Annotated in this window: 110 protein-coding genes and 2 pseudogenes (1 of these 112 running past the window's edge); 30 read left to right on the top strand and 82 right to left on the bottom strand. The window is 51.1% G+C overall.

The features are described 5' to 3' along the window. From pyk to ORD20_RS06990, 3 genes are all read right to left on the bottom strand, one after another. Positions 1–1672 carry the 5' portion of a pyruvate kinase gene (gene pyk, locus ORD20_RS07000; protein WP_158246356.1) on the bottom strand. It extends 53 nt beyond the left edge of the window, so the window shows 1672 of its 1725 coding nt (coding positions 1–1672); its start codon is at positions 1670–1672; its stop codon lies off the left edge, out of view. Positions 1673–1685: 13 nt separating this feature from the next. Then, positions 1686–1889 carry a hypothetical protein gene (locus ORD20_RS06995; RefSeq protein ID WP_103376376.1) on the bottom strand — a complete coding sequence of 68 codons (204 nt, stop codon included), beginning with the start codon at positions 1887–1889 and terminating at the stop codon, positions 1686–1688. Positions 1890–1985: 96 nt separating this feature from the next. Further along, entirely contained in the window at positions 1986–3473 is a 1488-nt protein-coding gene (locus tag ORD20_RS06990) for a DHA2 family efflux MFS transporter permease subunit (protein ID WP_103376377.1), read from the bottom strand. A gap of 189 nt (positions 3474–3662) precedes the next feature. On the opposite strand from ORD20_RS06990, the gene ORD20_RS06985 reads away from it, so the two are divergent. Next, positions 3663–5255, top strand: a complete 1593-nt coding sequence (locus ORD20_RS06985; RefSeq protein WP_430626637.1) for an Rqc2 family fibronectin-binding protein — start codon at positions 3663–3665, stop codon at positions 5253–5255. On the opposite strand, the gene pyrE is transcribed toward ORD20_RS06985, so the two are convergent. From pyrE to pyrR, 9 genes are read right to left on the bottom strand one after another with little or no spacing between them, the layout of a single operon-like run. Continuing rightward, entirely contained in the window at positions 5252–5824 is a 573-nt protein-coding gene (pyrE, locus tag ORD20_RS06980) for an orotate phosphoribosyltransferase (RefSeq protein WP_103376379.1), read from the bottom strand. The genes ORD20_RS06985 and pyrE overlap by 4 nt on opposite strands. Then, positions 5821–6528 carry an orotidine-5'-phosphate decarboxylase gene (gene pyrF / locus ORD20_RS06975; protein ID WP_103376380.1) on the bottom strand — a complete coding sequence of 236 codons (708 nt, stop codon included), beginning with the start codon at positions 6526–6528 and terminating at the stop codon, positions 5821–5823. The genes pyrE and pyrF overlap by 4 nt, the downstream gene beginning before the upstream one ends. Continuing rightward, the gene (locus ORD20_RS06970) at positions 6525–7472 is read right to left on the bottom strand and encodes a dihydroorotate dehydrogenase (protein WP_304465939.1); all 948 of its coding nucleotides are present in this window, start codon (positions 7470–7472) and stop codon (positions 6525–6527) included. The genes pyrF and ORD20_RS06970 overlap by 4 nt, the downstream gene beginning before the upstream one ends. Continuing rightward, positions 7466–8245, bottom strand: a complete 780-nt coding sequence (locus ORD20_RS06965; RefSeq protein ID WP_103376381.1) for a dihydroorotate dehydrogenase electron transfer subunit — start codon at positions 8243–8245, stop codon at positions 7466–7468. The genes ORD20_RS06970 and ORD20_RS06965 overlap by 7 nt, the downstream gene beginning before the upstream one ends. Then, positions 8246–11179, bottom strand: a complete 2934-nt coding sequence (gene carB, locus ORD20_RS06960) for a carbamoyl-phosphate synthase large subunit (RefSeq protein ID WP_430626636.1) — start codon at positions 11177–11179, stop codon at positions 8246–8248. Beyond that, the gene (locus ORD20_RS06955) at positions 11088–12071 is read right to left on the bottom strand and encodes a carbamoyl phosphate synthase small subunit (RefSeq protein ID WP_430626635.1); all 984 of its coding nucleotides are present in this window, start codon (positions 12069–12071) and stop codon (positions 11088–11090) included. The genes carB and ORD20_RS06955 overlap by 92 nt, the downstream gene beginning before the upstream one ends. Further along, positions 12068–13969, bottom strand: coding sequence for a dihydroorotase (locus tag ORD20_RS06950; RefSeq protein WP_430626634.1), 1902 nt, complete (start codon positions 13967–13969; stop codon positions 12068–12070). Before ORD20_RS06950 ends, ORD20_RS06955 begins: the two co-directional genes overlap by 4 nt. Next, positions 13962–14882, bottom strand: a complete 921-nt coding sequence (locus ORD20_RS06945) for an aspartate carbamoyltransferase catalytic subunit (RefSeq protein WP_103376385.1) — start codon at positions 14880–14882, stop codon at positions 13962–13964. The genes ORD20_RS06950 and ORD20_RS06945 overlap by 8 nt, the downstream gene beginning before the upstream one ends. Further along, complete coding sequence (gene pyrR, locus ORD20_RS06940) at positions 14879–15244, bottom strand: bifunctional pyr operon transcriptional regulator/uracil phosphoribosyltransferase PyrR (RefSeq protein ID WP_430626633.1); 366 nt, start codon at positions 15242–15244, stop codon at positions 14879–14881. Before pyrR ends, ORD20_RS06945 begins: the two co-directional genes overlap by 4 nt. Before the next feature lie 62 nt (positions 15245–15306). Here pyrR and ORD20_RS06935 point away from each other — a divergent pair, with 62 nt between their 5' ends. Then, positions 15307–16227, top strand: coding sequence for a mechanosensitive ion channel family protein (locus tag ORD20_RS06935; RefSeq protein WP_103376387.1), 921 nt, complete (start codon positions 15307–15309; stop codon positions 16225–16227). A 388-nt stretch (positions 16228–16615) separates the two neighbouring features. Here the strand turns inward: ORD20_RS06935 and ORD20_RS06930 are convergent, their stop codons facing one another. From ORD20_RS06930 to ileS, 8 genes are all read right to left on the bottom strand, one after another. Then, positions 16616–18961 carry an MFS transporter gene (locus ORD20_RS06930; protein ID WP_430626632.1) on the bottom strand — a complete coding sequence of 782 codons (2346 nt, stop codon included), beginning with the start codon at positions 18959–18961 and terminating at the stop codon, positions 16616–16618. A gap of 102 nt (positions 18962–19063) precedes the next feature. Then, positions 19064–19909, bottom strand: coding sequence for a hydroxymethylglutaryl-CoA lyase (locus ORD20_RS06925; RefSeq protein WP_103376390.1), 846 nt, complete (start codon positions 19907–19909; stop codon positions 19064–19066). Beyond that, a complete protein-coding gene (locus ORD20_RS06920; RefSeq protein WP_103376391.1) occupies positions 19910–21112 on the bottom strand; it encodes a CaiB/BaiF CoA transferase family protein in 1203 nt (400 codons plus the stop codon). It abuts the gene before it with no gap. Between the two features lie 13 nt (positions 21113–21125). Further along, entirely contained in the window at positions 21126–21890 is a 765-nt protein-coding gene (locus ORD20_RS06915) for an IclR family transcriptional regulator (RefSeq protein WP_103376392.1), read from the bottom strand. 112 nt (positions 21891–22002) lie between these two features. Continuing rightward, positions 22003–22887, bottom strand: coding sequence for an RluA family pseudouridine synthase (locus ORD20_RS06910; protein WP_430626631.1), 885 nt, complete (start codon positions 22885–22887; stop codon positions 22003–22005). Further along, a complete protein-coding gene (lspA, locus tag ORD20_RS06905) occupies positions 22874–23335 on the bottom strand; it encodes a signal peptidase II (RefSeq protein ID WP_103376394.1) in 462 nt (153 codons plus the stop codon). The genes ORD20_RS06910 and lspA overlap by 14 nt, the downstream gene beginning before the upstream one ends. Further along, positions 23335–23739: a zinc finger domain-containing protein gene (locus ORD20_RS06900; protein ID WP_430626630.1), complete on the bottom strand. Its 405-nt coding sequence runs from the start codon at positions 23737–23739 to the stop codon at positions 23335–23337. Before ORD20_RS06900 ends, lspA begins: the two co-directional genes overlap by 1 nt. Before the next feature lie 37 nt (positions 23740–23776). Beyond that, positions 23777–25558 (bottom strand): isoleucine--tRNA ligase, encoded by a 1782-nt coding sequence (gene ileS, locus ORD20_RS06895; protein ID WP_430626629.1) that lies wholly within the window; start codon positions 25556–25558, stop codon positions 23777–23779. A 683-nt stretch (positions 25559–26241) separates the two neighbouring features. Here ileS and ORD20_RS06890 point away from each other — a divergent pair. After that, complete coding sequence (locus ORD20_RS06890) at positions 26242–27003, top strand: hypothetical protein (protein WP_430626628.1); 762 nt, start codon at positions 26242–26244, stop codon at positions 27001–27003. Between the two features lie 13 nt (positions 27004–27016). After that, a complete protein-coding gene (locus tag ORD20_RS06885; protein ID WP_430626627.1) occupies positions 27017–27484 on the top strand; it encodes a hypothetical protein in 468 nt (155 codons plus the stop codon). Positions 27485–27533: 49 nt separating this feature from the next. Here the strand turns inward: ORD20_RS06885 and ORD20_RS06880 are convergent, their stop codons facing one another. The 9 genes from ORD20_RS06880 to ORD20_RS06840 form a co-directional block, all read right to left on the bottom strand. Then, entirely contained in the window at positions 27534–28595 is a 1062-nt protein-coding gene (locus ORD20_RS06880; RefSeq protein ID WP_255398172.1) for an ArsR/SmtB family transcription factor, read from the bottom strand. Positions 28596–28878: 283 nt separating this feature from the next. Then, complete coding sequence (locus ORD20_RS06875) at positions 28879–29364, bottom strand: ABC transporter permease (protein ID WP_207654689.1); 486 nt, start codon at positions 29362–29364, stop codon at positions 28879–28881. Beyond that, a complete protein-coding gene (locus tag ORD20_RS06870; protein ID WP_242968615.1) occupies positions 29361–30296 on the bottom strand; it encodes an ABC transporter permease in 936 nt (311 codons plus the stop codon). Before ORD20_RS06870 ends, ORD20_RS06875 begins: the two co-directional genes overlap by 4 nt. A 51-nt stretch (positions 30297–30347) precedes the next feature. Next, the gene (locus ORD20_RS06865; RefSeq protein WP_103376399.1) at positions 30348–32075 is read right to left on the bottom strand and encodes a peptide ABC transporter substrate-binding protein; all 1728 of its coding nucleotides are present in this window, start codon (positions 32073–32075) and stop codon (positions 30348–30350) included. A gap of 83 nt (positions 32076–32158) precedes the next feature. Beyond that, positions 32159–33496 (bottom strand): metallopeptidase TldD-related protein, encoded by a 1338-nt coding sequence (locus tag ORD20_RS06860; RefSeq protein WP_103376400.1) that lies wholly within the window; start codon positions 33494–33496, stop codon positions 32159–32161. After that, positions 33493–34902, bottom strand: coding sequence for a TldD/PmbA family protein (locus tag ORD20_RS06855; RefSeq protein ID WP_103376401.1), 1410 nt, complete (start codon positions 34900–34902; stop codon positions 33493–33495). The genes ORD20_RS06860 and ORD20_RS06855 overlap by 4 nt, the downstream gene beginning before the upstream one ends. A 769-nt stretch (positions 34903–35671) precedes the next feature. Further along, a complete protein-coding gene (locus ORD20_RS06850) occupies positions 35672–35836 on the bottom strand; it encodes a hypothetical protein (protein WP_430626626.1) in 165 nt (54 codons plus the stop codon). 106 nt (positions 35837–35942) lie between these two features. Beyond that, positions 35943–36305, bottom strand: a complete 363-nt coding sequence (locus tag ORD20_RS06845) for a CoA transferase (RefSeq protein ID WP_430626625.1) — start codon at positions 36303–36305, stop codon at positions 35943–35945. A gap of 51 nt (positions 36306–36356) precedes the next feature. Then, on the bottom strand, positions 36357–37838 hold the full coding sequence (locus ORD20_RS06840) for an amino acid permease (protein ID WP_103376403.1): 1482 nt from the start codon (positions 37836–37838) through the stop codon (positions 36357–36359). A 525-nt stretch (positions 37839–38363) separates the two neighbouring features. Here ORD20_RS06840 and ORD20_RS06835 point away from each other — a divergent pair. Then, positions 38364–39473: an acyltransferase family protein gene (locus ORD20_RS06835; RefSeq protein WP_430626690.1), complete on the top strand. Its 1110-nt coding sequence runs from the start codon at positions 38364–38366 to the stop codon at positions 39471–39473. Between the two features lie 174 nt (positions 39474–39647). Here ORD20_RS06835 and ORD20_RS06830 read toward each other — a convergent pair whose 3' ends face one another. The 7 genes from ORD20_RS06830 to ORD20_RS06800 form a co-directional block, all read right to left on the bottom strand. Beyond that, entirely contained in the window at positions 39648–40559 is a 912-nt protein-coding gene (locus ORD20_RS06830; RefSeq protein ID WP_242968617.1) for a GNAT family N-acetyltransferase, read from the bottom strand. 371 nt (positions 40560–40930) lie between these two features. Next, a complete protein-coding gene (locus tag ORD20_RS06825; protein WP_103376407.1) occupies positions 40931–41398 on the bottom strand; it encodes a DivIVA domain-containing protein in 468 nt (155 codons plus the stop codon). Positions 41399–41413: 15 nt separating this feature from the next. Further along, complete coding sequence (locus ORD20_RS06820; RefSeq protein WP_103376408.1) at positions 41414–41704, bottom strand: YggT family protein; 291 nt, start codon at positions 41702–41704, stop codon at positions 41414–41416. Next, positions 41701–41853, bottom strand: coding sequence for a cell division protein SepF (sepF, locus tag ORD20_RS06815; RefSeq protein WP_430626624.1), 153 nt, complete (start codon positions 41851–41853; stop codon positions 41701–41703). Before sepF ends, ORD20_RS06820 begins: the two co-directional genes overlap by 4 nt. A 315-nt stretch (positions 41854–42168) precedes the next feature. Further along, a complete protein-coding gene (pgeF, locus tag ORD20_RS06810; RefSeq protein WP_103376410.1) occupies positions 42169–42966 on the bottom strand; it encodes a peptidoglycan editing factor PgeF in 798 nt (265 codons plus the stop codon). Positions 42967–43127: 161 nt separating this feature from the next. Beyond that, positions 43128–43733 carry a spore coat protein gene (locus ORD20_RS06805; protein WP_103376411.1) on the bottom strand — a complete coding sequence of 202 codons (606 nt, stop codon included), beginning with the start codon at positions 43731–43733 and terminating at the stop codon, positions 43128–43130. Positions 43734–44078: 345 nt separating this feature from the next. Next, positions 44079–44537 (bottom strand): helix-turn-helix domain-containing protein, encoded by a 459-nt coding sequence (locus ORD20_RS06800; protein ID WP_103376412.1) that lies wholly within the window; start codon positions 44535–44537, stop codon positions 44079–44081. A gap of 64 nt (positions 44538–44601) precedes the next feature. On the opposite strand from ORD20_RS06800, the pseudogene ORD20_RS06795 reads away from it, so the two are divergent. Continuing rightward, positions 44602–44859 (top strand): annotated as a pseudogene (locus ORD20_RS06795) (IS110 family transposase); the annotation flags it as partial. An 83-nt stretch (positions 44860–44942) separates the two neighbouring features. On the opposite strand, the gene ORD20_RS06790 reads toward ORD20_RS06795, so the two are convergent. Both ORD20_RS06790 and ORD20_RS06785 read right to left on the bottom strand, forming a co-directional pair. After that, positions 44943–45077 (bottom strand): hypothetical protein, encoded by a 135-nt coding sequence (locus ORD20_RS06790; protein ID WP_255398176.1) that lies wholly within the window; start codon positions 45075–45077, stop codon positions 44943–44945. Positions 45078–45472: 395 nt separating this feature from the next. Continuing rightward, on the bottom strand, positions 45473–45874 hold the full coding sequence (locus ORD20_RS06785; RefSeq protein WP_103376413.1) for a DUF3800 domain-containing protein: 402 nt from the start codon (positions 45872–45874) through the stop codon (positions 45473–45475). A gap of 236 nt (positions 45875–46110) precedes the next feature. On the opposite strand from ORD20_RS06785, the gene ORD20_RS06780 reads away from it, so the two are divergent. Next, a complete protein-coding gene (locus ORD20_RS06780) occupies positions 46111–46392 on the top strand; it encodes a hypothetical protein (RefSeq protein WP_103376414.1) in 282 nt (93 codons plus the stop codon). Between the two features lie 477 nt (positions 46393–46869). On the opposite strand, the gene ORD20_RS06775 is transcribed toward ORD20_RS06780, so the two are convergent. The 21 genes from ORD20_RS06775 to mraZ form a co-directional block, all read right to left on the bottom strand. Then, entirely contained in the window at positions 46870–47124 is a 255-nt protein-coding gene (locus tag ORD20_RS06775) for a YlmC/YmxH family sporulation protein (RefSeq protein ID WP_103376415.1), read from the bottom strand. A gap of 64 nt (positions 47125–47188) precedes the next feature. Continuing rightward, the gene (spoIIR, locus tag ORD20_RS06770; protein ID WP_103376416.1) at positions 47189–47860 is read right to left on the bottom strand and encodes a stage II sporulation protein R; all 672 of its coding nucleotides are present in this window, start codon (positions 47858–47860) and stop codon (positions 47189–47191) included. Then, on the bottom strand, positions 47860–48633 hold the full coding sequence (sigG, locus tag ORD20_RS06765; protein WP_103376417.1) for an RNA polymerase sporulation sigma factor SigG: 774 nt from the start codon (positions 48631–48633) through the stop codon (positions 47860–47862). The genes spoIIR and sigG overlap by 1 nt, the downstream gene beginning before the upstream one ends. A gap of 135 nt (positions 48634–48768) precedes the next feature. Then, entirely contained in the window at positions 48769–49446 is a 678-nt protein-coding gene (gene sigE, locus ORD20_RS06760) for an RNA polymerase sporulation sigma factor SigE (RefSeq protein WP_242968646.1), read from the bottom strand. Positions 49447–49508: 62 nt separating this feature from the next. Then, complete coding sequence (locus ORD20_RS06755; RefSeq protein WP_430626689.1) at positions 49509–49994, bottom strand: sigma-E processing peptidase SpoIIGA; 486 nt, start codon at positions 49992–49994, stop codon at positions 49509–49511. Next, entirely contained in the window at positions 49982–50119 is a 138-nt protein-coding gene (locus ORD20_RS06750) for a hypothetical protein (protein ID WP_430626745.1), read from the bottom strand. The genes ORD20_RS06755 and ORD20_RS06750 overlap by 13 nt, the downstream gene beginning before the upstream one ends. 189 nt (positions 50120–50308) lie before the next feature. Beyond that, positions 50309–51376, bottom strand: coding sequence for a cell division protein FtsZ (ftsZ, locus tag ORD20_RS06745; protein WP_103376420.1), 1068 nt, complete (start codon positions 51374–51376; stop codon positions 50309–50311). Positions 51377–51409: 33 nt separating this feature from the next. After that, on the bottom strand, positions 51410–52585 hold the full coding sequence (ftsA, locus tag ORD20_RS06740) for a cell division protein FtsA (protein WP_430626623.1): 1176 nt from the start codon (positions 52583–52585) through the stop codon (positions 51410–51412). Positions 52586–52647: 62 nt separating this feature from the next. After that, positions 52648–53904, bottom strand: a complete 1257-nt coding sequence (gene murA, locus ORD20_RS06735) for a UDP-N-acetylglucosamine 1-carboxyvinyltransferase (protein ID WP_103376422.1) — start codon at positions 53902–53904, stop codon at positions 52648–52650. Beyond that, the gene (murB, locus tag ORD20_RS06730; RefSeq protein WP_103376423.1) at positions 53850–54833 is read right to left on the bottom strand and encodes a UDP-N-acetylmuramate dehydrogenase; all 984 of its coding nucleotides are present in this window, start codon (positions 54831–54833) and stop codon (positions 53850–53852) included. Before murB ends, murA begins: the two co-directional genes overlap by 55 nt. A 5-nt stretch (positions 54834–54838) precedes the next feature. Continuing rightward, entirely contained in the window at positions 54839–55255 is a 417-nt protein-coding gene (locus ORD20_RS06725; protein ID WP_430626622.1) for a UDP-N-acetylglucosamine--N-acetylmuramyl-(pentapeptide) pyrophosphoryl-undecaprenol N-acetylglucosamine transferase, read from the bottom strand. Further along, a complete protein-coding gene (locus ORD20_RS06720; RefSeq protein ID WP_430626621.1) occupies positions 55185–55559 on the bottom strand; it encodes a glycosyltransferase in 375 nt (124 codons plus the stop codon). The genes ORD20_RS06725 and ORD20_RS06720 overlap by 71 nt, the downstream gene beginning before the upstream one ends. A 69-nt stretch (positions 55560–55628) precedes the next feature. Beyond that, entirely contained in the window at positions 55629–56726 is a 1098-nt protein-coding gene (gene ftsW / locus ORD20_RS06715; RefSeq protein WP_103376425.1) for a putative lipid II flippase FtsW, read from the bottom strand. A 39-nt stretch (positions 56727–56765) separates the two neighbouring features. Next, a complete protein-coding gene (gene mraY / locus ORD20_RS06710) occupies positions 56766–57707 on the bottom strand; it encodes a phospho-N-acetylmuramoyl-pentapeptide-transferase (RefSeq protein WP_103376426.1) in 942 nt (313 codons plus the stop codon). After that, positions 57704–59071 carry a UDP-N-acetylmuramoyl-tripeptide--D-alanyl-D-alanine ligase gene (locus ORD20_RS06705; protein ID WP_103376427.1) on the bottom strand — a complete coding sequence of 456 codons (1368 nt, stop codon included), beginning with the start codon at positions 59069–59071 and terminating at the stop codon, positions 57704–57706. The genes mraY and ORD20_RS06705 overlap by 4 nt, the downstream gene beginning before the upstream one ends. Further along, positions 59068–60549, bottom strand: a complete 1482-nt coding sequence (locus ORD20_RS06700; protein ID WP_103376428.1) for a UDP-N-acetylmuramoyl-L-alanyl-D-glutamate--2,6-diaminopimelate ligase — start codon at positions 60547–60549, stop codon at positions 59068–59070. Before ORD20_RS06700 ends, ORD20_RS06705 begins: the two co-directional genes overlap by 4 nt. Positions 60550–60592: 43 nt before the next feature. Further along, positions 60593–62689: a penicillin-binding transpeptidase domain-containing protein gene (locus tag ORD20_RS06695; RefSeq protein WP_103376429.1), complete on the bottom strand. Its 2097-nt coding sequence runs from the start codon at positions 62687–62689 to the stop codon at positions 60593–60595. Positions 62690–62766: 77 nt separating this feature from the next. Then, positions 62767–64260: a peptidoglycan D,D-transpeptidase FtsI family protein gene (locus ORD20_RS06690; protein WP_430626620.1), complete on the bottom strand. Its 1494-nt coding sequence runs from the start codon at positions 64258–64260 to the stop codon at positions 62767–62769. Between the two features lie 123 nt (positions 64261–64383). Next, complete coding sequence (locus ORD20_RS06685) at positions 64384–64842, bottom strand: hypothetical protein (RefSeq protein ID WP_103376431.1); 459 nt, start codon at positions 64840–64842, stop codon at positions 64384–64386. A gap of 14 nt (positions 64843–64856) precedes the next feature. After that, positions 64857–65762, bottom strand: coding sequence for a 16S rRNA (cytosine(1402)-N(4))-methyltransferase RsmH (rsmH, locus tag ORD20_RS06680; protein ID WP_103376776.1), 906 nt, complete (start codon positions 65760–65762; stop codon positions 64857–64859). Between the two features lie 13 nt (positions 65763–65775). Continuing rightward, positions 65776–66207 carry a division/cell wall cluster transcriptional repressor MraZ gene (gene mraZ, locus ORD20_RS06675; protein ID WP_103376432.1) on the bottom strand — a complete coding sequence of 144 codons (432 nt, stop codon included), beginning with the start codon at positions 66205–66207 and terminating at the stop codon, positions 65776–65778. 237 nt (positions 66208–66444) lie between these two features. On the opposite strand from mraZ, the gene ORD20_RS06670 reads away from it, so the two are divergent. The 3 genes from ORD20_RS06670 (at position 66445) to ORD20_RS06660 (ending at position 67524) form a co-directional block, all read left to right on the top strand. After that, a complete protein-coding gene (locus ORD20_RS06670) occupies positions 66445–66684 on the top strand; it encodes a hypothetical protein (RefSeq protein ID WP_103376433.1) in 240 nt (79 codons plus the stop codon). A 119-nt stretch (positions 66685–66803) separates the two neighbouring features. Beyond that, complete coding sequence (locus ORD20_RS06665; protein ID WP_103376434.1) at positions 66804–67061, top strand: hypothetical protein; 258 nt, start codon at positions 66804–66806, stop codon at positions 67059–67061. 235 nt (positions 67062–67296) lie between these two features. Continuing rightward, positions 67297–67524 carry a helix-turn-helix domain-containing protein gene (locus ORD20_RS06660; RefSeq protein WP_146039092.1) on the top strand — a complete coding sequence of 76 codons (228 nt, stop codon included), beginning with the start codon at positions 67297–67299 and terminating at the stop codon, positions 67522–67524. Between the two features lie 722 nt (positions 67525–68246). Here ORD20_RS06660 and ORD20_RS06655 read toward each other — a convergent pair. Together ORD20_RS06655 and ORD20_RS06650 are read right to left on the bottom strand one after the other, a co-directional pair. Continuing rightward, positions 68247–69407 (bottom strand): hypothetical protein, encoded by a 1161-nt coding sequence (locus ORD20_RS06655; protein WP_103376436.1) that lies wholly within the window; start codon positions 69405–69407, stop codon positions 68247–68249. Positions 69408–70148: 741 nt separating this feature from the next. Further along, complete coding sequence (locus ORD20_RS06650; RefSeq protein WP_103376438.1) at positions 70149–71075, bottom strand: hypothetical protein; 927 nt, start codon at positions 71073–71075, stop codon at positions 70149–70151. A gap of 646 nt (positions 71076–71721) precedes the next feature. Here ORD20_RS06650 and ORD20_RS06645 point away from each other — a divergent pair. The 14 genes from ORD20_RS06645 to ORD20_RS06580 all read left to right on the top strand — a co-directional run bounded on the left by ORD20_RS06645 (position 71722) and on the right by ORD20_RS06580 (position 84137). Then, on the top strand, positions 71722–72591 hold the full coding sequence (locus tag ORD20_RS06645; protein ID WP_103376439.1) for a hypothetical protein: 870 nt from the start codon (positions 71722–71724) through the stop codon (positions 72589–72591). A 43-nt stretch (positions 72592–72634) separates the two neighbouring features. Then, a complete protein-coding gene (locus tag ORD20_RS06640) occupies positions 72635–73252 on the top strand; it encodes a class D sortase (RefSeq protein ID WP_103376440.1) in 618 nt (205 codons plus the stop codon). An 814-nt stretch (positions 73253–74066) separates the two neighbouring features. After that, positions 74067–74324, top strand: coding sequence for a hypothetical protein (locus ORD20_RS06635; protein ID WP_103376441.1), 258 nt, complete (start codon positions 74067–74069; stop codon positions 74322–74324). A gap of 332 nt (positions 74325–74656) precedes the next feature. Then, positions 74657–75115 carry a YdcF family protein gene (locus ORD20_RS06630; protein WP_103376442.1) on the top strand — a complete coding sequence of 153 codons (459 nt, stop codon included), beginning with the start codon at positions 74657–74659 and terminating at the stop codon, positions 75113–75115. Positions 75116–75429: 314 nt separating this feature from the next. Beyond that, complete coding sequence (locus tag ORD20_RS06625; RefSeq protein ID WP_430626619.1) at positions 75430–75639, top strand: hypothetical protein; 210 nt, start codon at positions 75430–75432, stop codon at positions 75637–75639. A gap of 7 nt (positions 75640–75646) precedes the next feature. After that, positions 75647–76075, top strand: coding sequence for a hypothetical protein (locus ORD20_RS06620; RefSeq protein ID WP_430626618.1), 429 nt, complete (start codon positions 75647–75649; stop codon positions 76073–76075). Continuing rightward, entirely contained in the window at positions 76072–77103 is a 1032-nt protein-coding gene (locus ORD20_RS06615; RefSeq protein WP_158246358.1) for a glycosyltransferase family 2 protein, read from the top strand. Before ORD20_RS06620 ends, ORD20_RS06615 begins: the two co-directional genes overlap by 4 nt. Then, a complete protein-coding gene (locus tag ORD20_RS06610; RefSeq protein ID WP_430626617.1) occupies positions 77066–77692 on the top strand; it encodes a glycosyltransferase family 4 protein in 627 nt (208 codons plus the stop codon). Before ORD20_RS06615 ends, ORD20_RS06610 begins: the two co-directional genes overlap by 38 nt. Further along, entirely contained in the window at positions 77682–78227 is a 546-nt protein-coding gene (locus ORD20_RS06605) for a hypothetical protein (RefSeq protein ID WP_103376445.1), read from the top strand. Before ORD20_RS06610 ends, ORD20_RS06605 begins: the two co-directional genes overlap by 11 nt. Further along, complete coding sequence (locus ORD20_RS06600) at positions 78196–79440, top strand: hypothetical protein (protein WP_103376446.1); 1245 nt, start codon at positions 78196–78198, stop codon at positions 79438–79440. Before ORD20_RS06605 ends, ORD20_RS06600 begins: the two co-directional genes overlap by 32 nt. Next, entirely contained in the window at positions 79431–80519 is a 1089-nt protein-coding gene (locus ORD20_RS06595) for a glycosyltransferase (protein ID WP_158246359.1), read from the top strand. The genes ORD20_RS06600 and ORD20_RS06595 overlap by 10 nt, the downstream gene beginning before the upstream one ends. 42 nt (positions 80520–80561) lie before the next feature. Next, complete coding sequence (locus tag ORD20_RS06590; protein WP_103376448.1) at positions 80562–82055, top strand: lipopolysaccharide biosynthesis protein; 1494 nt, start codon at positions 80562–80564, stop codon at positions 82053–82055. After that, on the top strand, positions 82052–83176 hold the full coding sequence (locus ORD20_RS06585; RefSeq protein WP_103376449.1) for a glycosyltransferase family 4 protein: 1125 nt from the start codon (positions 82052–82054) through the stop codon (positions 83174–83176). Before ORD20_RS06590 ends, ORD20_RS06585 begins: the two co-directional genes overlap by 4 nt. Continuing rightward, positions 83169–84137: a glycosyltransferase family 2 protein gene (locus tag ORD20_RS06580; protein WP_103376450.1), complete on the top strand. Its 969-nt coding sequence runs from the start codon at positions 83169–83171 to the stop codon at positions 84135–84137. Before ORD20_RS06585 ends, ORD20_RS06580 begins: the two co-directional genes overlap by 8 nt. 6 nt (positions 84138–84143) lie before the next feature. Here the strand turns inward: ORD20_RS06580 and ORD20_RS06575 are convergent, their stop codons facing one another. The 4 genes from ORD20_RS06575 to ORD20_RS06560 form a co-directional block, all read right to left on the bottom strand. Further along, positions 84144–86501 carry a hypothetical protein gene (locus ORD20_RS06575; protein WP_103376451.1) on the bottom strand — a complete coding sequence of 786 codons (2358 nt, stop codon included), beginning with the start codon at positions 86499–86501 and terminating at the stop codon, positions 84144–84146. Continuing rightward, positions 86498–88375, bottom strand: a complete 1878-nt coding sequence (asnB, locus tag ORD20_RS06570; RefSeq protein WP_103376452.1) for an asparagine synthase (glutamine-hydrolyzing) — start codon at positions 88373–88375, stop codon at positions 86498–86500. Before asnB ends, ORD20_RS06575 begins: the two co-directional genes overlap by 4 nt. A gap of 16 nt (positions 88376–88391) precedes the next feature. Next, entirely contained in the window at positions 88392–89573 is a 1182-nt protein-coding gene (locus ORD20_RS06565; RefSeq protein WP_103376453.1) for a glycosyltransferase family 4 protein, read from the bottom strand. Positions 89574–89902: 329 nt separating this feature from the next. After that, entirely contained in the window at positions 89903–91039 is a 1137-nt protein-coding gene (locus tag ORD20_RS06560; protein ID WP_158246360.1) for a glycosyltransferase family 4 protein, read from the bottom strand. A gap of 246 nt (positions 91040–91285) precedes the next feature. Between ORD20_RS06560 and ORD20_RS06555 the strand changes: the two genes are divergently transcribed. Together ORD20_RS06555 and ORD20_RS06550 are read left to right on the top strand one after the other, a co-directional pair. Beyond that, positions 91286–92740: a hypothetical protein gene (locus ORD20_RS06555; RefSeq protein ID WP_146039095.1), complete on the top strand. Its 1455-nt coding sequence runs from the start codon at positions 91286–91288 to the stop codon at positions 92738–92740. 383 nt (positions 92741–93123) lie between these two features. Further along, positions 93124–93276 (top strand): annotated as a pseudogene (locus ORD20_RS06550) (DapH/DapD/GlmU-related protein); the annotation flags it as partial. 53 nt (positions 93277–93329) lie between these two features. Here ORD20_RS06550 and ORD20_RS06545 read toward each other — a convergent pair. From ORD20_RS06545 to ORD20_RS06535, 3 genes are read right to left on the bottom strand one after another with little or no spacing between them, the layout of a single operon-like run. Further along, entirely contained in the window at positions 93330–94445 is a 1116-nt protein-coding gene (locus ORD20_RS06545) for a glycosyltransferase family 4 protein (protein WP_103376456.1), read from the bottom strand. Next, the gene (locus tag ORD20_RS06540) at positions 94442–95467 is read right to left on the bottom strand and encodes a glycosyltransferase family 4 protein (protein WP_430626688.1); all 1026 of its coding nucleotides are present in this window, start codon (positions 95465–95467) and stop codon (positions 94442–94444) included. The genes ORD20_RS06545 and ORD20_RS06540 overlap by 4 nt, the downstream gene beginning before the upstream one ends. Beyond that, the gene (locus tag ORD20_RS06535; protein WP_103376459.1) at positions 95424–95873 is read right to left on the bottom strand and encodes an Rrf2 family transcriptional regulator; all 450 of its coding nucleotides are present in this window, start codon (positions 95871–95873) and stop codon (positions 95424–95426) included. Before ORD20_RS06535 ends, ORD20_RS06540 begins: the two co-directional genes overlap by 44 nt. A gap of 131 nt (positions 95874–96004) precedes the next feature. Between ORD20_RS06535 and hmpA the strand changes: the two genes are divergently transcribed. Beyond that, positions 96005–97222 (top strand): NO-inducible flavohemoprotein, encoded by a 1218-nt coding sequence (gene hmpA / locus ORD20_RS06530; RefSeq protein WP_103376460.1) that lies wholly within the window; start codon positions 96005–96007, stop codon positions 97220–97222. Positions 97223–97579: 357 nt separating this feature from the next. Here the strand turns inward: hmpA and ORD20_RS06525 are convergent, their stop codons facing one another. The 3 genes from ORD20_RS06525 to ORD20_RS06515 form a co-directional block, all read right to left on the bottom strand. Beyond that, on the bottom strand, positions 97580–98611 hold the full coding sequence (locus ORD20_RS06525; RefSeq protein WP_103376461.1) for a phospholipase C: 1032 nt from the start codon (positions 98609–98611) through the stop codon (positions 97580–97582). 225 nt (positions 98612–98836) lie between these two features. Beyond that, positions 98837–99229: a hypothetical protein gene (locus tag ORD20_RS06520; RefSeq protein WP_430626616.1), complete on the bottom strand. Its 393-nt coding sequence runs from the start codon at positions 99227–99229 to the stop codon at positions 98837–98839. Further along, a complete protein-coding gene (locus ORD20_RS06515; RefSeq protein ID WP_242968620.1) occupies positions 99223–99444 on the bottom strand; it encodes a hypothetical protein in 222 nt (73 codons plus the stop codon). The genes ORD20_RS06520 and ORD20_RS06515 overlap by 7 nt, the downstream gene beginning before the upstream one ends. 135 nt (positions 99445–99579) lie before the next feature. On the opposite strand from ORD20_RS06515, the gene ORD20_RS06510 reads away from it, so the two are divergent. After that, positions 99580–101244, top strand: a complete 1665-nt coding sequence (locus tag ORD20_RS06510; RefSeq protein ID WP_158246361.1) for a helix-turn-helix domain-containing protein — start codon at positions 99580–99582, stop codon at positions 101242–101244. Between the two features lie 167 nt (positions 101245–101411). Here the strand turns inward: ORD20_RS06510 and ORD20_RS06505 are convergent, their stop codons facing one another. From ORD20_RS06505 to ORD20_RS06490, 4 genes are all read right to left on the bottom strand, one after another. Then, positions 101412–102224, bottom strand: a complete 813-nt coding sequence (locus ORD20_RS06505; RefSeq protein ID WP_103376463.1) for a CPBP family intramembrane glutamic endopeptidase — start codon at positions 102222–102224, stop codon at positions 101412–101414. Continuing rightward, a complete protein-coding gene (locus tag ORD20_RS06500) occupies positions 102197–103048 on the bottom strand; it encodes a DUF1616 domain-containing protein (protein WP_430626615.1) in 852 nt (283 codons plus the stop codon). The genes ORD20_RS06505 and ORD20_RS06500 overlap by 28 nt, the downstream gene beginning before the upstream one ends. Positions 103049–103777: 729 nt before the next feature. Then, positions 103778–104494 carry a response regulator transcription factor gene (locus tag ORD20_RS06495; protein WP_103376465.1) on the bottom strand — a complete coding sequence of 239 codons (717 nt, stop codon included), beginning with the start codon at positions 104492–104494 and terminating at the stop codon, positions 103778–103780. After that, a complete protein-coding gene (locus ORD20_RS06490; protein ID WP_103376466.1) occupies positions 104484–105296 on the bottom strand; it encodes a sensor histidine kinase in 813 nt (270 codons plus the stop codon). The genes ORD20_RS06495 and ORD20_RS06490 overlap by 11 nt, the downstream gene beginning before the upstream one ends. 168 nt (positions 105297–105464) lie before the next feature. On the opposite strand from ORD20_RS06490, the gene ORD20_RS06485 reads away from it, so the two are divergent. Then, positions 105465–106688: an IS256 family transposase gene (locus ORD20_RS06485; RefSeq protein ID WP_103376467.1), complete on the top strand. Its 1224-nt coding sequence runs from the start codon at positions 105465–105467 to the stop codon at positions 106686–106688. 525 nt (positions 106689–107213) lie between these two features. On the opposite strand, the gene cas2 is transcribed toward ORD20_RS06485, so the two are convergent. Then, positions 107214–107477 (bottom strand): CRISPR-associated endonuclease Cas2, encoded by a 264-nt coding sequence (gene cas2 / locus ORD20_RS06480; RefSeq protein ID WP_103376468.1) that lies wholly within the window; start codon positions 107475–107477, stop codon positions 107214–107216. A 152-nt stretch (positions 107478–107629) separates the two neighbouring features. After that, a complete protein-coding gene (gene cas1 / locus ORD20_RS06475; RefSeq protein ID WP_430626614.1) occupies positions 107630–108253 on the bottom strand; it encodes a CRISPR-associated endonuclease Cas1 in 624 nt (207 codons plus the stop codon). Here cas1 and tatC point away from each other — a divergent pair. Further along, positions 108137–108838, top strand: a complete 702-nt coding sequence (gene tatC / locus ORD20_RS06470) for a twin-arginine translocase subunit TatC (protein ID WP_146039116.1) — start codon at positions 108137–108139, stop codon at positions 108836–108838. The genes cas1 and tatC overlap by 117 nt on opposite strands. 675 nt (positions 108839–109513) lie before the next feature. Here the strand turns inward: tatC and ORD20_RS06465 are convergent. The 5 genes from ORD20_RS06465 to ORD20_RS06445 are packed head-to-tail and all read right to left on the bottom strand — an operon-like array spanning position 109514 to position 115068. Further along, the gene (locus ORD20_RS06465; protein WP_103376470.1) at positions 109514–110794 is read right to left on the bottom strand and encodes a Zn-dependent hydrolase; all 1281 of its coding nucleotides are present in this window, start codon (positions 110792–110794) and stop codon (positions 109514–109516) included. After that, the gene (locus ORD20_RS06460; RefSeq protein ID WP_103376471.1) at positions 110791–112344 is read right to left on the bottom strand and encodes an amidase; all 1554 of its coding nucleotides are present in this window, start codon (positions 112342–112344) and stop codon (positions 110791–110793) included. Before ORD20_RS06460 ends, ORD20_RS06465 begins: the two co-directional genes overlap by 4 nt. Before the next feature lie 28 nt (positions 112345–112372). Next, positions 112373–113668, bottom strand: coding sequence for an amidase (locus ORD20_RS06455; protein WP_103376472.1), 1296 nt, complete (start codon positions 113666–113668; stop codon positions 112373–112375). Next, entirely contained in the window at positions 113665–113829 is a 165-nt protein-coding gene (locus ORD20_RS06450; RefSeq protein ID WP_158246362.1) for a hypothetical protein, read from the bottom strand. Before ORD20_RS06450 ends, ORD20_RS06455 begins: the two co-directional genes overlap by 4 nt. A 21-nt stretch (positions 113830–113850) precedes the next feature. Continuing rightward, positions 113851–115068 carry a purine-cytosine permease family protein gene (locus ORD20_RS06445; protein ID WP_430626613.1) on the bottom strand — a complete coding sequence of 406 codons (1218 nt, stop codon included), beginning with the start codon at positions 115066–115068 and terminating at the stop codon, positions 113851–113853. Positions 115069–115343: the final 275 nt, after the last annotated feature.

Below are 115343 nucleotides of genomic sequence, written 5' to 3'. Positions count from 1 at the left end.
CAATCTGTCCCTCAGCCCATCGTGTTCGCGCATTTTTGACGCCCACAACGGCGGGAATTCCCAACGTGACCGCCACCACGGCAATATCCGAGGTGCGACCGTCTCGTTCGGCGATTATCGCCGCCGCTTTTTCAAAAAAGGCGTGTTGGTCGGGCGTATAGTCCACGGCCACAGCAATATACGGTTCATCACGCGGTGGCGGGTTAGCCCCGGGATAACGCACGGGGGCCGTAACGGGGTGCCCATAGCCAAGGCCCATGCCCACGACTTCGGGGCGCGATACCGTCTCCACCCGCACCAAGTTGGTTGTACCGGGAATGCCCGCGGGAACCCCCGCGGTGAAAATGACTAAATCGCCATCTTGCACATACCCGCGGTCTGCTGATTCTCCAATGGCCGTAGCCGCCATATCTGAAGCGCCATCGACACCCGGAGAATGCAAGGAGTAGACCCCCCACGAAATTTGCAATTGACGCGCTACCTTCAGATTCGCCGATAACGCAATAATCGGCACTTCGGGGCGGGCCCGGCTGACCATCCGCGCGGTATAGCCCGTTGAGGTCACCGTAATGATGGCTCGTGCCCCCAAACTTTCCGCCATTTCGGCGCTAGCTTGACTGACCGCATCGGCAACCCGTGCCACGGTATGCACGCCATGACTGACGTATTCCGGGCGGTCATCAGCGTCTTCGGCAATCTTCGCCATCATTTTAACCGATTCCACCGGGTACGCCCCGGAGGCGGTTTCGGCCGACAACATCACGCTATCTGATCCATCCCAAATCGCGTGGGCGACATCGGACACTTCAGCCCGTGTGGGACGCGGGGCATGCGTCATCGACTCAAGCATTTGTGTGGCAGTGACGACGGGAATGCCTAAGCGGTTAGCATGCGTAATGATTTCTTTTTGAAGCCAAGGCACCCGTTCAGGCGGTAATTCGACGCCGAGGTCGCCGCGAGCCACCATCACGCCATCGGACAACGCCAGAATTTCTTTAAGATTGTCGACCCCAGCCCGGTTTTCAATTTTGCTAATAAGAAACACGCCGCTATTATAATTTTCGAAAAATTTTCGGATTGTTAAAACGTCTTCCGCGGAGCGGATAAAGGACGCTGCCACGAAATCGATGTCTTCCTCAATGCCCATGCGCAAGGCTGCTTGATCAACATCCCCCAAAATATCCAAAGGCCACGTCAAATCTGGGGAGCTAATCTTCTTGCGGCTTTGCAATGTGCCGCCGACAACCACTTCGCAACGCAACGTCAGCCCTTTTTGGTCAATGCAGCGCATAACAATATTGCCGTCATCAATCCACAAAATTTGTCCCGGTTTAACCAACTGATAAATCCCTTCCCAATTGACAGACGCCGAAAGGCCTGTGACGTCATCCTCTTGAGTCAAGAAAAATTCATCATGCTCATGCAAAAGGAGCGGAGCAGGCAAATCCCCTAGGCGTACTTCAGGGCCCCGGGTATCGAGCATAATGCCGGTATAGCGCCCTAACTCTTGGGAAATCTGGCGAATCTGATGAATTCTTTGCCGGTGGGTTTCAACATCCCCATGGGATAAGTTTAAACGGGCGACATCCATTCCGGCTTCAATCATAGCCCGTAGCACCTCTGGATGGTCACAGGCAGGACCAATGGTCGCAACAATCTTTGTTCGTCTCACGCAATATCTCCTTTTACCGCAATCGTCCCAAATGTTCGGCAATTAACTCGGTAGCTTCTTCCGCCTCGCCCTCAGGTACCTGCACTTCAATGGTGCCGCGGTCATTTTCATCAAGTTCAACAATTTTCAAGGTGACAAGGAAGCTTTCTTGTTCCAAAAGCGCTTGCACACGTTCCGCAATCGCTTTGGTAGGTGCAATATATACGACCGTCCACATTATATAGCCTCCCGAAGAGTAGGTCATCTAGGGTAAGAATACAATGAACGGCCCGCACTCACAACTGCAAGCCGTTCATTAAATAGACAAAAATTCCTACCATTCGAGCGGCATGCTCTCATGTTTCGACGAATCTTTCTCTGCCACGCGGAATAACGACAACAAAGCGGCTAATAAAGACAAGGCCACTAAGACATACAGTGAATATCGGGTCGACGGAATCCACGGTCCTTTGGGTCCGCCGGCTTTCTCCACCCCGCCGTGGGCTATCAGGACCACAGCCATAATGGTACCGGATAACGCCGTGCCCATCGCCATGCCTAAGGACCGGGCCATATTTAAGATACCGCCGCCCACTCCCAAGCGTGAACTCGGCAAGCTGCCCATGACCGAGGAATTGTTGGGCGGCGTAAACACCCCTAATCCAACTCCCACCAAAACCAATTCAATCACCATCATCACCACACTGGGATGAAGGCTTAACGTCCACGCCAATAACAAGCTAGCTAGTCCCGTAAGCGCCATGCCGCTTGTCGTTAAAAGTCGGGGCCCATACCGGTCCGCCATCGCCCCGGCTTTCGGCGCTGCCACCGTCATCCCTAAGGGCACGGCGGTTAAAATCAACCCGGTGACGGCTGAATTGAAGGTCAAAACACGTTCAAAGAAAAACGGCATGAGAAACAGCACGCCAAACATCGCGAGATATGACAACAAACCGGTGAAGTTGCCGACACTAAACACCCAAATCTTGAAAAGACGCATGTCGACCAAGGGTGCGCGGAAAGACAATTCCCGAAAAATAAACCCGACAAGCAACAGTCCCGAGGCGGCAAACATACCCAATATCGTAGGCGACGTCCACCCCCACGAGTTCCCTTCCGTCAAGGCCATCATGAGCAACACCAAGAAGGGGGTCATAAGCGCCGTGCCCCACCAGTCAAACGTCGTCTTGTGTCCCGACAGCTTATCTTTCGGCAAAATCGCGGCGGCCATCAATGTTCCAATGAGCCCCACCGGCACATTGACATAAAAAATAGCCCGCCACCCGAAGAGTCCAATCAATCCTCCTCCGATAGCTGGCCCTAACGACAAACCAATGGCCTGCGCTGATCCTTGAAACCCAATGGCACGTCCCCTAACTGATGCGGGGACCGTCGCCGTGATAATGGCCACCGAATTGGCTTGCAACATCGCGGCGCCTGCCGCTTGAAAGACACGAGAGACAATCAACATGGGCAAATTGATAGCCGCGCCGCACGCAGCCGAGCCAATAATAAAGACCAAGAAACCAAACGTATATAAGGGCCGTCGCCCCATCATGTCTGCTAAGCGGCCAAATAACGTTAAAAGCGTGGCCAACGTCAGCAGATACGCAATTAATACCCAACTCACCAACGAAGCACTGGCATGAAAATAGGTGCTCAAATCGGGCAATGCGACATTGACGATACTGGCATCCACTGCCGCCATGAACGCTCCAATACACACGGTTGCAACCACTAACCAAATATAATTGTCGCGGGACGTATACCTTTCGAGAGGCAACGAGTGCCAAATTCCTCGGATCCCCGTCGCTCGTGCCACTGTCGCACCTCCATTTTGTGAATATTTTCTCAAATAGCCCGATCAGATTACGGAAGTATTATCCCACCATCATCTTAATAAATCTAGCACTTTGCGTACTCTTTTCTTGCCCTATTAGAGATCGTACAATGCAGAGAAGAGCGACTCTGGTATGCGTCTTGTCCGCTTATTCTTCTTTGGAGGTTTTTCATGCCGTTTGATGCCTTCTTACTGCGCCAATTGTCTCACCGTTGGAACACGCGCTGGGCGGGTTTGGAGGTCGCCAGCGTTTTGGCGGACAAAAGCCGTTTGGCCCTCCAAGGCTGGCACCCGGCCACGCGCCAGAAATTGTCCATCTTGATTGTGCTCGAAACAGGGCTGGCGCGAATTCACGAAACACGCCATCCCCTTGCCTGGCCCAAGGCGTTGCAGCCGATCTTTACCCGCCTAGGGGCGTTCACGATTGACCAAGTGTTTACCCCGAGTCTCGATCGCATTTTATGGCTTGGCATTACCTGGCGTGATGACTGGGGTACAGCCGTGCATGGATTTATGGTGATTGAATTGACCGGACGTTTGACCAATATTATGGTGTTAAACCAAGACCACATCATTCTGGGAGCGTTACGCCGCCCGTCCGCTAATGCCAACAGCCGGTCTATTCAGCCGGGGCAGCCTTACACGCCGCCTCCCGCCTTTGCCAACCCCTGCATCACGCATACCGTCAAAGATTTACCTCCCGCGGCCAAAGACCTGGCGACATTGCCTGAGTGGTCATGGGACACGTTTTGCAACGATCTTAACAGCTACCGCCTTCCATTCTATCACCTGCGTCACGAAGGCCACGAAGATGTCTGGATTGCACCTAGGCCAGGGTGGGAAGCCTCTCCTATCCCAGATCCCGACGCTATCTTGGATGAGCTATTCTGGCGCGTAGACCGCGAACGCCGCATCGCCAATTTGCAGCAACAATTGGTATCCCATTGGAAAGACCGCTATAACCATTTATCAGCGAAGCTGGCGGAGGCGGAAAACGGCGCCCGAGAGAATCCCGAAACCTATAAGGAGCAGGGCGATTTGTGGTACGCCTATCAATACCTTTTCCAAGATCCCCATGTGCAAGAATACCACGTGCCGTCATTGTCCAATCCCAGCCAAACCATCACGTTGACGCTTCAAGAAGGCAAAACGCCTCCTCAAATGGCAGACGCCTGTTATCGCGCCTATAAGAAAAGCAAACACCGCGTAGCCGCCAACCAGCGTCTTGTGACGGTGCTCAGCGAAGAGCGGACTGCGGCCAAAGCGGCTTGGGATGACGCCTTGGCGCCGCAGTCCGAAGAGGAGTTGCGCAAGAAATTAGCCGACATTGCCCCGCGCATGCGCCACCGCGTCCAAAACGCCCAACAGTTCCGCCGCTTTACCAGCCAAGGCGGCTATGATATATGGGTCGGACGTAGTCGTGAGGAAAACCAAGAATTGACGATCAGACGGGCACGTCCCGATGATTTATGGTTTCACGTCAAGCAAAGCCCTGGTTCTCATGTCGTACTGTTTTGCGGAAAAGCCAATCCGAGTCTCGAAGACCTATTAGACGCGGCTCAGCTAGCGGTCTATTATAGCCCTGTCAAGCATTCCTCCACCGTTGCCGTCGATTACACGCGCCGCAAATTTGTCCGCAAAAGGCCTCATGCCGAAGCCGGGCAAGTGCTTTATGAGCGTGAAAAGACTTTATATATTACCCCTGAGCCCGACCGATTGCGGCGTTTAGGTGCTACCAGCGACAAGCTTGCCACCGATATTTAGCGCTTCGGCGCGGTCAGTGGCAGCCCTTGCTGACACAAGGGGCATTCATCGGGAGCCCAGTTGCGCACCCCCGTCAATTGCAGCACGGAAGCGACGGGGACGTCCCAGGGCAAGGGGACTTGTGAGCGGTTGACCAAGGTGCCTACAGCTACCACCCGTCCTCCTTGCCGTTCGACGGCCTCCATCACTTTGCCTACCGAAAACCCGGTCGTGATGGCGTCTTCGACAATCACGACAGGCTCACCCGGCTCTAGATGAAAACCCCGGCGAAACTGCATCGAGCCATCCGTATCTTTTTCGGCAAACAGCACCCTGGCATTGCCCATCGTGCTGGCTAGCTGGTAAGCCGGAATGATGCCGCCGACCGCCGGACCCACCACGGTTCGCGCCGAAATGTCGCCTAGGCGCTCTCGTAAGATCTCAATCCACGGAATTAAACGCTGAGGCCATTCCGTCAAGCGCGCTAATAAGAAGAATGTGTCGCTATGGCGTCCCGTAGTTAATAAAAAATGCCCTTGGAGATAGGCTCCGACCTCCTGCAAATCTTCAAGCGTTCCAGCCTGCGTCACGAATGACCCGCTCCTTTTAGATAGGTTGTCATAATCATTTCGAGTTCCTCATACTTTTGTTCGGGATTTTCCGCATGCGTCAAGGTCCGGCCAATAACCAAGTCCGTAGCCCCCTGCTGCAAAGCGCCTTCGGGCGTAATCACCCGGCGCTGGTCATCTAAGCTGTCTGTCCGGCTGCGAATACCCGGCACAACAAAGCGGCCATCTGACCAGATTTCGCGAACCAACGGCAACTCCTCTCCAGACGTCACCACCCCATCCAATCCGCTGCGAAGCGCGAGACGAGTCAGCTCGCCCACATGCTGAGGGATGGGACGTTCTATGCCTAAGAGCCGCAAATCCTCTTGGTCCAGACTTGTGAGCACGCTCACGCCAACCACATCCATATCACCCTTTTGAGCGACCGCTTCTTGGCACATTGCCAGCCCGCCGTGTAAATGAATCGTCACTAAGCTCACCCCGATGCGCGCGAGTTGGCCGACCGCGTGACCCACCGTGCGCGGAATATCGTGGAGTTTGAGATCCAAGAAGATGATGCGCTGTTGATGTAAAATCCAGTTGGCCACCGCTTGAGGCCCCATTTGATAAAACAGTTCCATACCCACTTTGTAGTGGCGATGACGAGGAAAGCGGGCCATGAGCCGTTCTGCTTCCTCTTGAGTGGATACGTCCAAGGCAATCCACATCACAGGTTGTGTGGTCACTGTCCACCTCCTCGAATTGGCGCGCGTCCGGGCAACGCCTGACCCACTGCGTCGCGTACGGAAGCAAATCCGTATTCGTGCAGTACTTGGGGCAATGCTTCAATGATTTCATTCATCCGCTTTGGATATTGAAACGTGACGGTCCCCACCATCACGGCCTGCGCGCCCGCCAAGAGAAATTCGAGAACGTCGGTCGCGGTAGAAATACCGCCCATGCCAATAATGGGGATGTTGACACTCTGCGCGACTTCATACACCACGCGCAAAGCCACCGGTTTAATTGCGGGGCCGGACAGTCCACCGGTCACCCCGCCTAGCGCGGGGCGGCGGTGTTTAATATCAATCGCCAGTCCGACAAGCGTATTGATAGCCGAAATCATGTCCGCCCCCGCGGCTTCTACCGCCTGCGCAATGAGCGCAGGATACGTCACGTTGGGGGAGAGTTTCACCATCACAGGCAAATCAGTGACTTGCCGCACCGCTCTCATCACCGCATACGCCTGATCCGGGTCTTGACCAAAACTCATGCCGCCTTCTTTGATGTTGGGGCAAGAAATATTGACTTCCAATGCCGCCACTCCGGGTTCATGGTTCATGCGCTCTGCGACCTGAGCATACTCGTCAACGGTATGCCCAATAATATTGACAATCACCACCGCATTCTGGTCGCGTAAAAAGGGCAAATCCTCTTGCAAAAACACATCCATACCAGGATTTTGCAGTCCAATGGAGTTCAACAGTCCCAAAGGAGTTTCCCAGACCCGCGGCGTAGGATTGCCGAGCCATGGCTCAGGCGACACCCCTTTGACGCTGACACCGCCCAATGCCCCAATATCGACATACCGGCTATATTCGGGACCAAATCCAAAGGTTCCCGACGCGGCAATCACTGGATTTTTCAAGGTGAGTCCCCGTGGCAGGGACACGCTGACGTCTATCACCATATCAACTCCTTGGCCGCAAAGACCGGACCCTCAGTGCAGACCCGGCGATACTCTGCGTGCTCTTTTCCGTGAGCCTTCACGACACACGCTAAACACGCTCCAATGCCGCAGCCCATACGCTGTTCAAGCGCCACATAAGCTGTGGCTCGCCCTTCGCAGGCGGCCGACACAGCCGCTAACATGGGCGTGGGACCACAGGCGAACACTTGGCCGTCTGGATGATCCTGTAGCCAAGTTTCAACCGGCCCCATCACCGTACCGGCATGGCCGGCTGTACCATCATCGGTCGCCACAGTAACGTCAAGTCCCAAGTCTTTGAAATCTTGGGCCATTAACACCCAATCCGCGGTTCGTGCGCCGATAATGACGTCCGGCCGGCTCCTGTGCAGATAACGAGCGGCGGCTGCATATAGTGGCGGCACGCCCACCCCGCCTCCCACCAAACACCACGGCTTTGAGGGATCCGGGGCGGCAAAGCCATGGCCCAAGGGTCCTAAAATATCGAGAACCTCTCCATGACGTCTCTCGGCCAGCCATCTTGTGCCGTCTCCCACAATTTGAAACATCAACCCGACTTGGCCATTTTCTTGGTCGATGCGGGAAAATGACACAGGCCGCCGTAACATCCCAGGTGTCAAAATGTGCGCGAATTGACCCGGTTCGGCTTGGCTTAACACCGCACTGGAAATGATAAGCTCCACATGATCCGGAGCCACGGCCCTGTTTTCCACAATGGGGGCTAGCACTTGTTCGGATATAATCGTGTCTGCCATCTAATGCACCTGCCCCACGTGCAGCCACTCATTCAATGCATGCACCGAAAATGTCTGCTTATGCCGTTCGCGTAGGGCCTCTAAAGCCGCCCGCACGGTATCAAGCGAGGTAAAGCACAATACCCCTTGTTCCACCGCCGCGCGCCGAATCAGAAACCCTTCGCGTTCTTCACTGCCGCCGACGGTAATCGTGTTAATCACCAAGTCAAACTGCCCGTCCCGAATCATGTCCACCAAATTGGGGCGTGCCTCTCGAATTTTGTAGACAGGACGCGCCGGAATCCCTTGCGACGACAATAACGCCAAGGTTCCGGAGGTGGCATAGATGCGGTACCCCAGTTCCGCCAGCTCACGCAAGTAGGGCAACGCTTCGGCCTTGTCTTGGTCCGCAATCGTGGCCAAGATTTTGCCGCCAGCTGGCACGCGAAATCCGCCGGCAATCAGCGCTTTATAGAGGGCCGTCGAAAAGTCGTGGTCAATCCCCATGACTTCTCCCGTGGATTTCATTTCAGGCCCTAAAATCGCATCGACCCGTCCCAATTTGGCAAAGGAAAAGACCGGCATTTTAATGGAGAAGTGATCAGGGGCCTTCATGAGTCCCTGTCCCCAGCGGTCATCCATCTGCCCAGTCAAGCTCGCTTCCATGGCCAAGTCAACCAAAGGCACGCCGGTGGCTTTGATAATAAAGGGCACGGTACGACTGGACCGAGGATTGGCTTCAATGACGTAAACCTGATTGTTGACCGCCACAAATTGGACGTTGAGCAATCCCTTGACGTGCAACCCGCGACACAGACGTGTGGTAATGTCGACCACTTGGTCCATCACCACTTTGCTCGCGCGGACGGGAGGCAGCACCGCGACAGAATCCCCTGAATGAACCCCAGCGCGCTCGACATGCTCCATGATGGCAGGAATAATCACGCGCTGGCCGTCACTCACCGCATCGACTTCGAGTTCAAGACCAGACATGTAGCGGTCAATCAATAACGGCTGCCCTTGGCCCATTTCGGTATTTGTCGCCAAGTACTGTTTGAGTTGCGCGCGGTCCTCAATAATCCGCATGGCCCGGCCGCCTAGCACAAACGAAGGACGCACCAAGACCGGGTAGCCAATATCCTCGGCCGCGGCCAAAGCTTGTTCCTCTGTAATGGCGGTATGCCCAGGCGGACGTTTAATGTGCAGCTCTTCGAGCAAAGCATCGAATTGTTCGCGATCTTCCGCTTGGCTAAGTCCCTCAAGGTCCGTGCCAATAATGTGCACGCCATTTTTCTTGAGGTCTTCCGCTAAATTGATGGCGGTTTGACCGCCAAATTGCACCACCACCCCCAAAGGCTGCTCCCAATCGACAATATTGAGCACGTCTTCCAAAGTGATAGGTTCGAAATACAAGCGGTCCGACGCATTGAAATCCGTGGAGACTGTCTCCGGATTATTGTTGACCATAATGGCTTGATATCCCAGCCGCTTCAGCGCGTTCAAGGCGTAGACGCTAGCCGCATCAAATTCAATGCCTTGCCCAATCCGAATCGGGCCCGATCCGATTACCAGCACTTTAGGGCCTGGCAGGGGCACCGCCTCGCTACTCGGCTCATAGGTCGCATAGTAATAGGGCGTACGCGCGGGAAATTCCCCCGCACAGGTATCCACCATCTTATATCCCGGGCGCACGCCTCTTTCCAGCCTTGCCCGCCGGACTGCTTGCTGAGTCGAGCCAATCAACTGCGCAATCCGGACATCAGAAAATCCTAGCTGCTTGATCGTCCATGCCTCGTCAAGCCATTGATCGGGATGGCTCTTGAGCCATTCTTCCCAGCGAATGATTTCCGCCATGCCTTCCAAAAACCATGGATCGATATGCGTTTTCTGGGCTAACTCTCCGACTTCGAAGTGCCGACGCAAGGCTTCTGCTAGATAGAATAACCGTTCGTCCGTTGCCGTGACACTGCCCGCCCAAATCGCATCGTCTGAAAGCGTCGTCAAATCCGCGTCGTACAAGCCCATCTTGCGGATTTCCAACGACCGCACCGCCTTTTGCAGTCCCCCTGGGAATGTGCGGTCGATTGCCATCACTTCCCCCGTCGCTTTCATCTGCGTGCCTAACATCCGGTCGGCCGTGGGGAACTTGTCGAAGGGCCAGCGCGGAATTTTCACGACCACGTAATCTAACGCCGGTTCAAAGGCCGCCGTGGTGTCTTCTGTGACGGGATTAGCAATTTCGGGCAAGGTCAAGCCTAAGGCGATTTTCGAAACAATACGGGCAATGGGGTAGCCGGTAGCCTTGGAGGCCAATGCACTGGAACGCGAGACCCGAGGATTGACTTCGATCACCCAATAGCGGCCATCAGGATGCAACGCGAACTGCACATTGCATCCCCCTTCGACGCCCAAATGAGTGACAATGTCAATGGCCGCTGAACGCAACATTTGATATTCATAGTCGGTCAGGGTCTGGCTGGGAGCGACGACGATGGAGTCCCCCGTATGCACTCCCACCGGATCAAAGTTTTCCATGTTGCAGACAATGATAATGTTGCCCGCACTGTCACGAATGACCTCGTATTCCACTTCTTTGGACCCGGCGATGGATTCTTCCACTAATACCTGCGTAATGGGGCTCAAAGCTAGAGCATGCGGCAGACGTTCCAACAATTCTTCAGGGCTGTGTGCAAATCCCCCACCCGTGCCGCCTAAAGTATAGGCAGGACGCAGTATCACAGGATACCCAATCTCATTAGCAAAGGCCAGTCCCTCTTCCACCGTCGTCACCGTGCGGCTCGCCGGAATGGGGTGTCCTAACCGAATCATCAGATTCCGAAATTCTTCCCGGTCTTCTGCCATTTTAATCGCCGACAACGGCGTGCCTAACAACGGAATGCCTAAATCGGTCAGCACTCCTGACCGGCCAAGTTCCGACGCTAAATTGAGCCCCATTTGCCCACCCAACGTGGCCAATACCCCATCTGGCCGAGGTAATCAACACTTTCCCCGTCTTATGATCCATCAGCGGGTGATTGGCGCCATGATGGCCAAACTTCAAAGGATAGGTGTGGGCCCCTTCCGCTAATCCAATAAGTTGGTGCCCAAGACAGATGCCCAGTGTAGGATAATGGTCGACACAATGTTTGACCGTTGGCAATAAATCGGTAAACAGGCTTGGATCCCCGGGTCCATTGGAGAGCACGACGCCATCCGGATGATACCCATCAAGTTCCGTGGGCGTAATGGTGCAAGGCACGACAGTTACCGACATGCCGCGCACCCCCAATTGTTCCATAATAGAGTTCTTAGCCCCGTAATCAATCACGACAACATGCGGCCCTTCGTGTTCCACGTGATAAGGCTCAGGGGTGGTCACCGCATAAACGCTTTTAGACAAATCAATAGCCGCCATCGCTTCTTCTAGTACCGAGGCTGGCGTATCAGCGCTGGCTAAAACGGCGTGCTGGGTCCCCGCACTGCGAATGTACAATGTGAGTTCACGGGTATCGACGCCGGCCAATCCCACCTTGTGATACCGCTTAAGGTAGCTGTCAAAACTCTCGGCCCCGCCAAAGTGCGACGGAATTCGAGCGTAATCTTTGACAATGACAGCTTCCGCCCACGGAAATAATGACTCTGCCGCTTCCGCAAAGGTGCCGTAGTTGCCAATCAAGGGATAGGTCAGCACCACGATCTGCCCGTAATACGAAGGGTCGGTCAAGATTTCTTGGTAGCCCGTCATGGCCGTGTTAAAGACCACTTCGCCCGCCGCAATTTTTTCCGTGTCCCCGATTAAGGTGCCTTCAAATTGGGTGCCATCGGCAAAGCGTAATCGCCCTTTCATCCCAGCACCTCCTGTTCACGCATCGTCCAGCGTCCCCCGACCATGGTTGCGACGGCCCCCCCCCCCCCCCCCCCCCCCCCCCCCCCCCCCCCCCCCCCCCCCCCCCCCCCCCCCCCCCCCCCCCCCCCCCCCCCCCCCCCCCCCCCCCCCCCCCCCCCCCCCCCCCCCCCCCCCCCCCCCCCCCCCCCCCCCCCCCCCCCCCCCCCCCCCCCCCCCCCCCCCCCCCCCCCCCCCCCCCCCCCCCCCCCCCCCCCCCCCCCCCCCCCCCCCCCCCCCCCCCCCCCCCCCCCCCCCCCCCCCCCCCCCCCCCCCCCCCCCCCCCCCCCCCCCCCCCCCCCCCCCCCCCCCCCCCCCCCCCCCCCCCCCCCCCCCCCCCCCCCCCCCCCCCCCCCCCCCCCCCCCCCCCCCCCCCCCCCCCCCCCCCCCCCCCCCCCCCCCCCCCCCCCCCCCCCCCCCCCCCCCCCCCCCCCCCCCCCCCCCCCCCCCCCCCCCCCCCCCCCCCCCCCCCCCCCCCCCCCCCCCCCCCCCCCCCCCCCCCCCCCCCCCCCCCCCCCCCCCCCCCCCCCCCCCCCCCCCCCCCCCCCCCCCCCCCCCCCCCCCCCCCCCCCCCCCCCCCCCCCCCCCCCCCCCCCCCCCCCCCCCCCCCCCCCCCCCCCCCCCCGCCCTGTTAATGTGGCACCCGCTAACGGGGTATTATGGCCTTTAGAGTAAAAGGCTGCGGGATCCACGGTCCATACCGCGCCTGGGTCAATTAAGGTAAAGTCCGCGGCCGCACCTGGGCTAATTCCGGCATAGCTTTGCCGCAGCACTTGATGGGGCATGGCGGTCAGCTTTGCAAACAAATCCAATGGACTTAGCAAGCCCCGGCCCAAGAACACCGTCATGACCGTTCCCAAAAAGGTTTCGAGGCCGCTTATCCCAAAAGGTGCTTTGTCATAGGGTTCCGCTTTCTCATCTGCGTGATGCGGGGCATGATCGGAGGCCAGCACATCGATAAGGCCAGAGGTCACGGCCTGAATGAGTGCCTCTTGCATGGCAGCGGGGCGTAGGGGCGGATTGACTTTCGTGACGGCGCTGTACTGCCATTCCCGTACCGCGTCATCGCTCAAAAAGAGATGATGGGGTGCCGCCTCGGCTGTTACGGCCAATCCCTTATTTTTAGCATACCGGACCGCCTCAAGCGATCCCGGAGCAGAGACGTGGGCGACATGTAAAATGCCTCGCGTCAATTGCACCAGTTCCACGTCCCGCCATACCATGATCGATTCGGCTTCCGCAGGAATTCCACCAAGTCCCAGTTGCTGCGAGATAGCGCCTTCATGCATAGAGCCCCCAGCGAACAAATCCGGGTCCTCGGAATGCTGGATGATCGGACGATTAAGCGTTGCACTGTAGCTTAAGGCCGCGCGCATAATCCGGCTATCCGCCACGGGATGGCCATCGTCGGAAAACCCAACCGCCCCGGCTTGCGCCATTTGGTACATCTCTGCGAGCTCTTTTCCCTCTTCACCCTTGGTCACCGCACCAATGGGCCAAATCCGAACAAGCCCTAACGTTTCTGCGCGTTCCTTCTGCCACTCGACCAGACTCGGGATATCCACCACCGGTTTCGTGTTGGGCATCGTGCACACCACCGTGAAGCCTCCCGCTGCGGCTGCGCGGCTCCCGGATGCCAAGTCTTCTTTATATTCCAAACCAGGGTCGCGAAAATGCACATGCATATCGGTCAGCCGGGGCACAAGCCACAAGCCCTTTGCATCGACCACAGGAAGGCTTGGGTCATAGTCCTCCACAAACACCCCATCACGCACCGTAACATCCAACACCGCATCAATTCCCCGGAACGGGTCAATCACGCGAGCCCCTTGGATGCGCCAAGAAGTTCCTGTATTACTCATTGTGAGCACCTCCTAATAATCGAAAGAGCACGGCCATCCTCACAGCAAGCCCGTTGCGCACTTGCCGCCCGACCCACGACCGGGATGAATCCAAAATCTCGGAATCAATTTCCACTCCGCGATTTTGGGGACCGGGATGCAAAATAATGGCATCGGGTTTCGCCCATTGAAGGCTGTGAGCGGTGACGCCCCAACGCGCGCGATATTCCCACAGTGACGGAATATCGCCCCCGGTCTGGCGTTCTTTCTGCAAGCGCAACACTTGAATCGCATCGACGCCTTGCAATCCTTCTTTCAAATCCGTGGTGACGGTGACGTGGCTGAGCTGCCGAAAGGAGTCGGGCATTAAAGAGGGAGGACCGATTAACACGACGTCCGCGCCTAGAGCCCGCAGGGCCCAAATATCCGAACGTGCTACCCGACTATGCAAAATGTCGCCGACAATGGCCACACGCAGACCATCAATACGTCCTTTGGCTTGTCGCAACGTGAGCATGTCCAATAATCCTTGGGTGGGATGCTCGTGCATACCGTCGCCCGCATTGATAATCGGAATGGACACCATCTGGGCGAGTTGCTGAGGCACTCCTGACACTTTATGGCGAATAATCGCGGCATCAATGCCCATTTGTACTAAATTGTCTGCAGTATCCCACAACGTCTCACCCTTCTCCACACTAGAACCAGATGGCTGAACGTTGATGACATCGGCGCTTAAATATTTAGCGGCCAACTCAAACGAATTGCGGGTACGCGTGCTCGGTTCGAAAAAGAGGTTAACGACCGCTTTGCCACGCAAGGTAGGTAATTTTTTGATCGGCCTGTCCACAATTTCGCCAAGATTCTCGGATAAATCCAACAAATCCTCGATATCCTGGGCGCTTAGGTGTTCTAGGGTCAGCAAATCTTTCATGCGTCCTCTCCTTTGCCATCCCGCTCCAAATACGCTTGGTCCATCCCATCGACTTCCTGCACTTTAACGTACACCCGCTCCGCGCGCGCGGTAGGCACATTTTTCCCCACGTAATCAGCGCGTATGGGCAGCTCCCGGTGACCACGGTCGATCAAGACCGCCAGTTGAATCGCTTTGGGGCGTCCGAAATCGGATACCGCATCCATCGCCGCTCGAATGGTCCGGCCCGTAAACAACACATCATCGACCAGCACCACAACTTGCCCATTAATTCGATTAGGGGCCAGCGACGTCGCATCGACATTTGAAAACGGCCGCTGCTCCCAGTCATCGCGGTATAACCCAATATCCAGCACACCCACCGGAGGAACTTCGCCTTCAATTGTGCCAATGTTAGCGGCATGGATAGAAAGGCAGGGTGCTAGTGGCTCATCATAACGTGGACTTAAAGAAATTATGGCGCCGTACAGGCCTATTCATTCTCGGTTTGCTCGTTATTGGCGTCGGCTTAGCCATTTTGGTTGATCAAGGCAAACGGCACAATTTACTTCCCCCCGAGACCATTGACCCCATTAAGGCCCTCATTGTACTCATGATCGGCGGGGCCATCTCGTACTTGCTCGAACGCTATCTGTTTCAATTGGCTGCTAGGGCGCTAGGAGCCAACCGCACCACGTCGTTACGCTTTTTGATTCGCTTGTTTCTCTTATTGGCCGTCATCTTGTCGGTCTTGGCCGCCTTTGGAGTTGGCCTCTCCTCCGTCGTCTTTGGCGGCGCCTTTGTCACCGCCATCATTGGTCTTGCCGGCCAAACAATGTTTGGCAACCTCATTGCCGGGATCGCCATCTTGGTCTTTCACCCGTTTGAAGTGGGAGACCGCATTAATTTTGTGGCATGGCAATACCCCGTGCTCATGCCGTCGTTTCCCCATGAGGCACTTAAACCGACTTATAGCGGCGTGGTCACGGACATTACCCTCATGTATACATCTTTGGCAACCGACACTGGCCCGACGATGGTCATTCCCAATGGCATTATCATTCAAGCCGCGGTGGAAAATATGGCCCACGCCAAAAAGCGCATCTTGCGTATGCGCTTTGATGTCGATATGGCCATTGATCCGGCAGAGTTGCTGCCACGCGTGGAAAAATTGCTCAATACGTTAGGCTTTGTGGGCAGTACGCCCCGCATTATTGATGTCACGCCCACCACATTTGCTCTGCTGTTGGTGGTTGACACGAAATTGCGGAGTGACGACGAGGTCCGCCATCAAATTTTTGGCCACCTCGTACCCATGATTCGCCACTTGGCCCATCCCGATTCCACCGAAAGTGGGAAATCCTAACGGCTTTTGAAAAAGCCAATCACCTTCGACATCTTTTTTAGGTATTAGCGGTTTATATAAAACAACGAAGCGCCATGTGCGTTTCTGGCCTGATGCTATTCAACAATCCACAATTAATTTAAGGCGCAATTATCCTAATGTATCGCCAATAAAGGGCGTTTCAATATGCGTTGCTTACCCTTAATTGGGTTTTGTGGCATGAGAGCACACGCCCTACGCTACACCACGCATGTTTTTAGGATGTGGCATCTATGACGGTCGAGGCTGCAAAGAAGTCACATACATAATGCCCGGTGATGCAATCAGTACGTCATAAAGGCCCGCAATCCGTGCGGGCCTCAAAGAACATATTCGTCCAATGAAGAAAGAGAGCCCTATACATTTTTACTCAAGGGTATCCTTGCGATTTCATGCCGGGCGAGTCGATTAACCGCATCACCTCTCCATTCATGATAATCAACACAGGTGCCCAGAAAACAGAGACCTTTAATGTTTGACCGAGCGCATCCGGCAGTGCCATGGGCATAGTCTGTCTTTCGAAAAATACCCAACTCAAATGGTCGTCGACTAAACCCATGTAGGCAGCCGGTGTCAGCGACGCGGCTTTTATGGCCTCAGCAGGTAGAATCCCCCCAGCGATGCAGCGACCAACCACATGCGGCAAATCTACAACAGGCTCTTGCTGCCATGTCGAACGGGTTAGATCGGTACTGATGGTGTCAGGATCCAACCCCGCTGCATGAGCTTCCGCAAACACCTGCCATGCAAAATGATGACGGCCATGGCCAACGTCCAACAAGACCTGTCGACTTCTAGCATTAGACAACGCACGAATCCGTGTTTCCAGATTCTCGCCTTCTGTCAAAGGCGCATAGATATGCGTAAGCACATCTCCTGGCCGAAGACTGGAGGCGACCAGCTCCGTCGGTAGAAATGTCGCTGTCCAATGGACCATCAGGGGAACATGAAAATGCTCCGCCCATAATAAGCCCGACTGCAGAAGGTCTTCGTCATCCTTGCGGTCATTCTGACCCAATCGGATCTTGAATCCCAAAAAGCATCGAGACATGTGGACCGCGTGAGCGGAGGGCTTAGCCATGTGAAGCATCGCCTCACGTAATCTCGGTATCTGCGGAAAAGGTTTTAACCCTTCAGGCAACAGGGACACCCACCACCGAACAGATTCAAACGGGGATGGATTTTCATAAGTCCAAGAGGCCCAACCGTAAGTTCCTGCATCAGCCGCATGGCGAACTCCTGATTTCTTTAACCACGCCTCGGGAACCCCTATGGAGTCATTGTTTCCCCGGTCAATATGGGCGTGCAGGTCGACCAGACCTGATACGACAATTATATCTTCCCGAAGCGACACGTACCGATCCTCAGTCCCTTTCACATCCACTTTGAGTTCCCCAAAAAATCCTATTGTAATCGCTACAATCGCCATCGCCAATCCGATCGTCACAAACACGCCATTGACACCATAATGCTGAAGAACCACCGCAATCAAGAAAGCCGTTAGCATGGAACTCAATCGACTCCAGCTATACGTAAATCCAATTCCCGTCGACCGTGCCCGGGTCGGAAACAACTCGGATTGATAGGCATGAAACGTTGCAGAAAAAGCATTATTAAACAATGTAATTCCTACCCCTACGAGAACAATCAGTAACGGACTTCTCACATGGGCAAACAACAATCCCAGGGCCCCAATAGACAAACTCTCAATCACAATTAACCACTTGCGCTGAACCCGTTCAATCACTAGCATGGCAAACCACGGACCCACCGGATTGATAACGGCGATAAGAAACGTATAGAACAAGCTGTGCAACAGAGTAAATCCTTCTTTGAGCAACAAAGTGGGAACCCACGCAGCAAATCCATAAAACCCGATTGTTTGAAAGAACTGGAAAATCATCATCATGATTGTGCGACCGCGGTATGCGGGTTGCCAGATTTCGCGGAAAGGATTGTCGGACGCCACCTCAGGCAAAGCTGGCAAAGGGGCGGGCAAGGGAGCATTAAGTTCTTCCCTCACACTTTGCTCAATGCAGCTCATAGCCTTATCCGCGTCTGCGACACGTCCATGAAGCGAATACCAGCGGGGCGATTCGGGAATCCGCAAGCGGATAAACCAGACGATAAGAGCTCCCAACGCGCCAATCAGCACCACCCATCGCCAGCCTGACAGTAAGATATGGGTCGGAACCAGTACATAGGATAGGAATGCAACCACGGGAACAGCGGTATAAGTAATAACTTGGCTGAAGGCGATATACTTTCCTCGAGTGTTATGCGGTACTACTTCCGTAATATAGGTGTCAATGACGACTAGTTGAGCCCCGATTCCAATCCCAGAAAGCGTGCGAAACGCTAAAATCCACCCAACCGAAGGAGACAGCGCCATGAGTGCTACAAAAAATGAATATAAAATCAAAGAAAATGTGAATACCGTTTTTCTTCCCCACAAATCGCTAATAAGGCCAAAGCCAATGGTTCCGACGAACATACCTGCAAAACCTAGTGAAATAAACAAAGTGAGATCGGCCAAAGTAAACATTTTAGCCGACAACAAAGCCGCCCCCACGTACCCAGCCATGAAAAGGTCATAAAACTCAAACCATCCGCCCATGGAGATCAGGGTGACAAAACGCCGGAAATAGTGGGTAGGCGGTAAACGGTCCAACCGCGCGGCAATGGTTGCGGGCGCCGTTTGAGCAAAATCACTCATAATAATTGCCTTCTTTCCAATAAATTTACTTGCGCGATAATTACGGGCACAAAACACTTAAGGAGCGAAAATCCCCATACAAAACAATGGAGCCGCATTTTACTAGCTGACGATCTGCGTCAGCCACTCCTCCGTATCCGCAAGACGCTGAATATCTATCCCCGTGTCATATCCCCAACCCTCGAGCCATGTGACGAGTTTGACCGAATTCAAATTACCAGGCGCATTAGGAGCAAAAGGACAGCCTCCTAGTCCTGCAAGCGCCGACTCAAATCGTCGGATTCCTAAATTTAGAGCCGCTTTCACATTCTCCTGCCCCAAGCCAGCACGGTCGTGAAAATGTATTGCCAGAGGCACATCGAGCACCGCCGCCTGCACACCCCGAACGATGCGATCGACCTTCTCAGGAGTCGCCACCCCAACCGTATCCGCAAGCACAATTTCACAAGCACCAGCCGCCACATAACGTCGGGCAATTTCAGCCACCACCTCTTCTCCACCGACTTCTTCCGAGTAAGGGGAGCCAAACGCGCAAGAAACGGCCCCGCGCAACTTCATTTTGTTGTTGGACTGTTCGGCAAGCGATTCAAACTCCCGCAAAGAGGCCTCAAGTGGACGCCCCACATTATCTTGTTGGTGACGCGGGCTAGCGGACACAACGTAAGTCAAATAGTGCGCATGGGTAAGCTTTGCGCGATCATAACCCCGCCTATTGGGAATTAGCGCAATCCACTGCGCAATGCTGGTTGGCAGCCGAGACAAGACTACTTCCGCATCAGCCATCTGCGGCACCATCTTGGGAGACACAAACGATGCCACTTCAATCCACTGCACACCGGCCTCTACTAGCCGGTTGACCAATTCAACCTTGATAGCCGTTTCCACAAACTGGTCCAAATCCTGCAACCCGTCACGCGGTGTCACGTCAATAATTCTGGCTACACCCATTTACCGGATCACTCCTTCCGCTTTGAGACGGTCGATGTCAATCAAGCTTCTGCCCAGTACCTGCTGAAGGACGTCGGATGAGTCACGCCCCACCGCCCCCCCCGCCAAGAGAATTCTGCCAGGCGTCGCACTGAGACGCGGCACCACACCCAGCATTCCGACGAATTCTCCTTGATCCGCAGGAACACGCACCATCATATCTCTTGCCAAGAACTGTGGATCTTGAGCAATGTCCTTGGCACTCATAACCAAACCGGCAGGGACTTGAGCAGTCGTGAGCTTTTCCAATACGAGGGTAGCCGTCAAAGATGAAGTCCATTTTGTGATAACTTCATCTAGCACATCAGCATGTTTCACACGCTGCGGATTGTCCGCAAATCGCGGATCTGATAACAGGTCGACTCTATTCATCGCTGACGCCAAGGCCGCAAACGTCCCCTCCGTATTCGCACCGATAGCCACCCATGATCCGTCTGCTGTAGGATAAGTGCCTGAGGGAGCTGCCCTGAGCAGCTGATTACCTGATCTCTCCTGAATGATTCCTTCATTAAGGTATTCGGGCATCATCGCTTCCGTTAGACTCAGTACGGATTCTGTCAGGGCCACATCTACTAGCTGCCCTTCCCCTGTATTATCTCGATGCCTCAAAGCGGTGAGAGCACCGATGACGCCATATAGGGCGGCCAGTTCGTCACCTAGCGAGACGCCTGTGCGGACTGGTGGGCGGTCTGGATAGCCAGTAACATAACGGATGCCTCCCATCGCTTCCGCAATGTTTCCAAAGCCCGGACGGTCTTGGTAGGGACCTGTCAATCCGTGGCCAGTTATCTGCACATACACCAAGGAAGGGTGATTCTCTTTTAGTCGACTATAATCCAGACCCCAGTTGCGAAGCGTTGCCGGTCGCAAGTTGGCAACCACAACGTCTGCCCATCGAGCAAGATCTCTGACTATAGCCTGTCCCTCCGGTTTTTTAAGGTCCACCGACACTAATTGTTTGTTACGGGATTGCATTTGCCACCACCACGAGGAGCCAGTAGGCGACACTGCCCCCCATGCACGCAGATTGTCACCAGATGGGGGCTCAATCTTAATGACTTCCGCGCCAAAATCTCCCATAATTCGTGTCGCCGACGAAGCTGCCACAAGCGATCCAATTTCAAGCACTCGAAGTCCTTGCAAAGCCGTTTTCTGCTCAGTCATTCTCTCACCTTCTTCATGCCAGAGACTCATCCCACTGACTTTCAATAGCGCGAGCAGCCTTGAGTAAATACTGCACCATTACAGGCAACGCCTCCGGAGAGAAGCGACTGATCGGGCCCGATAACGCCAGAGAAGCTTTCACCTGGTGGTCTTGGCCCCATACCGGAACGCTGACCGAGGCCAATGCACTGTCGCGTTGCCCTAAACTCACAGCGAATCCATCACGCCGAATTTGCTGCCACGTTTCCTCCGAAGGCCACTGAAACAGTTCACTACCTCCGAAAAACCGGATTGATTCAGACCATAACCTCTTTCGTTCCGATTCCTCTAGCCAAGCCAGCAAGATATAACCGGACGAACCCGCGTGGAGCGGCAACGGCTCGCCAACGGAAATGCTGTGGCGCAAAAGCCCAGGCCCTTCCACCCGCACCGAACAAATTCGAATGGCACGTACTCGGACGTAAATAGAAGCGGTTTCCCGAGCACGCTCCACTAGATGTTCAAGGACCTCCTGGCCGACATCAGTCAACGACTGGGCCTTCAAGGCCCTAGCCCCCCACTGCGCTAATCTCCATCCCGGAATGTAATGCCCTTGACGCCGAGAAAGAATTCCTTCTGCAACAAGAGAATCCAAAATACGGTGCAAGGTGGGCCTGACAATATTGAGCTGACGACTCATTTCGGAAACCGACACAGCTTCACGGTTCACCGATAAATAATCGAGAACTTGACCAATTTTCGTCAGCACAAGGATGCTAGAATTTTCTTCTGTCTGCATTATGGACACCTCATCCGTATTATGGATACAGTACTATATTCGCCAAGTATTTAGTGAATTCCTGCATACTCTCTCTGTTTTGAAAAAATTTTCCTTTTGCGTAAGGCCTTCTCTATAACACAGTTGGCGGCATTTGGGTAAAACATAAGGGCTGGCCAGAGACAGGATGCGGGAACGATAGGCGCACCGCATGCAAAAGCTGCGAGGTAAAAGTCCCCTTTGCGCGCGAATAGAGCGGATCTCCCACCACCGGATGGCCGACGCTGGCTAAATGCACCCGGATTTGATGCGTTCGCCCTGTCTCCAATCTTAGCTGAACCAAACTTACCTTGTCCCATGCCGCGAGCGTCCGGTAATGGGTGCGCGCTACGCGCCCCCCATAGGCCACCGCCATTCTTAGGCGGTTGGCAGGGTCTCGGCCAATGGGCGCATCAATGACGCCGGCGGGTTCAGGCAATGTGCCCGTGATGACCGCAATATAATCCCGGTGAACAACCCGTTCTTGAATCATCACCGATAAGCGGCTGCGAATCTCTTCGGTGCGCGCCAGTACCATCAGTCCCGTCGTATCGCGGTCTAGTCGGTGCACCACCCCAGGCCGAAAGTCTTCGCCGCCCGTACCTAATAACGGGGCCAAACGGTGGACAACGCTGTCATCTTCGTGGCCATGACTGGGATGCACCACCAGCCCTTTGGGCTTATTCAGCACGATAATCGCGTCGTCACGGTAGATGACCCCGGTTTCGTCGACCGCCCTTGCCGCATTCCACGGCACCGGTGCCGGTTCGGCTGACAAGGCCTCAATCTGCACCCAGTCGCCCGCTTCCACCACATAACTGGCTTTGGCTTTTTGCCCGTTGACGGCTACGCGGCCATCCTTAATCTGGCGTTGCCAAAACGTGCGGGAATGACGCGGATTCCATATCATGAGCAGTCGGTCCAACCGTTGACCCGCTTCATGGGCCTCAACCCGCTGCCCTGTTTCAAGACTCTCCACGTTTGTCTTGCCTCCAGTAGTAGTAGACGCCAAGTGCCATCCCCACCACAATCGCAGAATCGGCCAGATTAAAGACGGGCCAATCAATGACATGGATATAATCCACAACGCGTCCGGATATGATGCGGTCCCACAAATTTCCGGCCGATCCCCCCGCTAGCAGGCCCAAAGCAACCATCATGGGTCCTGGCAGATCGGGATGTCTCACGGTGTATACGACGATGGCAACTAACAACGCGAACGCAACAAGAATAAAGAGGGGGGTCCCCCCTCTCAACAAACTAAAAGCCGCCCCATTGTTTAGAATGTAGGTCCACGAAAGCACCGGCGGCAAGACGGGAATACTTTGCCCCGGCACCATCGTCCTGGCAATATGGTCTTGAATCAGTAAATCAGCCACGAGAATGATCGCGGCAATAACCCAAACCCCAGCTGCTCGCTTGGACATCAAAGCATCACCTGCAACACATCATGGCAGCGCTCGCAAAGATCGGGATATTCCTCATGGGTTCCAACATCGGGCGTGTACCGCCAACATCTTTCACAACGCTGCCACGTCGTGCGTTCCGCCTGGGCCTCCAACGTTTCACCAACATGGGCCACAATGTCAGCAGCCATCGTCATTTCGGTCAACAAGGCCCGGTCTTCCTTCGTAAATGGCGGGTCAGACACGGGGATCGTCAACGTGACGACGCCTTCTAACGCATTACCGATGGTTTTGTCGGCGCGGACGCGTTCTAGGGCTTTTAACACCACTTCTCGGTATCGTAGCATCCGTGTCATGCGCTCATCTTCTTCGGGTGTATAGCCAACCGCCCACACATCAGGCCACCGCAGCAAATGCACGGACATAGGCGCATCGACCTCTTTGGGCGCGTACTGATACACTTCATCGCTGGTAAACAACCATGCCGTGGGTCAAAACCATGTGATAAGGCGCTTGATCTTTTGCGGCCACGGCGGTCGTTAACAAACTATTGAACCACCCACGATATTGATCGTTGCCTTCTAGGACCAAGTCAGCTGGCCATTTCAAATGGCGGTGTCCCGCTAAGACCGCAGCTTGGCTCGAACCCGAGTCCAACCACACGTCAAAAATGTCATGTTCTTGCACTAAATCACGGCTGCCGCATTCAGGACATTTATAGTCTTCAGGCAAAAAGTGCTCGGGACCTTGCTGCCACCACGAATCGGCACCTTCTTGGCTAATAATACCCGCGATATGGCGAATGAGCGGAGCATCGAGAACGGCCGTATGACAGGACTGGCAGTAAAAGGCGGGAATGGGTACGCCCCAGACCCGTTGGCGGGAGAGACACCAATCCTGGCGATTTTCCACCATCTGCCGCATTCGGTCCCCACCCCACTCGGGATCCCACTTGACGGAATAAGTAGCTTCCGTCAGCTTTTCCCGGACCCGGTCAATGGACATGAACCACTGCTGAGTCGCCCGGAAAATAACGGGATTTTTGCACCGCCAGCAATGGGCGTATTGATGCTCTAACGGCTCCTCGAGTAGCAGGGCTCCCACCTCTTGAAGTTTGTCAATGACCACCGCATTGGCATCTTGGTAGAATAAGCCCGCGACAAGCGGCGTGCCGTCTACATAGATTCCTTGGTCGTTCAATGGCTGCACAACAGACAAGTGATACTGACGCCCTGCCTCAAAGTCTTCCATCCCGTGTCCTGGTGCCGTGTGCACTAAACCGGTTCCACTTTCACTGGTGACGTGATCACCTAAAATCAAAGGGACATCATGCCCTAAATAGGGATGGGTGGTTATAACACCTTCCAGTTCCCGCCCGGGCCAAGGGCCATAAGTGCCCACAATCGTCCATCCCATTTTCTGCGCGAGAGTTTCCGTCAAATCCACGGCGACCAATAAGGCGCCAAATTCCTTGGTCTCCACAACGTGATACAAAATGTCAGGATGCAAGGCAATGGCCACGTTTGCCGGGATGGTCCACGGGGTCGTGGTCCAAATCACCGCGCGCGTTTCTGCTGGCAATAGGCCCCTACTCTCTTTAACGGGAAATGCCACATAAATCGCGCGCGACCGGTGATTATGGTATTCAATCTCGCCTTCGGCCAGGGCCGTTTCACAATGCGGGCACCAATAAACCGGCTTTAAGTCCCGGTAAATTAATCCCTTTTCCACCATTGCTGCAAATACTTCCAACTCCGCGCCCTCATATTCAGGACTCATCGTGATATACGGATGCTCCCAGTCCCCCAAAATCCCCAACCGCTGAAACTCTTGGGTCATGAGCCCAATATAGTGCCGGGCCACCGCCGCACATTCCTTGCGCAGTGCCACAGGATCAATCTGGTGCTGAGAAACTCCCAATTGCTTTAACGCTCGCATTTCAATAGGCAGTCCGTGCGTATCCCACCCGGGCACGTACGCCACATCGTAACCGGCTAAGGTCCAGTAACGATTTATCATATCCTTGAGGATTTTATTTAAGGCCGTTCCCGTGTGAATATCGCCGTTGGCATAAGGCGGCCCATCATGCAACACAAACTTTTCGTCATGCGCCCTTTGTTCACGTTGCGCTTGATATAACCCTTGCGCCGCCCATGCGGCGAGCCACTCAGGTTCTTTCGCGGGCAAATTGCCTTTCATTGGAAATGACGTTTTCGGCAATTGCAGCGTCGGTCGGTAATCCATAATCACCCTCCTAAATAAAATAACGCCCCTGGCGTAAGGGACGTCGTGGCGCGGTACCACCCTTGTTCCTCAGATCCTCGCAGCAGATTCTGAGGCGCTTAGACAGATAACGGTCGCCTGCCGGCCCGGCTACTGTCAGTTCACCAGGGCACTCTTGGGGGATCAATATGCCTATCATGGTCTGGATTGCACCAAAACTCCAGATCTCTGAGCCAGCGGACAAGCACATGGTGTCCATTCGAAATGGTGACCTTTTAGGTCTATAAGGCATAATCGTCATAATGATGCATTGCGTCTTACGAGTAGAAATCAAACTAGGGTTGCTCATGTCGTGATCCGCGTCACGACCCGCATTTCACGGGGCAGCAATCTTCTTTTGCAGAGAAAGGCGCCATGCTTTGGCGCTACCTTGTCCCCACACGCCAGTAAGTCTTCTTTCCATCATTAAGCTCAAAATTCTATCGACGGCAGGCCTTTGAAGGCCTGCTTCATGGCGTCGAAAAATGCCGTGCCAGCCTTTACTTCCCTGCCTGAAAAGGCTACAGCCTTTTTTCACAGACGCTCAGTGACAAGCAGTCCCCCTTTCGAAGGCTTTAAGATACAATGGAACCAACTTTCCCGTCCAAAGCATGGTGTGTCACGACTGAGGTTAAGAAGCGGCGGGATACTTTTGAGGTGATAAGATGTCAGCGTTTCCTTTAAGCCGGGCTTTTGCGGAATCACTGGACCGTGCCGCGCCCCTAACGCAGTTCCGTGACGAGTTTCCCATGGCTTCACAATGTCTTTATCTAGACGGCAACTCATTAGGTCTCTTGTCCCGCCGTGCAGAAGCCTCTTTACTCGCCATCTTGGACAGTTGGCGGACCTACGGCATTGATGGGTGGTCGACCGGATCTTACCGCTGGTTTGACCTGTCTGAACACCTCGGACATATGATGGCGCCCCTAGTAGGGGCACAGCCCCACGAAGTCATCGTCACGGGATCTACCACCGTAAATTTGCATCAACTGCTGGCCACCTTTTATCGCCCTCATGGCGAACGCCGAAAAATTTTAGCTGATGCGCTGGCCTTCCCGTCGGACATCTATGCGATATCCAGCCACTTATTGCTGCACGGTCTCTCCCCTGATGAGGCGTTAGTGCAAGTGCCCAGCCATGATGGCTTTACGTTGTCCGAAGATGACATTATCGACGCCATGACACCTGACGTCGCGCTCGTTTTATTGCCCTCGGTTCTTTTCGTCAGCGGACAATTGCTCGATATACCCAAGTTAACGGAGGCTGCGCATGAACGCCATATCATAATTGGCTTTGGGGTGTCGAGTGGGGTGTTTTGCGTTTTGGTGCACCTACAAATATTTAAACGGAGGTCCCGGCAGTGTCGCTGCACTGTACGTCGCAGAACGCCACCACGGCATACGCCCTGGGCTTGCCGGATGGTTTAGCTCGGATAAAACAGTGCAGTTTGATATGGCCCACCAGTTGATTCCCGCCCCTGATGCCGGGGCCTTTCAAATCGGCACGCCACATCTTCTTAGCCTTGCGCCCCTCATCGGGTCGTTAGAAATGTATTCGGAAACAACCATCGATATCATCCGCGCCAAATCCGTGCAACTCACGCACTATCTCATGGAATTGGCCACCGCGCGCCTCAAAGATTTTAATGTACGGGTGGTAACGCCTCAAGAGGAGACGCAACGCGGTGGACACGTCGCCCTGGCACACCCCGAAGCCGTTCGTATCTGCAAAGCTCTCAAAGACCGTCAGGTCATCCCCGACTACCGGCCGCCGGAAGTTATCCGCTTGGCGCCGTCTCCACTGTACACCACATACACCGATATTTGGGACACGGTCGATCACTTATGGCACATCATGCATGAGCGCGAATATATGCGGTACCCACAAGAGCGAGAAGTAATTTCCTGACTAACGCTTACTGGCAACTGTTCATAAAAACGCTCCTTGATATAATTTCTTAGTAATTGTCCCACCCTAAAAAGGCGGGTACAGGAGGCCGATCAAATTGTTCCATTTCATGGACAAATGATATGAAAAACTGACGATTAGTTTGATATAGAACATAGTGCCCCATAACAATGCGATTAACGAGTCCGTTAGCATGCAAGAGATTTAAATGACGCGAGACTGTACTAGGACTCAACCGCAAAACATGGGCAATCGAACTAGTCGTGCCCATCGTCCCAAAGAGATGCCGAAGAATGAGAAAGCGAACGGGCTCGCTCATTATCTCCAACAATTGCGGCAATCGCTCTGAGGTCGCAATTGGACTTGCCCAATTTATAATAGATTGTGATTGATAGGTAATACTTAATCTAGACTCCAACTGTTCAACCCATAAATGCGGCCAACAAAATACGCTAGGAAACATCTCAATCTGAATACTATTCGATAATGTCATCTCGATGTTCCATGGGATCATTATACGAATAATCCCATCATCACAATCATAGCGAATCCGGGGAGATATGGATTTCCACCAGGTGGCGGGAGCATCTTTAACCGAAAGAAGTCTCATTTTTACATCCTGTTGCATCTCAGAGTAAATTTGTGTCCAAACAGCACTAAATTCTCGCTCCCAAAATTCCTGCATAAGCATGCCAATATCGCGCCACCATGGATCTTGAGACCTCTCCCAACGGCTCCACCAGTCTGGCCGCACCATTTCTGCCCAGCCTTCCCACTCGGAGTGACGAGCCATGCGACGGTCAAACGCACCTGTCCAACGCTCTTTGAAATGGTTGAAGAGTTCCTGCCAATGGTCGCCCGACAGCGCCATATAACTTTCCCACTCTTGCTGAAAACTTATATTTTGCCCCACGCCCAGTAACGGCTCTCCAGGAGTATCCAGTCCAATCAACAAAAAAGGAGAAACCCGCTCCAATTTCGTGATGAACGCAGAACCTAACCTTTTTCGAACACCTAGTGCCCACCGAAGAAAAACTCCATGATGGTTTGGATTAGCCAGCACATGCAAAGCCCATCGCAATTCTCTGAGTGGCGAAAGATGAAAAGAGATATTCTCGTTTCATATCGGTACGAGAATCAATGCTAGTATTATACTGCAATCTTTACGTTACCGTCTCCTCTACATTGTCGCAATCACAACAGATTTGCCCAACTTGCCGTATGAGTCGTCTTACTGTCCCTTGGTTCCGTTTTCGACCGCAGTGCAATTCTCGGTAACCTCTTGGCTGACTTACTCTATGCTGTAGTAGATCCGAGAATACAGACCGCGATCTTGTATTTTCTTTATGCGATGCCGACGTTTTGGTTAGGCGTACTTATGGTTTCAATTTTCGCTATTGATTTAGGGTGGTTTCCGGCTGAGGGATTATATAATCCGCTTCTTTCTCATGCGACTGTGGTGTCTTATATCTTGCACATGGTTTCAACACATGATCGATCTTCTCTCCCCGATGTGCAGCCTGATAACTACCAATAACAATTGCCAATATATGAGAAATGGCAATGGCTGTTACCACAAGTATCAAAGTACGTGGAAGATTGACCGCAATAAGACTCGCAACAGACTGGTGATAAGAATAGGCATACCCTAAATTGCCGCGAAGCAACTGACCTACCCATATCAGATATTGAACCCATAAGGGTTTATTGAGACCTAAAGATCGGTTAATTTGAGCGATAAGTGCAGGCGTCGCCTTATCGCCCAACATCATCACTGCAGGGCCGCCCGGAACCACATGAATGAGCACAAAACTGACAATTGATAACAGAATAAGAGTCGGAATGGCTTGCATGAGACGGTGCAGAGCAAACTTCATCATTGTTCGTTACCTCCCGCAGCATCCAAACTCATACGGGCATCAAGGGCTGCCCTCAATCCATCTCCGATAAAACTTATGGAGAGAATCGTCCACAGAACCGCAAGTCCCGGCGGATAAATTAACCACCACGCATGCTGAGGAAGATACGCCATGGAGTCCGCTAACATCGCCCCCCAATTGGGAATAGGTGGTGGCAACCCCATCCCCAAAAAGCTCAAACTGGCAATCACCAAAACCGCATCTGCAACCATAAACGTAGTCGCCACGATCACAGTTCCCATGATGTTTGGCAATAAATGCTTAAGTGCAATGTGCAGGGAACCAGCACCAAGGGCTCGTGACGACTCTACAAAGAGGCGTTCTTTTAACGACAAAACCTCCGCCCGCACCAGCCGACTCACTCCATGCCACGACGTAAATGCGATTAAAAGAATGAGTAATTCTGGACTAGGAGTTACCAAAGCATCCAAAAATATTAACAAAAATAATCCGGGTATAGCTCTTAATAGGTCAACAACACGCATCATCAGCGCGTCCACCCAACCTCCCGTGAATCCAGCTACCAACCCATACGCCACTCCTATCGCCATTGCCGAAAAAGCGGCAACAAATCCCACCTCAAGAGACGTTTGGCCCCCCAGCATAAGACGAGCTAGCATATTGCGTCCTAAATTATTAGTACCAAGGGGAAAGTCCAAAGAGGGAGGTTTTAATATCGCGGTTAAATGCAACGTGTATGGGCTAGCTCGATAGAGCATGGGCCCCAAAAACGAAAAACCAAGCAATAAAGTAAGGCCAACCATACCCAGCCGTGCGAGCGGATGGTGCCAAAACACTTTACGAAATCGCGTACCGGAAGAACGCATAGCCGGCATGAAATCAAAAGATTCCAGTTCCGGCGATGCATCTCGAATTGAATCGGTGTCGATCATGTCACATCACCCTCTTTGTTCCACTTTCCGCCATCTTTCCGTCACAGTCTATTATTGGCTTACCCACCAATACTGTGGTGAAATCGCATCTGTGAAGTTATTTGCAGAGGACCGTACTCCATGAATGTTATTCTCTATCTCTCCAAGGCCCTGGGGAACTGGCATCCAAAGGTTTGGCAACTGCTGAGCAGCAAACATTTGATACGCATCTAATGCCTTCTGGGAGTCAGCAGGGCTCGGTTGCGGTGAGTGAGTTGCAGCAATCAATGAGTTCATCTTACTATTAGAGTACCCGTAAAAGTTGTATCCTCCGCCCGTAGAGTACATGCCGCCTCCTGTCGGATAACTTCCTCCATAACTCCATCCAAGACCCGTTTGGATCTCCCATTTTGTGGGCTGGTGATGATATTGCAACATCGAAGCAAAAGGCAAAGGGCTCAATGATACGTGGATGCCCTCTTTGGCCCAATCCTGCTGCATAATTTGAACCATAGCCAAAACCGTGCTACTCCCAGAGTCATATTGCATATTGAAGGACAACTGCTGGCCCGCGTTGTTGGTCATGATACCGTGTACTAGATGCCACCCATTTTTCTCCAAAAGCTGCTTGCCCTTTTCTGGATCATAGGAATAGATTGGCTTAATGAGTTGCGGTGCCAAAAATGTCCTAGGGTGTAAGGGAACGGGACCGGTTCCCGGAACGCCCATGCCATTATATAGAGACTGAATGATGGCCGTTTGGTCGATACCCATTTGCATTGCCTGGCGAACAGGCAAAGAACGGAAAATATTTCCCACTTGCGGACTCTTAAAGTTCAAGATTGTCCTATCTATACTGTAACTATATGAGGTATTAAGAGTATCGTGAGGCAATTGACTACGCACACTATACATAGAAAGGGGTAGATAGCCAACCTGGACACCGCCAGTCTTTAACGCATTTACTTCAGACGTCTCTGAGGTTTGATAAGCTAGCACAAACTTGTTCACATAGGGTAAATGGCCATCATAGTGCTTATTCGGTGTAAAGGTCCACGATACATTTTGCACAGCACTGGTAAGACGGAACGGCCCATCTATCACTTTAAAAAAGTTAACATTATTCCCGTTACTCGCCAAATAACTCAATTCTAGGTTAATATTATTGGGGTAGCGATTCCACGCCTGTTCGGGTAACGGTATAAAGTCACCCAACCCGTTGTATTCAAACCATGTCTGGTTAACAGGATTGGTAAGTGTAATTTGAAATTCGTGAGTGCCCAACACCTGAAAACTTTTTATTAACTGCGGCACCCCCCCAGAATCTGCGCCAGCATATGGCCATGGGGCAGGAGCAGTGGGGGCACTCGCGGCTTTAATCAAATTCCACGTAAATTGAACATCCTCTGCGGTCACTGGTGATCCGTTAGACCATTTCCACTTTGGATTCATTTTAACCGTGTAGACCGTTCCCTCTTTGTTCCATGTAATGGCACTGGCTATACTACGCCCAAAATCGATGGTGCCGTTTGGAGCAATATGAAACAATCCTTTATACATAAGGCTCGCAGCCCATGCATCGTACAAACTGTTATAGGCCACCGGTCTCAATGGCAAATACCAGTTAATAGCAACAAGAGGACCTAACGCCTGAATAATTGTGCCACCATGCTCCGGCTTATTAACAGTCGCGGCTGGCGTACTTGTTGTTGAACTACCGCACCCTGTCATGGATAATAATCCAAGGCTCACACTAGAAACTAAAATAATAGGTGCCATGCGACGACGGAATACTTTCATGAGTAGCCTCCTCAATTAATTCAATAAATTCGGTGATTACTGCATCGTTGACCATAAGCCACCGTAGTATTCGGTGATCCCATTTAGTGCTTAAGAGTGACATCGACATCTTCGATAAGGAGGGGAGGAAGATAACCCGGAGCCCCTTGCATCATGCCTTGAGGCACCCATTGAGCATCTGCTCCTACCTCCTGCAACTGTCGACCGAGAGCGTCGAACGCATTAACACTCACAACGGCATGTTTGACGCGCCCTGTGAACTCCCCATTCTCTACGCAGTACAAATCGCTAGCATTTCCTGCTATGTCTCCCCGCATCGGATTAGTTGGCCGACCTCCAATCCAGCCGTTGAGAACTAATACCGTGGGATGTCTGCGCAACAATTGTTCCAATGTCGCTTGCCCAGTCTCTATTGATACATTGGATGGCAATGACTGGATAGGCCCCTGCAATGTACTCCGGTAGCCAAAGCCGCGTGGTTTATGTCCTAAACGACTAGAAGCGTCGCGATCCAGAATAAAATTCTGTAAAACTCCCTTATCGACGAGAGGGCATGTGCTAGAAGGTGTGCCTTCATCATCATATGGCGCTGTCCGCGGTCCATCTTTTATCCGGGCGTCACTCACGAGACTTAGCAAAGGCGAAAGAATCTGCTGACCTTTCTGATTATCCCATGGTGAAGTGCCAGCCAATAGAGCCGGGCCAGATAGTCTAGCTATCACAGGATTGAGTAGCGCCATTACAATAGGTTGAAGAAATAGTACAGGATATCGCCCGCTTTCGATGACCCTCATTTTGGAACCCCATTGGAACCGCTCATGGAGTTCGGCCAAAAGGTCTTCTATCACCGGAATGTTCTGCGCACCTATTCGGACGCTTGATATACTGTGAAAATCAGTCCCGTCGACCTGCCGTCCACCCGCTGATACTTCCCAGTAACCACGCATCCATGCAACCCTCCCACCAAGGGATGTTACAGATTGCGTAAGGAGTTCGTGATACGAAACGGTGACTGAAGGACGAAATGTTGGGTGCAGTTCTTGAAGACTAGCGTAGACTTCTTGTACTACTTGACCCATCACAGGAATCATTCTTGCATCCCACTGCGATTGAGGAAGATCTGTCTGATGCGGAAGGTCCGCTACGTCCATCGTCGTTTCCATACCGTCAAGAGAAGAGGAACGCGCGTTCTTTAGCAAGTCTTCCCAGTCGTCTGTACGGGATTCGGCTAACCCCAGTCGGCCATTCCTTATGACGCGTACGGTACGCATATGCTCGGAACCATGTCGAACGGTCGCAGTTTGTCCTCGTTGCCAAGTCATAGCCCATGTCTTTCTGGTATACTCTAGCGCCTGCCCTAAATCATCGGAATTCCAACGCAGATCTTCAATCGCCGCTGATTTTATCTTGAAATTCATCATTGGCCACGTCCTCCGACTAAACAGTGCTCAATTCGCAGTGACGGAGCATGGTGACTGACTGGAAGAGGCATCTGCCCCCCTTTGCCGCACCCTCCACCCGACTCGTAGCGAGTAAAATCACTGCCCACTGCCGTAATATTCGCGAGCGTGCTGAACACATTGCCAGTTAAGACCGCATTTCGCAGAGGTCGTGTTATGTGTCCATCCTCAATCAAATAGGCTTCTGCAGCGAGGAATGTAAACAGTTCCCCATTGGTTTGTCCTCCTAAACTGCCTTTAGCATAGATACCCTTGGTAATCCCTTGAAACAAGTCATCGAATGCTGTATCACCTGCGGCAATCACGGTATTGCGCATACGGACAATCGGAGGAAAGCGATAGTGCAGGGCTCGCGCATTCCCAGTCACGGGTTCTCCCATCCGTGCAGCCGTTTCACGGGAGTGAAGGCGTCCGACAAGAATCCCATCGCGGATAAGATCAACGTCTTGTGCCGCAACACCTTCGTCATCAACGGGCAGATATCCCCGACTACCAACGTCCCGACCCGTATCGTAAATGTGTAAGGTCCTCGGGCCAAATTGCCGTCCTAGATACATTTGCTCCAACAATCCTGCATCTCCAACTTGACCGTCCGCCTCGCTCAGATGACCAAAAGCCTCATGAGCAAATACGCCGGCCAATTGCGGATCAACAACTACAGGATAGTCCCCCCCAACTATCTCAGGCGCATCGAGCAAACTAGCTGCAGTCAGTGCCGCCTCATGAACCGCGTCCCCCAAATCTCTTGTTACACCAAAGTCGTTGGATGATCCAAAGGACACGCCCCGCTGAGCAACTCCTTGTCGATCACGAGCCACTACGACAATATTACCGCCCAAATCTAATTTCTCCTGCTCAATGGCAGTGCCGTGGTTATTCACAAACCATAAATGGCGATATCTGTCAAAATAACGCCCCATCACGGATTTGACCGTAGGATGAGCACGATGCGCAATATCGGAATACTGCTTTAGAATGGCCTCTTTATCTTCAATCGAAACAGATAGTGGATTTTCTCGAACCTGTAGTCGTTGTATCATCTGGATAGGAGAGGGCGTGGGAAGATAAGACATCAAATTCTCTTGTGGATTCCATGTAGCTAGCAATATAGCTTCCTCCACGTGGCGTTCAAGATGTTCCCATCCATCAAAATGAACAAACCCGTATGTCCCTTTGACGAGAACGCGCACATTGCCTCCCACATCGAATGTGTGTGTTTTGTGTTGGACCTGGTCATTAAGCGTATCAATCTGGGTTGTTTCGTTGATTTCAAGGCGAATCTCGAGATCATCAACCCCAGCGCGCTGCACCAGTGTTTTCAAAGTAGACAACACACCATCATCAACTACTCCATCGACCTTTGGCACGTCCCCCACCTCTTTTGAATTGTGATTATCCACGATAGTAGCAAGCTAGTTATGGTATTCCTAGTCATTTTGCCCAATATGTATTTCAATTGCTTTTACATCGAATCTTGTGATTTTAATACAGGTAATTAGAATATATTAGAAGAACTTTTGGTTGATGGTATCATTAGTACCCTCCCGGATCCCGGTGTCTTCCAAATTGGCACGGCTATCTCCTTAGTCTCTCGGCTGGAGTAAAACAGGGTACTTGATTTCCAATCTTGATTTTTCCAGTTGAAACACTATGTTCACACCAATAGCAAATCTCGAAGAGTCGGATTCCGACTTCTTTGCCATGTAAGGATCTGTCATTCTTCTCGACGATTTCTGTTCAAATGCCTTAAAACACTTGCGTAACACATAGCTCCCACACTATGTCTTCACCGCCATACATCTCTCGAACAGCCGATCTGAATATTACGAAAACGGCGGTGGGATGGTTATCAATTGTTCGTTCTGTAACCGGGAACTCCCATCACAACGCGCACCTAAGAGTCCTTCCATTTCTCCTTATCCATTGAAAACCTACGAAACATCCCCATCTGCCATTGTTCTTTCAGACCGATGGCCATCGGTCTGCTCTTAATATGAATGGGAGGCAGAACTCTCATAACCGCCTTTGATATCGGACCCAAGGTCGTCCTTGGTCGTCTACACCTGAAGCAACCCAGTCAAAGCCCATTCGCTCAAACACCGTTGAAGCAAACCATAGCAGTACCCCAAAAGCCTGTCATTCGCTCAAACACTCCGCTTCGCCAATAACAATAGGCAGCATATCAGGGGCAAGAGCCACATCACCAATGGTCTCCCATCCGCGTACTCCTCGCACCTCAATCATGTAGAGCTCAGCATGGTCATTGAGGATGCCGTCGGTCAGAATATGTTTTTCCGCCAACACTGACCCTCCGTCTTTGTCCTATCCGCTACCAAGCTTTTCTCCCTTATAAGGTCTTGCCTATTAAAATTGGTCCTACTGGTCAAGGGGAATTATTCCTCCAATGTTACGGCCCTTCGCGCAAGGAATGATAGAGCATCCACACCTCTTCGGTATGCTCCCCCAACTGCGGTGGACGTGTCCTAGGCAGTGACTGCGTGTCCGAAAAATCCCACGGCAATGCGATTTGTGGGACTCCCTCAAGGACGCTGATGGGCGAATGGGGTAAACTTTCTCGCCAGGCCACAGCCTCGGGCACTGTGCGCACCGGTCCGGCCGGCACGCCATGATCCTCAAGGATGGCAACCCAATCGGATACACGCCGGTGTTGGATCACGTCTTGGATAATCTGATGCAACCTGCCGCGATTTTTAACCCGGTCAGGATTTGTACGATACCGTATATCCTTTGCCCACATGGGATGTTCCAATTCTCACTCTCCCTCATGCAGTTTTGCGCCCAGCTGCGACCATCCAACTCATTAAAAGCCTCCTGATTGTCCGGAGTCGACCGATATCACGGACTCTTTATTCAAATGGCGCGCTTGATGAGCGGCGGGCGACAGGTAATAGACCATAAACCCGGCGACACTGATCACCGACGTAGCTAATATCACCTCGTAATCAATATACCAGGGAGCAGATGGCGTCGTGGGGCGCGCTAAATTGACAATCATCCCGATGCCGTAAATTAATGCCAAAATATTGATGGGCCAGGCCCATCCCCGCAAGGTGAAAAGGTTGTCAGCCTTGACGCCACGACTCCGGGCGATTAAGGCACCTAGCATAATCATTTGGAACGCGAGATAAATACCAACTACAGCAAAACTCGTCAAAATGGACTCGAACCGCGCGGAAAGGCTCAGCAACAAGGCAATAATCGCCGATACCCAAAGAGCATTTATAGGGGTGTGGTATTTAGGCGATACGTAGCTTAAGAAACGGTGAAAGGGGATGACCTGGTCCCTCGCGTAAGAATAAAAGACCCGAGTCGCGGCAGCCTCCACAGCCGCGCCGCATGACAAAAAGGCGACAATCACCACCCACAAAAATATTTTAGAAAAGGTCACTCCGACCGTCGCGGACAGAATGTAGGTCACAGGATTGGGCGTTTTGGCCGCATTCATGGCCAACGCCATATTCGGGGTCGCATGCAAAAAAGCAAACACCGCAAACATCGTCGTGGCCCCTCCCACGAGCAAAGCCCAAATCATCGCTTTAGGCACGCGGCGCCGCGGATCAATCACTTCCTCCGCAACGTCTGCCGCCGACTCAAATCCATAAAAGATGAAGCCTGAAAAGAGCAAAGCCAGGAAGAATACGGGCCAATAACTATGATGGCCCTGAACACCCATTGTGGTATTGACAATCGTAATGGGTTGATGGGAATAGAACAATAAAATCAAACCGATACCTAGCGTCCCCAAAACTTCCATTGCCACGCCGATATTAATCAAAATGGACAACCGGGTAATGCCCAGCATATTGATCAGGGTCTGAATCACGACCATCACTAGGGTAATGACAATCAGTTGCGACTGGGTGCCACTAATCCCCAAAGCCGACGCAATGTAAGGAGCCCCACCGTAGTCAACGGCCGTAATGGTGATGAGCAACGCCCAACCATAGAACCATCCCACAAACCATCCATACCCGCCTCCCATCAACCGGCGCGCCCATTGGTACAAAGCGCCCGCCAGGGGATATTTTGCAGCCAGCTCCGAAAAAATCAAAACGACCATCAACTGCCCCACCACAACCAGAGGAATGCCCCAAAAGAACGCGGGCCCCCCCGTCTGAAGCCCAAATCCAAACAGTGAATAGAATCCGACTACCGGTGACAGGTAGGTGAACGCGACACCGAAGTTTGAAAAAAACTTCAAGGTACGCTGCAACTCTTGTTTGTATCCAAACTGCTCTAAATGTTGTTGATCCAGGTCCATTTGGTTTGGGTTCCGTTCCATGGCTCGCCTCTTTTCTCAACGTTGATATGAAGCGTAAATGCTCATATACTAGGGCAGATTGTTTAGCAAAAGGACGCCCATGATTTGTATTTGGGTCCCTGCCAGTTTGAGACATGGCTGAAGAAGAAGGATCTCATTCTCTATGGACTCTATTCCATTGCGCTCATGAAAATCCTTTGGATTTTGTGCACTATCCTTAAAAACCCTTTGAACCAAATGCACAAGCCAGCAGGTTCCTTGTCTTCCTTCCTCGTGAATCCCCATATTGCATTGGCACCCATATCGAAACATTTTCGCAACACTTAACCCACACACTATGGCTACGGACAACTCGAGAGATCTCGATCAAGCAACATACCCATGAATGCATGAAACGTTCATGTCCAAGAACGAAAGACTCACCGCTACCTCTTTTTTTCGCCCCTTGAAAACCCAAAACCTTACCTCACGATGTGGTGTTCTTGTCCTAGGCCTTTGGCAAGGCGGACCAGTAAGGAAAAATCCTAACCATAAAAGAGGAGGAAAATCATCCTGACACGACAATCACTAGCCCCCTTAACCTCATTCCGATTCTTAGCGGTTATGTTCGTCTTTTTATGGCATATCGGGTTTTTGCGCGAATACCAAACCGGCTACGTAGGCGTTTCATTCTTTTACACATTATCGGGATTCATTCTGACCTATAATTATGTTCATCGCTTCCGCCATCCCTCTTCCGAGGCCCGCCGACAATTCTATTGGGCTCGGTTTGCCCGTATTTATCCCGTGTACGCCTTAGCCTTTCTCTGGTCGATCCCACTCACCCCGATACACGCCTATGGAAATCTGGCAACATGGATTGGTGTAGGATTGGCCAATCTCGCGCTCATTCAAAGCTACATTCCGTACTTGGCGATTGCGTTTTCTTTTGATGGAGTGGCATGGAGTCTGTCGGATGAAGCAACCTTCTACGCGATATTTCCTTGGCTCATGCAGTGGTGGAATACCTTGGGGCGACATTGGCACGCTCGGCACGTTGTGTTGGGGATGGCCATCTTATGGGGCAGTCTAGTGGCCCTATTGATTCCATATCATTCGTCATGGCAGAGTTGGATTGCCTACATTTTTCCCGGAACGCGCCTCGTGGACTTTTTCATCGGCATGGGCGCCGCCCTCGTGTTTGACCGCATTGCGTGGAATCGTCCAGGAACACATCTGCCATGGACCACCTTGGAAGTTGCCGGTCTCTTGCTTGTTGTCGGCACGATTGCCATAGGACCCTATACGGAACAATCCTTGCGCTTTAGTGCCTTGTATCTGCCAGGCTGGGCTATTCTGTTATGGATATTTGCGCACCAAAAAGGGGTGATGTCTCGGGTCTTCTCGCACGCTGCCCTTGTTCGCCTCGGCAATTGGAGTTTTGCTTTTTACATGATTCATCGTTTAGTCATGCGCACATTGCAAAAATTTAACTTGTATCACTATCATGGCCCGTTGTGGCAAGATGGCTTGGTCTTGATGACGGCTGTTGCCCTAAGTGCCCTGATCTATTACCACTATGAGGAACCGGTGCGACGGAAATTACGTCACAAATTCTCAGTCTACCCTGGCTCGTATGCACAAACCATCGCGCAGCATGCGACGAGCGCTCGGTGAAATAACGTGATGAGCGTACCTATGGCGAGCACGAAGCCTAAGACGCCGGCAAAAGTCATAGAAACACGGGTAGAAGGGCATTTGCAGCCTTTATCTATAGAGATTAGCTATAACCGGTACGGGAACACCTGCCCCTGACATATGATACTCTAGCTGGGCCGACACGGCACAATCTTATCCGAACACTTGCGCTGCTAAAGCATAGAGACCTTTTCCAAACCGTAGCGGACGGCCGTGATAAGTCATAACTGGAGGTTCTGCGACCTTGGCAAAACCCCACCGCGGCAGTTCGCAAGCGGCCCAGTCGGCGTGTTGAGCGGGCACATCGATCCGCATGGCATCCATCGTTGCCTGAGCGATTTGTGCGGTCAACTGCGTTGCGACCCCGTCGTCTCTGGCGACCACGGGACCCAGAATCCAGCTGGCAGCTCCCTTGATCCCAAGCGCATAGCCCTGGATTTGAGCGTCGTTCACAAGCATCCATCCGGCCGACGCTTGGCGCACACGGTGACGCAAAAATTCCCTGCGGTCGACCCCAAAGGCTTGTACGTCCAACGCGTTTACACGTTCGATGTCGTCCAAGCGTAGGCTAACCACATTTCCTTGGTCTATAGGCTTGTCCGCATATCCACTCAATCCCTGGCTCCGAACATACTTGTGAACCACGCTTACGACCTCAAATCCCATTTTTTCGTATAAAGACAGACCCTCTGGCGTAGACACAAGCGACACGCAGCTTCCAATCGTCATCACGCCCAAAGCGGCGGCGGTGACGTCTTTGCCCAAACCGCCTCGCCGAAAGTCTGGATGGACTATCACCATCCCCATGTGAGCCATGTCCGGTGCATACGACGCGACAGCAGCACTGGATACGAGCTCACCTGCGGCCGTTTTGTGACCAAACACGCGGCCAACGGCCAAAAGCGTGCCAATTTCGGCGACATCATAATCCCAACCTACCGCGGCCGACAATCGAACTAAGCTATTGATATCGTGGACGTCCAAAGTCTCTAATCTTAATGACAGATCCATTTTTAAATCCAGCGTTCCTCCTTGAGTAAACAGCTCTGCATCAAAGAGCCGCACCTACCGACTTACGAAGAATAGTCCTGTTAAATGTCGCTGAGGAGGACGGAAAGTGAGGTATAGACTATGGGTAAGAGAATGGATTCATTTGTTGAGTGATCAACGTTATGAGATGTTTCAAGACATCGCCAGCAATAGCATTGTTTAAACCGGTGCTCCGGGGCTAAAAGAAGCCTATGTCCATCTCTGAATCTCTTTCTGAAACCACACACACTTTTAGAGATCAAACCGCATAACCGAATCGTTCGGCAGTTGTTTGACAGAGAACAAGAGAATATGCCCTGCTACCCATGACCATTCTTTACAACACGGCTCATGGATGGTGAAGCCGGAAACTACGCTGGCCGCCCACATAGCGGCCAGCCCATTCCCTAATCACGGCTGGCCTGCAATGCCATCGGTTCCTCGGATAATAATCGCAATTGAGATTCTAATAAACTCCGCACTTGCGCCCGGTATTTTTCCGTCTCATAACGAATTTGCGCCAGTTGGCTTTCCGCGTCACGCACTTTCGCTTCAGCTCGCCGCACAATTTCCTCGGCTTTCGCTTCGGCTTCACGCACAATCAGTTCGGCTTCCTTGCGCGCCGCCGTTTTGACTTCTTCCGACGTCTGCTGCGCAATAATCAACGTATTTTGCAGCGTAGCTTCCAATTTGCGATATTGCTCAAGGCGCTCCGTCATGCCCGAGGTGTTTTCTTTCAGTTCATCGTTCTCACGAATCAATGCTTCATAATCCCGAACGATTTCGTCAAGAAATTCATTGACGTCATCTTCGTTATAACCCCGAAATCCGTGTTTAAACTCTTTATTGACAATATCTAAAGGTGTCAGTGGCATAAAATCCTCCCGCGGTTAGAACCTGGCCATATAAAGAAACAACGCCACAAGCAGGTATGACGCAATGTCCACCAAGAAAAACGCAATCAAAGGGGACAAATCGAGCATTCCCACCAGAGGCACCCTCCGCCGAATAGGGGCTAAAATGGGCTCAGTCAGCTGTGTTGAAATGTACGTCGCCTTATCCCATAGCCCCGCGGTCTTCGGAGGAAAAAACGATGACACAATCCGTATCATCAGCACAACAAAAAACACATCTTGCAGAATATGGACAGTTTCTGCTAAATGGATGAAGATGATACTCACTTAGACAGGCTCCTGGTCCACCCGGGCGCGTCATCATGATCTTCACTGGCGACTTCCACGTTGTTGGGCGTAACGAGGAAGATATTGTCTCCGACTTTGCGCAGTCCGCCATCTAACGCATAAGCAACTCCAGATAAGAATGACCGCAAGACGGTCAGTAACCCGTTGATTTAATGCCTCTGCCACCTTCTCACTATCTATACTGTCGACAGAGTCAAAAAGATCTATGGTATATTTTACCTTGTTCGTTTGAAGATGTCCAATAAGGTGCAAGGGAACCGGAGGCTTTTCGTGCCACTTATCTTTGGCTTCTTGCACCTTGTTTTCTCCGATAAGCTGGGCACCCGCCGCCACAGCGGCTAAGGCCTCCTCTCGGGTTCGCATCTTCGTGACGGCCATGAGCTTGACCCCTTCACCGGGTCGAATGGCCTCGATTTGTGCTAATACATGTTGCACACGTTCCGCTATTTCTTGAGCCATAGATATCCCCCCATGCGGCCCGTGCGGCCCGCATCGCGACGATGAGAAAAAAACTGATCCCGGTGGCAGGCCGTACATACCCCTGCAACATCAATACGGTCCGGCCGAACGCCCGCCTGCTCAAGACGCCGCCGATTCGCCGTCCACAAGTCGAGCTGGTAATGTCCTGGCTTCATGCTGGTGACCAGTGGCGCGTCAGATCCCATCGCCTCCCGAAAAGCTTGTGCCACCCGCTCATCGACTTCATAGCAACACGGACCAATGGATGGTCCAATGCCGACATGAAGATCGTGGGGGGCTATGCCTTGCTCAATCAACTGTGCAACGGCCTCCACTTGCACCCCTTGCACGGTGCCCCGCCACCCGGCATGTAACAAGCCGCCGATGGTTCCCGCCTCGTCTGCAAGAAAAATCGGAACGCAATCGGCAAACCCCATACCGAGCACAATATCAGATGAACGGGTGAGTAACCCATCGGCGCCAGGAATTGCCCCGGCGGAGGATCTGGCGCCCGCCGGGGCATCGGATTCACCGACCCAGCTAACAAGTGCCTTATGCACTTGCTCTGCCATGACAAGCTGATCTAATGAGGCGCCCAGCCATGACAAAGCCCGCGTCCGATTTTCCAAAACCGCCTGCGGTTGATCTGGCATATTGAAGGAGAGATTCAAGGTATCATAAGGCGGATCTGAGATCCCGCCTTGACGTGTTGTAAAGATGGCCTGGACTGTGTTAACTCCTAACCATTTCCAGTACGGGCCGTGATGTTCCCACTGTGCCATGGGCGCGCTCCTAAACGGTCTGATTGCGTGGACGGACACACGCCGACCCCTGCGCTTATTTTATCACGCCCTTACGGGCGAAAACATGATGCTTTCTAATCCCTTCACCAAAACAGTAGGCGGGCCGGAATCTCGACGGGAGATTCCGGCCCGTTTACCGTTTAGGAGGGCATGGGAGCGTTAGCACTAACCCAGTCTGATTCTTGACGTCCGCTCATATGAGCGGAAATAATTTGCTCGTGATTTTGGCGGAACCACTGCTCGGCATTCTCATTAGCTCCCAAGGGCACATACCAACCCTTTTGCTCCATGAATTTAAAAAATTCATAGGCAGCATCTAGGTGATACCGGGCCATTTCGGATAACGCCCGGCGAATCCCCACATGGGTGATTTCGGTCGCCGCCCAGATGCAGCGCACGGTCATGCTCTTAGAATAGTCCAATAGATCAGCCGCAATAATGCGGTCGGTAAATCCCTGACCGCTTTTCGGTTGAATAGGCGTTGGAGACTGCATGGACGCATTGCGCGGACGTCCTTTCAGTCCACCATCAAGCTGCTCGAACTTTTGATTGAGCGATTCGCCATTGGCAATATCAATCAGTTCGTTATAATGCATCTCGGCTTTGCGGCGTTCATTTTCCACCATGGATTTCAAGTCGCCATCTTGCACAAACGACAAAAAACCCGTTGCTTTCGCGATTAAGGTCGCATCCGCTGAGGCAATTTCATGTAATTGCTGATATTCCTGAGCCGTCAATTTTGGCATAGTCATCCCCCTTTATGGTGTGGTGCGGTCTTATCGTGTCCGCACTACGTAGGGTTCATGCATGTCCGTGCTCGTGGGTATCGCCATCCGCGCTAAACAATAAGGATCAAGAAATGGTTTTCGTCATGAGAATACTCTGGTTTGTACTCTAAGTTTGTACTCTGGTTTGTACTCTGGTTTGTACTCTGGTTTGTACTCTGGTTTGTACTCTGGTTTGTACTCTGGTTTGTACTCTGGTTTGTACTCTGGTTTGTACTCTGGTTTGTACTCTGGTTTGTACTCTGGTTTTTATTCCGCTATCCGGTGGCCGTATTTTTGTCCTATTGGTTGTCGGGCTTTGTGTTATTAGTGCCGAGCGTTCCATGCTTCGGCTAACTCTTCGAGAGCTTTGCGCTTATGGCGATAAAAGGACGAGCGGCTAACATGAAAGTGGGTGGCTATCTGCGCCACGCTCCATTCGCGATGTAAATACGCTGCTTTCAAAAGGTCTTGGCTTTGCTTTCTTAAGGGCGGAATCGGGGGAGACGACGTCAAGAGTTGCATCAATTGCATTTGAGTGGTATCAAGGTTGTCCTTTAGACCGAGAGAGCGAATTTCCATGAAGAACTGAAGAGGATTTGCAAGGCCGCAGGGCAATCGCTTCATATCCTCGCAGGTCATCTTATGGCTGCTGACGCCGGATATAAGGAGTTCAATATAAAACCATAAGCGTCCTGTAGAAATGTGATTTCGGCGGACTTTCACGGTTGAGGAAAGAAATCGCCCTTTGGTACTGTTGATGGTGCAGACCCGATACCAGACCAAGGAAGACTTCTCAATGCGTTCTACATCGACGATTGATCAACACAAAGCGGCCGCCTAAGGTGCCGTGGTGGGAGGGGTGGAGGTGGCACAAGGCTGGCATAACATTCAATGGTTGTTTCCCAGTGGGTTGTCGGCGGGCAAGCCTATGCGGTTTGCCAATACCCGCAGCGGGTTCGAGTCCATGTGGGCCCGCCGCCCGGCCAGGCGGCGCCTCGTGATCGGGCTGGAATCCACGGGGGCCTATTGGTTGCCCCTAGCGCACCGGTTGCGCCAACAACCCGGCGTGACCGTCGTCTTGGTCAATCCCTTGCATAGGCACAAGCTCAAAGAAGTCGACGATCACGTGTTCATGAATGAACTGAACGATGACTTCCGATCGTTGGTGACGAAGCGCATCGCTTTTTTTCAGATCGCCTTTTCCTCTTCGAGATCTCGAATACGTCGCTGCAAATCACGAAGAGCTTGGTCCTCCGCTTTCCGTTTGCTGGGAATGCCCAGTTCGCGGGCCACTTGGGCCCCACTTTTGTGTTGGGTCAACACGCGTGGAACCGCTTCTTCTTTAAATGCTCGATCATATGGATTGGCCGGATTCACCTCAATTGAGAATTATTGTATCATCGTGTCTCAATTCGGGGTGTCCACAGTTTAGACTAACATCCAAGCTCGGGACATGTTCTTATGATGGACTCGCTGAAATATGACATCCATATTTTCTTCAGACCAGCCGAGTTCTACGGGCATGCCCAACCAAAGGGTCTTTCGCTTCGGTTCCCTCTCGAACGGTCTTCCGTCACCGTCATCACGTGCGCGAACATTGCAAGGTGCCTTCGTAGCGTATAAAATACAGACGAAAAAAATCGAGCAGCTCCTGGAGGAACTACTCGAATTTCTCATACTCTAATTTAGAACATAATACACTTGTTTGTCTTGGTGTGTCAATGGTGTCCAAAAGCAAAAAATTTGGATGGCATCTTATAAATTCCCCTGAGCGACTCTTCCGGACGCGGTCCTGGCACTGTCATCGTGCGTGAGACGACGATGTCATATAATTCGTCTACCCAATCTAAAAATGCAGCGTTTGTCTCATTGTCTCGATGCTCGTGATGCTGGCGGATAATCCCGGCCAGCAGATCGGCGATTTGAATACCTTCTTCGACTTTGGAGCTAACAAAAAATGCTGTTTCCACGAGTGAAGTTAATAGCCGTCCTTCTTTCGATTTAAAGAGATAATTTTTTATCCGATTGACAATAATCCGATCGTTACCTTCGTCTTGGGAATCAAATGCGACTAAACATTTTGAATCATTCTCATGAGCATATCCATTCAGTCTCTGCAATAAGAATCGATAATGGTTTGGAAGCCATCAAATTGTGATTGAAAGCCTTGTCGAGGAACATAGGCCGCAGGAAACCCGACCTTATGACCTAATTGAAAAATGGTTGCCTGTTGCTTGGTCGTGTAGGTAATCGAGGATAGACTTATCGGCGTTGATGTCGACGATGATGTTGAGGTAGACGCTTGAGTGTCAGGGCGACGACTTTTACGGCCGCGACCTCTCATAGAGGTGTATTAATGCTCATCTATAATAATTTTACCGTACAAGAATCCGGCAACGCTAATTCGTTAGGTACGGGGGGCGATCACGCAATAACGGGAACCGTCGCATTAACGATTCCTGGGTCGGGGTCACAGACACCGATCACAGGAACATGGACTACAGTTTATGGAATCATGGGAAGCGGCACACATTCATCTCTTACGTTTCAAATGAATGGCGTGCATTATATTATTGGATCTCATACTCTCTCTGAGAATCAAGTCGACCAAATTACCGGATCGGTCAGTAAAACGTGAGATAACAATCATGAATCCTCTGCCCGCGCACGGCTTTGGCAGGCAATCTGGTGAGAGGAGTACACACGTTGTTTGTACGCATAGACTAAAATCTTGGCCATGAGCTGGGGGTGATAGGGCCCCCCGCCCGGGTAGACGTGGTCAAAGACCGGTCGCTCAGTTGATCCACCGCGTCGTTGACGACGCGGACCACATGATGGACCGGAATCACATCGGACAAATCCATGGGTAAAAATCATGGATCTTGCTGATATGGCCGAAACTGGCGTGAACCTCGCGGACGATCGATACCTCCTGGGGCTCCGGCAATCCCGTCATCACTCATGCCTCTATTTGGTTCCCCAACCCAAAACCCGCCTTTCGGACACATCTTCTTCATAAGAAGATCGTACCAAAAAAGGCGGGTTTTCTTGATCTCATCCCGATTTTTGGGGCTAATTTATCGCGTGAATCTATTGCCCTTTTGGGCCAGCCCCTTTACATGTCTTGGGCGTGATATTGATCAATTTCTACCAAAATAACGTCCTCACCGATTTTGCGGATCTGATCCCAAGGGATCACCGTGTCACGCTCCCGTCCAAACAGGCCCAAAAGGTGGCTGGCACCCAAAATGACAACGGCCTTCAGGCGTCCTCCTTCTAAATCCAGCTCCAAATCGCCGATGAAACCCATTCGCCGCCCATCAACAATGTTGATAACATCCTTCGTCCGCAGTGCAGAGGTCTTTACCACCAGGCATCCCCCCGTTATACCTTATGTCGCACCGGCGGACACTAGACGAATTCCCCACTACCTCTTAAAACCAAGCCAGGAGATGATTGACAATATGGGGCAACCGCCACGAGACATGAATGGCCCCATGGGGGTGATGAGGCACGGACGGGGGTAATTTCACCGGCACAGCCGGGACCGTGACCGGATTAGCCGGTGACGTCTGCATCGCGGCAGCAGCCGGAATGGCCACCGCATTGCTCATGTCGATGAAGCACAATGAGGGAAACAACACGCACCACCAATTATGCCCGGCCCCGCGTCCTAAGACCACCAATAAGGCCTCATAGCGCCCAGCGGGCAAGACCCAGCTGCCATATGCTTTCGTAGGAAATTCTGTCGTCGTTAAGCGAACATGCGCGTGATAGGTCACATGATGAGCTGCCAACACCGCATCGGCTGCTTCCGTTACTTGGGCAATATGGTGCGATAAGATGGCTGCAGCCTGCTCTTTATCATGCACGTGGGTCAAAAGCGGATCTAAGACCGCTAGCACCCTATCGCGCACATCGAGTTTCACGGCTTGATCCACGGGGTTGTCCGAATTGGCAATGACCCGAAACCGAATGACGGGGGGCGGGGTAATCGCCTGCGTCGTCGTACCTGCCAAAGCCGTATGGCCTTGCGGTGTGACGGGCGCAATACTCCATAAAAATCCCATGGCCAGAAAACTTAGCGCAATCTGTTTCACCCACATCAGATGTACTTCCTCATGTGCGTCAACGCCGCCTTTTCCAGGCGCGACACTTGTGCTTGGCTGATGCCAATTTCGTCAGCCACTTCCATTTGCGTCTTTCCGTCAAAGAAGCGCATCGTCAAAATTAACTTTTCTCGGTCATTCAACCGCCGCATGGCTTCCCGAATAGCTAAACTTTCCAGCCAATTGCGGTCATGATTTTTTTCATCACTGATTTGGTCCATCACAAAAATCGGATCGCCGCCGTCATGATAAATGGGCTCGAACAGCGATACAGGTTCTTGAATAGCATCCAAGGCATACAGCACTTCTTCACGCGGCACACTTAATTCTTCGGCGATCTCACTAATCGTCGGCTCTTTCGAATAGCGGTGGACCAATCCATCTCGCACTTGCAAAGCTTTGTAAGCAATGTCGCGGAGCGAACGGCTGACGCGAATCGGATTGTTGTCGCGCAGATAACGCCGGATTTCCCCAATAATCATCGGCACAGCATACGTGGAAAACTTCACGTTTTGACCTAAGTCAAAGTTGTCTATGGCTTTCATAAGGCCAATGCAGCCCACTTGAAACAAGTCATCACTATGCTCGCCGCGGTTTTGAAAGCGCTGAATGACACTCAAGACTAAGCGCAGATTGCCATTAATCAGTTCATCGCGTGCGGACTCGTCACCCGCTTGCATATTTTTAAAGAGTTCTCGCATTTTGACATTGCCCAACACCGGTAATTTCGCCGTATTGACACCAGGGATTTCAACTTTATTCAGTGGCACGACCCTAACCCCTCCCCGGAGCTTTCATCCTTCATCTTCACAATGGCAGTATCACCAAACGCGAGTGAGGATATACAAAAAGCCCCGGAATTTGCCAATAATTGGCTTCCGGGGCTCGCTCGGGGCAGGATGTCGTTATTCCATGCGGTAAAATTCCTTACGCAGCCGTTTAATAATGCGCTTTTCGAGACGGGAGATATACGATTGGCTGATGCCTAATGAATCCGCCACCTCTTTTTGCGTCCGCTCGTAGCCATCCATGAGGCCAAAACGCAGTTCCATAATTCTGCGCTCGCGGGCATTGAGTTTGCTCAGTGCTCTTTTTAACATCGTGCGGTCAACTTCATCCTCTAACCGCTTATAAATAATATCGTTTTCGGTACCCAAGACGTCCGATAACAAGAGCTCATTGCCGTCCCAATCCACGTTCAAGGGCTCATCAAAAGAGACCTCAGACCGTGTCCGCGAGTTGCGGCGCAAATACATCAAAATTTCGTTTTCAATGCATTTCGAGGCATATGTGGCCAGCTTAATTTTCTTTTCCACATCAAACGTATTGACCGCCTTTATCAGTCCAATGGCCCCAATTGAAACCAAATCCTCTATCCCGATCCCGGTATTTTCAAATTTGCGGGCAATGTAGACCACAAGCCGTAAATTCCGTTCAATGAGAACAGAGCGGACACTGTCCTCGCCCGATCCCAGTAAATGCAGCAGATTAGCCTCTTCATCTCCGGTAAGGGGAGGCGGCAACGCTTCACTGGACCCGACATAATGAACTTCCGGGTTGGCTTCTTCCAGCCCGAGCAGCATCAAGAGCTGCACTCTCACCCGTATTAGCCATGAGGCCTTGGGTTTTGGTTGCCATTGTGCAATCATGCACCCACCCCTTCTTGATTTATGGTAATAATACAGTCAGGCGAAACTAAGGCACGGTAGGAATGGTCACTCGACACACTTTGAGGCGTAAACGCCAACGCAACCGGCTGCAATCGGTACCATCGGCCTTGAAATTGTCCCTTGGCCTCCTCAAGTGCCACCACCGGCAAAATGCCGGTGCCACCGATGGATTGATAAAAAACGGTACCGAGCCGCCCTTGCCATTTACTTGGCACCGGGTCTTGTCGGCCGGACGCACAGGCCGTCACCCATGCCAGGACTTCCGGAGGCAGCCATTCAATGGCCTGGCTGATTTCCATAACAATGACGGGCCGGCGCAAAACCGGGTCACGCATCTGGTTGCCAGAATCCCATAAACACGGAAGAGTCAGCGTACTCCCATTCAGTGTCACAGACACCTCGCCTTTTTGCGCCTGTCCAAGATATTGGCGCATCCGGGGGCGAGGAATTAAAAGGCCCATGCCCCACAGAACAGTCGGGACACTGAGCCCCAACAGCAGCCAGTGTCCATCAACACTATGGTCAGCCGCAATAACGACCAGTCCATCGCATAACTCACTACGAGCGTGCCCACCGCGCTGACCATAGGCTCATCCCCTTTCCGTCTTCACCTCGACCTATCTGATGGATATGCCGCAGATGAGCCGGGTATGTCTGACACCTGCTATTCTAAAAAGCAAAGGGTGCAAAGCATGTCATTTCCGTTGGGGTGTCCCAGAAAGTTGCCGACAAAAAAACCGCCTCTTGTCTAAGAGGCGGAATCGATGCTGAGGTGCTAGTTACGACGCCGTAAAAAGGCTGGAATATCAAGGTCATCATTGTTGGCAAAGGGCTTAATTTCCACTTCCTCGCGTTCACGCAACTCCGGATCGGGTCTGGGCACCATGCGATCGCCCGAGAAGCCTGTCGCAATCACCGTCACACGTACCTCGTCTTTCAACGTCTCGTCAATCACCGCGCCGAAGATGATATTGGCTTCGGGATCTGCGGCTTGAATGACAATTTCCGCCGCCTCATTCACTTCAAAAAGCGCTAAGTCGCTGCCGCCTGTGATATTCAGCAACACTCCGCGTGCGCCATCGATGCTGGTTTCGAGCAAAGGACTCGAAATTGCCGCTTTAGCAGCCGCGGCGGCTCGGTTTTCGCCTTGGCTGACCCCTACACCCATCAGCGCTGAACCCATTTCCGACATGATGGTCTTGACATCAGCAAAGTCCAAGTTAATGAGACCCGGCACCGCAATCAAGTCGGAAATGCCCTGAACCCCTTGACGCAAGACGTCGTCGGCGATGCGGAAGGCTTCCATAATCGACGTACGTTTCTCGACCACTTGCAACAACCGGTCATTGGGTATCGTGATTAACGTATCCACCTTGGCCTTCAATGTGGCTGCGCCCTTTTCGGCGAAATTTTGCCGCCTGCGGCCTTCAAACGTAAAAGGCTTGGTGACGACCCCCACCGCTAACGCGCCGACTTCTTTGGCGACTTCCGCGACAATCGGCGCAGCTCCGGTGCCCGTTCCACCGCCCATCCCGGCCGTAATAAAGACCATGTCTGCCCCTTTGAGCGCATCCGCAATCATTTCCCGACTTTCCTCGGCCGCTTTCGATCCAATATCCGGATTCGCCCCCGCTCCCAGCCCCTTGGTCAGTTTGGTGCCAATTTGCAAGCGGGTCGGCGCCATCGACAACGCAAGCGCCTGCGCGTCCGTATTAATCGCAATGAACTCGACCCCTTTAAGGCCCGCATGAATCATCCGGTTGACCGCATTCGTCCCGCCCCCGCCGACTCCGACCACCTTAATAACCGCAAAATTTTCATCCGACTGATCAAATTCCAGCATGCAAAATCCTCCCTGTCTGACGCATCCGCTCAGTTATTTCCACAAATTAACCCAAAATTGTACCACTCGTTGCCATGGTGACTCCACGGTGCGTGACTGTTCATGTGAAGCCATGGCCTTTGCCACCCCAACCACCGTGGCGTAGCCAGGACTGCGTGACAGATCGGACAATCCGCCAAGGCCTATAGGCGTTCCAAGACGCACGGGCCATCCCCAACGTGTTTCCAGATATGGGCCCAACCCTTTGAGCAACGCGCCACCGCCTGTCATCACCACCCCCGCAGCAGGGCCTTTGGTCCATTCAATACGCTGCAAGTGCTGCTCGACATAATCGGTCCACTCATCGACCCGGGCGGCGACAATTTCTTGCATTTCTTTAATGGGAATCAGCTTCACCGACTGTCCGCTCACCGCCCGCACTTCCAGCGTCCCTTCGCGTTCCGACGCCACAGCTGCATGCTCCAGTTTGAGCCTTTCAGCTTGCGTCGCGACGACGCCCAAGCCAACGGACAAGTCTGAGGTGATAGACTCGCCCCCTAAAGGGATGACGCCAAAGTACTCCAGTTGGCCTGAACGGTAAACAGATACTCCGGTAGTGCCACCCCCAACATCAAGATGCACCACACCGACTTGCTTTTCTTCCGCGCTCAGCACCGCTAATGCTGACGCCTCCGGAGCGGGAATGAGTTCTAAAGGTTGAAGTCCAGCCATGTTGACCACATGGCGCAAATTGCGAATAACAGTCGACAATCCCGTGACCACAAACACGTCCGCCTCTAGGGTGTGAGCGACCATGCCTTGGGGATCGGCGACGCCGCGAAACCCATCTACGGCTATACCCCGCCGAATGACACGCACCACCTCACGGCCGGCCCCAAGCTCCACATGGGCGGCGCGTTCCAGTACACGCTGCATGTCTTCGTCGCGAATAACCCCTGATTTCAACGAAACTTTGGCCTGTCCCGGTGTGATGGTGAGGTGATCGCCATTAATGGCCACAGCCGCCTGCGTAAGGTCGCTCCCCGCCATGCTGTTCGCACGGTTAGCCGCATCGCGAATCGCTAAGGCGACGCGCTCCACCTCAAAAACCAACCCGCGACGCATCCCGACAACAGGCGTCGCGGCAATCCCCAATACGGCCAATTCGCCATCAGGCCTCGCCTCGACCCGGTCCCCAATGGCTGCTATGAAGATTCTTTTGCTCTTCAAATATATCTTAGCAGGTCTTGGGCATATCATGTAACAATACCACCAATTTCCACAGCAGAAGCTCAGCGAGCTTGAATGCTGGCCCCCAAAGCCGAAAGGCGCACATCTAACTGTTCATAACCGCGTTCAATAATTTCGCGTCCAGCAATCACGCTTTCGCCCTCCGCCTTCAAGGCCCCAATCACCAAAGCTGCTCCCGCCCGCAAGTCGGGCGCGGTCACATAGGCCCCATGCAAGGGATGGCCCCCATAAATAAGGGCAACGCGCTGGTCTGCAATAATCTGCGCGCCCATTCGGCGCAACTGAGCCGCATGGCCCAAACGGTTCTCAAAGACGCGTTCAGTGACTAAATGGACGCCGGGTACGGCCAGCAGAAAACTCATAAATTGGGGCTGACAGTCCGTTGCAAAACCAGGGTAGGGAGCCGTGGCGACCGATACCGGAATCGGCTTAAAACGCCCCTCACTGACAATGTGAACGGTATCCGCATCAATTTCTTCAACCATCACCCCAATGTCTTGCAAGCGGCCCCACAACCCGGGCAAATGGTCCACCAGACAGTTTTTCACCGTGATATCGCCCCCCACCGCGGCCGTACTCAACACAAACGTTGCCGCCTCAATACGGTCGCCGATGACGGTATGCTCAGCGCCTTTAAGCATCGAGGCGCCGCTAATCCGAATGTCCGGTGTGCCTGCTCCCCGCACCGTAGCCCCTAGGCGTTCAAGAAACTGGGCTAAGTCGACAATCTCGGGTTCCATCGCCGCATTACGAATCCGGGTTTCTCCTTCGGCCAGCGCTGCGGCCATCAGCACGTTCTCCGTGGCGCCGACACTGGGGAAGGGAAAATGCACTTCATTCCCCACCAGCTTTTTGGCGCGAAGCACAGTGCGTCCGCCCTCGTCGTGCACTGTGGCACCTAAAGATGTTAAGCCGTATAAGTGCAAATCAATGGGCCGGTCGCCTATGGCACAGCCCCCCGGCTGCGTAGCCTCCGCAGCTCCTAATTTGGCTAATAACGGTCCTAAAAGAAAAATCGACGCGCGCATTTCTTGCATTAATTCCGCAGGCACCACATAGCTATTAAGAGTCCTTGGATCCACAAAGACGTCACGTCCCGCCTTCTCTACGGTCATGCCCAAGGACCGTAGCACGGCAATCATCACATGAATGTCCCGCAAGTCCGGGACGTCATGCAAAATGACGGGTTCCGTGGCCAGTACCGTCGCAGCTAAAATCGGCAATGCGGCGTTCTTGGCCCCGTTTATTCGCACGGTTCCGTTAAGCCTTTTCCCGCCTCGCACCACAAATTCTCCCATGTTGCCTCAAATCCTCCCTCTCCTGGCCCAATCCAACGCACTTCTGGGCGCAATTGGACCGCATAGCGCGCATAGACCTCATGGCGCAAGCGCCGCATAAGACCAAGGACATCATGGGCCGTCGCGTGTCCCCGGTTCACAATAAAGTTGGCATGCACCTGCGACACCTCGGCATCTCCAAGACGCCACCCTTTCGCTCCCAAGGACTCTATGAGGCGTCCTGCATAATCATTGGGAGGATTTTTAAACACACTCCCCGCATTGGGATCACCGACGGGTTGCGTCCTTTTGCGGTACTCCATGTGGTGCCGCATGGTGCTCAAAATCTCTCCCGGCTCTTTGGGCGTCAGCTCGATTTGAGCTTCCAAGGCAATCCACTTTTGGCGCATAAACGCGCTTGACCGGTACGCAAAATCGGCTTCGGTCGACGAAATCGAGCGCACCCCGACCTCAGGCTCCCAGACCACAAGCTGGCGCACGACATCCTTCATTTCGGTCCCATGCGCTCCCGCGTTCATGACTAAAGCCCCACCTAAGGTGCCAGGAATACTGACCGCAAATTCCATTCCGCCCAAACCCGCCTGATGCGCGCGGTGAGCGAGTTTCGTCAATAATACGCCCGCGCCCGCGATCAATTGATCTCCCTTTGTGTCCACGTAGCGCAAAGCGCGCGAGGGAGACAGAACAACCGCGTCTAAGCCTTGGTCAGAGACCAAGACGTTCGTGCCTTGCCCTAAAACAAAATAGGGAACAGCTTCGCGGTGAACCCAGTCGAGCGCTCGCACCAATGCCTCTTGGTTCGGAGGCTGTAGATAAATCGCGGCGGGTCCGCCAATCCGGAAGGACGTATGCCGAGCCAACGGCTCCTCTTGCTGCACAGCCCCTACGTCTAGTCTACGCAACTCTTGGGCCACACGTTCCGCATCCAATGGCGTTACCTCCTTCCGTGGCGGGCGGCTGTGGTAATTGTCTCCACAATTTTCTGGGCCGCCGTATCATCTTGTATCGCACGTAATGCTTGGGCCATAGCCTGACGCTGCTCAGGCTGACTCAGCACCATGGTCAACACCTCTTGGCCCCTAAGGGCCAACTCAGGTTCTTTCAACACCAAGCCCGCGTGCCGTTGCGCAATGACTTCCGCATTTTTGGTTTGGTGATCTTCCGCCACATGCGGAGACGGCACCAAAATCGGCGGCAATCCAAAGGCCACGCAATCGGCAATAGTCATAGCCCCAGCTCTACCAAAAAACACATCAGATACTCGGTAGGATTTTTGAATCTCATAAAAGTATTCGACAATCCGCACCTGTTTTGGGTCCAACTGCTCGGGATTTTGCGCCACGCGGTTCATGATGTCTTGATAATACCGTTTGCCCGTGGCCCAAAGCAGGGTCCATTCGGGATGCTTTGCCAATACCGGCAAAAACTCCGAGCGCCCCTTGGGCCTTGCCCGCGATCCCTTTGACCAACAGCCCCCGCGCATGAATCGTTGCAAACGGAATGCCGCGGGCCGGCACTAAATCCTTTTCAAGTCCATGATCGGTTCCAATATATAAAACGTCCAGCGTTTTGACACGAGCACGCACCGCGTCAATAATCGCCAAGGCAGGATAAATATGGCCCCCGCTGCCGCCGCCCGCAATCAGCATCCGCATGTCCTACGACCACTCCCATACAAATTGTTGCCTACACTTTGTCGTCCGTTCTCCAGCGTATGTTTCCCGTTACGCAGCGTGCTTACTAATATTTAACAGAACCCCAACGCCCGCCATGCTTAACACAAGCGACGATCCCCCGTAGCTGATAAAGGGCAAGGTAATTCCCGTCACCGGCAACGTCGCGGTCACCACGCCCATATTAATCGCGGCCTGAATGGCAATCATAGTGGTTAAGCCCGTTGCCAATAAGCTGGAATACATATCGGGTGCCCGCATGGCAATGCGGAAACCTCGCCAAGCCACCATCATGAACAAGAGCACCACGGTCAAGGTCCCTAATAAGCCGAGTTCCTCCCCTAAAATCGCAAAAATAAAGTCCGTGAAGGCTTCTGGGAGATAGCCCAAGGCTTGACGAGAATACCCCAGCCCCACCCCTAAAACCCCGCCGGAACCTAACGCCAATAGCGCTTGAATGGTGTGAAAACCCTCCCCTAAGGGGTGCTTCCATGGATCCATAAACGCCAGTAAACGCTGTCTGCGGTAAGGTTCGGCAATCATGGCCCAAGCCAAAATGGGCACGGCCGCCCCAGTCAACTCGAGCAAATGGCGTTTTTTAACCCCCGCCACAAACAGCATGACAAAAAAGGTCCCGGCCGTCGCAATCGTCGTGCCCAAGTCAGGCTCGGCCAAAATCAAGACAAAAACAACCGACGCCAAGAGGATATGAGGCATCACGCCACGCCAAAAATCGTCCAAATCTTGACGGTGCAAACTAAAAAGACGGGCAAAGAGGAAAATCATAGCCAACTTCGCGAGCTCAGAGGGCTGAATTTGCAAAGAGCCCACCCCGAGCCAGCGCCGGGCCCCGTTGATATCAATGCCGACATGAGGAATCAACACGGCAACCAATAACAGCACCGAGAGCATAAAGCCCGGAAAAATTAGCTTCGTATAGCGCCAGTAGTCAATCCGGGTCGTGGCAATCATGGCAATAATACCAATCACGGCCCATACCAGCTGGTGTTCCACGTAATAATAGGGATTTCCAAACTGTTTGAACGAGACGGACGCGCTCGCGGAAAACACGACGACAGTGCCAATGGCTAATAAACCCGCAACCCCCGCTAACAAAAGATAGTCGATACGCCGTCTTTCCTCATTCATGCCATAACCTCCTTGCAGACCATCCCATCGTGCCGTGTGCTACCACCAAGCCAACAGCGCGCCAACAGCGGCTACGACCCAAAAGACCGCAACCACCCGCTCTTCCGGCCAGCCGCCCAACTCAAAGTGATGATGCAAAGGACTCATGCGAAAAACCCGTTTACCTGTTAGACGAAAACTTAACACTTGAATAATCACCGATAAGGTTTCAATTACGAAGAGCAACCCAATGAGCGGCAACAGCAGGGTCGTGCGCGACACAATCGCGGTCCCCGCCAACGCTGCCCCTAGGGCCAAAGACCCGGTATCGCCCATGAAGACGCGCGCTGGGTGCACATTATAGCGTAAAAAGCCCACGAGGGCGCCAATGAGCGTCAGGGAGACCAAAGCAATTACGGGTTCGTGATGCATAACGCCCCAGAAGGCAAAAAAGGCCATGGTAATTGCGGCCGCACCAGCGGCTAAGCCATCTAAGCCATCGGTCAAGTTTACGGCATTTCCGCTTCCTAAGATCGCCAACACCGAAAGCGGTCCAAAAAAGACGCCGGAGGGTAAGACGCCCCAGTGAAAAGGCAAAACATACGTACCTGCCGCGTGAAAACGCGCCCCGGCCAACCACGTAAACGCCACCGCAAACAGGACTTGGAATAGCAGCTTTTCTCGGGCTTTAAGGCCCAAAGGTCTCTTAAAGACGACTTTCAGCATATCGTCGGCCAGGCCAATCAATCCATAAGACCAAATCAATGCCACCAGTGCCCACGCTTCCAAGCTATGCGGAGCAAAAATCGCAACCGCAATGGGCAACGGCACCAGAAACAAGAGCCCCCCCATTGTCGGCGTGCCTTGTTTTTTCAAGTGGCTCTGCGGGCCGACATCGCGCACGGTTTGGCCAAATTTCAAACGGTGCAGCACGGGAATAAACACCGGCCCTAAGATAAATGCCACCAAAAATGCGAAGAGCCCCGCGTATGCTTGGTTCAATGCGGTCCCCCCCACTGTTCAAGACGTTGGTGTAAGGTCTCGAACATCATTCCGTGAGAGGCCTTTAAGAGCATCACGTCACCCGCTTGCAAATGCTGAATTAACCAATCATAGGCATGATCAAGGTCAGGAACCCACACCGCTTGGGATCCTAACGCCTGAGCACCCTGCGCGATCTTTTGTGATCTAGGGCCCACTGCCAGCACAATGTCCGCCCGGCGTGCAGCTTCTTGCCCGACCTGCTCATGGCCTTGCTCTTCTAAAACGCCTAGCTCCAACATGTCGCCTAACACGGCGATTTTGCGCCCGGTGGCCGGCTGATGTGCCAAAACGTCTAATGCCATGGTCATGGACAAAGGGCTGGCGTTGTAATAATCGGCTAGCACTGTCAGGGTCCCGAGCGGAACCGTCTGCAACCGGCCACTGGTGGGCGGTACGCTTTCCAACCCACGCACCGCTTCCTCGGGCGTTAATCCGACCGCTATGGCCGCCAAAAAGGCCGCCGCCACGTTGTGGCCATGATGGGCTCCGAGATAGGGAATGGTGAGTGACAAGCGGTTGCGGCGAAATTCCAGCGTGATTAGAGTACCATGAGGTGTCAATACGGCCTCTTTCACCACACAGTCGCCGCCTTGGCGCCCATACCAGAGAATCTGATTATTGGGAATTGTTGAGGCAAGAGCGCGAAAACGGTCATCATCATAATTGAGCACCGCTATTCCGCCAGGGCGCAGGCCCAGCAAAATCTCGCCCTTGGCTCGCTGGATATTGTCCATGCTGCCCAGTGTTTCCATATGATTAGGCCCGATATTGGTAATGATCGCGACCTGTGGCGGCATGATCTGCGTCAAAGCCGCAATTTCGCCTAAGGCCCGCATGCCCATTTCCGCCACGAAGTGCGTGATATCGGGGTCGCTACGAAAATATGACATTGGCAACCCAATCGCTGTATTGTAGTTGCCATGGGATTTTCCGGTCGCAAATTTTGCCCCTAAAGCTGCTGCCGTTAATTCTTTCACACTGGTCTTGCCCACACTTCCGGTCACAGCGACCACAACCGTTCCTTTGGCATCCACCGTTTGGCGCGTCATCGTCCCCATGGCGTCTAGCGGCGATGGCACCACCAACGCAGGACCCTGGAGGGGTTGAAAAGAGGCCTCTACCATCGCCACGCCGCCCTTGGCCCAAACATCGGGAACAAACTTATGCCCATCCGTGTGAGCCCCCGGCAAGGCGACAAAAAGGGCGCCAGGCTTGACGTTGCGGCTATCAACGGTCAAGTCGGTCATGGTCTTGGTGAGATCGACCCCATGCGCCACGGCTCCGGACGCTTTGGTCACCTCGTCATAGGTCAAGGCCATCATGGCTTTTTAATCTCCCGCAAGGCTTGACGTGCAATTTCTCGGTCATCGAAATGGATTGTGCCATCTCGGTAAATTTGATAGGTTTCGTGGCCTTTGCCTAAGATGAAAATCACGTCACCGGGCTGGCCTTTTTGCAGCGCCAAACGAATGGCCCGTTCCCGGTCCAACTCCACTTCAAACGGCGTCTGCGTCGGTTTGAGACCATCGGCAATTTGATTAATGATATCCATTGGATCTTCCGACCGGGGATTGTCGGCCGTCAGTACAACCCAGTCCGCGTAGCGCCCTGCTGCTTCCCCCATCAACGCGCGTTTACCACGGTCTCGGTCACCACCGGCGCCAAACAGGACCCCAATCGACCCCACAGTAAATTCCCGTGCGGTTTTTAAGACGTTTTCCATGCCATCTGGAGTATGCGCATAATCCACAATGACGGTAAAAGGCTGGCCTTCATCGATACGCTCAAAGCGGCCCGGAACACCCGGATAACGCGCTAACGCCTCGGCCATCTGCCGGGGCGATAAGCCGTAGACATAGCCGACGGCCATCGCGGCTAACGCATTGAGGACGTTGAACCGCCCTGTCATATTGAACTCCACCGCTTGCCGTTCCCCATTGGGGAACGACGCCACAAACTGTACGCCCCGGCTACCTACAGTGACCATGCTGCCCATAATGTCGGCCCCTTCGGTCAAACCATAGGTCAGGACAGGCACCGGCGACATCGGAATCAAGCGTTTGCCGTAGTCATCATCGATGTTGATAATGGCCGCTTTCGGACCCGTTTTGGAGGAAGCCCCTAAGTGCCGAAACAACAGGGCTTTGGCTTGAAAGTACGACTCAAAATCTTTGTGAAAGTCTAAGTGGTCTTGCGTTAAATTAGTAAATACGCCGACATCGTATTGCACTTGGTCGACACGCGAAAGGACTAAGGCATGGGAGGATACCTCCATTACCGCAGCCCGCATACCACGGTCCACCATATGACGCAAGAGACTTTGCAAATCAGGCGATTCAGGCGTCGTCCGACTCACCTTATACGTGTCTTGGCCCATTAATGTGTATAGTGTGCCGGTCAGTCCGGTCGGGATGTCATTGGCCTCGAGCAGAGCGCGCACAATGTGTGTCGTCGTCGTTTTGCCATTGGTCCCGGTGACCCCGATCATCGCTAAGCGTGCGGAGGGACTGCCATAAAACTTATCCGCAATCAAGGCCATGGCCCGCCTCGCATTAGGCACCACCACCCCGGATTTGCCAGCCGGAATAGCTTCCGCCCGCTCCACGACAAAGGCTGTCGCACCCCGGTTCGCTGCTTCTTGACAAAATAGATGACCGTCTGTGCGAAATCCCGGAATCGCACAAAACACATTATTGGCTTCGACATGGCGCGAATCGTATGCGATGCCTGTGACCTCCACTGCCGTATTCCCCACCGGGGTTCCATCCGGAACCACCTTGATTAGTTCACTCCAAATCATGCCGAAGCCTCCTACGTCATTTCCCCATGGCGTGAGCCCTTACTCACCCAAGCCAAATCTCCACCACGGACCCCGCCCTTACTTCGGTGCCTTTCGGCGGGTTTTGCCGCCGGACCACGCCAGATCCCTTATTGCGCGCCTTGACATTAATGCCCAAGACCCACGCCAAACGCGCTGCACTCTGGGCGTTTAACCCCTCAAACTGTGGTACTGCCACCCATTCTAAGTAAATACGGCTAGCGTCCCCTAATTTTAACTGGAGTATTGTGCCCGCGGGTCGGTACCCTCCATATTCAATGGATTGGTCCACCACCACACGGCCTCGCCCTTCAAATTGTACCGGAAAACCAAACGCTGCGGCATCTTGTAGTGCGGTTTCTGGGTCCAAATTTACCAAGCTCGGCACCATCGCCGGCTCCCCTTTTGGCGGGGGCTTAATGGGCTCCGTAGGCGGCAATTTTAAGTACCGAAAAATATTACGCACCAACTGTCCAAAAATTGGCGCCGCGACTTGGCCTCCATAGAACGCCCCCACGGGTTCATCCACATTGACAATCACCGCAACCTCAGGATTGGGCACCGGACCAAACCCAATAAAGGAGGCAATATATACCCCTTTTTCTGTGCGGCCGTTGATGACTTTTTGTGCGGTACCAGTTTTTCCCGCTATCTTATAGCCCGGAACCTGTGCCAGTTTTCCGGTGCCTTCGCTGACAACCCCTACCATCATGCTTTGCACCGTTTTGGCAACATTCTCTGACACCACTCGGCGGACAACTTGTGCATCCATCTCTTTTATCACATGCCCATTGGGAGCCAAAATCCTGCGCACAATATGCGGTTTAAGCAAGACCCCATCATTAGCGATGGCGCTTATGGCATTCAGCAAGGCGATAGGGGTCACCGTCAGGGTCTGCCCAAAGGCCATAATCGCTAAATCGAGAGCGGTCACGCGCTTCATCGCCGGAAAGATGCCCAGCGCTTCGCCCGGTAAGTCAATATGAGTGCGGCCTTTGAGCCCAAATTTGTCAAGATACTCGTAAAACTTATCCACCCCAAGCCCTAATCCCAATTCCATAAATCCTACGTTGCAGGAATTTCTCACCACTAAAGCCAAATTTTCCGCCCCGTGCCCTTGAGGCCGCCAGCAATTCACCCGCCGTCCTAACACATTTTTGAATCCCGGGCAAAAAAATTGGGAATTTACGGAGGCCGTGCCTTCTTCCAAGGCTGCAGCCAAGGTCACTGGCTTGAAAATCGAGCCGGGCGGAATCGCATCCGACACCGATAGCACCCGGTAATTCTTCGGACTATAGTCCCGAAAATGATTGGGATTCATCGAAGGGCGTTGGGCCATGGCCAAAATTCCACCGGTTTTGGGATGCATCACGACAATGCTCACCGATTTGCCCTGCGTGTGAATCATGGCCTGCTCGCAGGCCCGCTCGGCCATCCATTGAATATGATCGTCTAAACTAAGCTCTACGGTATCCCCCTGTACGGACGGAATGACACGCGTCTGCGCAAACGCCACCGACTGGCCCGTAACGTCAAACTCTTCTTGAATGCTACCGGGCTTGCCCGTGAGATATTTATCATAGATTAATTCAATCCCGGCCAACCCTTGATTGTCAATGCCAGTAAATCCCAAGACCGGTCCCGCCAATTCCCCTTGCGGATAGTAGCGCGCCGTTTCGGTAATCAAGTGGACGCCCGGTAGCGCCGCTAGTTGGGACCGCAAGGCATCAAGTTCTGTGGGCGCGATGCGCCGTTTAATCCACACAAATCCTTGCCTACGACTCAAGCGCCGTTTGACGGTTTGCGGCGAGAGTTGAAGCAACGTTGAGAGCAATATCGTTTCTTGGGTGCGATGTTTGCGGGTCTGAACCGGTATGGCATACACGGAATAGGCATGATGACTGCCTGCTAACAAGTGTCCATTACGGTCGACAATGTTGCCCCTAAAAGGTGCCAAGGGCACCCCCCGGAAATGAATTTGGTCGGCCCGCTCTTTGAGTGAAGCGGCTTGCAAGCCTTGGATGTCCGTTAAACGGCCTAGTAGCAAAACATCGTACAAGCCGACAAGCAGCATGACCACAAAGGTCCGCCGTTTGATTGTCAAAGTAGGCTTGTTGGTCATTATTTGTGAGCCTCCTCGCCACGTCCTTAGGCTTGGCTACTCACAATATCTATGCCCTCACCCTTGGGGTCAGAACGCTACTTTGTTTTGACAAACGGCTGCGAGCCGTTGACAGGACCGGCATAGGGTTTGATCTTCCAGTACTTAAACATATAGGAGGCAATATGCTTCCACACCGGAGCCGACACCTGATCGCCATAGAACAATTTGCCGATGGGGCGATTAATCATGACTAACATAATGAACTTAGGATGCGGGACGGGGCCAAATCCCATATATGACGACACAAAGAGTGTGTTGGAAGTCCGGCCGTTGACAATCTTCTGCGCAGTCCCGGTCTTCCCTCCAATCACGTAACCGGGCACTTGGGCCGGCACACCGGTGCCTTGGGTGGCTTCGAGGACCATCATGTGTTCAATTTCTTTAGCCACTTGCACGGAATCCGGGCGCGATTCCACCCTTGGTTTAAACGTTTTCAAGACTTTTCCGGACGGAGACAAAATCGCTTTCACAATGTGCGGCTGCATCATCGTGCCGTGGTTGGGAATCGTCGAATCGGCGGTAATCATTTGCATAGGTGTGACGGCCATGCCTTGTCCAAACCCAATGGTGGCCAAATCCACGGCATTCACATTCTGTTCCGGAATCCACACCCCGCTCGAATCGCCAGGCAGTCCCACATTGCTCGGATGATCAAACCCAAACATCTTAATATAATGATACATTTCACTGACCCCGACTTTGAGCGCCACATCCATAAAGACTTGGTCTGATGAGACTTCGAGTCCGCGCGTTAAGGTAATCCAGCCCCAGCCCACTGGATTCCAGTCGTCGATACGCACGCCATCCACAATTTTATAACCCACGGTATCAAACATACTATTGGGGGTAAAAAGCCCCAGTCCCAGTCCTGCCGACGCCGTCACAGGTTTAAAAATGGATCCAGGCGGCACCGGATCTTGAACAGCATAGTCCGTCATCTGCAACGGAGTCGCAGAATAGTAGTTGTTGGGATTGAAATTGGGCCAATTGGCCAAGGCCAAAACGGATCCGGTGTGCGGATTCAACACGATGACGGTGCCATTTAACGCGTGCGCCCGTTTGACGCCCCACTTTAACCATTTTTGCGCATCCGCTTCAATATTGGCGTCAATGGTCAGCTGAACCGTATCGCCTGGTTGCGGAGCTTTGTAGGCTTCTTGCCACTGGGGCAGTGGATTGCCGGCTGCATCCGTTTGCACTACCCAATAACCCGGATGACCGGACAAGATGCTGTTGTCCTCGTATTCAATACCCGCTAAACCCTTGCCATTAGCGCCCACCATGCCAATCACTTGAGAGGCCAAAGTCCCATTAGGATATTCTTGTCCTGTACTTTGCACTACGCTAATTCCGGTGAGGTTCAAGGCTTGAATCTTCTGTGCCACCGAAGCTGGTACCGAGCGGTCTAATAACGCATACCAGGAGTTGTCGCTCAGCACCTTGCGTAGAAGCGTAGAAGAAAACGGCAGATAGCGAGCCAAAATCTTGGCCGTTTGTGCGGGATGGATGCACATGGATATTGCGAGCATAGCTCTGCAAATCACTCGCATCGGCGACCTGAATAATGACGAACCTGACGACCAATATCACCATGAAAATGGCCGTAAAAAGCAACGTCCATAGCGCGCGATGCTGCACGGCTTTGCGAGTATTCATGCTCGGGTAACAGCCTCCCGCAAATGGATAATCCATTGGCTCACTAACTGAGGCCAGGTCGCATAGCGCGGCACTTGATGCGCGACAGACCTTTTGGGAGCCGGTGTTTGAGTTTTGGGCACCACCATCGTCAGATGCAGACGTGAGGCGTCAGCCGCCAAGGCCCGGGGAGAGGTCAGGTCGGTCACGGTTAAACTCAGCACCTGCTGTTGGCGATGGAGCTGAGTGTATTGCGATTCTAATCGATCTACCTGATATCCCATGACCATTACATGAATCGCGAGAATGGACGCGATCATGCCCGCGCCCCATAAGGCACTGATCCACAATACGGTCCTGACCCAAGGTTTGCGCTGCACTTTGGGCTTGGGTTGCTTGCGCGGGCGCAGTTTCTTCTCCCATTGGCGCGCAAGATTTCCCTCGTTGTATTGGTTCCATGGGTCGCGGTCAATCATTGATCATATCCCCCTTATTTCGTGCCATCCATTGATTCCCGTTCAAACGCCCGCAATTTCGCCGAGCGAGCGCGCTGGTTGACATCTGTTTCGTCCTCATGCGGACTAATGGGATGACGTGTGAGCACCTTTCCGTGGCGCTCTTGTCCCCATTGCCGAAATGTATGCTTGACGATGCGGTCTTCGAGCGAATGAAACGAGATGACCACAATGCGTCCTTGTGGCGCTGCCCAGTGCAAAGCCGCCTCCAAGCCTTCTTCTAATGCCCCAAGTTCGTCGTTAACCCATATCCGCAAGGCCTGAAATGTACGGCGCGCCGGATGACCTCCCGTCCGCCTGGCCGCTGCAGGAATGGCCGCTTTAATCAATTCCACCAACTGCCCCGTGGTGCGGATCGGCTCTTTAGCCCGCGCCCGGACGATAAAATCCGCGATGCGGACCGCCCAGCGCTCCTCTCCCCACACTTGCAAAGCATGCGCAATTTCCTCTTTCGACTTCATGTTCACTAAACGAAATGCCGTCACCGGGTTGTCGGGATTCATACGCATATCCAAAGCGGTATCGTACTGGTAGCTAAAGCCACGTTCGGGGTTATCCAGTTGGGGAGATGATACCCCTAAATCAAAGAGAAAGCCGGCAATCCGCCCTCGCAATTCTGGATCTAAAATGGTTGACAAGTCCCGAAAATTGCCATGAACAAAGGTCACACGACTTTGGAATGGGGCTAGTGTTTCTTGGGCTGCCGCTAAAGCCATGGGATCTTGGTCCACCGCAATTAAGCGGGCGCCGGGATACGATTCCAGCAAACGGAGGCTATGGCCTCCAGCACCTGTTGTCGCATCGACATAGAGACCCCGGACGTCATGCACCCAGTATTGAAGGGCTTCTTCTGCTAACACGGAGACATGGGCAAATGACATCAAATCACCTCGGCTAAAATCCAAAGTCCACCATTTTTTCTGCAATTTCCTCATACGAGGTTTGCGCTTCTGCCTGATAGCCTTCCCAACGTTCGCGCGCCCACAACTCCACGCGCGTACTGACACCCACCAATACCACTTCTTTTTCAATACCCGCATGCTCCCGCAAACGCGGTGGAATCACGACACGAAACTGCTTATCCACTTCCACGTCTTGGGCCCCCGCTAAAAACAACCGAGCAAACGCCCGGGCGTTAGCGTTGGTCATGGGCAATGACTTGAGCCGCTCTTCCATCTTGCCCCATTCTTCCATCGGATACAGGAAGAGACATCCGTCTAACCCTTTGGTTATCACAAAATGAGTCTGCAGATCGTCGCGCAATCGAGAAGGGATCGTGACCCGGCCTTTGTCATCTAAGGAGTGTTCATACTCTCCCATCAGCATGGTCCAATCCCCCCTTTTCATCCACTCCGCTAACCTTGACTTTACGAATATTCAATAGGAAATTGTTGACTAAATTCCCACAAATTATGTAAGGATCTTTTGTCTATTTTTTACTATTATTGTCTGGAAGTGGCGCCATTCGAATAGTTCCGGAAATTCGGCTTCCTTCGGAAATCGGCTTACGGTGCAATGCGTTTTCGCCCTTTAATCTACCCCATCGAAAGGAATGCGTCCCTCGTGAACGTATCGTGGTCAGATTTCGCGCTACGCGATCTTAAACAATTTTCTGCACCTGAAGCGAAGGCACTTAAGATACAAATTGAAGATATTCTAAAGTTCTTACCGTTAGACGCTGGCGAAACGGTCCATATACCATATGACAACGATTATATCGTAATCTGCCACCGTTATGCTCATCCTGCGGTCACCTCCGTGTTGCGAATTCTTTTTTACGAAGACGTGGTGGACTACCTCTAAACCACCACGGAACCATGGTGGTTAAAGAATCTGAACATGATTCCCGGGGGAAGTAATTTGTGTAGGATTCCTGTATCACTTACCTGCTAGTCTAATACTTAGAAAGGGGAGAACATTCTATGACGATACTAACCGACGATTCGAGCTACGAGTTGAGCGTTTTAATTGATCAATGGCTAGGTGAACTAAGATCCTCTGGGTTTGATGAGGAGGCGCTACAAGCCGTAGCCGACAGGCTAGGCAAATGGGCCGCCAATGGCTGGCAGTACTGCCAAGAAGACGTGAAAGCGACGGTCTTACAGAACTTTGTCAATTGGGCTCACGCGCGGGATATTGAGTTTGCATGGCTTTCTCGTCCCAGGACAAACCCTCAATAACTAACCCTTATCGTAACATCCCCACACATCCTTGACACCGGGAAACGATGAACTCATTCATCGTTTCCCGGTGGTCTTTGCTTTGCTGCCAACTAAAGCAAACGCGAGCCCGTTATGTATAGAGCCCTGACGCTTGACGTACGATATCAGTCAAGAGGCAATACCTACAAGGAATGTCGCCCATAGGACGACATTCCTTGTATGGCCAACACTTTGCAGAGAAAAGAGACGGCATATGGCTACACTACGACTCGACGTCGCGCGCGTGAGGCAATTCATGGAAGAACGCGGCCTCAATGAACGCGATTTAGCAGCGGAAATGGACATCGCCTATTCATACCTAAATCGCCTTTTAAGAGGCAAACGCGGGCTTGGGGTCCATGCAATAGCAGGATTTCTTCGGGCGGGACTCCAATGGGAGGATATTTTCACGGTGGTTGATGACGTCAACGACATTCCTTAGACGGGGGCCCCTGAGAAAATTCCAATGAATAAGCAAGGGCATAGCCCGTTGGTCGCATAAGGCATTGAATAGTCTGATGTCTATGGTATTCGATGGTGAGCCATTGCGTCATCCTCCCGAAGATACTGTGGTTTTGGCCGCTTACCAATCTACCAAGGGTAGCGTAATGGCTTATAAAGCTTTAATCCATCTTTACAATTAATACTGGGCTCTACTCCAATCCACAGCGTATCTGCGGATTTTAAATAAAAATTTGTCACCGTTCCAGTGGATATAAGTTCTAAATTGTGGACACTTCGACCCGACACCAGAGGTGAATACAATGGCCAAGCTATATAATGGGTAATTTTACGCGCACGCGGTTCATCGCGTTTTCACCTAACAAAAAGTGGCGACCCAGTGCCCCGTGCCTGCCCGCGCACAGAGCATTCCCAGTACGACCTTATATGCGTGGCCCCACCCATAAAGGGGACCCTGCGTCGAAAACGGAAAAACCAACGATACTATCAGATTTTGTCTTATGCAATTGACCGTCCAAACGCGCCTCCTATCTTAATGTTTTTTGTGAATTCCTCCTATCTTAATGTTTTTTGTGAATTCTCTTGTTCTCGTTGGTTTTTGTGAAATTCCGGGACTTCTGCGACCATCTAAACTCGACGAACGACTTTACGAAGCCTACCGAAAACTTTGCAGGGTCTTAAATTCAAGGGATCGATATCCCACTACTGAAACCACCAATGGTGAGTAAATAGCACACCGCCGTAGAAAGCGGTAACCGCAAATCCCAATATCGTTAATCGCATAATCCACGGAGACCATTGCGTTAATCCCAAATACATCGGGAAATAGACACTTGCAATACGCACTGTGCTATGTAGTGGCCAACCCGCATACATAAAGCTTAACGACACCAATATGCCTATTACACCATAGACTTTAAATGCCAACTGTTCTACAGTAGCAACACGTAACTTCACGACGCCGACAGTTCCTAGAATAAAGGCTGTTGTACAGAGCCATAACGCGAGTCTCAGCGGTACAATTCCGTGGTGAAAACTAAAAGGTAATCCATCAATCCATTGCACACCAGGTACAGTCCAGGTGCCCTTCCAAATTGCGATTCCCTGCATAGTCACAAACAACAAAGGATCGTGAAAACGAACTCCCAAAAAAGAACCATAGGATACTAGGCCCAAGGCAGCTCCAACTCCCCAAGCCAAATTTCTTAAAAAGCCCTTTCTATCCCCGTTCAATAAAGCCATCACGCAAGCAATCAGCGGGAAAATACCAACTAAAATGCCCGTCGCTTGAGTCGTTGCAGCGAGCCCTCCCAGAATGGATGCTACTCCGTACCGTCCCCTATGGGCTAATTCTACAGAAGCAAGAGTAAAAAACAGCGTCCAAGGCTCAGCATACAATGTTGCATAGTAAATGGCTGCAGGATTGAATGCCAACAACGTTAACCCACCAAAAACCACTGCAGGGCTTGGGTCAAACCTTTTAATAATTCTCTCAAAAAAGAAAAGGGAAGCAGCAAATGCTCCTTGCGTTGCAACCAACGCCCCCCACGGTGAGAACAAATGAATGAGAACAGGCACAAATGGAAAAAATGCTGTCGCTGCTAAATGAGGATCACCAGACACTTTTGGCAAATGAGCATAACCGTATTTCCCTATGTTGATATACCAAAGACTATCCCATTGAAAAAGCCCATGTGCCTGCCGATAGTATGCAGTTGTATTTCGGAGATACGACAAGGGCGCGTACTTATATGGAAACAATAAAGGCAACCAAACCAAAAACTCATGCATACCAAATAACCCAATCCATAGACCACGGTCTTTTCTTCTTATGACAACAGGCCGAGAAATGCTGATAGACATTCGCCCACATCCTATCGGTTTTGTTTCGGAGAAGTAACATTTAGAAATATTAAAATCAAGCTTGCAGCGAGATAATTTAATCAAGCGCTTTGTCAATCATGACTTTAGCCTCTATTGCCTAGCAGCCGCGATTTTCCGCCTAATGCCAATATAATAATTTTCATTAAAGCAAGACCAAAGAAAACCATCCAGCTCCGTTGATGGCCAAAAACTTTTGAAAACATTAACCCATGATTTGTCGAAATTGGATCGAGATGAATGGCGTGAAAGATCGCGAACCAAACTCCCGTGGTAAGGTAGTATAGGGAAAGCATAATGGTGGCAATGTGACTTAGCCGTGATGTCTGACTAAAATATTTGTAAACATTCCAATGCCTCATAGCAAAGAAATTAGAAATATACGACTTAATCTGAAGATCCCCACATTTGAAGAACATCATAATAAGGAGCAGTGCAATAGAATAAACAATTAAAAATAATTCCCGTCTCCATGCGGATACTAGCTTATACAGATTATCATTGGTTATACCTTTCATGTCTATTGTCCTTTCATTATTTTAAGCCTAAAGACAAGTGATTAGCTAGAATTTATACATTCGGAACACCATCTTACATCGACTACCTGTATATCCAACTAAAAGATTCTTAAGCAATGAGCATTACTCAACACAAACGCTATCCTTTCCGACTACCGGCAAACGGGAAGCCTCTCCCGTCTGCCGATAACAAGTTAAGCCCTCGTCATTGTTGTGTATAGGTTTGCTCTGGCGACGCCACAAAGTTCGCATTACTCATCTCGAATAACACGGTGACGGTATAAGTACCGGCCGCAAGGGTTGACGGAGGTAAAAACGAGGCGGTTTGCGTGCTGGCGTTATAGTCAGACAGCGGGATGTTTTCACTCGCCACAAGAGACCCATTTTGATCGAAACTGGCCGTAATCGCGATAGGGGTCGTGCTGATATTGGCAGCCTTCGGTACCTTGGCTTCAATAGCTGGTTGACTCTGGGTCGTCCCTACCGCGCTATAGCCCGCACCTTGGGCATCATCTATCGCATCAGGCATCTTGGCATAGGCGATATACCGATAGACGCCTGTCTGTGCAGCCGTAAAGGTAAAATGGTTCGCACTTGAATAGTTGCCGCTGGCCTTCCACACCCCACTCGGCGTCTCATACCAAAATTGATATAAAACCGGAGAAATATTGGTGGCTTGGGCACTCAGAGTGATAGCCTGTCCTTCATTGATAGACGCCGGGCCCGTGACCGTGACGGCACTATTCACAAAGGTACTGACAACAGGTACCGTCCCTTCAGGCGTTGTATTAATTGGATGGAGGTATTGTCCTTTGGGGGCAGCATACACCGTCATCAAGTAGCTCCCCTTGGTGAGATTGCGCAAGGTTACCGTACGCGACGGTGACCAATTTTGCGCCACCCGCCATGTATTGTCTTGTTCAACCCAAAATTGATATTCCACATTAGGAATGTTTGTAGAAGTCGCTGTAAAGGTATCGCTGCCCCCAAGGGCGGGAGCGCGCTCCGTTTCGGTAATCGATACGGTGCCGGCAGGCGCCGCAAACACCGAGCTTGCGGGAAACAACGCCATACCGGTGAATACGGCGCCGATCATAAGCCGAGACAACGTCTTCATATTCTTTGTTCGCACCAATAAACCTCCTTAATCAGTGAAGTAATGAGTGAAGTGCTGTTACCAGTTCAGAAACGGCTAGGACACAGGCTCATATCATTAGTCGGGTATAGCCTTCGCTGATAAAGCAAATCAACGCTATGGCATCAACTTTTTGACAATCCCATTACAGCTTTTTCAACCCATCAGGTGTTATAAAATGCCCCACCTCATGCGCCAAATAATGAAATACCCGCCTTACCATCCATTGCCCAAATTTTTCCTTCCTCTGCCTATCATACCCTGAATCTGTGCCCACGGTTGTTCCTTCGGCGACAAAATTTGGTAATTTATTTTTTCCTCTATGTGTATAACGTTAGGAAGCTAGGATGAACACTTTATTCCTTATTATAGGTATCTCCCGTTTATTGCCAAGAAAATCTTGCCATCTTTGGAATATTTACGCAGTATATCCTCCTAGTTGTGGCATAATAAAGGACGTACACCAAGCGCAATGACCAACACGCCCGAGTAGGGATGCAACATTTCGACAAACGTAATCTGTCATTCTATGGTAATTTGAAGACGAGTATTGATCCAATGTGAGTAGACGGCATACGAAAATTTTACGGTCATCGCAGAAGAACTTACGAGAAGACATACTGCATATGCTAGGAGGAGAACGATGAAACCATGGCACGCATTAGCCCCTGCGGCGCTTGCATTGTCCTTATTACTGCCGCAATCGCCTGCAACGGCCTTTCATGTCCCGAGATCACCCAAGCCCCTTAACACGGTATACGCGGCCTCCCTCTTGCCTTCACCGGTGAACCTTGGGGCTGTTGCGTTAGCGACGGTTTCCTCTGGCCCTACGATTCAGGTCACGATAAATGGTGCCCCACAGCAATTAGCGCTACCGAGCAATCTTAAGGAAAACACCACTTACACGATTCAATTATTTACGGTAGTCAACGGGGAACCTGTTGTCTTGCCCCCAGTGTCATTTTATATCAATACCGCAGGTAACGTCGTCAACACCCCTGCACCATCTGAGCCAACACAGTCCGCTGCCGTACGATTGGAAGACGCCTTACATAACTTACAAATTGCCCACGTCAGCATGCTCTTTGCCTATTTGGAATCCATCCAACTGACGCCTTTTCAAGTCGCCCAGATTAAGGAAAATGCTGCCGCCTTACCGGGCTTGTTTGGCAACGTCAGCAACCCTAACCAATTGACTCTGGCACAAAAAGAAGCGGCGGTCAATTTGTTTGTCACGAGTGCCCATGACGCTGACTTAACCGTTGTGCCGGTGTTGGCCACAGGCCAAAAGGTGAACCTGTTGACGTATACCGCGGTACCAGGTGATCCGTTAGAAATTGACCTCGACAGCGAGCAAGGACAAACACTTGCCGTCATTCAACCCGAGTATTACGATGTGGCCACCCCTTACTTGGAATCGTTCATCAACAACGTGGCGATTGCGGCCAGCGCCGCGTATCAGTTGGAGCACAGTGGACAATTCGTGGAAATTCCCCACGGCCAGTTGCCATGACCATAAGCGGATGCTACTACACACTTAGCTGCCAGGGGGAAACATGCGGCGGTTAGTGAGAGTCTTCGTTGGCATTGTTACCGGCATTTTAGCGCTTGTGGTCGTCATGGGCATTGCGGGTACGGCATTGTTTGGCTGGACTACGGTAAAAGAAACGGTCTTATTAGCGGATACCCTGCTATTCCCTTACCGACCCGCGCACTTTCACTACCGCAAACTCCCTGGCGATTGGTCGACTCTTCCTGGTCCCGGGGCACCCCTTGGCACGCTAGTGATTCCGGCTATCGGCATAAAGGCTCCAACGGTTCAAGGGACCACCTTTTCCCAATTACGGGTTGCAGTCGGCCACTATGCCGCAAGCCCGTTGCCTGGCCAACCCGGAAACGTGGTTTTTAGCACCTTGGGTCTGCGAACGGTGCGTAATTTGGATGCTATCCGGCCAGGCGACCGCATCATTTTTCGTAGTCGATACGGTGCCTTTGTGTACCGGGTGACCAAGATGGAAATTGTGCCCCAATCTGATCCCAACATTATCGTTCCCACTACAGTATCACAACTGACTTTAACGAGTGGGTATCCGTTTGTGGTTCACGACCTTCATCCAACCAAACAGCTTATTGTATGGGCGACGCCGGTATCTGTACCGCAGTCGAACGGTTAGTAGAATAAAATCGTGCGTCGTTGCCAGAAGGCCATGCCCAGTGCCGTTCGGGTCTCGGCATCAAAGGCTCAAGGAGGTTCTCATGACAATTCACTGGAAACTTTTTTTTATATTCCCCATCGTTGTATTGACAACCGCGTGCGGCGTTCATTCAGCAAGCCCAGCCCCGTCACAGTTTCATCATCATCGGGACACGTGTCGTTGCACCACCGCCATCAGCACCTAAAGGCTCGCCCTCCGCAATGACAGTGAGCTTTGATCAAAACGCGCATTTAATTCAGTCTGCGAATATTACCCCAAGTAGTTTCGATAGACATGCCGATAACGTTACCTTTGTTCCCCCTACGCACCTCAAGCCGGGTAAGTACACCGTGATTGTCCTTTTTGAATATGCTAATGGCACCTTTTTCTCTTCATCCCCCAAGGCCTTCGTCAATCCTTAGACGAACTAGCAGAGACGGCCACCAAATATTGGCCCATATTCTTCGCTTTTCGGCCAAAGACGGGTTTTTGCGGAATGTCCCGACCTGATTTCAAATTGGACAGCCAAAATGAGCAAGATTACCACAACCCCTATGCCACCCACTCCATCGTAAATTTGCCATCCATATGGTCACTTTGTTGTATTGCCGCTCTGCAGGCCTAACGACCGCAGTGTATCGGCTTCATACCCGTCTGCAGGTCCTGGAACAAGAAATACCAACCATCCCAGCTTAATCAACCACACTCTTCGTCCATAAGTTTGACAAACATTTGTATAGGATCCTTGTAACGGTTACCTGCTAGTCTAGTATCTAGAAAGGGGAGAACATTAATGATGATTTTAACCGACGATTCCAGCCAAGAAATAGGCGTGTTAATTGATAAGTGGCTAACCGAACTTAAAGCCGACGGCTTCGATCCCGCCGCGTTGCAAGCCGTGGCCGAGCGCTTGGGCATTTGGGCCGCGCACGACTGGCAATATTGCCAAGAAGATGTCCAAGCCACTGTACTCCAGAACTTTGTTAACTGGGCCCATGCGCAAGGGATTGAGTTCGCGTGGCTTTCACGCCCTCGCACCAATCCCCACTAACAACACGGGATAACAATCTCTTAATCCCTTTGGTTTTGGGAGTGGGTATATCCATTGCCAATTGATAATCGACCGCAGGAGAGAGCGGACACAGCTCAAGTCTGTGTCCGCTCTCTCAACTTTGTTCACAGACTTATGCCCGCATCTTTCCATTTGACTTCATTGCTGGGAGCAGTCTCGAACATCTCCAGCGTGACTTGTCCTTATCAACAATTATTTCTATGCCGTATGTTCATGGGTTCATTCGCCAAGCAGCTCGCCACTTGGCGAGGCTGCCTCCAGTTATGATAGAGTACCCACAGTGGCCGAAGTAGAAGGAGTGTTGGGAATTCGTGAACATTGACAGTATAGTCATTTTAGGAGGCCCTGAACTAGAACGCCGAATCCGTCAAGGGGTAGCCACCGCCAAGCAACATCCCTCAGCCAGTGTGTTACTGTCAGGCACCCCACAAGAAACGATGTCGATGCGGCGCATGGTGCAAGATCAATTAGGAGATGGATGGTTGATCATTGAAGATGGGACCTCCTGGAGTACGGTCGATAATGCCGTGTGGACGCGGGGTATCTGTGAGGAGAGACACTTCATGCACCTCGCTGTGGTAACTTCCGAATGGCATATGCCACGAACCCAAGCTATTTTCCGTTGGGCTTTTTCTCAGTCGCCTACGCAAATCATCTTTATCCCCGCGAAAAGCTTTGATCCGCGTATTCGCACATGGCGCCTGTTAGAATTAGGCAAGTGGGCGCTCTTTTGTGCATCCAGCCGAAATGACAAAGAGTCAGCACCCTAAACTCTCCCCATTGTCCCCACAGCTAAGTGCTACGCGCCGACGTATATCAGGCAGTTAATTCCTGTAAATTACGTGGTGCCTAGGCCTTAAAATGCCGCTCAACCTTGATAAACAACAGACAAGGAGAATTAGCTACTAAGTCACACGGACAAGCTCTACTTTTGACCTTGTAGATTCCAAGGCTTTATGGGTACGTGAAGCACTGAGGTTTCCAAGGAATATTTCATGCAGTGGTAAAGCCGCTATCACCATTCGCATATGGATTTCATCTAATCGCTGTCGTCTCGGGTTCAGAAAGAAAAGAGGACATCCAAGTGCTTAATGTGAATTCAGAAAACCATGCACTGTCGAATACGGTTGCAGTAATTCCTGCGTATAATGAAGAACGTTTTATTGCTAGTGTTGTGTTTCTCACAAAACAATATGCTGCCACCGTGATTGTGGTGGCGGCAAAGCGGATTTCGTGCCTTTTCCCCGCATGCACTAAGAAACTTAAGGCTGCGCAGCGAGCATTTATCAGTTGAATCGGAAATGCAATTTGAGATTCGTACCCACGCACTGAAAGTCTGTGAGGTCGGCATCAGCGTTCAATATCTTGACAAAATGAAACGGAATCCGATTCGGCATGGTCTGCAAGTATTAGACACCATTTTGGGCATTATTTCCCGCAAACATCCGCTTTTGGTGTTCGCGTTGCCTGGCGTTCTATTAGCATGCATTGGACTGACCACGGAATGGGTCGTTTTGCGAACGATTGACGTCCGGCACATCTTGCTCATGGGGCATGCGATTTATGGCGGTTTCTTATTATTGGCTGGACTCGTTCTTGTCATCACCGGAGTGATTCTGCATAGTCTTGAATCCATCGTGGCGCGCATTCGTCAAGAGGTCGCGACCAATCCCCGTCATGCTTCGGCGAGTGATTCGTCATCTTCGTTGCAAGGAGGATCGTCTCTGTGACCTTGTTCCCGACGTTATCCGTAATTCTTGTGTCCTATCACAGCCGACACGACCTGGAACAGTGTTTACCGTCTCTTACCTGTTCGTCGCCCATGGAAGTTATTATCGTAGATAACGACCCGCAAGACGGCACCAGCCAATGGCTGTCCGCCGCTTACCCTGACATTCACGTCATAGCCTCGTCAAATTCCGGTTATGGGGCGGCGTGTAATCTCGGTATGAAACATGCACGCGGCCAATTTTGGTGCGTGTTAAATCCCGATACTCTTTTGTATCCGGGCGCGCTAGATACCCTGCTGGAAACGTCCATTGCTCACCCCGACGCCTTAATCACCCCTGCTCTTTTGCAACCGTCGGGCATTGTTAACGCCTATGGCAACACCATGCACATTACGGGCATTACAACCTGTGACCATTTTGGCGATGCTTGGACGGATTCGCCCCGATTTTATTCACCGCTCTTAGCCTCCGGAGCTGCTATCATGGCCCCGCGCAAGGTATGGGAACAATTAGGAGGTTTTGATCCCTCATATTTTCTCTACATGGAAGATGCCGATCTATCACTTCGCGCGCGACTGCAGGGCTTAACTGTGATTTGTGATACCCATGCGCGCATCATGCATGATTACACCCTAAATCTCACCGCCGAGAAATTTTACTGGCTAGAACGCAACCGCTGGCGCACGCTTTTAACCACGTATTCCACGCGTACGCTCATCACGTTGACAATCCCTTTGATCGCAACAGAGATCGCGACCTGGGTGTATGCTCTGCTCAAAGGACCGCAATATGTTTCGGCCCATCTCCGAGTCTATCTTTGGCTGTTCCGTCACCATGCGGTATGGCGCGTAAAACGTGCGGTGGTGCAGCGTTCGCGCACCATATCCGACGCCACTCTCCTGACCGAAATGGAGACCGCCTATCCCTTGAACCAACTGATATCTGCCCGGTGGCTAGCACACCACCTGAGCCGTTGGTCCGCGCGGTTCTTTGGTTGGTTTGGCGGAAAGAAGGTGGCATTGCGGTGAAAGTCGCCCACATCGCCGCCACATTTCCTCCGTATATGGCCGGAATGACTCAGCTCACCGCTTTAAAAACGTGCCGGTGTTGATAGAGGCGGTCAAGCAGGCCTCGAGTGAGACCGATATTTTCACGTTTGTCATTGGCACGGGAGACCTGCAAAGTGCATATGCTGCAACGGCTCCTAAAAATGTTCATTTTTTGGGCCATATCGATAACCTTTTGCAATATTACAATGCCGCTGACATCACGGTCTTGCCGTCCTCCACGCCTGAATCCTTTGGCCTAGTTCTCGTCGAGTCGATGGCGTGCGGAACCCCCGTCATTGCTACGGACTTGCCAGGGGTACGAACGGTTGTAGCACCAGGACACACGGGACTGATTGTGCCTCCACGAGATGTTGACGCTTTAACCGAGGCGCTGCTCACGTTGTTTCGAGATACCGCTCGGTTAACAGAATATGGCCATAACAGTCGGCACTGGGTGGAGCAAAAATACTCCTGGGCGACCGCCGTCGATGCCCTAGAACATGTCTATCAACAGGTCAATACACGTTGGGGTCACGGCATATCGCAGGAGGTGCCCTATGCAGGTTAACATTATTCCAGCCTCTCACCCCTGGCCCCAGATGAGCCGTGGAGCGATGGAAGAATCGTGGCAGCGCATTTTGGACTTCGTATTTGCTGATGCCATGGATCAAGCACTGCAGTCGCTCACCATCTACTGGCCGCGTACTGAATTAGATAATGAAGGAATTGCCTTGCGTAGCGCCTTTCTACCCTCTACGCATTCTGGAGCCACGGGCGCTTTGTGGATCGGAAATACTTTAAGCGACACGCTATCAGGATTTTCTCGCATTTATTGGCTCCATCAAAAAAAGGCGCCGCGTGGATTCATTACCACATTAACATCCGTCAAAGAGTATGCCATTTGGACCCATACGTCGAGATGGTGGGGGCTGGGAGTGCGACTCGCTGACCTAATTCACGCCACGAGCCTACGCGATCGGTGCATGAGCCGTTCACAAGCCCACTTTGTTGCGACACATGCCTCATCCGCCCAATTGTATTTGCACATTTACAACGTCCAGGAGGTGTCACATGTCCAACCGCTTGCCGCAAGCCCTCGCTAATCTGGATGCGTGGTTGCAAACTATGCGCCAACCTGGCGGTTATGGAGGCCCTGTGGCCCATTGGTGGCGCGACCAATTTGTCTATACAGGACCGGGCCTCGATTGGCGCTACGAAGGCATTCTTATAGGATACAGTGAGCTATGGGACAAAACCCACGAGGTGCAGTGGTTAGTGCGTATTAAGCAAGCAGCAGAAGATCTGAAATCAGGGCAGCTGCCGGACGGCAGCTACCGCATGAGTCGCTTTGAGCAAAACCCAGGCACACTCGGCACGCCACACGAAGCGGCGGCTTCGATGGGCCTGCTTATGGCCATGGATCGCACGGGCGATCTCACCCTACTAGATACGGCTCGAGCCAATCTTGACAACCTGATTCACCGTTTATGGGATCCTACCAGCCATGGTTTTACTGACAAGCCCGGTGTTCCAGGGCGGGTGCCTAATAAGCTTGCGACGTTCAGTCAAGCCCTTTGCCTGTTGGCGCGTCTCACGCAAGACGACCAATATCTCGAATACGCCAAGATCGCCATCGATGACGTGTTGCGGTTTCAAATTGACCGCGGACGTTTTCAAGGCGCTGTTCACCAATATGCACCAGATAACCAGCATGGCGATCATAGGCTTTTTCCGTACTACAACGCCCGCTGCATCGAGCCCCTACTCACTGCATCCAAGGTATTTTCGGATTCCACTTATAGCCAAGCCGCTTCCGAAATTACGAAGTTTTTGCGGCACACCATGGCAGATGATAGTAGTTGGCCCCAAATTGTCTATACCTCTGGGCGCCGTATGGATTATCCCAAATGGTTAGCGGGTACGGCCGACATCCTTTATGCCTTTCACCGCATGGGACAGCCATTGCCGGACCGTGCGCTAGATCGTCTTTTGGCCAGTCAATTGCCTTCAGGAGCATTTCCGACAGCCGTAGGGTTTAATCGTAAAACTCACCGGCATGCTCCATTAGATCCGCCCGATTACCGGGATCTCATGCCTGTGGTGGGCTGGAATGACAAGGTGCTGAGGTTACTTGCGGCATTGTTGCCCCCCGAGACAACCTTACCCCCGCCTAATGTTCAGTCCTATTCACGACCAGCACGTATTGCTGCAAAGGATACCGTGTTTACTGAAACCAATCAGATGTTTCAATATGACAGTCATTATGCCGTCTCTAAATCGGCACCATGGGCGAAGGGAGAAAGACTATGGGGATAGCGCTCGCCGTCATGCTGATTGTTGTGTTTGCGTCCTTTCACCTCTACCGTAGGATCCGGCCTTCTAAAGTCATGCCAGTATTTCCGCTACCCGCGTTGCCAAGGTACACACCACGGGTCTCATTTCTTGTACCAGCATGGAATGATGGACCGCATATTGTCGACTTTGTTGCCTATTACAAACAATTAACGTATCCCGACAAAGAACTGATTTTGTGTGTCGGTGGAAATGACCGCAGCGAGGCGATGGCACGGTCTTTGGCGGACTCTGATATCCACGTCATCACCCAGCATGCTGGAGAAGGCAAGCAAGTAGCTTTGCGCCACAGTTATTCGGTCTCGTCTGGCGACATCATTTATCTAACCGACATCGACTGCCGGTTGCAAGATGACACGGTCAACAACTTATTAGGCACAATGCTGAATAACGGGTATCAAGCGGTCACGGGAGCATCGAAGCCGCTCAAAGAACAAGAACTTGAACCGTTTGTGCAAATACAGTGGGCCATTGATCAATATTTAGCTCCGCATCTAACCAGTTCCACTTCCGGACTCTTAGGCCGCAACGCAGCGGTTATGCGACATGCCTTAAATGCGGTTAACGCGTTTAATGAAGATGTCGCCGCCGGCACTGATTACTTCTTAGCCAAGAAGCTCTTAGCCCATGGCTTTCAAATTTATTATGTGCCCGGATATCCCGTGGCCACAGAGTATCCGGATTCTATACCCGTGTACATTCACAAGCAGGCACGCTGGATCCGAAATGTGTTCGTGCTAGGCCGGCAGTTTCATAATCATAGCGAGGTCTTCAGCGCTTTAAAGACCCTTTTGCTCCCTGTTGTGACAGCGGCATTGTTGCTAACCAGCATCATCCTAGCTTCGGCCCATAGTCCCATATTTTGGCCCACAGCGACGACTGCTCTGTTATCCGTTTTACACCCGTATCTTAATCGCAGATGGTATCTGAAACAAGCTGGACTTAAAATCTCAGGTCCCTCGCCTTGGCTCCATTGGTACGCCGATATGCGAGCCGCTATGCGAGCCACATGGCAGATTTTACGAAACAAGGTTGTGTGGTAACGTTCACCGGCCAAAGACATCCATAACACGAGACGGAGAGCAATGGAAAAAGTAGCTGCGCTTAAAATAGAATCGTTATCGGTCATTGCAAAAGATTGGGTTCGGTATATCCCGACGTCGATTATTCCCGCCGTCTTCGCTGTCATTGCATCAGCCATCTTTACCCGAATGTTCCCGCCCAAGGTCTATGGCCTTTATAGTTTAGCCTTAGCTCTCTCTGTGCCGTTTATCAACGTATTTTCTCAACCAGTATCACAGCCAATAGGGCGGTTTTATTACGAATACCGAGCGTTAAATCAACTCGACGCCTTCTATCACACAGCGGGAGGACTTTTGTTTAGAGCCTTAATCATCTTGTTATCCGTCGAATTGATTGCGGGCTTCGTGTTAAGCCTGATAGACATGAAGGACGTTGGGCTGATCATCGCCCTTATGCTCTATATTCCCTTACAGCTCCTCATGTCCGCCACACAACCCATTCTCGTTGCCAGTTTTCAAACACGCCATTATCAAATTGTCAGGCTATCCACAACCTTTTTGAGTGTCTTACTCCCGCTTGGGCTCATTGCCTTATGGGGCCGTCACATTAGCTTTATCCTATGGGGTAATGTTTTAGGATTAAGTGCGTTCCTCCCCATCGTGTTGAAATGGACGGGCATTCACCTTAACATCAAGGTAGACAAATACTCGCTTACCATCGTGCAATCCACCTTGAAGCGCTTTTTACACTATGGCTTGCCGTTCATTCCTTGGTTTTTAGCAGATTCTACGCTTTCCATAGGCGATCGCTATATTCTTGCTTGGATGCACGGACCAGCGACGGTCGCCATTTACGCCATCAGCTATGCGCTGGCTCAGCAGGGCGTGGGACTAATTTCCGGTCCCTTTATCACGGCCAGTTGGCCACGTATCTTAGAGCACTGGAAAACGGACGGTCGAGAGAGCACCATAAAATTTCTTAGGAATCTGACATCAATCTACTTTATGTTGTCCGGACTGGTGGTGGGTCTGCTGTTTGTCATAAGCAAACCCTTGATGGAAATCCTTGTCGCCAAGGCATATGTATCTGGCCATGTCATTATTGGACCAGTAGCCATAGGTGTCGCTCTTTGGGGGGTATCGATGATAGGGCATAAATCCATGGAGCTTACAGAGAGGAACTCTCTGATGGTCTGGGATGCGGGTATAGCAGCTATCCTCAACATTCTCCTGAACCTTTGGTGGGTTCCCCACTACGGCATCACGGGAGCAGCCTATGCGACAATGGTCAGTTATTTCATCTACACTGCTCTCATTTGGTTTCAAAGTCACAAGGGTTTGACTTGGCAAGTCCCCCTCCCCACGTTGGTATTTCTTCTTGTGCTGTCCAGCGTTGGTTGGGAGGTAACACATGCCGTAACCCTAGCCCTTTCATCGCCCTTTGAATCGCTTATTGCCTCTTCCATTGTATACACAGGATTATATGCTACCGGATTGTGGCTCTGGCTGAAATCAAGAGCTCGTTTGCTTACGACAGTGCTCAGGAGTGAACCATGAAAATTACATTTGTATTGCCCGCTTATCCCACTAAACCGATTGGCGGATTCCGCATTGTGTATCTCTACGCCAACTACTTAGCCGCACATGGTCATAGCGTTACCGTTGTGCATGCCCTCAAGTATGGTCCTCTCGATTTCCCCACCCCGTCATGGCCCAGGCCTGTTCGCCTTGTGTGGCGACGATTTCTTTATCGATTGAAGTCTCATATCGTGCCTCCAATCAGATGGCAACCGATTCATCCAAAAGTCCACCTCGTGTTCGCGCCAGGCGATCCCGATGAATCATTTATCCCAGATGGGGACGCCGTTTTCGCGACGTTCTGGTGGACGGCACACTACATTCATGGTTATTCTCGGTCAAAAGGTCGAAAATACTATTTAATCCAAGGGTGGGAAACGTTTGCTGGGGTATCTTCTTTGATAATTGAAAAGACCTGGCTATTGCCTCTAAAGAAAATAGTCATTGCACGTTGGTTGATGGAAAAGGGCGAGAGTATCGGCGCGAAGGACATGTACTATATCCCGAATGGCATTGACTTGAATGTTTTTAAGGTAACACGTCCAATTCAAAATCGAACACCTAGCATATTAACCTTGTATCATACCAGCAAGTGGAAAGGGGTTTACGATGCAATAGCAGCTCTCCAACGCGTTCATGAACGTTATCCCGATGTCCCCGTTACGATGTTTGGAACAACCATGCCTACGGAGGCACTTCCTAAGTGGATTAACTTTGTTTGCAATCCACCCATTGAAAAATTGGTTAATTTATATAATTCTCATAGCATTTATCTGGCAGCTAGTTTAATCGAAGGATGGGGGTTGCCTCCGGCGGAAGCCATGGCTTGTGGATGTACTGTCGTCGCCACTGACATCGGCGGATTTCGGGAATATGTAGTTCCTAACGTGACAGGCTTACTCAGTCCTGTTTCAGACCCCAATATGTTATATGCTAACTTGGCTCAGCTAATTGAGAACAAGGATTATCGCATTGCCCTTCAACGAGCAGCCCATGAGCATATACAGCAATTCTCTCTTGAGGCAATGGGCTCACACCTGCTACACCTTTTAAACCAACAGATATCTGATAAAAACGAAAAGGAGAAGACTCATGGCTAAAAATCCTAGCGTGGCCATTTTAACCGCGACCTATAATCAAGAACAGTATATTCGTGAATGTATCGATAGCGTCTTAGCTCAAACTTATCCCTATTGGCATCTCTTTATCCTTAATGACGGCTCTACTGATGCTACCTCACAAATAGCGCATGAATATGCCGCCCGCGATAGCAGAATCACAGTAATGGACTTTGAACACGAGGGCATGCTAACCCTTGCTAAAAGGTATAACACAGCCCTTACGCAAAGTACTGATGATTTTGTTGCTATTTTAGATGGAGACGATTTTTGGCCACCAAATAAGTTACAAATTCAAGTCGGTGCCCACTCGAAGAGTGATGTTGCTCTTAGTTTTGGAAACGTGTTGGAAATAGCTGAACCTCATAAAACAGAAATGTTTTCTGCAGATACGAGAACATTTCTGAAATGTGCCGATCCATATACAACATTAATCCCCTATCTTGAATCACGATTTTCCGTTTTGCCCGTTTCCACACTTTTAAGACGAAATGCATTAGATAGAATTGGCGGCTTTCAACAGCCCTCATACTTGCCACTATGTGACTATCCAACATGGTTGCTTCTGGGCACAAAAGGCATGATGTACATTGACAATATCCTGGGCTATTGGCGCCACAACCCAAACCAAACAACATGGGTTCAAGCACGACAAACCGCTTATGGAATGTTCAAATACGAAAGGGAGTTTGTAGAACAGCAGCAACTTCCAGTGGACCTATTTAGCAAATCCCGTACGAGATATCTCGCAGACGCAAGCTATCGCTCGGCCGTATTATCATGGAAAAGTGGTAATACTCAAGAAGCATACGAAGCGCTAAAGGAACTCTTTATGTTTCGTAGATTTCAGAACATCGATATGCTATTTAAGTTTTTCCTTGTTGTGGCATGGAATACACTGCGGTCAACACAACATTCTGCGTCTTCAGAGAGACAATCATAATACGCATTAATGGGTAGTTTTACGACGTCCGTGTAACGATGTTCTGGTACTGATTATACGGGTCCATCCTAGCGAAACAAGCCCAGCAATACCGAGGCCCAACAAGCCGATAACCCATGCCCAAAATTCCGATGTGCGATTACCGAGCACATAAAGATAAGCATTGGCCAGTCTGTGATCGGGTAGAACACTTTCGTCATCGCGGTATATCATTTTACCGTTGTCTGTAATATCCACTTCTACTTGTGAACCGACTGGAAACTTTATGTAGCGAATAAACGACATCCGCACAGATACGACGGACGTGGCAGGAACAACTTCAGTTATACCATTTACCTTGAGCTGTATATGGGATCGCAGTGCAATTCCCGAGTGGTTGGATATTGTCACCTTTACCTTATAAGGTTGTCCTGCATACAAAACCCCCGTATGCCCTATTTGGACATGTGCTGTAAAGTCTGGTATTGCCCCAGCGGTCGCTGACCATGCCTGCTTTTTAATGTTATACATTACAATATAGTGACCAGGCTTTAAGTTAAAGGTCTTCGTCAATGGCCCATGGGTCGTGTTGTTACCCGGTTTGACCCACAAATCCGCTCGAAACGCCCCTTGGCTAATCTGCACATGACTAAACGTTGCTGATGACAATACTGTAGACGTCCCACGCACACTAGTGATCCAGCTCTGTAAATCCCATGGATTCCTACCGGTCTCATAGGGCTTAACCTGGCTCACAAACTTTTCCCACGTTGTCTTGTTGGTTGGAACGGGTACCATCGAAACAACAGGGTCCAATGAGTACGGTAGAAGGTCGACTCTGCCTCGACCCGCATAGATTAGGAAGTGCCCCACACTATAGAGCTGTGACATTATCGCCCATGTTTTCTTGTGACGCGTTTCCCGCAACCACCCGTCAAACACATGACCACCATTCAGATCTTCGAATCTTAAAACAGAATTGTGTCCTAAGTTCTCGACGCCTTGCGTAGCGTTCCATAAGTGCACTAAGTTATCAATTCGATTAATATACAACCGAGGTTTTTGCAGATAGGCTGCGTTGGTATCTACCCTATAGCCTTTTGGCAACGCTTCGCTCGAAACGCGTGTTAATGTGTCGCTGTTTACCAGATAGGGATGTGATAGATAAGGAGGGACTTGATTAGTTAAGCCATCTAACCACGGCCAAACGCTGTCCGCACTCGATCCAGAATCGAAATAAATCCCTTCCGAACCAGAATACCCATTCATTGCTTGCACAAAACTAACATAAGGCCATTTTTTAGATACCACCCACTGGCCATACGTATGTGGATTAGGAGCATATACCCGAACCGATCCGATTCTGTAAGCATGATTAAATCCGTAAAAACCTTGCACCTCCAGACTATATCTCCAGAGATCGGGATTTTCCATTTTCCATGACATTCGGAAATATGATTGTTGCCGTTCTACATGTTCAGGCGCATAGGGATCGTGTTTCGGAAATTGCTGAGCACGAATAACTTCTTGCGCATAACGCGACTGTGAATAGCCATAAAATGCAAAGGGAGACTCAAAATCCACAAACGGTGGATATGTTAGAGAGTTGAATCGATACATCCCTGCTTCCTCAAATCCTACAAATGGAAATTGCAAAATAATATTGGTGTTAAGGTCAAAGTAAAGAGGACTCGGATTTTCTACAAACCAATTTATATTTTTATCCTCACCAAACCCGAGGTAAGGGAACTCCGGCCAAAAAGGTTTTTGGACATGAAATACTGGTGCATTGGGAAGTCGAACAGTTCCTTCAAATCGCGGTACCCCGTATCCGACACTTTTCTTAGCTATTAAGCTACCAGACTGCCACTGCGGAACCCCAGGGATGTATTCCCCAACCCGTGTTGTCCATAATAATTTTTTGTCTTGAAACTGATTGACCACCAGATCGTAATTGGTTTTCCCCCTAGTAATCCAATAACCAGAGCGAGTTTGCAGCGTATAGGCCATGACTAAATGATGATGGCCTTGTGTATCTTGCATCGTCATAATCCTCGCTAGTTCACGACCACGGCCAAGCAGAGAAAACTTTACTTCCATCTTAATATTGGAAGGAGTGTTGATTGAAAATATATATTGGTCAGTAGTTGTATTACCATTTTTAGACCACACTCGGTGAGTCCATGGAACTGCTTTTCCGTTTGATGATAAGATATTTACCCAAATAACATGACCATCAACGACGCCAATCTTATGAAAGCCACTAGCCTTTGCGTAAGCGAGAGGCCCTAGCGCAACGAACCAAAGTCCTAAAACAATTAGACTAACAGATAGTCTCTTAAGATGCATGGCAACGTTTAACCTTTCGTTCACGTTCTGGCTCACAATGACACCTCATAGTGAGCCATCCACGAATCTAAGACCATTAAGGCCCATAGCTGATGCGCTTCTTGTGCCGTTTTTGTGTCACGACTTAGCCATTCGTGCCACGGGTTTTTATCCGATAATTCCCATACACGCCTGCGCAGTGGCTTTAATGGCCCATTAATCCAATGCGTCAATGGAGCCTGAAAAGTTTGTTTCTGACGTTCTGTAACTTGAACCGGCAACTCTTTCCGGAACGCTTCTCGAAGAATTACTTTTCCCTGCGTTTTGGACATCTTATCGGTTTGGCATAATCTCATGCCTATATTTACAACTTCAAGGTCTTGAAACGGTACCCGCGCTTCTACAGATTGAGACATCGTAGCTTTATCCAATCTTAAATTATAATGGTCGGCAACGTGAGTACCCAATTCTAAGCGCGCAAGGCGTTCGACATTGGACAAACTGTCGTCAACTTGGGGCCACGTGAGATCTTGACCTTTAGCTTCGGCGAGGTTTTGCACCCACAAAATGATTTCTTCCGGTGCAAGACCTAACCAACCCGCAATCGTATAGACATCAAATAGCACGGAGCCAATGATCCAAAACCTATCCGATACAGACTTACGCCACACAGACGATGCCCCAAGCAGATTTCTTTTAAATTCCCGGGTCAGAACAGGTATATATGCAGACATTTTAGCAACAGGACCAAAAAACGGTATTGCATTTAACGCATCACCCTTGATAACGGCAAAATAACTCCGATATCCATGAAATATTTCATCAGCCCCGTCTCCCGTAAGGACCACCTTAATACCTTGATTGCGGGCCGCTTGGCTTAATAATATTTGGCCAATAAAATTAGGTTCGGCAATGGGCTCGTCTAGGGCTTTTATATAATATTCCCAGTGAGTGGTAAACGTAGCGGGGCTCAGTTGCACCGTAGTATGCCGCCAACCCAATCCACGGCTATACTGTTCTGCGAGAAAAGCATCAGAATTAGCTTCTGGACTTGATTCCGAATAGCTCAAGCCAAATGATTGGTATGACCCATGGCTAGCCATTAATGACGCTATAACTGTCGAGTCTATTCCTCCACTCAAGAAAACTCCAACGGGAGCATCGCTTAATAATTGACGCTCAACCGCTGATGAAAGAATTTCTCGTAACAAGCTCACACGGTTATTAAAATTTGACGGAAGATCAGTGGATTCTCGCCACAATAACGAAACAATACGACGAGAGCGTATTGGTTCCTCGCAACTACCCCCGAATATCAAAACTTCGCCTGGCTCAAGTTTATATACACCGTCGATTAAAGACCACGGGGAAGGTACATAACCAAACAACAAATAAAATACCAACCCTTTTATAGACACACTATTCGACCGTCCGACTGTCATTGCTTTTAATTCGGACGAAAACGATATTCCCGACTCATCGCGAGAATAATATAAAGGCTTTACACCCATTGGATCTCTTGCGAGCATTAACGTTTGTGTAGCGATGTTCCATAGTGCAATACTGTAAACACCATTCAAACGCGATAAAGTTTGTTCAACGCCCCATTGCGCAAAAGCTCTAACGATAGTTTCCGTATCTGAAGAAGACATCCACGATACAGAAGCTCCTAAACTTCTTCGAATTTCTTTGTGATTGTAAATTTCACCATTAAAGGCTAAAACATAGTTTTGATATGTCATGGGCTGATTGCCTGCTATGCTCAAATCTTGAATACTCAAACGTTTCGTCACAACACGATATTGACCAAAATCAACAACCTGCTCAAAATGCCCAGTTTGGTCCGGACCGCGATGTTCTATTAAATCGCCCATAGAAGCGACCCGCTGAACACTATCCATCCGGCCCAATACTCCTGCAAAACCGCACAATTCTATACCCTCCTGACTAGGACTTATCGAGAAGATTATGGTAAAAGCGAATCAGTTCATCAGCTGCACTCCGCCACGTAAACATCTCAGCCTTTCGACGACAATGCCTCCTCATTTCTTCGTATAAAGTTTGATCCAGTACAATCTTTCTCATTGCCGCGGCTAATTCATCAACATCATTCGATTTCACAAGAATACCTGTGTGCGAATCAATGATTTCAGGAATACCTCCTACTCGAGAAGCAATTACAGGCTTACCTGCTGAAAGACTTTCTAAAATGACTAAAGAAAATGCTTCATTCCAAATTGATGGAACAACCAAGACATTTGATTCGTTATAAACAAATTGCATTAAGTCAGCATTAACTGGGCCCAAATAATGTACTCGTCCCATTTTCTCCGCATTCCGTAGCAACGTCCTTATAGATATCTCATATGAGTCTGGTAACACTTTACCTAAAGCTCCATCCCATAGTTCCGCCCCTCCCGCCAATACTAAATGAATGCTTGGCAATTCTTCAACAAGTCGCAAAAAGCTTTGTGCTAAAATATGCACTCCTTTTGCCTCGGAAAAGGCGCCGGCGAATAGGAAAATGAAAGCATCGACACTCACTCCGATCCGTTGCCGAAAAGTATAGGGCCTCCCTTCGTCCGCATCGCAATATGTTAGTGGCCTCACACCATTCGGCACGGTAATGAGAGGCCATAATATTCCACCCATACCTTCTTTAATGCGGCTCGCTATATATCGACTGACTGCAACGCCCCCATCTCCATGACGCGCAATTATTTTCCACTCACTTGGCCCCAATAAAGAGTCTTCATTCAAAGGGTCTGCATGAAAATGCAGCACCTTTGACCGGGCACGAAGAAATTTCATGTAATAGTACAAATGAGCATGTAAGACATCGTAATCATTCGTGATTAAATAGCGCGCTAATGGTAGATGTTGCCGAAAGTCATATGAGTTATTTCTCATTGTAAATTTTGCCCATCTTGTATATTTTAAGGAAACAAGTTGAATGTCTTGCCATTTAACTTGCCAATTTTCTTGCCCGGCTGCTCCCACAGTGACGTCATTTCCCAGTTCACGTTCAGCTAGAGCCAATTCCAATGCTGCTTTTACAACTCCACTAACGGCAGACGTACTTGGATTTTGAGGTAGATTACTTGTTCCAATCCAATGAAGTATTTTCACTGAGATGTTGTCCCATCCTTATTTGTTCGTCTCAGTGGTGGATAACTTGGTCAAAGATTGCAACGAGCCACTGGACCTCGTCGAACTATTTCGTCCATCACTTTGAAGCATGATTAATTGGTGGCCATCGTTACCGAAAAGGGTCTCTCATCCTCGCAACGCGATCGAAGAACGAGTCGCCTTGCCTATAAGCCCTGTAACCCAAGGAACCTATAAACCGGCGAGATACAGGCTCTCCCACGGTCACTTTATCCACGCCCTTGCCCTAGACCGTCTTTCTTCTTTCTATTGGTGTCTATTGGTGTCAATCTGCTTGACTTGTCCATCACCTAGGCATCACCCCGCGAAAGAACAAATTCATAGGTTTCTAAATATTGCTGAGCTATAGGGCCCCAATCCATATGGACCAATGCCACGTTTCTTGAATTATTGGATAGCACTTCGTACACGCTCTTATTCATGGTAAGCCACTCTATTTGTTCAACCATTAGGCTCACAGAGCCCTCAGGATACAAGTACCCATTTGCGCCATTTATAACGTAATCTTCTAATCCGCAACCGTGGAAAGCCAATACAGGTATTCCCATTGCAAGGGCTTCCAGAGCGGTTCGTGGTGGGGCTCCAGCTTCTCTAGTAATAATCAACAAATGAGCCTTTTTATATTCAGCTATAAGACTTGTAGGTTGTAATGTGTTCTTAAACTGCACACGCCTATTATCAATTTGTGCCTGCAAACAACGCTCTAAATCATTTCGCAAACTCCCATCGCCCACAATTGTCAAAGAATAGTCAATCCGTTTCTTTTCTAATAAAGCAATCACATTAATCAAATGTTCTGGATTATTTTCCATTTCCAACCGTCCGACATATAGTAGGTTAAGTGTATTCGACCACACCTTTCTGGGGTTGGGTTCGTTAACCAATTCCGTCCCTAATTTGATAACTTGAATATTTTCATTTCTAGCTCCAGTACGGGTCCACCAGTATGCCATATTTTTAGATGTCGCCACAATCATAGATGCGTTACGGACCGCTAAAAAGGAAACCAAATTGTAGAATAAAGCAGAAATGAAGTCTAGTTTAAATTTAGACGCCTGACGTTGTTTAATATTTCCTGATGTTGTAAATATTACAGGAAAATGCAACCTTGAGCTACAAACCCCCGCAGAAAATGCATCCGAGGTATGGACTATATCCGGATGTATTGAATGTCTCCTTAACATTTTAAGTGCCCTCAACACCTGATTTATCTTTGTAAACCCATTCTGATCTGGATGAGAAATAGACTGGAACGTAATCAGGGTAAGATTACAATGATAAAATAGTTGATGGGAGTATGGTCCAACAATAACAACCTTGACGTCTAGCAATACAAGCCTTTTAGCTAAAGACCATATTATGTCACTATGCCCACTACGACCGGGCCTTTTGGGATCTACTATAGTATCTATGAATACTACTGTCACGATGTAATACACATCCCTTTTCTAGTTAAATTACGGGACTAACATTCCTGAGCCACGTTTACCTATCCACTATTATGTATTACTGTTATTTTAAACCAATATTCCAAAAGAAGGAAATAGAAAATGGCGCTTTCGACGAGCAGGTCCCACAGATTAAAAGTATGGTTATTGCTAGAGTTATCAGTTTTGTATTCTGCATACTTCGTCCTCCGCTTCGGAGGACTCTGGACTGAAAATGACACTGCAGTGTTTACTCAAGTGACTGCACGTATGCTTTCTGCCCAGTCCGTCCTCTTTCCTGGACAATATAGCCATGGGTTTGGCTATCCGACGTGGCTCGGCTCTCTCTCTTTGTTGACGGGCCTTTCAGTTCCGGTGATGAACACCATTGTTATGCCCTTTATCGCTATGCTGCTTTTCACGATTGCGGCCTATATCGCATACCGAACATTTCTTAACTCGGATAAACTGGCCGCACTTTCTGTCCTTCTTATCTTTGCCATTCCCGACGTCATGTTCACTCTATTACGCGGCAATCACGAAAAGCTCAATATCGTATTGATGCTGTGGGCGCTCGTGGTTCTCTTCCGAGCCTTCCGTGCCGTTCAACAAGGGTCAATGCGCGAGTCCGCGGTGTGGATCGGCTTGTTTTATGTATTCGTGTTCACGAACGCGACCGTCAATGATTATTTTGCTTCAACATTTGCCGTTGCCGCTAGCCTGACTTTGATAGGCGGATGGATCTTATTACGGCTAAATACCCCTGCCACGATACAATACCGCCCGCAAATTGTTCGGCTCGGCAGCTACGTTATCGGGTCATGGCTATTGGTGTGGTGGGTCATGCTTTATGTGTTTCCCCCGGCAGGTCATGACTTTGCCTTAGCACATACGGCACTTAACAAAATCGTTGACCTTTTTCTCACATTGCATACGTCGAGTAATCCTTACAGTGCGCCCGCATCGCAATGGGCGGGCAAACTCGATCAAATATTAGTCGCCTCTTTCCGGTGGGTTCTTTCCGTGGTGTCGATCGTTATTTGGGGTTATGCCCTTTGGAAAATGATTTGGCGCAAGCACACTTGGTCCTTTGAACACCTATTTCTCTTGGCGCTCTACGGCGCGTTTGGTTTCCTTGTAGCGCTTGCCATTCCTTTAGATTTCACCGGCATGAATGCCGGCACCAACCTTGAGGTGCGCAATTTTCCCTACTATGCCCTCATGGCGTCTCCCGTGTTAGTATGGGGCCTCATTCCCCGCCTAGAAACGCTTAAGACCACCTTGCGCCCGTGGGTCACAACCAGCTCCGCTATCGTCTTGGCGGTCTTTGTTCTCATTGGCTTGTTCAAGAGTACGTTAGATCCTGTCATTTCAAACCAATGGATGTTCTACACACCAACAGAACGTCAGGCTCTTTCTGCCTTTAATCATCATAGCCGCTCTGAGACCATATGGACGGGTCCTGATAACCGGCTGGTCTATGCAGATATGATGTGGCATTTTCGTAATCGTGGTGACAATACCGTCACAGGTTTTCAATTTAGCCAAGCCGATCGAGACTTGCTTATTTCTCCGGAGGTCATCGCCAGCAGTCTTGTCGAACAAAAACCCGTACCCCCATACCTCAATCAAAACCGAATATATGATAACGGGTCAGCTCAAATCTATCGGTTGCGGCCTCAAACACCCTTTGAAAATTAAGCAATAAACTTCGGCCTTAAGGAGATAAAGACAAACGATGCTCCAAGACAATTTGCGAAATGTTTACCGATTCTTTCGTGGATGGCGGTGGTGGAAAATAAAGATTTAGTTCGAGGCTGCACGGTAGTACCATTAAAACTGGAATAGGAAGCTATATCCTGTCTCCTTCGGTATCCATTCGCGTTCAACCCGGCGCACGTCTTGTTTTGGGACGCGATGTTTGTTTACGCTCATACACGTCGATTCACGTGTTACAGAGTGTTGAAATCGGTGATGACACCCTCATTGCTGAAATGGTTACAATTCGCGACCATGACCACAATATTCTAATAGATGACCCGAAACCGTATAGACGCCAAGGCTTTGTATCGGCCCCTATTCGGATTGGCCAAAATGTATGGATAGGTAATAAGGTCACAATCACCAAAGGTATCAATATTGGAGACAATAGTTTCGTAGCAGCTAACGCAGTGGTTACTAAGGATGTTGAGCCCAATGTGGTCGTAGGAGGTGTCCCAGCCCGTATTATTAAAAAGCTAAGGGATTAGCTATCCCTTGAACCCTATCATTTCATATCACAAACACATCACTATCGCTCGTGGTAGACTGCCCACGTCTTAACCGCTACGGAATGCCACGTAAGACTCTCGATGTCCCGCAGCCCACGCCTGGCGAAATCGTCGCGAAGGGATTGGTCCGCAAGGATTTGTTGCAAACCTTTTGCGAGATGGGCGACATCGTTAGGGCTGACGAAGAATGCTGCATCTGTAGCGATTTCTCGAAACACCGGAATGTCACTGGCCACCACTGGCACTCCACTGGCCATAGCTTCTAAAATAGGCAGGCCAAATCCTTCAGCTGTAGACACAAAAACAAAGGCGGTAGCGTTAGCAAGAAGACTGGGTTTGTCTTCTGGATGTACGTAACCTAATATCTTGACCCTATCTCCTAGCTTCAGATCGTCTATGACTTTATCTAAACCGGCCTGATCACGTTGTTGCCATCGCCCCCCCAAGTACAACGACAGGTCGGGATAGTCTGAAGCAACAAGACGAAACGCTTCAAGAAGGCGCGGCAAATTTTTGTGGGGCTCGGCACTCCCTAAATACAGCAAATAAGGCGGATGATTGCCATAAAGGCCATGGCCTTTATGGCGTGGCGATAAGCTGTCGGTATCGACACCATGAGGAATCACGGAAATTTTCTGGGCATCAAGGCCTAATTTCACAATAGCGTCTTGTTTCACCTGTTCACTTATCGCAATCACATGGGTGGCAGCCGGTAATTTCTCGTAATAATAAGTTCTCCAGCGCCAAGCACTTAACCGTTGTGACAAATTCCCATGCCTCGTTTGTGTTTGGAGTCCGGTTAAATCATGCAACGTTGCCACCACCGGAACATCACGCAGGGAAACCAACCCATTAAAATCGGTCGCATGAAAGATTTGGGGATGACTTTTTTTCACGACCTGACGAATCGCCCACTCATTGTATAACCAATAGACCTGAGCAGGACGGTGGGGACGATACACCGCATGGACAGGTGCCACCCACTCGGGTAACAACCTCTGATCTTGTGTCGCCACAAAGAAAGCGCACGATGGCCCCGCTAACCGCGTTAGTTCGCGGGTTAAGTAGTAAACATAGGTCCCCACCCCCCGTACACGATGTTCGGATTGCAACGGCGTCGCATCGATGAGGATCATGACGCTTGGCCCTTCATGATGCGGCGATACACCCAAACGGTCTCTTTGGCCGTCTGCGCCCAGGAATATTGGCTCGCGCGGTGGTACCCTGCACCGGCCAGATGCTGACGCAAAGCGGTATCAGATAGAAGACGCCGCATCGCACCAACCCAGGCTAACGTGTCCGAAGGAGACGCATAAAGTCCCGTGTCCTGAATGATTTCAGGTAGTGAGGAGACGGGTGACGCAATGACAGGAGTGCCATGGGCCATCGCTTCTAGCGCCGGAAGGCCAAATCCTTCATAATACGAGGGAACCAACACGCCAGTTGCATTCGCATACAAACGATGAAGCGTCTCATCATTGACGTGGCCGACGAACTTCAGACCAGGCTCTGCAATCCTCCCCGTCCCCTGCGGCGGCTGCCCTGTCACGATTAGTTCCACTAACTCACCGCTTTGTCTCATTAACCGCAAGGCTTCGATGACGCGGGTCACATTCTTTCGCGGATGGTTCGCACCAACAACCAGAAAGTAAGGACCTGACACACCGAAGGTCTTTTGGATATTCGGCAGGTCTTGCCGCCATATCTGAAGAGCGTTTGGCGTGGGCACTCGCGTGCCCAGAGGCGTGACCACAATGTGACTATGAGAAATTTGCGCATACCGCATCAAATCAGCCTTAGCACTCTCGCTCACGGTTAATACCGCATCAGCCGTCCACCGTGCCAAAGGCACGGTCGTCCGGTATACCACCTTACCCAACAATGGATAGTACTGGGGGTAAATATAGGGAATCGCATCGTGAATCGTAACCACGCGTCTATATCGGCCGGGAAAAGCAAAAGGGGCGATACCGCAGGGATCATGAATGATATCCAAATGATACCGCCTAGCGGTCGTTGCTAGCGCCACAGACCCTGCAATGATCACCCCTGGCAACAAAGCTAAGCGAGGCATGGGGATTACCGGAAAATCGCGGCCACCGTTCTTTGAATTTTTAAGGACTTTTGATCTCCAGCCGAAATAAGCCTTGCAGTGCATCCCGATTAACGACGAGATCCGCCAGAGTGTAGGTATCCAGCACACCCAGATAGGACTGCAAAGCTTGGTTGAGAACAGCTTTTAAGCGGCACACGGGACTTAACACACAAAATCCCTGTTCTGCATCAAAGCATTCAACAATATTCCAATTTTCTTCAGTTTGCCGTACCAACCATCCCAGATTGATTGCTTCAGGCGGCAGTGCTAAACGTATACCCCCATGGCGGCCGCGTACTGTTTCTAATAACCCTAAGTTACCCAGTTTATGAACTACCTTCACGAGATGATTATTCGAGATGCGATACGCTGTGGCCACCTCTTGAACGTTCGTCAATCGATTTTCGGGTTGCGTCGCCACATAAATGAGCACTCTTAAGGAATAATCGGTAAAAAGCGTCAGATTCACAAAACGTCTTCCCTTCTACTTAATACCTATATATCGTTTTTAAATATGTATTTTATATATATCTTTTCCGGTTCAAATGAACTATAATCATCGACGAGGTTATTTTAGACTAGTTATTAGGAGGTTCCTCTATGCTTTCGCAAACCACTAAAGACATAATTAAATCAACCGTCCCCGTCCTCGAAATGCATGGCGAACACATTACCACGCGGTTTTATGAGCGTTTATTTGACAATGAACCATCTATGCTCGATATCTTTAATCAAACCAACCAACGCAGAGGTCAACAACAAACTGCGTTGGCCAATGCCTTATATGCCGCCGCCTTGCATATTGACCACATTGAAGACATTTTACCAGTTGTCCGACAGGTTGGACACAAACACCGTGGGCTCGGGGTCAAGCCTGAGCATTACCCAATTATCGGCGAGAACCTCCTAGCCGCTATGAAAGAAGTCTTAGGGGATGCCGCGACCGACGACATCATTGGGGCGTGGGCTCAAGCCTATGAGATGATCGCAGGCGCTTTTATTGATGTGGAACAAGCTATGTACACCCAAGCGGCGACCCAAGTTGGTGGATGGGACGGCTTCCGCCCTTTTATCGTCAAGAAAAAAGTCCAAGAAAGCGACGTCATCACGTCCTTTTATCTTGAGCCCCAAGATGGGGGTGCCATCGCCACGTATGAACCCGGACAATACCTCACCCTCAAAGTTAACATTCCAGGCTTAGCCCATACCCAACGTCGCCATTACAGCCTCTCGGGCCAACCGGGTCAATCTTACTACCGCATTAGCGTGAAACGCGAAGAGGCTCACGACGGATGGCCCGATGGTTTGGTCTCAACCTACCTGCACAGGCAAGTACATGTGGGCGATATCATAGAAGTGGCGGCTCCAGCTGGTGACTTCACGCTCGATGTTACCACTCCTCGGCCTATTGTCTTCTTAAGTGGTGGTGTCGGCATGACTCCATTGCTGAGTATGCTTCATTCCTTACTAGCGTATGACCCCGAGCACGAGGTGACCTATGTGCATGCAGCCTTGCATGGCCGGGTGCATGCCTTTCAAACGGAAATGGAGTCCCTAGCATCAACACATCCGTCACTTCGCTACGCCATTGTGTATGAAAACCCCGAGAAAGAAGATACGGAGCGGGCGCACTTTCTGAGAGCCGGACGCATTGACGCCCCCTTATTATCGACCCTGATTGCCCCCGAATCCGAGTTCTACATCTGCGGCCCCCAACCCTTTATGCAAGCCATGGTCACCGCCCTAAGCCAGTTGAACGTCTCACCAGATCAGATTCACTATGAGTTCTTCGGCCCCCAAAGAAGCCTAACCGCCTAGGTAGAACGCGAGAAAAGCCCTGTCTCGCACCTATCCGCTCAGCTTGCTTGTTTTCCTTGTGACCAAGTTCGCCGCCCGTTAATGCAAAAACGACGGGCGGCTTTCGTTTGTCCTCGAGCTGTGTTTGTCAGTGCGTCCACGACTCACTGCTGTGAGCACAAAGTTTTAGAGCAAATGTTAGCCAGCGAAACAACAGGACAGAAAACACAATAAGGACCCTGCACCGTCTATGACGACCATTTCGTTCGACTAAGGGGTCCCCCTTAACTTCTCTGTTCGACATGCACCCATAACGCGAACCGCGCACTACATACCCACGAGGCCGCCACCTCTTCGAGCTTCAACCACTTGTTTTGGTCACCAAGCGGCCGCCAAGCTGGTCATATGTTTCGTGCGCTCGCCCAACAACGGCAAATCATATTGCTCTTCGATCATGCGAAGCACCGAGGTATGATCGAAGACGGTATGGTCAATTCGTGACCTCAAACGGCCCGACAATAAGATAGCCGGCACTCGAATGCCTGGCCCAAAGTCATCGACCAGTTTCGGTGCGACGTGGTCATAATAGCCACCGGCTTCATCAAAATTAAGCACCATGAGGGTATTCTTCCAGTCCGGGGACTTCGCCAAATGTCGAACAATCGACACAGCTTGTTGCATACTCACAGAAATAGGAGTAGGCGGATGACCACTAGTCCATAAGCCCGGCGCAATAAACACCACCTCGGGCAAACAGCGCTTTGAAACGTCTTCATAAAAGCGGGACAACGGCAAAATATGGGAGGATAGTACCGGATCATCTATAAAACGGGGAAACCACAGTAATGGACAGAAATACAGCGCTTTCGCCAAAGCACGCGACAGCAGGTTTGGCCGATATCCGTTTACATAATACGCCCAAGTAATCCCCTTGTCATTGAGCTGATCAAAAACAGTGACTTGATTAAAGGTTAGGCGGCTGCCAAGTGGGGGGTCATTGCGGCATCCGGCGCTGGTTCCGGAAATTAGATAGAGTCGATTGGGCAATGTCGGACCTAAGACGGATGCATGATATTGGTCTGAGAGGATCCCTTGTCGCGCCAACCAAAGATATCCTGTGATCCACCCTTCCGGAAAATAGCCCATGGTCATGGGGCCGCCGACCTTTACAAAACCGTTCATTTTTCCGTCATTCCATTCGGCATGGATCGCATCCCATGAATGCGGGGGATTGGTCCAGTACAGCGCGCAATCATCATGCGAATAAGGAAACGGAGCTATGGGACGTCCCCGAGGATTAGGCATTAAGACGCCCGTTGGAGTTCCATCGGCACCAGGATAATGCCCGAACATTTGATCAAACGAATGATTCTCCTGCGTCAGAACGACAATATGGCGCCACGGGACCATTGGGATTTCACCTCACCGTATTCTATTCACGCCTCGTCTGCATGTGAAGAATGAACGAATGCATGAGGACGGTTATCGAAAATTCACGTCTCTTTTATTCAAAGAGATTTCCCACACATCTCCCCTGCTCAAATTTACGTATGTGGTAATGTTTCCACTGGGACACGGCGACATAGGACGTTTAAAAGGGGCCTCAATGGCCCCTAGTCGCATACACTGTGTTCTTTAAAGTCCAGCCCCGTTGACAGCACCCCTTGGTCCCTTCATGCAATATACAGCAATCCGTTCATACGGCTTACGCAGCTGCCCTGTTTCTACCTCATAGACATAACTGTGGATACTAACGTGCGCGGGAATAAAAGGATGGTTGCGTAAGAAGTTTACTTGCGCCGCCGAAATAGCATCAACGTCATCGAACATCTTTATCCACCGCCCAAAGGCCTCCGGGTCGGTTAACGTCAGTTCGGGTAGTGAGGGATCAAGTGCCACATGCTCTAAACTGCCAACTTTTTCCCTCATTGCTTGCACCAACACCTCGGTTTTGGCCGACATCATGCCACATTCGGTATGATTAACGATAATAATTTCTTCTGTTCCGAAAAAGTTGGTCGTCAACATCGCCGAACGAAGCACGTCGTCGGTGTGACTACTCCGCCCGCATTGCGAAAAATATGAGCATCTCCTTGTGCAATACCTAAAGCCTCCTCGACCGGCAATCGCTCATCCATACACGCCACAACAAATAACCGGCGGTTATTCGGAATTCCGCGTTGTCGACGCAATACCCAATCCGTATGCGCATGAATTTGTTGGTCCAAAGCTTCGTACAGCATTGTCATCCCCCTTTTACTTTTTAGTAACGCATATATAATGGTACTAGTTATTTACTACCATTTCATTGACGATATGGAGCAGAAATTCAGTCAATTTTTGTCTTAATGGTCAAAGGTTTGGAAAGGACGTGGCTGATGACACTGCGTGAAGAATTTATAGAGCGTGTTCTCTCCAATGCATCACCTGGCTTGTCTGAGGAGATGCAAATGATCGAAACCGCCCACCACATCGCGCTATGGGTTCAACAATGGATTACCGATAACCACTTACCCGTCAATACCTTACCTCATGCGGTACAAGCGGTTGCGAAATTCAAGCAAGCCGTTGGCGCCAAAGTTCATGTAATAGGGGATAACGATCAAGTGACCTTGCATATCGACACTTGTCCTATTGCTAGCTTAAGCCGCGCCAATCCTCGTTTGTGTTTTTTAACCTGCCACATTTTGGGCACGACTGCCGCTCTAACCGATCAGCCCACGTGGGTGCGAGTCGAAACAACATGGGCCCTTGACGATCAACCCTGCCGATTAGTGGTAGCGACACAATCACCACTGACTCCTGTGACCATGTCCTACGCTGCACCGACCCTTTATCCCCCCAACCCTCTTGCTTTTTGGGAACGCACGGAAAAATTTTCGACATCCCCTCTGCCCCCTGAATTGTCCTCTCTCTTTACCAATGCACCCTGCACCGTAACCGAGTTGTTAGAATCATTAGAAGCGCGACTAAAAGCATCCGTGTGGCTAGAAGAACACCATGGATCGGTGTGGGGATCACCTGCCAACGAAACGGATGTCACGCTGAGCCACGCAGTGTTTTGGCGCAATCAACGCGTTGGTCGCCTCTTTATACAACCCCAAACACCCCATCATCGGGATCTGGCACGATGGCTTCCGATGTTAGCCCGAATCGTCGCGATGACTTGGGCTGAAACGCAAGTGCTCCCCGTTAGTTGGGACGAAAGTCAGCAGCTGTTAAAGATTTTGTTAAGCCCGGTATCCGTGGATAAAGCGGAGGTATTAGACCGCTGGAATTATTTCACTCAGCTTTCTTCACTCTGTCCTGCGCGCGTTGTTGTGTGGCTTTCCTCCCACGCGAACCATGAAGAGCGTGAGGAGACTCTGTTGCGATTACAGCAATATGCGCGTCTAAACACTTCACATGCTCCCGTGTTGGTCGGCTTATTTCAGGACGTTTGGGTCGGATTAATGCCATCTCCATTCACCCCCGCCTTAATTGCTCCTTGGACTGCGGTAATCCGGCAAGGCCTCACGGTCCCTATAGGCATTGGTATCAGCCAAGACGTCGCCCATCTCGACGATTTTCCTCATGCGTTTGACGAAGCGTTAGAGTCCGCAAGATTTGCATTCGCACAGAGAATCAGCACACCGTTGGCCTTGTCCCAAATTCCCGGACTTCGCCTTCTCCCCTACCACCGAAAAATCCCGGCATTTAAAGCGTATTGCCTAAAATTATTCCAGCCCCTGTCTCAAGAAGATGACCTGCATCATAGCGAACTGCTTACCACATTAAAAACTTATATCGCATCGCAAATGTCCATTAAAGAAGCCAGCGCCCGGCTATACATTCATCCTGGCACCTTAAAATATCGGCTTAAACAAATTGAAGCGCTTACCGGATGGAATATTCATGATCCCTTATCCTTGTGGGAAATTTTGACGGGCCTCATCGTATCCGACCAGCTGTCATGGGACGGGCTTGCGTCTTTCAATGCATCAGCGGTTGGCCCTCATGGTTCAAGGCCGCAAGAGACCTCCTCGGTCCCAGACCCGCCTTGAGGTAGCCCTGGGGCAATGTTCTCACCAAAGTTTACACAAATATCATGAAACAGGCTCGGCGCCACAGAAGCTTCCTCCTGCGATTTTTGGGGTTTGCGAGACCGCATATAAGGGCGCGGCTTTCAGTGCGTCCGGACGACTTGTCATAAAAGCAGAAGCTGAACCACTTATTTCATCATAAACGGCACAATTAAGAACAAGACAATATTGGCCAAGCCGTGCCCCAAAATGGTAGGGTAAATGGATCCGGTTTTTTCTCGCATCCAGCCCCATGCCAGCCCGACGATAAAGACGAAGAGGACATCTGGCCCAGAGTGCCAACCAATGTGTAACAAGCCCCACGCCAATGCCACATAGATAATCCCCTGCCAATAATGTAAGAGAGGCAGGCTATAATGCTGCAATAAGCCGCGGAAGAGAAGCTCCTCAGATAATCCGGTAAACACAATCAGCAAAATGGATGGTAATAGCGCCTGCCCCCACGTCAAGTGGGTAATCAGGGCCGCGGGATGAATGAGACGGCTTTCCAGCAACCCTAGAAAGGGCGAGGTGACCACAGTGATAATGACGAGGCTCCAGTGCTTTGGCCACACCATGCCCACGTCTTGCCACGACAATTGAAACACCCGCTTGGCCGTAAGAGCTGCTCCCAACAAAGGCGTTTCCGCCAACACGTAGTACCAAACGCCCGGCAATGTCTTCGAGGAAATCGCAAAACTGACAATCCGAACCAACGGCAAGATGGCTAACACCCAAAAGAATTGGCGCTTAAGAGCGTTTTGTTCTGTTGTGGCGCGGTAAACAATAATGGCTGCTAAAATCGCATGAAGCCATATGCCCACCAGCGGAGCGATGATATCCGAGACAATCTCTGCAAGCCCCAGCGCTATGACGTAACCCCAGAGTTCGGCGACTGGCCCCATCGTAAAACCGCGCTTGCTACGCGTACGCCTTAAGGCGTAATTCGGTATGTGATCCATAGCCGGCGAAAAAGCCCTCCCTTCTCCTGCAGAAGGCGAAATTCCACATGCATGCGTCCTGGTTCGCGTGATGGCAAGACAATTAACTGGCTCCAATGCCCATGAGCAGACACCTTCACCGTTTCTTTGCGAATAACGGACGCATTAGCAATCTCTTGTAGCTGAAACACTTCGACGCGGGCATGAGGATTGGAGACATTGAGTCGCATAGGGTACTTTTGGCCAACAGGTATCTCATAGGGAAAGCCAGCCAGTTGTCCTTGGGGCGAGGTAATCGAAAAGGCCACGGTGCGGTCGGCTAAGGTCCGGCTCACGACGATCCCCGTCATCAGAACCAGTGCGGCCACTCCACCCACAACCCCAAACACACGCCAGTCCTTCCAGCTCCATCCCCCACGCTCCGAACGGAGCCCATGCCCATGTTGCCGAACCCAGAAATTACTCACCGCCAATACCATAGTTACGATGAGCAGCAATAGCATCACGTGAGAAGCTGTAAAAGGAAACTGAACGAGTGCCATGAGTAACCCCATCACAATGAGCAAAACAATATTCATGGCCAACGACAATCCAACTCGTTCAAGCCGAGAGATTTTCTGCGACGGGATTAAGAGCTCCATAATTAAATAGCCTGGCACGAACAACCCCAATACGAGGTCCAGCATAACGCGGATGGGTTCTAGGAAAGGAACGGCGTATGTGCCCCATAATCCAAGAGCTGCCACCACGCTCCCTATCAAATCCACGTGGGCCCATGGCGTCTTTGGGGATGGATGGCGCTTAACACGTCTTAACAAACGATCGTCTATGTGTTTCGCATTCATATCAGAAAACTTCAATCGCGTCTTAGCTCCCTTGGGGGTAAGAACAGGCACTTTCACAAAACCCCATGCATTCGCGTATTCCTACAAAAAATTCCCCTGCTCTTGAACTTGATCCCACGAGACACATTTACCAAAAGATCCATATCCTTACTATAACAAAATATGAGACGACCTTTCCTCGTTTTCTGTCGCCTATCACATGCCATCTTTTCTCAAAGACCGTGTTCCCCACCCGTGCCATTAGCCCGGCATCTCACTTTAGGCTTCAAAAACTTTTTGCTACTCGCGTGAAAGTTCCCCAAATGACTCAGCAGTATATCAAAGGGCATAGTCTTAGAAGCCCCTACCAGCCAAAACAACAGCTCGACCAATGTTGCAAAGCCAATTAACGGCTTATACCGCGCAGTATTAAGTGTGCGGAAGTTATAGAGCAGAAATGGGATATAGCCGCTGACGTGACCATTACCTCCTCATATCTTGTTGGCTGCCATAAGGTCAACATGGATGAGGGAACATGCCATAGCCGGATTTCGCTAGCTTGTGGGACGATATCTTTTTACGATTATCGATCACCAGGGCAACACGAATACTTACTAACGTTGTTTTCACACCCACAGAGACTTAGGCTTACGGCCTAGGGTGTATTTGGTCAACCATAAGACGGGGAGCGGTTCCCTCCGCAGATTGTACGGCCTTCTTGGTCTGGTGATTATGAGTGTATCGAGAGGCTTACACCGGACATTCTTTATTGGAGAGCATATAGCCAATGCCTGGCTTTGTCACAATATACATTTTAGCCGACTGTCCGATTTTCTTTCGCAATCGACTGACGGTCACGTGTAGGATACTATAATTCCCTTCATACTCCGAGCCCCATACTTGGCGTAACAACGTATCGGCCACAATCACGCGGTTGACATGTTTCGCTAAAAGCAGCAAGACCCCATATTCTGTCTTCGACAACGAAATCGTCATATCTCCGACCAGAACTTGCGGGTTATCGGTAAATATTTTGAGACAGCCAATTGTCAAGGGAGCGGTAGGCATATCGCTACGGTGGCGGCGAATCACGGCCGCCATTCGTGCACACAATTCCTCCATCGCGTACGGCTTGACAATAAAGTCATCTGCCCCTATGCCCAGCGCCTTGACCCGGTCTTCGACTTGATCGCGGGCCGAAATCACAATGACGGGTACACCCGATTGCTCACGCAACGCGTGCAATACGTCATAACCGGACAACCGGGGCAACATCAGATCTAACAAAACAATATCCGGATCAAATGTGGCGGCCTCGGCTAATGCCTCTTCCCCCGTACTGTAACATTGCACTTGATATCCTAAAGGCTCTAAATTAATGCGTAAAAGGCGTTGGGATCGAAACTCATCTTCCACGACCATAATCCGCGACAATGCTGTGCACGCTTTAAAGTCTTCAACAGACATGGCCATCCTCTCCCTCGGGCTCGTAATGCGTCACACTGGTACCATTGTTGAACGGCAGGCACAATTCAAACGTTGTGAGCCGGCGCGAGATGTCATCAACCAAAGCCAATGTACCATGATGCGATTCCGCTAAGCCACGAGCCACGGCCAAGCCGAGTCCCATGCCGCCGCCTGAACGCTCACTGCCGCGGAAAAACGGCTCAAAAATATTCTCGCGAAATTGCTCTGGGACCCTCTCCCCATCGTTGGTGACCCGCACGACCACAAATTGTTGACGACACGTCACCGTTACCGCCACCACCTGATTACAATGTGCGGTCGCATTGGCCAACAAATTATTAAAGATTTGCCGCAGGCGCAAAGGATCGGCCGTAATAATGGGAATAGTTTCTTCATCGGCGTGAAATTCGATGCGGCGCTCATTTTGCTGCCATAGCCTTAGACACTGACGGACTTCGTGGACGATGTCGACCGATTCCGGAGACAACGTCAAGGATCCTGTTTGAAGTCGCGTCAATGTCAATAAATCTTCAATAATACCCTGGAGATGGACAGCGGAGTCACTCAAAATACTTAACATTTCTTGTAAGTCCGAGTCGGACTGAGGTGCCTTGCGCATTACGGTGTCGACAGCTCCCAGCATTAAATGCAGCGGTGTTTTGAGTTCGTGGGTTACAATGGCTAAAAAAGCTCGCTGCGTCACTTGCGCCTGATTCAGTCTCTGATTAGTTTCCCGTAAGGTTTGATTGCTTTTCTCAATTTGTTCCACCAATTCCTTCTGGTGGGTAATCTCACGGTGCATCACCGCCCAGTAATGGACATCCTCTGATAGCCGAACGGGAAAGACATGTTAATGTCCAATTGTGTGGTGTAAATAGGGGTTAGATGTTTGCCAGATTTTGTCTGGACAACAGACCATCCCATTCGGCTTCCTAGAGATTGTCAAGATCACAAAGGAGGTCCGAATGGGATGACTACCCCTACTGTGCCATTACTCGATTTGCTACGCAAGGCCGGTGTCGAAGACACCGATTTCCTGCGCGAGGCGGTGGAATGGTTTTTGCAGCAATTGATGGAAGCCGAGGTCACGCAACAGATTGGGGCGGGTCCGCATGAGCGGACCGGGGCCCGGACGAACAGCCGGAACGGCCATCGGCCGCGGACCTGGGAGACCCGCGTAGGCGCGGTGCAGCTGGCGATTCCCAAGTTGCGGCAAGGGACCTACTATCCCGAGTTCCTGGAACCCCGCCGCCGCAGTGAGCATGCGCTCGTGGCCGTCATTCAAGAGGCGTATGTGCACGGCGTGAGCACCCGCAAAGTGGATCAACGGGTGCAATCGTTAGGGATGACCGGCATCAGTAAGTCGCAGGTGTCGCAGTTATGCCAGGGCCTCGACGAGCGGGTCACCCGGTTTAAGCAGCGGCCCTTGGAGGGCACATATCCGTACGTCTGGCTGGATGCCAAATATCTCAAAGTGCGGGACGGCGATCGCGTGGTGAGTATGGCCTTCGTGGTGGCGACGGGTGTCGCCCAGTCGGGCGACCGGGAGATCTTGGGCTTTGATATCGGCCTGAGCGAAGACGCCGCGTTTTGGACGGCGTTTCTGCGGGACTTGGTGGCACGGGGCCTGCGGGGTGTGCAACTGGTCATCAGCGATGCGCACACGGGGCTGCAAGCGGCCATTCGCCAGGGGCTGCAGGGGACGAGCTGGCAACGGTGCCGTGTACACTTCATGCGCAATCTCCTGGCTCACGTCCCGAAGCAAGCCCAAACGATGGTCTCCGCGCTCGTGCGCACGATCTTTGCCCAACCGGATCAGCCCAAAGCCCGCGAAGAATTGGGGCGCGTCGCGGACCATCTCGCGGAGCGATTTCCCCAGGCCGCCGCGTTGTTAGCCGACGCGGAAGACGAGGTGTTGGCCTACATGGGGTTCCCCCACGAACATTGGAAGCAGATGGCGTCCACGAACCCCTTAGAGCGGCTGAATCGGGAAATTGGCCGCCGGGCCGATGTGGTGGGCATCTTTCCGAACCGCGCCGCGGCGTTGCGGCTCGTGGGAGCGGTGTTGATGGAGTACAACGACGAATGGGCCGCGTTCCCGCGGCGGTACTTCAGCCAAACGTCGATGGCCAAACTGGAAGCCGGCGCAGACGCGCCGGAAGAGTTGCGGGATTCCCAGATGCAACTCGCTTAGCGGGTCACTAGGAGGCCGGAGCTTTTACACCACTTGACAGGACATGATCTGTCGAAATACTCGCCCCAGCAACAACGTCCTTCCATTATTTTTAAGGCCCAAAATGACGATCACACAAAATGCCAACAACTCTATTCGAGAAAATCGAAATTAGCAGGCTTACCGTATTGAGTGGAAATTTCCGGAGAAGGATTTGGAGTGTTAGGTCGGCTACGGACTCTGGAGACGAGAATTTAACACACGAAAACTGCTTGCTTTCAATTCCTCATAGGTAGGCTACGAACTTCACCATCACGGTCGAAATTCTTCGTTTTACATTGTTTCAATTCCTCATAGGTAGGCTACGAACCCATTTTGCGCTGATATAGCTTGACTTGTCAACGAAAGGTTTCTCCAGCAAGGGATCCAATATTTTAGTGCTTAGACGCTAACCCTTGTCAGCAAAGGCTGAGAAGCAATCATGATATGTCGTCGATCGACGGCACTTTTTGCGCTACTGGAGATCGACGACAAAAAACCCAGCCGTTAAAAAATAAATCCTTCCTCGACCTTAGGGCTCCCGAGTGTAATCCTTTCTGAATAACGCAAGGTGGCCCATGTGTACATAATGATATAGTCTTCCTTTTTATTAATTATCCGACCCAATTCTTTCTGCAAAGCTTTGAACTTGCCTTCTGTCAGTTCGCCTTCAAATACCGAGTTTTGCACCCAATTGAGGTACTTACGACAGATTTTTAGGATCTTTGGATCGCGTTTTACCCCCGCATCATAGACCAGAATCACAAACATCGCCGTTCACCTACCATTGAGCCACAAATGGCTCGTAATCGTGGTCTCCCATGAAATGCTTTTCCAGCTTATATAACTCCATACGAATGAGCCGCCGATATGACACCAGCCGTTTGGATTGGCGATGGCGAATGACGGCTCGGAGCCTTTCGTCATAAGCTTCTACATTCTTTACGAGCACGATCTGACATCATAATGCCGCCTTGATTCTTATTGAAGTCCTTCAAGGTGATAACTTTCTTACCAACTAATGTAAAAATTAATCGATCTACCACTATCGGTTTAAAAATTTCTGCCACATCGAGATTCAGAGAAAATCGGCGCTGATTGCTGGTGTGCAAATAACCTAAGCGAGGATCAAGATGCGTTTTATAAATTTCTCCCATAACAGATGTATACATTAGCGAATTCCCAAAGCTGATTAGAGCATTGAGTTGATTGGCCGGAGGCCTGCGCGTCCTCGTGCCAAACACAAACCCAGATCCCTCCAAAATTGCGTCAAAGGCCTGATAATAATGCTCGCGAATATTTCCTTCAATGGCCATCAACTCCGGAATCGTTGCTACCAGGTCCGTTCGCTGTTCCAATTTGGCAATTTCGTCAATCGGATGAGCCATCTCTTTACCTCGATTGCCATAATATCGAAGCACGCGCAGTATATTCGCCGCAGCACCTTGCACAAAAGCACGGGCAAGCGTGAAGCGCCCGGAATTATTCTCGCCATTTTTTGGAAGCAGTTGTTGCAAGACATTTTGTGGCCGTGGTCTTGGACTCATATTCCCAATGTACACGGTGGTTTAACACACCCTGCCCTGTTAACGCTGTCGCCCACGGAACCCTTTTTTACCGTAATCAATGTCGTATTAACCGTCGCGTTGCTGTTGACATCTCCCGTATGGATGTATGAAATATGGATGTATCTGAATCCCATTCTTCCCCCTGCCCACCGGCGCTGGGTGGGATGGGCGCTATTTACGGCTCTTATACTCTTTTGGATCGGTGTGGCCTTTACTTTTGCCATTCTAATTCCCGCCTCATTGCGCTTCTTAATGACATTTGCGGCATCCGTATTCACAGAGTCATTACGCGCCGGTCCGTATCTAAGTTTTGTGACGACTTTTTCCCTTGCCTTCGGTGTGCTATTTACGGTACCGGCGTGGCTTGGAATTACTGTCAAACTAGGATGGTTGCGTATTGAACAGCTTCGCCGCGGACGCCGATTCGCTCTGTTTGCCAGCGCGGTTCTCGCTGCCGCCATCGTTCCATCACAAGACCCTCTGACCTTGATGGCCGCTATTCTTCCGGTTTACGGACTCTATGAAATAACGATTCAATTGAGTCGGTGGATTCGTCCTCTGTAATAAAGCCCTAAACTCATGTCCTCATCAAAATACATCGCAGAAACTCATATGTGGCCTACGATAAAGGCGGTGACTTAGCTCTTCAATTTAACAGTCACCGCTTTATCGATGCCCAAGAAGTCAAGATCCCGTACTTGAACCTTCCCCCTCGTTAATGTTAATTGGGTGGTGTACATAGGAATCACCGCACCGCGAACGCGGTTCCAAGAAACAAGCGTAGCGAATCTTTTACGTATGATGTCCCCATCACGCCCCATCTTGACACACCCGACGCATGGAATTCTGTCCTCGTCTGTGTGCTCTCAGCCACATTTTGTGACCATTTTAAGGTTTTGCCGCGACGCGAACGGTATTTTACGGATCCGCAGATGGCGCACCTCCGAGATGCTGGACCCTCTTTATAACTTTATGGGTTGCATCAATCCTTGGGCAAGCGCCACGCACTGGGTATTCACGCCTCCCGCCACAAAACTCGAATACACGGGAAGAAAACTAGCGGAGATATTTTCCCCGGATGCAAGCGAGACGCTCCACACTGCCGTTCGGGCTGGGCCTCTTATTTGCCGGTGGGCTTAAGCGGAGGTCAAGTGTCCTACGATGAGCATAGACGGATTGGTCTATACTCATCCAATTCTGCTTATGTCTACCCTACTGCGTCTCGTCATATTAACACCTCTACGGGAGTGCATCGGCTTTGATCACGCTCCTTAACAGCACATCCACCCCCCGTTCGAGGTCCATGGGGTCTGTCCATTCCTCGGGCGTATGACTAAGACCCTTGTAACTCGGCACAAAAATCATTGCTGTAGGTACCCGCGGCGCTAATGCCATGGCATCATGTCCAGCCCAACTGGCCATATGCTGAAATGAATATCCACCGTCGCGCGCCGCGTCCGACACTATAGATTGCAGCACCGGATCAAACGCAATCGGTTGCGAGGAATCCGTTGTTCCGGCTAACACCGCATGATCATCCACCCTAGTGATCTCCGCATTGAAGCCTGCCCGTTGGGCAATGCGTTCCACGTCCCCATGAACCATGTCCAGCACTTCTTGAGCAAGACTCGCATCGTCCGATCGCAAGTCCAACGTCCAGATAATGTCCGGTGGCACGGCATTAATTAAATGGGAATGCACATCGACTTGTCCTACAGTCGCCGCAATCCGCGGATACGGGTATCCATGATTCGCTTGGTGAATGGTGGTCATAAGATTATGCCATACCTCAGCGGTTGCAAAAATAGGATCCGCCCGGTCGGCTCCACTATAAGCCGCATGAACCCGTATTCCACGCATGGTAAACCGTTCGCGAAACTGCACATTAATTCCCGACACCACCCCGATATGGCAGTGATTTCTTTCCAGGATTGGACCTTGCTCGATATGGAGTTCGAGATACGCTGCCATTCGTGATAAATGATTTGTTGCCTCCATCTTCTCCACACTGTAACCGGCTTGAAGAGCAGCCTCCGCCAAAGAGGTACCTTGTCGATCAATTTTGTCAGAGAACTGCGCCACTGGCGTGGCCCCCGAATAAATCCGGCTCCCGAAAAGGGTAGTCCCAAAGCGCGCACCCTCTTCATCATTCCACGCCACTAGTTCGATATTATGCCGTGGACGATAATGGTCGGCCTTGAGTTGCTGGATAACCCGCATCGCTCCGATGACCCCAAGTGCGCCGTCAAAACGTCCGCCGTTCGGAACACTGTCGCGGTGTGAGCCGATAACAATGCTGCGGTCAGCATCGACATCCCACACAGCCCACAGATTATTTGCTGTGTCTCTAGAGACCTGAAGACCTACGGCGGTCAGGGTGTCCGTCAGCAACAACACGACTTGTTCATCTTCATATGTCCATGGCAGGCGCGTGACTCCTCCCTTAGACGTTGGCACACTAAACCGGGCAAGGCTCTCCAAATCGTGAAGAATCGTGGCTCCGGAAACTGTTCTGTTCATTGTTCTTGCCCTAATTTCACGGCCTCGGGAGGAGAGGGCGGGCTTGATACTTGGCGTGCAAAAGCGTCCGCAAATCGCAAGAGCGTCGCCTCATCCCCATACTTGCCCACAATCATCATGCCCACCGGCAATCCATCGATCAGACCACATGGCAATGTCATGGCAGGATGCCCACTCACATCAAAAGGAGCGGTATTCACCACCATTTCAAATGCCTTGTTCAATTGTTCCGCTATGGGGTCATCCTTACCGGGAAGCAGTGTTGCGGTCATCGGCAGAGTCGGCATCACAAGCAAGTCCACGTCCTCTAACGCTTTATCATAGGCACGGCGCAGTTCCCCTGCCAAATTCTGCGCCATGGCGTAATACTTCCCATAGGTATGTTCTTCCATGTACGACGCTACCAGTAACAACTGCTTGACCGTCGCCGGCAAAGCTGCTGCATTTTGGCGCCATGCTTTCGCCCAGTAGGACATAAGTTCTGGCGAATAACGCCCTTTCCAACCGTACCCTGATGCATTGCCCTTCATCATCACGGCCCATGTGCCTTCCACAGCAATCGCATTCCACACGAGCATAGCCTGACGATGCCAAGGAATCGAAACAGATGCGATGCTAACGCCCTTTGACTCCAAGCTTTCCGAGACACCCCATACCATATCGTCCACACGCGGATCAGACTGCGGCCATCCAAATCCCTCTTTTACGACCCCAAGACGAAAGCCTCTTAATTCCTGGCCTAGAGCCGCCATATAGTCACCAGACGATGCAAAGGTGACGCCTTTCTGGCGTGGATCATTCCCATCAGGTCCGGCTATCACCTCAAGAAGACGAGCGACATCGGGAACCGTTCGGGCCATGGGCCCTAAATGGTCCAAACTGGGTTCAATAGGAAATGCTCCAGTATACGGCACAAGTCCCCATGTCGGTTTTAGACCAAAGACCCCACACCATGCGGCGGGAATGCGTATGGAGCCCCCTTGATCACCGCCGATTGCCATATCCACTTCACCCGTGGCAAGCAATACGGCACTGCCACTCGAAGAGCCTCCTGAAGACCTAATGGGATCATAGGGGTTACGCACAGGCCCTGTATCACTAGTGAAGCTACTGCCCGAAAAACAAAGATTCTCACAGACCGATTGACCAACGATCGTACCGCCTGCACCAAGAATGCGTTGGACAACCGTTGCATCCTCCCTTGGACGAAAGTCTGCCATAAGGGATGTGCCATTACTGAGCGGAATACCCGCGACGGCGACATTGTCCTTAATAACGACGCGTTTCCCGACGAGTAGTCCGGTCTTAGCGCCAACAATTTCTCCTTTCCAGTACCACGCTCCCAGCGGATTATCTTGAGGATCCACCAGATGCCCTTCTCGCCCTTCGTTAAATGAGCTTTCTTTTTCTTGACTTAACGTTTCCAGTTGCACGTAGCCATCAAAAGATGGCTGAAGCGCGCTGAAATATTGACCTAATTCCTCATCGCTTAGCTGCAATCCCAGACTCTGAGCAATCTCCTTAAAATCTTTGAACTCCGGACCCTTCATAATCTATCGCTCCTCCTGTTATCACGTGTTATGCAACCGGACTCAGAAAAGGCCCGCGAACCTGTTCCCATTGCTGTGCTAATGCCAACAAACGATGCTCTTGTCCCCAAGGCGCTACAAATTGGATTCCCACAGGCAGTTCGCGCCCTTGGGGCATCAAAGGTACGGAGATGGCGGGCAAACCTGAGAAATTAAAGGGTGAGGTCAACTGCGTAAGGACATTACGCGTTGAGGGTTCTGCGATAAGCGGCGCCTCAATACTGACGGTTGGCAGCATCAAGAAGTCAAAACGCTCAAATAAAGCCTGGTACTCTGCCATGGCCATAGAACGCAGTCGCAGGCTATTCACATAGTCCACGCCCGAAAAACGTCGTCCCGCTTCCAACAAGATGCGGACGTCGGTTCCATATTGTTCGGGATATTTTTCTAACCACTCGTGGTGATAACTCGCTCCCTCTACGCGGGATAAAATAAACGCCGCGCCCAATCCTGGCTCCCATAACGGTAAGACGGTCTCCTCAGTATGGTAGCCGAGATGTGTGACCATTCTAATAGCTTCAATCATGCCTTGACGTACCGCGTCATCGAGCAAAGACTCAATCGACGATAGGACGACACCCACACGCGACGGCGACAGACGGCTGCTATCCAACACGTTGGGATCCCAAACCCGGAATACCTCGGTCATGTCCGTCACCGTTTTGGTTAAAAAACCGACATGGTCCAAGGACCAACTGAGCGGAACAACCCCTTCGCAAGATAATCGCCCATACGTCGGCTTCAATCCCACCACACCACACAATGCGGCGGGAATGCGAATCGAGCCGGCCGTATCACTACCCAATCCGACTATCGCCATCCCAGCCGCCACTGCCGCAGCCGACCCGCCGCTCGAGCCTCCCGCAATCCGTTCGGTATCCCACGGATTGCGGGTCGCCCCGAAATGAGGATTGATGGTAGTCGCGCCCATAGCAAATTCGTGGGTGTTGGTCTTGCCCATGACAAGGCAACCGGCTTCACGCAGCTGGGCCACAACCACCGCATCCGCCTTTGGAATCTCCTCAAGAAAGGCACTACCGGCGGTAGTCGGGTAACCTTCTACGTCAAAAATATCTTTGATGGCCACAGGGATGCCGGATAGAGGACCCATACGGACCTCAACGGGTGGCACCGGTTCTATCACCGTAAAAGCATTCAGTACAGGATTGCGATCGACGATTTGCTCATGATAGACCGTAAAAATCTCATTGACACTCAACTCTTTTTCGCCAACAGCATCTAATATCTCACGAAGAGATAAATTGGTTATATCTGCCTTCATCATAAGACGCTCTCTTTCTGCGTTGTCGATGGCAACACAACGTGCACAGCAGGCAGTACATCACGCGGGATCGATAACGTGGCGAACATTTCTACGACACTTTGCCACACCACAGTCGCTTGGTCTGCAATTACCGCATCTAAGTCGGCGTGCTTCTTAACCATCGTAACGTTCGCTCCTCTCTTTTATTCGTCGACCACCGCTTCTTCACCAAACTTGATATGCAAGCCGGCTCCTTGCGGTAATTTGCACATGTCGTGACAGGCTGACTCCAAGGTGCAACAAAGGGAGCAGATGGAGCCCTCATGAAATGGGCAATTAGCCATGTCGGGTTGTTCAAAATCAAAACCGCAACTGACACAGGTGGATTGACTCGTTGTTCTCGCCAGCTCTAGTTCTTCGGTAATCTCCTTTTCTGCGTCGCTTTCACGGGCAATGTAGTACTTACCCTTCGTCATAATGGCGATAAGCGGAGCGGCTATCATCGCCACAACCAACGACAGATAGGAGGAAAATGCTGCCAGAGCCGTTCCAAACAGACCGAAATAAGCGGCTAAAGAGATGACGGAGGCGATAATCATCGCGCCAAATCCTACAGGATTAAAGTTGTAGAGATGGGCTCGCCTGAATTCCACAACGGGTGGACTAATTTTCAAAAGACCTTTGTTAATCACTAAATCTGCCACGACCGCCCCAATCCATGCCACGGCGACATTAGAATAAAACCCTAACACCTTATCAATCGCCCCGAAAATGCCCATTTCCATAATCAACAGCCCAATGCCTAGTTGAAACATCAACCAGACAACCCGGCCGGGGTGACGATGTAACGTGCGCGAGAAGAAATTCGACCATGACAAAGATCCGGAATAGGCATTCGTCACGTTAATTTTCAATTGCGAGAGAACCACCAAAATCGTGGCAATGGTTAATGCCGTGCCCACGTTAGGAATAACACTGTGAAAAGCCTGCGTGAACATCACCACCGGCACATCCGCTTGCGATGCCAACCCCTTGCCAACGACAAAGGATGTAAAAAACTGGCCTAAGATATTCTGGGGGGTGCTAATGAGAATCCAACCCGGGCCAGCTAAAACCAATGCCCAAAGCCAAGCGGTACGATTCGACTTGGTTTGATCGGGCATAAACCGGAGATAGTCGGCTTGCTCCCCGATTTGAGCGACCAGGGACATCATCACTCCTCCTGCCGTAGCCGCAAGCAACCACGAAAAATGTGGTCCTGATGCGGAATGGCCTCCAAAATGAGTCCATGCACTAATAGCCCCAGGGTTATGGGCAAATACAGCCCATAATGCAAAGGCAATGAGAATAACCCACAAGGGTTGGGTCCACGCCTGAAACTTCGAGAGCAGTGTTAATCGGATTGTTGACCAAGTTTCCAAAGGTTCTTTTTGTTGCCATCATTTAGCCCTCCTTGTAAAGTTCGTGATCTCGTTAGCCGCATTGGCAGGTGAATTTATCAAAAAGGTCGTGAAAGGGACCTTCGCCTTGGGGTATGGAATGCCACGGGGTATTGCACCTAAGAAGTGAACATCAGAAACAAGAGAACGGGGTACGATTTACTGGACTGGCCTAACAACGTGGGCAAGGTAACGACGAACGATAATCTGAAATTCTTCTTGGTTTTAGCTGAGGTAGAATATTGCTCACCACAGCC

The organism is Sulfobacillus thermotolerans (assembly GCF_039623705.1).
Classification (GTDB): domain Bacteria; phylum Bacillota; class Sulfobacillia; order Sulfobacillales; family Sulfobacillaceae; genus Sulfobacillus; species Sulfobacillus thermotolerans.
Note: the sequence above shows the minus strand (reverse complement) of the source record. Positions and strands in the feature narration are given on the sequence as shown.

Bases quoted from the DNA above. Each gene is read 5' to 3' on its own strand.
- ORD20_RS06995 (WP_103376376.1), bottom strand. From the start codon at position 1,889: ATGTGGACGGTCGTATATATTGCACCTACCAAAGCGATTGCGGAACGT.
- ORD20_RS06985 (WP_430626637.1), top strand. From the start codon at position 3,663: ATGCCGTTTGATGCCTTCTTACTGCGCCAATTGTCTCACCGTTGGAAC.
- ORD20_RS06970 (WP_304465939.1), bottom strand. From the start codon at position 7,472: ATGGTGATAGACGTCAGCGTGTCCCTGCCACGGGGACTCACCTTGAAA.
- ORD20_RS06965 (WP_103376381.1), bottom strand. From the start codon at position 8,245: ATGGCAGACACGATTATATCCGAACAAGTGCTAGCCCCCATTGTGGAA.
- carB (WP_430626636.1), bottom strand. From the start codon at position 11,179: ATGGGGCTCAATTTAGCGTCGGAACTTGGCCGGTCAGGAGTGCTGACC.
- ORD20_RS06955 (WP_430626635.1), bottom strand. From the start codon at position 12,071: ATGAAAGGGCGATTACGCTTTGCCGATGGCACCCAATTTGAAGGCACC.
- ORD20_RS06950 (WP_430626634.1), bottom strand. From the start codon at position 13,969: ATGAGTAATACAGGAACTTCTTGGCGCATCCAAGGGGCTCGCGTGATT.
- ORD20_RS06945 (WP_103376385.1), bottom strand. From the start codon at position 14,882: ATGAAAGATTTGCTGACCCTAGAACACCTAAGCGCCCAGGATATCGAG.
- ORD20_RS06930 (WP_430626632.1), bottom strand. From the start codon at position 18,961: ATGAGTGATTTTGCTCAAACGGCGCCCGCAACCATTGCCGCGCGGTTG.
- ORD20_RS06925 (WP_103376390.1), bottom strand. From the start codon at position 19,909: ATGGGTGTAGCCAGAATTATTGACGTGACACCGCGTGACGGGTTGCAG.
- ORD20_RS06920 (WP_103376391.1), bottom strand. From the start codon at position 21,112: ATGACTGAGCAGAAAACGGCTTTGCAAGGACTTCGAGTGCTTGAAATT.
- ORD20_RS06915 (WP_103376392.1), bottom strand. From the start codon at position 21,890: ATGCAGACAGAAGAAAATTCTAGCATCCTTGTGCTGACGAAAATTGGT.
- lspA (WP_103376394.1), bottom strand. From the start codon at position 23,335: ATGTCCAAGCGAGCAGCTGGGGTTTGGGTTATTGCCGCGATCATTCTC.
- ORD20_RS06900 (WP_430626630.1), bottom strand. From the start codon at position 23,739: ATGTCCGTGCATTTGCTGCGGTGGCCTGATGTGTGGGCGGTTGGCTAT.
- ileS (WP_430626629.1), bottom strand. From the start codon at position 25,558: ATGGATTACCGACCGACGCTGCAATTGCCGAAAACGTCATTTCCAATG.
- ORD20_RS06890 (WP_430626628.1), top strand. From the start codon at position 26,242: ATGTCAGCGTTTCCTTTAAGCCGGGCTTTTGCGGAATCACTGGACCGT.
- ORD20_RS06875 (WP_207654689.1), bottom strand. From the start codon at position 29,364: ATGATGAAGTTTGCTCTGCACCGTCTCATGCAAGCCATTCCGACTCTT.
- ORD20_RS06870 (WP_242968615.1), bottom strand. From the start codon at position 30,296: ATGATCGACACCGATTCAATTCGAGATGCATCGCCGGAACTGGAATCT.
- ORD20_RS06865 (WP_103376399.1), bottom strand. From the start codon at position 32,075: ATGAAAGTATTCCGTCGTCGCATGGCACCTATTATTTTAGTTTCTAGT.
- ORD20_RS06860 (WP_103376400.1), bottom strand. From the start codon at position 33,496: ATGATGAATTTCAAGATAAAATCAGCGGCGATTGAAGATCTGCGTTGG.
- ORD20_RS06840 (WP_103376403.1), bottom strand. From the start codon at position 37,838: ATGGAACGGAACCCAAACCAAATGGACCTGGATCAACAACATTTAGAG.
- ORD20_RS06825 (WP_103376407.1), bottom strand. From the start codon at position 41,398: ATGCCACTGACACCTTTAGATATTGTCAATAAAGAGTTTAAACACGGA.
- pgeF (WP_103376410.1), bottom strand. From the start codon at position 42,966: ATGGCACAGTGGGAACATCACGGCCCGTACTGGAAATGGTTAGGAGTT.
- ORD20_RS06805 (WP_103376411.1), bottom strand. From the start codon at position 43,733: ATGCCAAAATTGACGGCTCAGGAATATCAGCAATTACATGAAATTGCC.
- ORD20_RS06780 (WP_103376414.1), top strand. From the start codon at position 46,111: ATGCTCATCTATAATAATTTTACCGTACAAGAATCCGGCAACGCTAAT.
- spoIIR (WP_103376416.1), bottom strand. From the start codon at position 47,860: ATGTGGGTGAAACAGATTGCGCTAAGTTTTCTGGCCATGGGATTTTTA.
- sigE (WP_242968646.1), bottom strand. From the start codon at position 49,446: ATGCTGCTCGGGCTGGAAGAAGCCAACCCGGAAGTTCATTATGTCGGG.
- ORD20_RS06755 (WP_430626689.1), bottom strand. From the start codon at position 49,994: ATGGGCCTTTTAATTCCTCGCCCCCGGATGCGCCAATATCTTGGACAG.
- ORD20_RS06750 (WP_430626745.1), bottom strand. From the start codon at position 50,119: ATGGTCAGCGCGGTGGGCACGCTCGTAGTGAGTTATGCGATGGACTGG.
- ftsZ (WP_103376420.1), bottom strand. From the start codon at position 51,376: ATGCTGGAATTTGATCAGTCGGATGAAAATTTTGCGGTTATTAAGGTG.
- murA (WP_103376422.1), bottom strand. From the start codon at position 53,904: ATGGGAGAATTTGTGGTGCGAGGCGGGAAAAGGCTTAACGGAACCGTG.
- ORD20_RS06725 (WP_430626622.1), bottom strand. From the start codon at position 55,255: ATGAACCGCGTGGCGCAAAATCCCGAGCAGTTGGACCCAAAACAGGTG.
- ORD20_RS06720 (WP_430626621.1), bottom strand. From the start codon at position 55,559: ATGCGGATGCTGATTGCGGGCGGCGGCAGCGGGGGCCATATTTATCCT.
- ftsW (WP_103376425.1), bottom strand. From the start codon at position 56,726: ATGAATGAGGAAAGACGGCGTATCGACTATCTTTTGTTAGCGGGGGTT.
- ORD20_RS06705 (WP_103376427.1), bottom strand. From the start codon at position 59,071: ATGATGGCCTTGACCTATGACGAGGTGACCAAAGCGTCCGGAGCCGTG.
- ORD20_RS06700 (WP_103376428.1), bottom strand. From the start codon at position 60,549: ATGATTTGGAGTGAACTAATCAAGGTGGTTCCGGATGGAACCCCGGTG.
- ORD20_RS06695 (WP_103376429.1), bottom strand. From the start codon at position 62,689: ATGACCAACAAGCCTACTTTGACAATCAAACGGCGGACCTTTGTGGTC.
- ORD20_RS06690 (WP_430626620.1), bottom strand. From the start codon at position 64,260: ATGCTCGCAATATCCATGTGCATCCATCCCGCACAAACGGCCAAGATT.
- ORD20_RS06685 (WP_103376431.1), bottom strand. From the start codon at position 64,842: ATGATTGACCGCGACCCATGGAACCAATACAACGAGGGAAATCTTGCG.
- rsmH (WP_103376776.1), bottom strand. From the start codon at position 65,762: ATGTCATTTGCCCATGTCTCCGTGTTAGCAGAAGAAGCCCTTCAATAC.
- mraZ (WP_103376432.1), bottom strand. From the start codon at position 66,207: ATGCTGATGGGAGAGTATGAACACTCCTTAGATGACAAAGGCCGGGTC.
- ORD20_RS06665 (WP_103376434.1), top strand. From the start codon at position 66,804: ATGACGATACTAACCGACGATTCGAGCTACGAGTTGAGCGTTTTAATT.
- ORD20_RS06660 (WP_146039092.1), top strand. From the start codon at position 67,297: ATGGCTACACTACGACTCGACGTCGCGCGCGTGAGGCAATTCATGGAA.
- ORD20_RS06655 (WP_103376436.1), bottom strand. From the start codon at position 69,407: ATGTCTATCAGCATTTCTCGGCCTGTTGTCATAAGAAGAAAAGACCGT.
- ORD20_RS06645 (WP_103376439.1), top strand. From the start codon at position 71,722: ATGAAACCATGGCACGCATTAGCCCCTGCGGCGCTTGCATTGTCCTTA.
- ORD20_RS06640 (WP_103376440.1), top strand. From the start codon at position 72,635: ATGCGGCGGTTAGTGAGAGTCTTCGTTGGCATTGTTACCGGCATTTTA.
- ORD20_RS06635 (WP_103376441.1), top strand. From the start codon at position 74,067: ATGATGATTTTAACCGACGATTCCAGCCAAGAAATAGGCGTGTTAATT.
- ORD20_RS06620 (WP_430626618.1), top strand. From the start codon at position 75,647: ATGCAATTTGAGATTCGTACCCACGCACTGAAAGTCTGTGAGGTCGGC.
- ORD20_RS06605 (WP_103376445.1), top strand. From the start codon at position 77,682: ATGCAGGTTAACATTATTCCAGCCTCTCACCCCTGGCCCCAGATGAGC.
- ORD20_RS06600 (WP_103376446.1), top strand. From the start codon at position 78,196: ATGTCCAACCGCTTGCCGCAAGCCCTCGCTAATCTGGATGCGTGGTTG.
- ORD20_RS06595 (WP_158246359.1), top strand. From the start codon at position 79,431: ATGGGGATAGCGCTCGCCGTCATGCTGATTGTTGTGTTTGCGTCCTTT.
- ORD20_RS06590 (WP_103376448.1), top strand. From the start codon at position 80,562: ATGGAAAAAGTAGCTGCGCTTAAAATAGAATCGTTATCGGTCATTGCA.
- ORD20_RS06585 (WP_103376449.1), top strand. From the start codon at position 82,052: ATGAAAATTACATTTGTATTGCCCGCTTATCCCACTAAACCGATTGGC.
- ORD20_RS06580 (WP_103376450.1), top strand. From the start codon at position 83,169: ATGGCTAAAAATCCTAGCGTGGCCATTTTAACCGCGACCTATAATCAA.
- ORD20_RS06545 (WP_103376456.1), bottom strand. From the start codon at position 94,445: ATGATCCTCATCGATGCGACGCCGTTGCAATCCGAACATCGTGTACGG.
- ORD20_RS06540 (WP_430626688.1), bottom strand. From the start codon at position 95,467: ATGCACTGCAAGGCTTATTTCGGCTGGAGATCAAAAGTCCTTAAAAAT.
- hmpA (WP_103376460.1), top strand. From the start codon at position 96,005: ATGCTTTCGCAAACCACTAAAGACATAATTAAATCAACCGTCCCCGTC.
- ORD20_RS06525 (WP_103376461.1), bottom strand. From the start codon at position 98,611: ATGGTCCCGTGGCGCCATATTGTCGTTCTGACGCAGGAGAATCATTCG.
- ORD20_RS06520 (WP_430626616.1), bottom strand. From the start codon at position 99,229: ATGTTGACGACCAACTTTTTCGGAACAGAAGAAATTATTATCGTTAAT.
- ORD20_RS06515 (WP_242968620.1), bottom strand. From the start codon at position 99,444: ATGCTGTACGAAGCTTTGGACCAACAAATTCATGCGCATACGGATTGG.
- ORD20_RS06510 (WP_158246361.1), top strand. From the start codon at position 99,580: ATGACACTGCGTGAAGAATTTATAGAGCGTGTTCTCTCCAATGCATCA.
- ORD20_RS06505 (WP_103376463.1), bottom strand. From the start codon at position 102,224: ATGGATCACATACCGAATTACGCCTTAAGGCGTACGCGTAGCAAGCGC.
- ORD20_RS06500 (WP_430626615.1), bottom strand. From the start codon at position 103,048: ATGAATGCGAAACACATAGACGATCGTTTGTTAAGACGTGTTAAGCGC.
- ORD20_RS06495 (WP_103376465.1), bottom strand. From the start codon at position 104,494: ATGTCTGTTGAAGACTTTAAAGCGTGCACAGCATTGTCGCGGATTATG.
- ORD20_RS06490 (WP_103376466.1), bottom strand. From the start codon at position 105,296: ATGCACCGTGAGATTACCCACCAGAAGGAATTGGTGGAACAAATTGAG.
- ORD20_RS06485 (WP_103376467.1), top strand. From the start codon at position 105,465: ATGACTACCCCTACTGTGCCATTACTCGATTTGCTACGCAAGGCCGGT.
- cas2 (WP_103376468.1), bottom strand. From the start codon at position 107,477: ATGTTTGTGATTCTGGTCTATGATGCGGGGGTAAAACGCGATCCAAAG.
- cas1 (WP_430626614.1), bottom strand. From the start codon at position 108,253: ATGAGTCCAAGACCACGGCCACAAAATGTCTTGCAACAACTGCTTCCA.
- ORD20_RS06465 (WP_103376470.1), bottom strand. From the start codon at position 110,794: ATGAACAGAACAGTTTCCGGAGCCACGATTCTTCACGATTTGGAGAGC.
- ORD20_RS06460 (WP_103376471.1), bottom strand. From the start codon at position 112,344: ATGAAGGGTCCGGAGTTCAAAGATTTTAAGGAGATTGCTCAGAGTCTG.
- ORD20_RS06455 (WP_103376472.1), bottom strand. From the start codon at position 113,668: ATGATGAAGGCAGATATAACCAATTTATCTCTTCGTGAGATATTAGAT.
- ORD20_RS06450 (WP_158246362.1), bottom strand. From the start codon at position 113,829: ATGGTTAAGAAGCACGCCGACTTAGATGCGGTAATTGCAGACCAAGCG.